126 protein-coding genes and 1 pseudogene (1 of these 127 running past the window's edge) are annotated in these 115,343 nt (G+C 37.4%); 28 read left to right on the top strand and 99 right to left on the bottom strand.

The features are described from left to right. The 3 genes in view from JCM9152_RS10680 to JCM9152_RS10670 are tightly spaced (at most 22 nt apart) and all read left to right on the top strand, a layout consistent with a single transcriptional unit that may run on beyond the window. On the top strand, positions 1 to 715 hold the 3' portion of the coding sequence (locus tag JCM9152_RS10680) for a sulfotransferase family protein (RefSeq protein ID WP_035344023.1). The gene continues 38 nt to the left of window position 1, outside the view; only the last 715 of its 753 coding nucleotides appear in the window; its start codon lies beyond the left edge, outside the window; the stop codon is at positions 713 to 715. 2 nt (positions 716 to 717) lie between these two features. Continuing rightward, on the top strand, positions 718 to 1,383 hold the full coding sequence (locus JCM9152_RS10675; RefSeq protein WP_035344021.1) for a sulfotransferase family protein: 666 nt from the start codon (positions 718 to 720) through the stop codon (positions 1,381 to 1,383). Between the two features lie 22 nt (positions 1,384 to 1,405). Continuing rightward, on the top strand, positions 1,406 to 2,113 hold the full coding sequence (locus JCM9152_RS10670; RefSeq protein WP_052015841.1) for a sulfotransferase domain-containing protein: 708 nt from the start codon (positions 1,406 to 1,408) through the stop codon (positions 2,111 to 2,113). Here the strand turns inward: JCM9152_RS10670 and JCM9152_RS10665 are convergent. The 7 genes from JCM9152_RS10665 to JCM9152_RS10635 form a co-directional block, all read right to left on the bottom strand. After that, entirely contained in the window at positions 2,110 to 3,093 is a 984-nt protein-coding gene (locus JCM9152_RS10665; RefSeq protein ID WP_035344017.1) for a CgeB family protein, read from the bottom strand. The genes JCM9152_RS10670 and JCM9152_RS10665 overlap by 4 nt on opposite strands. Continuing rightward, positions 3,090 to 3,953: a sulfotransferase family protein gene (locus JCM9152_RS10660; RefSeq protein WP_148296476.1), complete on the bottom strand. Its 864-nt coding sequence runs from the start codon at positions 3,951 to 3,953 to the stop codon at positions 3,090 to 3,092. Before JCM9152_RS10660 ends, JCM9152_RS10665 begins: the two co-directional genes overlap by 4 nt. 103 nt (positions 3,954 to 4,056) lie before the next feature. Next, positions 4,057 to 4,509, bottom strand: coding sequence for a dTDP-4-dehydrorhamnose 3,5-epimerase family protein (locus tag JCM9152_RS10655; RefSeq protein WP_035344013.1), 453 nt, complete (start codon positions 4,507 to 4,509; stop codon positions 4,057 to 4,059). Then, positions 4,506 to 5,354, bottom strand: a complete 849-nt coding sequence (rfbD, locus tag JCM9152_RS10650; protein ID WP_035344011.1) for a dTDP-4-dehydrorhamnose reductase — start codon at positions 5,352 to 5,354, stop codon at positions 4,506 to 4,508. Before rfbD ends, JCM9152_RS10655 begins: the two co-directional genes overlap by 4 nt. Beyond that, positions 5,351 to 6,331, bottom strand: a complete 981-nt coding sequence (gene rfbB, locus JCM9152_RS10645; protein WP_035344062.1) for a dTDP-glucose 4,6-dehydratase — start codon at positions 6,329 to 6,331, stop codon at positions 5,351 to 5,353. Before rfbB ends, rfbD begins: the two co-directional genes overlap by 4 nt. A gap of 2 nt (positions 6,332 to 6,333) precedes the next feature. Beyond that, positions 6,334 to 7,071: a sugar phosphate nucleotidyltransferase gene (locus JCM9152_RS10640; RefSeq protein ID WP_035344009.1), complete on the bottom strand. Its 738-nt coding sequence runs from the start codon at positions 7,069 to 7,071 to the stop codon at positions 6,334 to 6,336. Between the two features lie 255 nt (positions 7,072 to 7,326). Continuing rightward, positions 7,327 to 8,091, bottom strand: coding sequence for an AAA family ATPase (locus tag JCM9152_RS10635; RefSeq protein ID WP_035344007.1), 765 nt, complete (start codon positions 8,089 to 8,091; stop codon positions 7,327 to 7,329). Positions 8,092 to 8,276: 185 nt separating this feature from the next. On the opposite strand from JCM9152_RS10635, the gene JCM9152_RS10630 reads away from it, so the two are divergent. From JCM9152_RS10630 to JCM9152_RS10615, 4 genes are all read left to right on the top strand, one after another. Continuing rightward, complete coding sequence (locus JCM9152_RS10630; RefSeq protein ID WP_035344005.1) at positions 8,277 to 8,918, top strand: BMQ_0737 family morphogenetic spore coat protein; 642 nt, start codon at positions 8,277 to 8,279, stop codon at positions 8,916 to 8,918. Between the two features lie 65 nt (positions 8,919 to 8,983). After that, complete coding sequence (locus tag JCM9152_RS10625; protein ID WP_052015839.1) at positions 8,984 to 9,526, top strand: hypothetical protein; 543 nt, start codon at positions 8,984 to 8,986, stop codon at positions 9,524 to 9,526. An 18-nt stretch (positions 9,527 to 9,544) separates the two neighbouring features. Continuing rightward, positions 9,545 to 9,856: a hypothetical protein gene (locus JCM9152_RS10620; protein ID WP_148296475.1), complete on the top strand. Its 312-nt coding sequence runs from the start codon at positions 9,545 to 9,547 to the stop codon at positions 9,854 to 9,856. Between the two features lie 49 nt (positions 9,857 to 9,905). After that, positions 9,906 to 10,670, top strand: coding sequence for a coiled-coil domain-containing protein (locus JCM9152_RS10615; protein ID WP_035344001.1), 765 nt, complete (start codon positions 9,906 to 9,908; stop codon positions 10,668 to 10,670). 507 nt (positions 10,671 to 11,177) lie between these two features. Here the strand turns inward: JCM9152_RS10615 and JCM9152_RS23680 are convergent. Further along, positions 11,178 to 11,306: a hypothetical protein gene (locus JCM9152_RS23680; protein WP_268870719.1), complete on the bottom strand. Its 129-nt coding sequence runs from the start codon at positions 11,304 to 11,306 to the stop codon at positions 11,178 to 11,180. 84 nt (positions 11,307 to 11,390) lie between these two features. Further along, positions 11,391 to 11,732, bottom strand: coding sequence for a DUF1360 domain-containing protein (locus JCM9152_RS10610; RefSeq protein ID WP_035344000.1), 342 nt, complete (start codon positions 11,730 to 11,732; stop codon positions 11,391 to 11,393). A 184-nt stretch (positions 11,733 to 11,916) separates the two neighbouring features. Between JCM9152_RS10610 and JCM9152_RS10605 the strand changes: the two genes are divergently transcribed. Then, positions 11,917 to 14,151: an alpha-galactosidase gene (locus JCM9152_RS10605; protein WP_035343998.1), complete on the top strand. Its 2,235-nt coding sequence runs from the start codon at positions 11,917 to 11,919 to the stop codon at positions 14,149 to 14,151. Between the two features lie 53 nt (positions 14,152 to 14,204). On the opposite strand, the gene JCM9152_RS10600 is transcribed toward JCM9152_RS10605, so the two are convergent. Continuing rightward, complete coding sequence (locus tag JCM9152_RS10600) at positions 14,205 to 15,371, bottom strand: alpha/beta hydrolase (RefSeq protein WP_081727992.1); 1,167 nt, start codon at positions 15,369 to 15,371, stop codon at positions 14,205 to 14,207. A gap of 183 nt (positions 15,372 to 15,554) precedes the next feature. Then, positions 15,555 to 16,073, bottom strand: coding sequence for a peptide-methionine (S)-S-oxide reductase MsrA (gene msrA, locus JCM9152_RS10595; protein WP_035343994.1), 519 nt, complete (start codon positions 16,071 to 16,073; stop codon positions 15,555 to 15,557). Positions 16,074 to 16,186: 113 nt separating this feature from the next. Between msrA and JCM9152_RS10590 the strand changes: the two genes are divergently transcribed. Continuing rightward, on the top strand, positions 16,187 to 16,423 hold the full coding sequence (locus JCM9152_RS10590) for a YuzF family protein (protein ID WP_035343992.1): 237 nt from the start codon (positions 16,187 to 16,189) through the stop codon (positions 16,421 to 16,423). 71 nt (positions 16,424 to 16,494) lie between these two features. Here the strand turns inward: JCM9152_RS10590 and JCM9152_RS10585 are convergent, their stop codons facing one another. From JCM9152_RS10585 to JCM9152_RS10570, 4 genes are all read right to left on the bottom strand, one after another. Beyond that, positions 16,495 to 16,794: a HesB/YadR/YfhF family protein gene (locus JCM9152_RS10585; RefSeq protein ID WP_035343990.1), complete on the bottom strand. Its 300-nt coding sequence runs from the start codon at positions 16,792 to 16,794 to the stop codon at positions 16,495 to 16,497. Positions 16,795 to 17,130: 336 nt separating this feature from the next. Continuing rightward, positions 17,131 to 18,039, bottom strand: coding sequence for a chemotaxis protein (locus tag JCM9152_RS10580; protein ID WP_035343989.1), 909 nt, complete (start codon positions 18,037 to 18,039; stop codon positions 17,131 to 17,133). A gap of 157 nt (positions 18,040 to 18,196) precedes the next feature. Next, positions 18,197 to 18,934, bottom strand: coding sequence for a SurA N-terminal domain-containing protein (locus JCM9152_RS10575; RefSeq protein WP_035343987.1), 738 nt, complete (start codon positions 18,932 to 18,934; stop codon positions 18,197 to 18,199). A gap of 247 nt (positions 18,935 to 19,181) precedes the next feature. Next, positions 19,182 to 20,108 (bottom strand): dipeptidase, encoded by a 927-nt coding sequence (locus JCM9152_RS10570; RefSeq protein ID WP_035343985.1) that lies wholly within the window; start codon positions 20,106 to 20,108, stop codon positions 19,182 to 19,184. Between the two features lie 96 nt (positions 20,109 to 20,204). Between JCM9152_RS10570 and JCM9152_RS10565 the strand changes: the two genes are divergently transcribed. Both JCM9152_RS10565 and JCM9152_RS10560 read left to right on the top strand, forming a co-directional pair. Then, positions 20,205 to 20,639, top strand: coding sequence for an Hsp20/alpha crystallin family protein (locus tag JCM9152_RS10565; RefSeq protein ID WP_035343983.1), 435 nt, complete (start codon positions 20,205 to 20,207; stop codon positions 20,637 to 20,639). A 13-nt stretch (positions 20,640 to 20,652) separates the two neighbouring features. Continuing rightward, positions 20,653 to 20,991 carry a YppG family protein gene (locus tag JCM9152_RS10560; RefSeq protein ID WP_035343981.1) on the top strand — a complete coding sequence of 113 codons (339 nt, stop codon included), beginning with the start codon at positions 20,653 to 20,655 and terminating at the stop codon, positions 20,989 to 20,991. Between the two features lie 62 nt (positions 20,992 to 21,053). Here the strand turns inward: JCM9152_RS10560 and JCM9152_RS10555 are convergent, their stop codons facing one another. The 5 genes from JCM9152_RS10555 to metA all read right to left on the bottom strand — a co-directional run bounded on the left by JCM9152_RS10555 (position 21,054) and on the right by metA (position 25,919). Continuing rightward, positions 21,054 to 21,362 (bottom strand): iron-sulfur cluster biosynthesis family protein, encoded by a 309-nt coding sequence (locus JCM9152_RS10555; RefSeq protein WP_148296474.1) that lies wholly within the window; start codon positions 21,360 to 21,362, stop codon positions 21,054 to 21,056. A gap of 23 nt (positions 21,363 to 21,385) precedes the next feature. Further along, positions 21,386 to 22,558 (bottom strand): MFS transporter, encoded by a 1,173-nt coding sequence (locus JCM9152_RS10550; RefSeq protein ID WP_235715686.1) that lies wholly within the window; start codon positions 22,556 to 22,558, stop codon positions 21,386 to 21,388. Positions 22,559 to 22,720: 162 nt separating this feature from the next. After that, positions 22,721 to 23,938, bottom strand: a complete 1,218-nt coding sequence (locus JCM9152_RS10545; protein ID WP_035343979.1) for an EAL domain-containing protein — start codon at positions 23,936 to 23,938, stop codon at positions 22,721 to 22,723. Positions 23,939 to 24,010: 72 nt separating this feature from the next. After that, the gene (locus JCM9152_RS10540) at positions 24,011 to 24,856 is read right to left on the bottom strand and encodes an alpha/beta fold hydrolase (RefSeq protein ID WP_052015848.1); all 846 of its coding nucleotides are present in this window, start codon (positions 24,854 to 24,856) and stop codon (positions 24,011 to 24,013) included. Between the two features lie 148 nt (positions 24,857 to 25,004). Then, on the bottom strand, positions 25,005 to 25,919 hold the full coding sequence (gene metA, locus JCM9152_RS10535) for a homoserine O-acetyltransferase MetA (RefSeq protein ID WP_035343977.1): 915 nt from the start codon (positions 25,917 to 25,919) through the stop codon (positions 25,005 to 25,007). A 162-nt stretch (positions 25,920 to 26,081) separates the two neighbouring features. Here metA and JCM9152_RS10530 point away from each other — a divergent pair, with 162 nt between their 5' ends. Continuing rightward, positions 26,082 to 26,741, top strand: coding sequence for a reverse transcriptase-like protein (locus JCM9152_RS10530; RefSeq protein ID WP_035343975.1), 660 nt, complete (start codon positions 26,082 to 26,084; stop codon positions 26,739 to 26,741). A gap of 34 nt (positions 26,742 to 26,775) precedes the next feature. Here the strand turns inward: JCM9152_RS10530 and nadE are convergent, their stop codons facing one another. The 7 genes from nadE to JCM9152_RS10495 all read right to left on the bottom strand — a co-directional run bounded on the left by nadE (position 26,776) and on the right by JCM9152_RS10495 (position 33,510). Further along, on the bottom strand, positions 26,776 to 27,579 hold the full coding sequence (gene nadE, locus JCM9152_RS10525) for an NAD(+) synthase (protein ID WP_304503392.1): 804 nt from the start codon (positions 27,577 to 27,579) through the stop codon (positions 26,776 to 26,778). Further along, positions 27,572 to 27,916 carry a hypothetical protein gene (locus JCM9152_RS10520; protein ID WP_035343971.1) on the bottom strand — a complete coding sequence of 115 codons (345 nt, stop codon included), beginning with the start codon at positions 27,914 to 27,916 and terminating at the stop codon, positions 27,572 to 27,574. Before JCM9152_RS10520 ends, nadE begins: the two co-directional genes overlap by 8 nt. 161 nt (positions 27,917 to 28,077) lie before the next feature. Further along, a complete protein-coding gene (gene tlp, locus JCM9152_RS10515; protein WP_035343969.1) occupies positions 28,078 to 28,311 on the bottom strand; it encodes a small acid-soluble spore protein Tlp in 234 nt (77 codons plus the stop codon). A gap of 157 nt (positions 28,312 to 28,468) precedes the next feature. Continuing rightward, a complete protein-coding gene (locus JCM9152_RS10510; RefSeq protein ID WP_035343967.1) occupies positions 28,469 to 28,885 on the bottom strand; it encodes an acyl-CoA thioesterase in 417 nt (138 codons plus the stop codon). Between the two features lie 20 nt (positions 28,886 to 28,905). Beyond that, the gene (locus tag JCM9152_RS10505) at positions 28,906 to 31,197 is read right to left on the bottom strand and encodes an AAA family ATPase (RefSeq protein ID WP_035343965.1); all 2,292 of its coding nucleotides are present in this window, start codon (positions 31,195 to 31,197) and stop codon (positions 28,906 to 28,908) included. 141 nt (positions 31,198 to 31,338) lie between these two features. Further along, a complete protein-coding gene (locus JCM9152_RS10500; protein ID WP_035343963.1) occupies positions 31,339 to 32,934 on the bottom strand; it encodes a CopD family protein in 1,596 nt (531 codons plus the stop codon). Beyond that, complete coding sequence (locus JCM9152_RS10495; RefSeq protein ID WP_035343961.1) at positions 32,935 to 33,510, bottom strand: copper resistance CopC family protein; 576 nt, start codon at positions 33,508 to 33,510, stop codon at positions 32,935 to 32,937. Positions 33,511 to 33,693: 183 nt separating this feature from the next. Here JCM9152_RS10495 and JCM9152_RS10490 point away from each other — a divergent pair, with 183 nt between their 5' ends. Continuing rightward, the gene (locus tag JCM9152_RS10490) at positions 33,694 to 34,317 is read left to right on the top strand and encodes a TVP38/TMEM64 family protein (RefSeq protein WP_035343959.1); all 624 of its coding nucleotides are present in this window, start codon (positions 33,694 to 33,696) and stop codon (positions 34,315 to 34,317) included. Here JCM9152_RS10490 and JCM9152_RS10485 read toward each other — a convergent pair. From JCM9152_RS10485 to acnA, 6 genes are all read right to left on the bottom strand, one after another. Next, positions 34,314 to 34,778: a VanZ family protein gene (locus JCM9152_RS10485; RefSeq protein WP_035343957.1), complete on the bottom strand. Its 465-nt coding sequence runs from the start codon at positions 34,776 to 34,778 to the stop codon at positions 34,314 to 34,316. The genes JCM9152_RS10490 and JCM9152_RS10485 overlap by 4 nt on opposite strands. Positions 34,779 to 35,160: 382 nt before the next feature. Beyond that, positions 35,161 to 35,307, bottom strand: coding sequence for an acid-soluble spore protein N (locus JCM9152_RS10480; protein ID WP_035343955.1), 147 nt, complete (start codon positions 35,305 to 35,307; stop codon positions 35,161 to 35,163). A 54-nt stretch (positions 35,308 to 35,361) separates the two neighbouring features. Next, positions 35,362 to 35,499 (bottom strand): FbpB family small basic protein, encoded by a 138-nt coding sequence (locus JCM9152_RS21875; RefSeq protein ID WP_148296472.1) that lies wholly within the window; start codon positions 35,497 to 35,499, stop codon positions 35,362 to 35,364. 47 nt (positions 35,500 to 35,546) lie between these two features. Beyond that, positions 35,547 to 36,266, bottom strand: a complete 720-nt coding sequence (locus JCM9152_RS10475) for a DUF421 domain-containing protein (RefSeq protein WP_035343953.1) — start codon at positions 36,264 to 36,266, stop codon at positions 35,547 to 35,549. 20 nt (positions 36,267 to 36,286) lie between these two features. Continuing rightward, complete coding sequence (gene ypzF / locus JCM9152_RS22830) at positions 36,287 to 36,427, bottom strand: protein YpzF (RefSeq protein ID WP_162831723.1); 141 nt, start codon at positions 36,425 to 36,427, stop codon at positions 36,287 to 36,289. Positions 36,428 to 36,578: 151 nt separating this feature from the next. Then, entirely contained in the window at positions 36,579 to 39,302 is a 2,724-nt protein-coding gene (gene acnA, locus JCM9152_RS10470) for an aconitate hydratase AcnA (RefSeq protein WP_035343951.1), read from the bottom strand. 289 nt (positions 39,303 to 39,591) lie between these two features. Here acnA and sspO point away from each other — a divergent pair, with 289 nt between their 5' ends. From sspO to JCM9152_RS22955, 7 genes are all read left to right on the top strand, one after another. Next, entirely contained in the window at positions 39,592 to 39,753 is a 162-nt protein-coding gene (gene sspO / locus JCM9152_RS10465) for a small acid-soluble spore protein SspO (protein ID WP_035343949.1), read from the top strand. Positions 39,754 to 39,768: 15 nt separating this feature from the next. Then, positions 39,769 to 39,912 (top strand): small acid-soluble spore protein P, encoded by a 144-nt coding sequence (locus JCM9152_RS21870; protein WP_060526030.1) that lies wholly within the window; start codon positions 39,769 to 39,771, stop codon positions 39,910 to 39,912. Positions 39,913 to 40,247: 335 nt separating this feature from the next. Next, positions 40,248 to 40,601, top strand: a complete 354-nt coding sequence (locus tag JCM9152_RS10460) for a DMT family transporter (RefSeq protein ID WP_035343947.1) — start codon at positions 40,248 to 40,250, stop codon at positions 40,599 to 40,601. Beyond that, positions 40,561 to 40,719, top strand: coding sequence for a DMT family transporter (locus JCM9152_RS24295; protein ID WP_439644204.1), 159 nt, complete (start codon positions 40,561 to 40,563; stop codon positions 40,717 to 40,719). The genes JCM9152_RS10460 and JCM9152_RS24295 overlap by 41 nt, the downstream gene beginning before the upstream one ends. Further along, on the top strand, positions 40,716 to 40,916 hold the full coding sequence (locus JCM9152_RS24290; RefSeq protein ID WP_439644203.1) for a DMT family transporter: 201 nt from the start codon (positions 40,716 to 40,718) through the stop codon (positions 40,914 to 40,916). Before JCM9152_RS24295 ends, JCM9152_RS24290 begins: the two co-directional genes overlap by 4 nt. A gap of 31 nt (positions 40,917 to 40,947) precedes the next feature. Then, entirely contained in the window at positions 40,948 to 41,532 is a 585-nt protein-coding gene (locus tag JCM9152_RS21395) for a TetR/AcrR family transcriptional regulator (RefSeq protein WP_052015838.1), read from the top strand. 529 nt (positions 41,533 to 42,061) lie between these two features. Next, on the top strand, positions 42,062 to 42,361 hold the full coding sequence (locus JCM9152_RS22955) for a hypothetical protein (protein ID WP_035343945.1): 300 nt from the start codon (positions 42,062 to 42,064) through the stop codon (positions 42,359 to 42,361). A 171-nt stretch (positions 42,362 to 42,532) separates the two neighbouring features. Here the strand turns inward: JCM9152_RS22955 and JCM9152_RS10440 are convergent, their stop codons facing one another. Then, on the bottom strand, positions 42,533 to 43,024 hold the full coding sequence (locus JCM9152_RS10440) for an acyl-CoA thioesterase (protein ID WP_035343943.1): 492 nt from the start codon (positions 43,022 to 43,024) through the stop codon (positions 42,533 to 42,535). A gap of 95 nt (positions 43,025 to 43,119) precedes the next feature. Further along, positions 43,120 to 44,064: a bile acid:sodium symporter family protein gene (locus JCM9152_RS10435; RefSeq protein WP_035343941.1), complete on the bottom strand. Its 945-nt coding sequence runs from the start codon at positions 44,062 to 44,064 to the stop codon at positions 43,120 to 43,122. A gap of 107 nt (positions 44,065 to 44,171) precedes the next feature. Here JCM9152_RS10435 and JCM9152_RS10430 point away from each other — a divergent pair, with 107 nt between their 5' ends. After that, positions 44,172 to 45,152: a LacI family DNA-binding transcriptional regulator gene (locus JCM9152_RS10430; protein ID WP_035343939.1), complete on the top strand. Its 981-nt coding sequence runs from the start codon at positions 44,172 to 44,174 to the stop codon at positions 45,150 to 45,152. A gap of 237 nt (positions 45,153 to 45,389) precedes the next feature. On the opposite strand, the gene kduI is transcribed toward JCM9152_RS10430, so the two are convergent. The 13 genes from kduI to JCM9152_RS23670 all read right to left on the bottom strand — a co-directional run bounded on the left by kduI (position 45,390) and on the right by JCM9152_RS23670 (position 59,439). Continuing rightward, positions 45,390 to 46,220 carry a 5-dehydro-4-deoxy-D-glucuronate isomerase gene (gene kduI, locus JCM9152_RS10425; protein WP_035343937.1) on the bottom strand — a complete coding sequence of 277 codons (831 nt, stop codon included), beginning with the start codon at positions 46,218 to 46,220 and terminating at the stop codon, positions 45,390 to 45,392. 30 nt (positions 46,221 to 46,250) lie between these two features. After that, the gene (kduD, locus tag JCM9152_RS10420; RefSeq protein WP_035343935.1) at positions 46,251 to 47,009 is read right to left on the bottom strand and encodes a 2-dehydro-3-deoxy-D-gluconate 5-dehydrogenase KduD; all 759 of its coding nucleotides are present in this window, start codon (positions 47,007 to 47,009) and stop codon (positions 46,251 to 46,253) included. 107 nt (positions 47,010 to 47,116) lie between these two features. After that, positions 47,117 to 47,878 (bottom strand): DeoR/GlpR family DNA-binding transcription regulator, encoded by a 762-nt coding sequence (locus JCM9152_RS10415; RefSeq protein ID WP_035343933.1) that lies wholly within the window; start codon positions 47,876 to 47,878, stop codon positions 47,117 to 47,119. 332 nt (positions 47,879 to 48,210) lie between these two features. Then, complete coding sequence (locus tag JCM9152_RS10410; protein WP_035343931.1) at positions 48,211 to 48,576, bottom strand: sensory rhodopsin transducer; 366 nt, start codon at positions 48,574 to 48,576, stop codon at positions 48,211 to 48,213. 26 nt (positions 48,577 to 48,602) lie between these two features. Further along, positions 48,603 to 50,207 carry a response regulator transcription factor gene (locus JCM9152_RS10405; RefSeq protein WP_052015836.1) on the bottom strand — a complete coding sequence of 535 codons (1,605 nt, stop codon included), beginning with the start codon at positions 50,205 to 50,207 and terminating at the stop codon, positions 48,603 to 48,605. Positions 50,208 to 50,220: 13 nt separating this feature from the next. After that, positions 50,221 to 51,954, bottom strand: coding sequence for a sensor histidine kinase (locus JCM9152_RS10400; protein WP_035343927.1), 1,734 nt, complete (start codon positions 51,952 to 51,954; stop codon positions 50,221 to 50,223). A gap of 98 nt (positions 51,955 to 52,052) precedes the next feature. Beyond that, the gene (locus JCM9152_RS10395; protein WP_035343925.1) at positions 52,053 to 52,580 is read right to left on the bottom strand and encodes a YesL family protein; all 528 of its coding nucleotides are present in this window, start codon (positions 52,578 to 52,580) and stop codon (positions 52,053 to 52,055) included. Between the two features lie 362 nt (positions 52,581 to 52,942). Then, positions 52,943 to 53,971 (bottom strand): glycoside hydrolase family 88/105 protein, encoded by a 1,029-nt coding sequence (locus tag JCM9152_RS10390; RefSeq protein WP_035343922.1) that lies wholly within the window; start codon positions 53,969 to 53,971, stop codon positions 52,943 to 52,945. Positions 53,972 to 54,078: 107 nt separating this feature from the next. Beyond that, positions 54,079 to 54,921, bottom strand: a complete 843-nt coding sequence (locus JCM9152_RS10385; protein ID WP_035343920.1) for a carbohydrate ABC transporter permease — start codon at positions 54,919 to 54,921, stop codon at positions 54,079 to 54,081. Between the two features lie 2 nt (positions 54,922 to 54,923). Beyond that, the gene (locus JCM9152_RS10380; RefSeq protein ID WP_162831722.1) at positions 54,924 to 55,898 is read right to left on the bottom strand and encodes a carbohydrate ABC transporter permease; all 975 of its coding nucleotides are present in this window, start codon (positions 55,896 to 55,898) and stop codon (positions 54,924 to 54,926) included. Positions 55,899 to 55,955: 57 nt separating this feature from the next. Next, the gene (locus JCM9152_RS10375) at positions 55,956 to 57,308 is read right to left on the bottom strand and encodes an ABC transporter substrate-binding protein (protein WP_035343918.1); all 1,353 of its coding nucleotides are present in this window, start codon (positions 57,306 to 57,308) and stop codon (positions 55,956 to 55,958) included. Positions 57,309 to 57,571: 263 nt separating this feature from the next. After that, positions 57,572 to 58,621, bottom strand: coding sequence for a DUF2264 C-terminal domain-containing protein (locus JCM9152_RS23675; protein WP_052015834.1), 1,050 nt, complete (start codon positions 58,619 to 58,621; stop codon positions 57,572 to 57,574). Between the two features lie 35 nt (positions 58,622 to 58,656). Beyond that, positions 58,657 to 59,439: a DUF2264 domain-containing protein gene (locus tag JCM9152_RS23670; RefSeq protein ID WP_052015832.1), complete on the bottom strand. Its 783-nt coding sequence runs from the start codon at positions 59,437 to 59,439 to the stop codon at positions 58,657 to 58,659. A gap of 205 nt (positions 59,440 to 59,644) precedes the next feature. Between JCM9152_RS23670 and JCM9152_RS10365 the strand changes: the two genes are divergently transcribed. Together JCM9152_RS10365 and crcB are read left to right on the top strand one after the other, a co-directional pair. Further along, positions 59,645 to 60,064 (top strand): fluoride efflux transporter FluC, encoded by a 420-nt coding sequence (locus tag JCM9152_RS10365; RefSeq protein ID WP_235715685.1) that lies wholly within the window; start codon positions 59,645 to 59,647, stop codon positions 60,062 to 60,064. Beyond that, on the top strand, positions 60,061 to 60,441 hold the full coding sequence (gene crcB, locus JCM9152_RS10360; RefSeq protein WP_035343914.1) for a fluoride efflux transporter CrcB: 381 nt from the start codon (positions 60,061 to 60,063) through the stop codon (positions 60,439 to 60,441). Before JCM9152_RS10365 ends, crcB begins: the two co-directional genes overlap by 4 nt. A 40-nt stretch (positions 60,442 to 60,481) precedes the next feature. Here the strand turns inward: crcB and JCM9152_RS10355 are convergent, their stop codons facing one another. From JCM9152_RS10355 to JCM9152_RS10340, 4 genes are all read right to left on the bottom strand, one after another. Beyond that, positions 60,482 to 61,105, bottom strand: coding sequence for an SGNH/GDSL hydrolase family protein (locus JCM9152_RS10355; protein ID WP_035343912.1), 624 nt, complete (start codon positions 61,103 to 61,105; stop codon positions 60,482 to 60,484). A gap of 26 nt (positions 61,106 to 61,131) precedes the next feature. Then, a complete protein-coding gene (locus JCM9152_RS10350) occupies positions 61,132 to 62,037 on the bottom strand; it encodes an AEC family transporter (protein ID WP_035343910.1) in 906 nt (301 codons plus the stop codon). Positions 62,038 to 62,196: 159 nt separating this feature from the next. Next, on the bottom strand, positions 62,197 to 63,042 hold the full coding sequence (locus JCM9152_RS10345; protein WP_035343908.1) for a sugar phosphate isomerase/epimerase family protein: 846 nt from the start codon (positions 63,040 to 63,042) through the stop codon (positions 62,197 to 62,199). 1 nt (position 63,043) lies between these two features. Then, a complete protein-coding gene (locus JCM9152_RS10340) occupies positions 63,044 to 64,129 on the bottom strand; it encodes a Gfo/Idh/MocA family protein (protein WP_035343906.1) in 1,086 nt (361 codons plus the stop codon). Positions 64,130 to 64,337: 208 nt separating this feature from the next. Here JCM9152_RS10340 and JCM9152_RS22330 point away from each other — a divergent pair, with 208 nt between their 5' ends. After that, entirely contained in the window at positions 64,338 to 64,421 is an 84-nt protein-coding gene (locus tag JCM9152_RS22330; RefSeq protein WP_035343904.1) for a YjcZ family sporulation protein, read from the top strand. Between the two features lie 53 nt (positions 64,422 to 64,474). Here the strand turns inward: JCM9152_RS22330 and ykzS are convergent, their stop codons facing one another. The 3 genes from ykzS to JCM9152_RS10320 all read right to left on the bottom strand — a co-directional run bounded on the left by ykzS (position 64,475) and on the right by JCM9152_RS10320 (position 66,314). Continuing rightward, positions 64,475 to 64,669, bottom strand: coding sequence for a protein YkzS (ykzS, locus tag JCM9152_RS10330; RefSeq protein ID WP_035343902.1), 195 nt, complete (start codon positions 64,667 to 64,669; stop codon positions 64,475 to 64,477). Between the two features lie 16 nt (positions 64,670 to 64,685). Next, on the bottom strand, positions 64,686 to 65,810 hold the full coding sequence (gene ald / locus JCM9152_RS10325; protein WP_035343900.1) for an alanine dehydrogenase: 1,125 nt from the start codon (positions 65,808 to 65,810) through the stop codon (positions 64,686 to 64,688). A 75-nt stretch (positions 65,811 to 65,885) separates the two neighbouring features. Further along, a complete protein-coding gene (locus JCM9152_RS10320) occupies positions 65,886 to 66,314 on the bottom strand; it encodes a hypothetical protein (protein ID WP_035343898.1) in 429 nt (142 codons plus the stop codon). Between the two features lie 117 nt (positions 66,315 to 66,431). Here JCM9152_RS10320 and JCM9152_RS10315 point away from each other — a divergent pair, with 117 nt between their 5' ends. Next, on the top strand, positions 66,432 to 66,866 hold the full coding sequence (locus JCM9152_RS10315) for a DUF2621 domain-containing protein (protein WP_035343896.1): 435 nt from the start codon (positions 66,432 to 66,434) through the stop codon (positions 66,864 to 66,866). Between the two features lie 62 nt (positions 66,867 to 66,928). Here JCM9152_RS10315 and JCM9152_RS10310 read toward each other — a convergent pair whose 3' ends face one another. The 7 genes from JCM9152_RS10310 to JCM9152_RS10280 all read right to left on the bottom strand — a co-directional run bounded on the left by JCM9152_RS10310 (position 66,929) and on the right by JCM9152_RS10280 (position 72,145). Next, entirely contained in the window at positions 66,929 to 67,426 is a 498-nt protein-coding gene (locus tag JCM9152_RS10310) for a CcdC family protein (protein WP_035343894.1), read from the bottom strand. 84 nt (positions 67,427 to 67,510) lie between these two features. Next, on the bottom strand, positions 67,511 to 67,726 hold the full coding sequence (locus JCM9152_RS10305; RefSeq protein ID WP_035343892.1) for a YneF family protein: 216 nt from the start codon (positions 67,724 to 67,726) through the stop codon (positions 67,511 to 67,513). Positions 67,727 to 67,809: 83 nt separating this feature from the next. Next, entirely contained in the window at positions 67,810 to 68,256 is a 447-nt protein-coding gene (gene sirA, locus JCM9152_RS10300; protein WP_035343890.1) for a sporulation inhibitor of replication protein SirA, read from the bottom strand. 406 nt (positions 68,257 to 68,662) lie between these two features. Continuing rightward, positions 68,663 to 70,663: a transketolase gene (gene tkt, locus JCM9152_RS10295; protein ID WP_035343887.1), complete on the bottom strand. Its 2,001-nt coding sequence runs from the start codon at positions 70,661 to 70,663 to the stop codon at positions 68,663 to 68,665. Positions 70,664 to 71,007: 344 nt separating this feature from the next. Continuing rightward, complete coding sequence (locus JCM9152_RS10290) at positions 71,008 to 71,238, bottom strand: DUF896 domain-containing protein (RefSeq protein WP_035343885.1); 231 nt, start codon at positions 71,236 to 71,238, stop codon at positions 71,008 to 71,010. Between the two features lie 68 nt (positions 71,239 to 71,306). Beyond that, a complete protein-coding gene (locus JCM9152_RS10285; protein WP_035343883.1) occupies positions 71,307 to 71,951 on the bottom strand; it encodes a YneB family resolvase-like protein in 645 nt (214 codons plus the stop codon). Further along, the gene (locus tag JCM9152_RS10280) at positions 71,948 to 72,145 is read right to left on the bottom strand and encodes a hypothetical protein (RefSeq protein ID WP_035343881.1); all 198 of its coding nucleotides are present in this window, start codon (positions 72,143 to 72,145) and stop codon (positions 71,948 to 71,950) included. Before JCM9152_RS10280 ends, JCM9152_RS10285 begins: the two co-directional genes overlap by 4 nt. A 152-nt stretch (positions 72,146 to 72,297) precedes the next feature. On the opposite strand from JCM9152_RS10280, the gene lexA reads away from it, so the two are divergent. After that, positions 72,298 to 72,921 carry a transcriptional repressor LexA gene (lexA, locus tag JCM9152_RS10275; RefSeq protein ID WP_035343879.1) on the top strand — a complete coding sequence of 208 codons (624 nt, stop codon included), beginning with the start codon at positions 72,298 to 72,300 and terminating at the stop codon, positions 72,919 to 72,921. Between the two features lie 150 nt (positions 72,922 to 73,071). Further along, on the top strand, positions 73,072 to 73,212 hold the full coding sequence (locus tag JCM9152_RS21855) for a YjcZ family sporulation protein (RefSeq protein ID WP_081727981.1): 141 nt from the start codon (positions 73,072 to 73,074) through the stop codon (positions 73,210 to 73,212). 63 nt (positions 73,213 to 73,275) lie between these two features. Here JCM9152_RS21855 and JCM9152_RS10270 read toward each other — a convergent pair whose 3' ends face one another. From JCM9152_RS10270 to spoVK, 6 genes are all read right to left on the bottom strand, one after another. Next, positions 73,276 to 73,467: a hypothetical protein gene (locus JCM9152_RS10270; RefSeq protein WP_035343877.1), complete on the bottom strand. Its 192-nt coding sequence runs from the start codon at positions 73,465 to 73,467 to the stop codon at positions 73,276 to 73,278. Between the two features lie 297 nt (positions 73,468 to 73,764). Further along, positions 73,765 to 75,114, bottom strand: a complete 1,350-nt coding sequence (gene glnA / locus JCM9152_RS10265) for a type I glutamate--ammonia ligase (RefSeq protein WP_035343876.1) — start codon at positions 75,112 to 75,114, stop codon at positions 73,765 to 73,767. Between the two features lie 171 nt (positions 75,115 to 75,285). Further along, positions 75,286 to 76,533: a methionine gamma-lyase family protein gene (locus JCM9152_RS10260; protein WP_035343874.1), complete on the bottom strand. Its 1,248-nt coding sequence runs from the start codon at positions 76,531 to 76,533 to the stop codon at positions 75,286 to 75,288. Position 76,534: 1 nt separating this feature from the next. Further along, positions 76,535 to 77,809, bottom strand: a complete 1,275-nt coding sequence (gene hflX / locus JCM9152_RS10255) for a GTPase HflX (RefSeq protein ID WP_035343872.1) — start codon at positions 77,807 to 77,809, stop codon at positions 76,535 to 76,537. Beyond that, the gene (locus JCM9152_RS10250) at positions 77,787 to 77,978 is read right to left on the bottom strand and encodes a hypothetical protein (RefSeq protein ID WP_035343870.1); all 192 of its coding nucleotides are present in this window, start codon (positions 77,976 to 77,978) and stop codon (positions 77,787 to 77,789) included. The genes hflX and JCM9152_RS10250 overlap by 23 nt, the downstream gene beginning before the upstream one ends. 186 nt (positions 77,979 to 78,164) lie before the next feature. Next, a complete protein-coding gene (gene spoVK / locus JCM9152_RS10245) occupies positions 78,165 to 79,112 on the bottom strand; it encodes a stage V sporulation protein K (RefSeq protein WP_035343868.1) in 948 nt (315 codons plus the stop codon). A 529-nt stretch (positions 79,113 to 79,641) separates the two neighbouring features. On the opposite strand from spoVK, the gene JCM9152_RS10240 reads away from it, so the two are divergent. Then, entirely contained in the window at positions 79,642 to 80,625 is a 984-nt protein-coding gene (locus tag JCM9152_RS10240) for a tyrosine-type recombinase/integrase (RefSeq protein ID WP_035343866.1), read from the top strand. 53 nt (positions 80,626 to 80,678) lie between these two features. On the opposite strand, the gene hfq is transcribed toward JCM9152_RS10240, so the two are convergent. The 31 genes and pseudogenes from hfq to JCM9152_RS10085 all read right to left on the bottom strand — a co-directional run bounded on the left by hfq (position 80,679) and on the right by JCM9152_RS10085 (position 114,709). Continuing rightward, a complete protein-coding gene (hfq, locus tag JCM9152_RS10235; RefSeq protein ID WP_035343864.1) occupies positions 80,679 to 80,915 on the bottom strand; it encodes an RNA chaperone Hfq in 237 nt (78 codons plus the stop codon). A gap of 29 nt (positions 80,916 to 80,944) precedes the next feature. Next, positions 80,945 to 81,886 carry a tRNA (adenosine(37)-N6)-dimethylallyltransferase MiaA gene (gene miaA / locus JCM9152_RS10230; RefSeq protein ID WP_035343862.1) on the bottom strand — a complete coding sequence of 314 codons (942 nt, stop codon included), beginning with the start codon at positions 81,884 to 81,886 and terminating at the stop codon, positions 80,945 to 80,947. 30 nt (positions 81,887 to 81,916) lie between these two features. Continuing rightward, positions 81,917 to 82,687, bottom strand: coding sequence for a class I SAM-dependent methyltransferase (locus tag JCM9152_RS10225; protein WP_035343860.1), 771 nt, complete (start codon positions 82,685 to 82,687; stop codon positions 81,917 to 81,919). Positions 82,688 to 82,706: 19 nt separating this feature from the next. Continuing rightward, positions 82,707 to 84,557, bottom strand: a complete 1,851-nt coding sequence (gene mutL, locus JCM9152_RS10220; protein WP_035343858.1) for a DNA mismatch repair endonuclease MutL — start codon at positions 84,555 to 84,557, stop codon at positions 82,707 to 82,709. 16 nt (positions 84,558 to 84,573) lie between these two features. Continuing rightward, positions 84,574 to 87,168 (bottom strand): DNA mismatch repair protein MutS, encoded by a 2,595-nt coding sequence (gene mutS / locus JCM9152_RS10215; RefSeq protein WP_035343856.1) that lies wholly within the window; start codon positions 87,166 to 87,168, stop codon positions 84,574 to 84,576. Between the two features lie 117 nt (positions 87,169 to 87,285). Continuing rightward, a complete protein-coding gene (locus tag JCM9152_RS10210; RefSeq protein WP_035343854.1) occupies positions 87,286 to 87,855 on the bottom strand; it encodes an outer spore coat protein CotE in 570 nt (189 codons plus the stop codon). A 280-nt stretch (positions 87,856 to 88,135) separates the two neighbouring features. Then, positions 88,136 to 88,558: a YlbF/YmcA family competence regulator gene (locus tag JCM9152_RS10205; RefSeq protein WP_035343852.1), complete on the bottom strand. Its 423-nt coding sequence runs from the start codon at positions 88,556 to 88,558 to the stop codon at positions 88,136 to 88,138. Beyond that, on the bottom strand, positions 88,555 to 90,183 hold the full coding sequence (miaB, locus tag JCM9152_RS10200; protein WP_035343851.1) for a tRNA (N6-isopentenyl adenosine(37)-C2)-methylthiotransferase MiaB: 1,629 nt from the start codon (positions 90,181 to 90,183) through the stop codon (positions 88,555 to 88,557). Before miaB ends, JCM9152_RS10205 begins: the two co-directional genes overlap by 4 nt. A gap of 210 nt (positions 90,184 to 90,393) precedes the next feature. Beyond that, on the bottom strand, positions 90,394 to 91,260 hold the full coding sequence (locus tag JCM9152_RS10195; protein WP_035343849.1) for a 2-oxoacid:ferredoxin oxidoreductase subunit beta: 867 nt from the start codon (positions 91,258 to 91,260) through the stop codon (positions 90,394 to 90,396). Beyond that, positions 91,261 to 93,003, bottom strand: a complete 1,743-nt coding sequence (locus JCM9152_RS10190; RefSeq protein ID WP_035343846.1) for a 2-oxoacid:acceptor oxidoreductase subunit alpha — start codon at positions 93,001 to 93,003, stop codon at positions 91,261 to 91,263. Positions 93,004 to 93,383: 380 nt separating this feature from the next. Continuing rightward, positions 93,384 to 93,644, bottom strand: coding sequence for a stage V sporulation protein S (locus JCM9152_RS10185; protein WP_035343845.1), 261 nt, complete (start codon positions 93,642 to 93,644; stop codon positions 93,384 to 93,386). Between the two features lie 246 nt (positions 93,645 to 93,890). Further along, positions 93,891 to 94,690, bottom strand: a pseudogene (locus tag JCM9152_RS10180) (TIGR00282 family metallophosphoesterase). A 74-nt stretch (positions 94,691 to 94,764) separates the two neighbouring features. Then, the gene (rny, locus tag JCM9152_RS10175; protein WP_439644202.1) at positions 94,765 to 96,339 is read right to left on the bottom strand and encodes a ribonuclease Y; all 1,575 of its coding nucleotides are present in this window, start codon (positions 96,337 to 96,339) and stop codon (positions 94,765 to 94,767) included. Positions 96,340 to 96,487: 148 nt separating this feature from the next. Next, on the bottom strand, positions 96,488 to 97,153 hold the full coding sequence (locus JCM9152_RS10170; protein ID WP_052015830.1) for an OLD family protein: 666 nt from the start codon (positions 97,151 to 97,153) through the stop codon (positions 96,488 to 96,490). Beyond that, entirely contained in the window at positions 97,143 to 97,394 is a 252-nt protein-coding gene (locus tag JCM9152_RS10165; RefSeq protein WP_035343843.1) for a hypothetical protein, read from the bottom strand. The genes JCM9152_RS10170 and JCM9152_RS10165 overlap by 11 nt, the downstream gene beginning before the upstream one ends. A gap of 13 nt (positions 97,395 to 97,407) precedes the next feature. Then, positions 97,408 to 98,841, bottom strand: coding sequence for an AAA family ATPase (locus JCM9152_RS10160; protein WP_035343841.1), 1,434 nt, complete (start codon positions 98,839 to 98,841; stop codon positions 97,408 to 97,410). Continuing rightward, complete coding sequence (locus JCM9152_RS10155; RefSeq protein WP_035343839.1) at positions 98,834 to 99,823, bottom strand: metallophosphoesterase family protein; 990 nt, start codon at positions 99,821 to 99,823, stop codon at positions 98,834 to 98,836. The genes JCM9152_RS10160 and JCM9152_RS10155 overlap by 8 nt, the downstream gene beginning before the upstream one ends. 294 nt (positions 99,824 to 100,117) lie before the next feature. Further along, the gene (gene recA, locus JCM9152_RS10150) at positions 100,118 to 101,167 is read right to left on the bottom strand and encodes a recombinase RecA (protein ID WP_035343837.1); all 1,050 of its coding nucleotides are present in this window, start codon (positions 101,165 to 101,167) and stop codon (positions 100,118 to 100,120) included. Between the two features lie 244 nt (positions 101,168 to 101,411). After that, complete coding sequence (locus JCM9152_RS10145) at positions 101,412 to 103,019, bottom strand: DEAD/DEAH box helicase (protein WP_035343835.1); 1,608 nt, start codon at positions 103,017 to 103,019, stop codon at positions 101,412 to 101,414. Beyond that, complete coding sequence (locus JCM9152_RS10140; RefSeq protein WP_035343833.1) at positions 103,016 to 104,269, bottom strand: competence/damage-inducible protein A; 1,254 nt, start codon at positions 104,267 to 104,269, stop codon at positions 103,016 to 103,018. The genes JCM9152_RS10145 and JCM9152_RS10140 overlap by 4 nt, the downstream gene beginning before the upstream one ends. A gap of 12 nt (positions 104,270 to 104,281) precedes the next feature. After that, positions 104,282 to 104,860, bottom strand: coding sequence for a CDP-diacylglycerol--glycerol-3-phosphate 3-phosphatidyltransferase (gene pgsA, locus JCM9152_RS10135; RefSeq protein WP_035343831.1), 579 nt, complete (start codon positions 104,858 to 104,860; stop codon positions 104,282 to 104,284). Between the two features lie 136 nt (positions 104,861 to 104,996). Then, positions 104,997 to 105,860, bottom strand: a complete 864-nt coding sequence (locus JCM9152_RS10130) for a helix-turn-helix domain-containing protein (RefSeq protein ID WP_035343829.1) — start codon at positions 105,858 to 105,860, stop codon at positions 104,997 to 104,999. 18 nt (positions 105,861 to 105,878) lie between these two features. After that, complete coding sequence (locus JCM9152_RS10125) at positions 105,879 to 106,652, bottom strand: DUF3388 domain-containing protein (RefSeq protein ID WP_035343827.1); 774 nt, start codon at positions 106,650 to 106,652, stop codon at positions 105,879 to 105,881. 222 nt (positions 106,653 to 106,874) lie between these two features. Then, positions 106,875 to 107,132 (bottom strand): DUF3243 domain-containing protein, encoded by a 258-nt coding sequence (locus JCM9152_RS10120; RefSeq protein WP_035343825.1) that lies wholly within the window; start codon positions 107,130 to 107,132, stop codon positions 106,875 to 106,877. 81 nt (positions 107,133 to 107,213) lie between these two features. Next, complete coding sequence (gene ymfI, locus JCM9152_RS10115; protein WP_035343823.1) at positions 107,214 to 107,942, bottom strand: elongation factor P 5-aminopentanone reductase; 729 nt, start codon at positions 107,940 to 107,942, stop codon at positions 107,214 to 107,216. Beyond that, entirely contained in the window at positions 107,943 to 109,238 is a 1,296-nt protein-coding gene (gene yfmH / locus JCM9152_RS10110) for an EF-P 5-aminopentanol modification-associated protein YfmH (protein ID WP_035343821.1), read from the bottom strand. Further along, complete coding sequence (yfmF, locus tag JCM9152_RS10105) at positions 109,235 to 110,515, bottom strand: EF-P 5-aminopentanol modification-associated protein YfmF (RefSeq protein ID WP_035343819.1); 1,281 nt, start codon at positions 110,513 to 110,515, stop codon at positions 109,235 to 109,237. Before yfmF ends, yfmH begins: the two co-directional genes overlap by 4 nt. A 34-nt stretch (positions 110,516 to 110,549) precedes the next feature. Beyond that, on the bottom strand, positions 110,550 to 111,314 hold the full coding sequence (locus JCM9152_RS10100) for a GntR family transcriptional regulator (protein ID WP_052015828.1): 765 nt from the start codon (positions 111,312 to 111,314) through the stop codon (positions 110,550 to 110,552). Further along, a complete protein-coding gene (locus JCM9152_RS10095; RefSeq protein ID WP_035343817.1) occupies positions 111,295 to 113,613 on the bottom strand; it encodes a DNA translocase FtsK in 2,319 nt (772 codons plus the stop codon). The genes JCM9152_RS10100 and JCM9152_RS10095 overlap by 20 nt, the downstream gene beginning before the upstream one ends. A gap of 119 nt (positions 113,614 to 113,732) precedes the next feature. Beyond that, positions 113,733 to 113,954 (bottom strand): YlzJ-like family protein, encoded by a 222-nt coding sequence (locus JCM9152_RS10090; protein WP_035343815.1) that lies wholly within the window; start codon positions 113,952 to 113,954, stop codon positions 113,733 to 113,735. Beyond that, positions 113,951 to 114,709, bottom strand: coding sequence for a ClpP family protease (locus JCM9152_RS10085; protein ID WP_035343813.1), 759 nt, complete (start codon positions 114,707 to 114,709; stop codon positions 113,951 to 113,953). Before JCM9152_RS10085 ends, JCM9152_RS10090 begins: the two co-directional genes overlap by 4 nt. Between the last annotated feature and the right edge of the window lie 634 nt (positions 114,710 to 115,343).

The following is a 115,343-nucleotide window of genomic DNA, read 5'->3' as shown; positions in this document are numbered from 1 at the left end:
AGGTGTAGGTGGAAGCGGAACTAGAGTTGTAGCAGAAATTTTGAAAGAGCTAGGATATTATTTAGGTCCATTAAACAAAGCAAATGACAATTTAAAATTCGCTTCTTATTTTAGACATCCAGATTGGTTTATGAAAAATATAAAAACAAACAAAAAAGCAATTTATACACGTTTGCAACGATTTGAAAAAGAAATGTTACATCAGGCTCAAAAGAGAACTACAGTCGGCTGGGGCTGGAAGAATCCCATCACTCATATTTATTTACCATTTTTAATTAATCACTTTACAGAATTAAGGTACATTCACGTTATAAGAAACGGATTAGACATGGCTTTTAGTGGTAATAAGGAACAATTAAAAAGATGGGGAGCTTTTTATCAAATAGCAAAACCTCAAAATAAAACTGAACTTGTTCAGTACTCTCTCGAATATTGGATTAAAGCAAACAGACGTGCCATAAATATAAGTCAAACTCAACTAAAAGGCCGATATATGATGATTCAATTTGAATCATTATGTGAGCACCCTAAAGAGGAATTAAACAAAATCATTTCGTTTTTAAATATTGAACCGAACAAATCCATAAATAATCTTTCATCAATTATTCAGAAACCCTCCTCCATTAACCGTTATAAAGAGCATGACATTTCGATTTTTTCTCAAAAACAAATGGATGACGTCCGAGCTCTTTTAACTGAAACGAGAGGTGAATGATAATGAAACAGCAAAAAAGTCACTTATTTTTAGTACTTTGCTTACATCGCTCTGGATCAAGTGCAACAGCCGGAGTTATGAATGAATTAGGTATCCATATGGGACGACGGTTATTAGGCTCAAGTGACTATAATGCAAAAGGGCATTTTGAAAACAGAAAATTCGTCAATTTAAACAACGCCATTTTACGTAGTGTTAATCATAGTTGGAATCAGCCTCCAAGCCGTCACATTGTTCAAACGACACCTATTACAACTGAAAAAATAATAAAACATCTTTCTACAGAAGTACAACCTTTTTGGGGGCTTAAAGACCCCCGAACACTACTAACATTGGATGTACTATTACCTGCACTCAAACAATTAGCCACGATCACATATGTTTTTATTCATCGACCACTTCAGTCCTCTATTCACTCACTTGCTAGAAGAAATCAATATCGAAAACGAAAAGCCCGTAAAATCCTTACTCCCTATTGGAATAATTTTCACCACTATCGTTATACAAGTAATATCGATAAAGAACAAATCATCGATATCGATTACGAGCAGATGATAAACGATCCAACTCCGTATGTTTATCAATTTAACTCGATATTAGGTAAAGAACGAAGCGATCATTTAAATAGCGTCATAAAATTTCTCGACCCACATTTAAAAAATTACTAACCATATTAGGAGGATGATAAAAATGGCCTCTCCTTCTTTCCTCATTATTGGTGCTCAAAAGTGTGGCACTACTTCTCTTTATCAGTATTTAATAAAGCACCCTACAATTTCACAAGCAAAAAGGAAGGAAATCCACTATTTTGATGTTTATTATGACAAAGGGACAGAATGGTATGAACAGCAATTCTCACCACTTCCAAAAGGACATATAACAGGTGAGGCAACACCACGCTATTTATTTCACAGTAAATGCCCACAACGTGTCTATCAATATAATCCTAATATGAAACTCATTCTATTATTAAGAGATCCAATAGATCGAGCTTTTTCTAACTATCAAATGGATATTCGGAATAAATCCGAGAAATTAAAAAAGAAGCATTCTTCCTCGTTTCTTTCTTTTGAAGAGACGCTTAATACAAAAAAAGGAAATAACTATTTACTAAAAGGACTATATTATTCGCAATTAAAGCAATGGTTGCGTTATTTCCCATTACATCAGTTTCACATTATTGAGAGCAATGATTTTTATCAAAAAACATCCGAGATGATGAATCTTACATTTCATTTTTTAGGAGTGAAACAAACCGATTCCATTTCATACAAAGTGTATCATCAAGGCTCCTATGCTCCACTGAATCCAAGTGTAAGAAAAAAGTTATCGTATTATTTCAAACCATATAACGAAAAGCTTTATCAATTAATAAAACGAAGGTTCGATTGGAGTTAAGAGCGTAATCGTTTTGTTTTTAGTAAATGAATCAGTTCAGTTAACCGAACAGCGTACGTATGAGCATTCATCGTACGTTTATAAGCTCGTTTGGCTATTTCTCTTCTTACATGACTATGGACTAAATAGTAATTTATTTTTTTAATTAAATCATTCAAACTTTGATATTCAATAATCTCATCCTTTTGATAGAAATCGCTTAGGGCTTTTCGATAAGATGTTAACTGAAAGGCACCACAAGCAGCAATATCAAATGTCCTATTATTCGGAGTAGCAGCCTGTATTCGAGAAGGGTTATGTTTTGAATCATAAGGGTTTCTGTGCATATTTAGAACGATTTTGGCACCATTATAGTACTTTGATGCCTCTTCTGCGCTTATTGGTTTGTTCAAAATATAGTGATTTCTTCCTAATTGATTTTGAAGTGGCTCCCACCACCTACCAATAATACGGATAGTTTCGTCGACAAAGCCGTTTCCTAATTGCTGAAGTACGCGAATACGATTGGCCATCCCTGAACCAACAAAACAAATATCAGATTGATAATCACTGTCTACTTCTTGAGGATAATAAGCAGACGGATTAACAGCCAATGGTAAATAAAAAGCCTTTATTCCTCTCTTTTTATAATAAGCAGGTGCGTTAATCTCTTGTGTCAAAATAAAGTCATAATAATAACCACGCAAAACATGTTTTTTTAGTAAGTAAGGATCATCAACAACCCATAATCCAATCGGAATCTCATGTTTCTTGAACGACTGAATCCAATCGTCTGGCAGTTGACGCTTTAGAACTAGCACAACGTCAGGTTTATTTTGTTTAATTTGATATTGTACATCTTCATTCGTACTTAGCATCGAATAAAAAAAATGAAAAGGTTCTACTCGTTTCAACCTTTCGATTTCTTTAAAACCATTTATAATATTCGGATCAAGATTGGAATACGTGTCACTGCCAGATGTAACAAATAATAGCCTCATAATTTTCTTCCTGCTCCGTATTTCGATTTGTACAGCAATCGTATTTCATCTATACAGCGTTTTGATGAGAAATAAGTTGATGATGCAAGAGCTTTTTGAACAATTTCGTATACTTGAATAACCTGGGGCGGGGCTTCATCACAACTCTTTAGCTCTTCTATAGTTGAGCTACTATGCTGCAATGAAGGACTTACAAACAATCGCATTTTTTCTTTTATCGTTTCCTGTGGTGGTTCGACACGAAGTTCTTTAGCCACTTCTTGAATTCTCAATTCCCAGTTTTGTAAAAAGTCATCATAGTCAATAATCATTCTCTGCATTCCATTTGTCCAATAGAGTGAATTTAATACATACAATAGCCAAAGTTGAAAGGAATGTTCTAACGTAAATCCATTTCGCCTTTTTAATGAATAGACGACATCAAGAGGATTTCGGACAACGATCATATAATGAATGTTCACATTTTTGTTCAAAAGTAATTCATTCCACATCGGCAATAATAGGCATGTTCTAGGGTCTTTCCAACCCCATACTTTCTTGTTTGAAAAGTCATTATCGATTATTGTAGATAGTTTACGCATAAGTGGTTCAATCTTTTTCATTTTCCACCAATTTTCTGGTAATGGTTGATTCGTATCCCATGAGCGTGATAATGATCTTAATATACGTTGTTGCGTCTGAGTAATCCCTTTATGCTCCCAAAACCCTTTTTCATTAAATTGACCGCCTTTACTTATAACCTCATTAGGGTTACCTAAATGAACGCCGAGTAGATTTATCATTCTAGTGGTCATAGAAGTGCCACTACGGTGCATTCCCAGTATACAAACGGCCTTTGATTTCTTTCCACTTAACCTCATTAAATCACACCCTTATTCATAATAAGCTTTAAATAAAGCCTACTATGTCATGCAAAGCATAGTAGGCAATGATTGAATGAATGACTTTCCAATAAATGATGATTTAACGATTTTGGGTATTCCAATCAAACCCAATTTCCTCATCATTCCACGGTATTCTTTTTTCGTCCGGATTAGCAGCATGATATGAATGTGTCGTGAAATAAATAATCGTAGCTGGTGTAGATCCTAGTACTCGATATCCATGCGCAACACCTTTTGGTATGAATAGCAATATAGGATTCTCTTCACCCATATAATAGACATCGGTCTGCCCTTTCGTGGTAGATTCGCGTAAATCATATAACACCACTTGTGCATTTCCAGATGGAAAAAACCAAAGATCATCTTGTTTTTCATGATAATGAAACGCCTTAATAACACCTGGATAGCTCATTGAAATAGAAGCTTGCCCAAAGCGATCTAATAATTGCTCGTCGTCACGGACAAGCTCAGAGAAATACCCTCTATCATCACAATGTTTAACAAGCTCTTTCACTTTGACTCCTTCTATCATAGAAGCCCCTCCCTTTGCAAATAAAGAGTTAAACCATCTTTCCAATGTCTTGGCTTTTTAATCCCTATTGTTTCTAGTTTATGAAGAGATAGCTGTGAGAATGCAGGTCTCGGAGCCTTCGCTCCAAACTCCTTCGTTGACGTTGGTTTGACTAATAACGGATCACAACCGACTTGCTGATAAATTTCTTTAGCAAACTCAAACCACGTGCAAGACCCACTATTTTGTACATGATATTTGCCATATGGCTTACCATCGAGCAACCGTTCCATCACATCAACTAGATCTTCTATATAAGTAGGAGAGCCTACTTGATCTGAAACGACGTTTACTCCTTTGCCAGCAAATGCACACTTGAGCATCGCCTCAACAAAATGAAACCCACCATGTCCATACAGCCAAGACGTTCGGACGATATAATGATTTTTTAATACCATTTCAACAAATTCTTCTCCGAGCCACTTACTTACCCCATACATACTAAGTGGATTTACTTGATCTTCTTCGGTATACGGCGCTTGCCTAAGTCCGTCAAACACATAGTCAGAGCTAATGTACATCATTGTTGCCCCTATTTCTTCACATGCTTTAGCAATGTGAAACGTTCCTACAGCATTCACTTGAAACGCTTGAGTACGTTCTTCTTCTGCTAAATCAACCTTCGTATATGCAGCTGCATGTACGACGACATCAGGCTTCAATTCAGTCAACACGTTGTGAACCATTGATTCATTTGTTACATCAAGGTCATTTTTACTAAGTGCAATCAATTCGTGAAAAGATGAGGTTCTTCGCTTTAACGCTTTACCTAATTGACCATTTGCTCCTGTGACGACATATTTCATTTTCGCTCACACCATTTTAACATCGTATGAAACCACTCCTCATTTTGAGCATACCAATTGATCGTTTTCTGCAATCCTTCTGAAAATGAATAGGTTGGTTCCCATTGAAGCTCAGTTTGTATTTTCGTTTGATCGATCGCATATCTTCGATCATGTCCTTGACGATCCTGTACATACGTAATTAAATGTTCATCTTTTCCTAAGAAGTGAAGAATCGCCTTTATAACCTCTTTATTGGATCGTTCGTTTCGACCGCCTACGTTGTAAACTTCACCGTATTGTCCTCTCTTCATGACTCGCTCGATTGCACGACAATGATCTTCTACATATAACCAGTCACGAACATTAAGACCATCACCATAAAGTGGGATAGATTGATCATGTAAGGCACATTGAATCACCTTAGGTATGAGCTTTTCTGGATGTTGATTCGGTCCATAATTATTAGAGCAACGTGTAATCATCACTGGAATTCCATACGTCTTAAAGTAGGAACGCACGAGCAAATCAGCTCCTGCTTTACTTGCTGAATACGGATTATTCGGAGATAAAGGGTGCTTTTCTGTAAATGGCTTATCCCCCTGCTGCAATGATCCATAAACCTCGTCTGTTGATACATGAATCATTTTTTTAGCCCGACCCGTTCTTACTTTTTCTAACAAGTTATGAGTTCCTTTTATGTTCGTATCTAAAAAGATGGTTGCATCATTTATACTGCGATCTACATGTGATTCAGCAGCAAAATGAACAATCCAATCATACTGTTGCTCAAAGACACGATCGACTTCAATCGCATTCGTCAAATCAGCTTGAATAAATCGATAGTTCTTATTTGCGAGGAAATCTTCTGTGTTGCTAATGTGACCTGCATATGTTAAAGCATCGATATTCGTTATCGAGACATCTTCTTTTTCTAGCATCAATCGGATAAAATGTGAACCGATGAACCCTGCTCCACCCGTTACTAGTAGCTCCATCTTCATTTGTCCTTTCTTTTCCTTGATCGTTGATACATGCGTACATTTGCTTCGTGTAATGAATAATGTGTTCCTGCATCGAGCCACCAACCTTTAAGCTCTTCATAAGTGAGCTGCTTGTTTTTAATATAAAATCGATTAATATCCGTCACTTCTAATTCTCCTCGTTCTGAAGGAATAAGCTGATCGATGAATTGAAACACTTGTTGATCGTACATATAAATTCCGACAACACAATAATTCGTTTTCGGATTGCTCGGTTTCTCGATTATTGACAGTACTTCTTTCTTTTCATTATCTATTTCCGCAATTCCAAATCTTTCTGGGTCATGTACTTCTTTCAAAAGGACCATTGCACCCTCTTTTTTCTCTTTGTATTTTTGAATAAATGGAGATAATGAATCTTCTAGCAAATTATCTCCAAGCATCACAATAAATGACTCATCCTCTACAAAACCTTTTGCTAAAGAAATGGCATCAGCTATACCACTAGCCTCTTTTTGAATTTTATATGTTAGCTTTACATCTAGTTCTTGACCATCATCAAACAATTGAATAAAATACGTTAAGCTTTCTCGATTCGTAATGATTAATATGTCATGGATTCCTGCTTCCCTTAATTTAAAAATAGACCAATAAATCATCGGTTTTGCACCAACTGGCAAGAGGTGTTTGTTCATAATAGTTGTAAATGGTCTTAAACGACTTCCCGTACCACCTGCTAGGATTACTCCTTTCAATATAACCCCTCCTTCCCATTAAAACCATTACAATTCCCTTCGTCTATTTGACACTCTCTTTTTTTATATGCTAAAAAACGCTTGACGGTTCATGACAAGCCACCCATCTAAAATCATAACGAAGGTCAAAACAACTTCAGTAGTCAAGAAAGGGATTATCTACTATTTCAAACATACAAAAAAAGGTTCCCGTTCATTTAACTACAATAAACGGAACCCTCGTTTTTTCTGATTGTTTTGAATAAACGCAATTTGTTATTTATTCTCCTTTCTTGTATCTCTATGCTTTTGAAAGCCTTTACTGTTAGGAGGGAAATACGATTGAAGAGCTGTTTTTTCATTAGTCTTATTCGATTCAAGTGCCTTGTTCATAGGAGAATTAGCAGACCACTTCGTTTTTGACTGTTGCTCTTCTTGTTGTCCTGATGAAGAAATGAGCTGCTGCAATTTCTTATAGTCAGAAGAAGAACGTTTAGCAATTGTCTGAGTGAATTCATCTGACTCTGCTTTTTCAGCCAATTCATTTTGTTTTTCAACATACTCCTCCATTTTTTCTAATTTATCCTCAATATTTCTTAATTGCTGCTCTTGATTAGAAAGTCGATCACGAACATTCCCTTCCATTTCATTCACTCTCTTTAATAGCTCCTTGTAGGAATCATTCTCAACTTTTAACTCAAGTTCTTGTTCCATTTTTTCAACCGCTTGTTGAAATGTCCATTTTTTGTCCTCGAAATCTTCCATATAAATATTCCACTGTTTTTCTAGATTCTCAATTTGTAATTCGATTTCATTTTTTAATAATTGGTGATTCTCATTTTCTTTATTACGATCATGATTATTTATTAATTCTTCTAACTGATCCATTCGTTTAAGATATTGTGTTTGATTCTCTCTTATTATCGTGAGTTCTTCCTTTAAAAGAAAATAGTCATCCACCAAGGTTCCTGCTTTTAACGATTGCAACGTTTCCTTATAATATTGGAGCTTTTGTTCCAGCTCTTCTTTAGAATATTGCATGATATTTCACCCTCTCCTTCATAATAATCGTCTCAGAAATAGCCAGCTTAAACACGGTTTTAGTTCATGTTACACCCCACATTCATGATGAAGTTAAAAAAATCAACTAAACATGTAACCATATTTATTTATATTCATATGCTACAAGTGAAAAGAAATTAATCTTACCCGGAGGTGTTTACTTCATGCATACAAAACCACCAGTAAATGGAGATGGCGAACTCCTTTGCATTAATACAGAGAAAGTATATGACTGGATTATTAACGAAGCCACATTTGACTTAACCATTGACGATATTGAGTTACCGATTGTAAATGGAGTTCAGATAACTTGTGATGATGTAGAGTCTGTCACGTGTGAAGTGGAAACAAACGATACTGAAGTACTAAACCGTGAAGATCGTCCATTTGTGATTAATGGTACACCTATTACACTTCAACTTGTCTCATTACAGAAGAATTTCGATGTGACCATTATCATCAATACGACAGCAGGTCAAACAGTAGAAGCGGGAACATTCCCTTTCACTCGTTGTGAGCAAGTCGTTCTGTGTGCACCAGAAGGTACAGACGTTAATGTCACGTATACAGATGTTGACTGCTTCGTTTGTGTATTCAATTGTGATGACGTTACTCCAGGAGTCGGAACATTAGATGTCGGTGTAACCGTTCGGTTATGTCAAAGTATTCAATCAACATTCCCGGTTACTCTTGAAATCTTTGCAGACTTCTGCGAACCAAGAGAATTATTACCAATCGTTCCATGCCCAACTCCAACTATTCCGCCACAATGTCCAGTTATATTCCCGAATAATGGTGATGATTAATCCAGCTTATGCATATTGTAAATGAGAGGAATCATCCTCTCATTTATTTTTTTTGAGGTGAGATTATGACAAAACAGCAACTTTTAAATATGATAAATGAATGGAATCATGAAACACATATATTCTTAGATCATGTGAAAGAAGTTCTTACAACACTTGAAAACCAGCAACAGCAACAAATCATTAGTTACTTCACTTATTCTCTTAACCTCTCTTCAGAATCAAAAGAAGATCACTTCATTATTGGTACTTATCATATTCATAACCTTAGTCATACATTCATGACAAACCCATATATTTGTATCAAACTAAGCGAAGATGCTCCCTTTCATTTTTCAGGTAAATATGTATACAAACCTCGTAAATTGGCGACGATTCCTCAAGGTGCTTGGGAGAAATTAAATGATCATACAAATCGGATGGAATATTGGTTAAAGCCGTTAAATGTACAGCTTATAAAACCAAATGAGATATTATCATTTTCTGATTTTAGGATAAAATGGAAAAGCACTGATTCCTATTCAGGAAGCGTGACGGGCTTTACTTATTGTGAAGAGTACAAAGAAGGCATTGCCGCTATAAACCAGCTGTTTATAAGTGGTTCATAATTGAGAGGGGCGATTATGATGACAGGACAGAAACAAGAGCTATATTTGAAATATGTAGCACGTCACATTTTAACGAGGCAAATACAGCTTTTAAAAGATGATCAACAACTAGCAAGCTCAAGCTTTGTCTATTTGGACCATAAAACATTAAACCAATTTATCACTCTATTAACGTTGTCACTTCAAAGGAATAATCACTCACCTCAAACAACACCTGAAATGAAGGAAGAGTTAGATGACGTTGTCGAACATTATGAAAAGGTTGTGGCGTCCTTAAAGAAAGAATATGACCTCATTAATAGTCAATTAGAAAAATTAATAGCCAAATAGGCACTTCTAGCTGAACAGTTACATACTTTTATGATGGGAGGTTTTAAACATGAATACAAACGATTCAATCGTACAATTACAACAAAAGCTCATTTATTATCGATCAGAGTTAACCAAATATAAAAAGAAAGTTGAACAATATGAAAATAATTATCATTATGCACAACTAAAGGAATTAAAAGAGGAAAATAAACAATTGCGTCTTGAACACAAGGAGTTAGAAAGTCAATCTGAAACAAAAGCCAATCAGTTAGAAGAACAGATAATGCGTATGTCGAATGAACACGAAAACATAAAAAAACTACTATTAGACGAAAGAATGGATCTACAACAGCAATTGGAGGAGAAGGAAACTAATTTAAATGAACTTAAAAAGAAATACGAAGTTGATCAAGAAAGAGCTATCCAACAATTACAACAACAAGCGGAAAAAAAATCGGAGAATGACAAAGAACAATTTCAAACCAAATTAGTGAAAAAAGACAGCGAAATACAACGACTCACAGCCCAATTACAACAGTCACAAAATGAGATCCAAACATTAACGGAAAAGATCGAATCCCTTGAAAAACGAAAGCTGAAGCAAGAGCCATTTTTAGCATCAGATATGATTAGTGAAACATTGGCTGACGACAAGGAAAAACAAGAATTCATCCACAATATTGAAAACTACTTTCGCTCTCTATTAGAAGAAACCTTTCAATTTGAAGAACAATTCTATTCAAAGAATTTACTTATTCATCAATTAGAAGAAAAATTAACAAACCTTAATGAGGAAATTACACAATTGGAAGATGAAATGACAGAAACGTAAAAGTAAAGAGACGGAGAAAAAAGAGTTTTTATAAACAAGAATACGAACAAATCACGGTTATGTAAATAAACCTGCTCCTGAATATACGTCGCTAAGACTTTGTCAACAAAATGAGAGGCTCGGACAAAAAATGAGAAACCGAGCACATTCACCGCTCCTGACGCTTTCCGCGGGAAGCTGTTGGGCCTCCTCGTGGAGCAAGGTGCCACTGAAAACGTACATCGGCTTTTACAATACCTTTCATTTAAGAAGCAATCTCTACACCCGTTACTCGCTCGATACGAGAAATCCATTCGTATCAAGCTTCCCAAAATAGGCAACGGTTTCTCTCATTGCTTAAGGGGCACCCAAAAAGTTAAGTTTTTAACTTTTTGGGTGCCCTCTAGCATTGCGGGGTCTCACATTTGCTTGAGGCCCGCAAGAGTCTACGCATATTTCATCCGTTACGTTTTATACATGTTCGGATTCTCAACTAAAAACTTTTGTTATATCCCACAGCCTCTTTACTTATCGTTTTGCTTTCAAACAGCACCCTGCTCTTTTTACTGGTCGTATGGTTGCATCTTGCTTCTGTGTTAAATGGCTAGACTTTTTTTTATTTCCGCGATTAATGACAACAGGTTTGTATTGTTTCACACGATTACCTCCTTATTTGTTCACATTTATACTATTCATACAATGATTGTTTTGACTTAGGCAATTGTCTACTAGTTAACATCTTTAATCTGACACCATTGACTGTATAAAAGATGCGACTCCTGCCACTGCAAAAATAAGAAAGACAATCTGAACTTGATCAACATTTACATATACAAGAACAACAAAGAGAGAACACCAGATGCCAAAGCACCAATAGCAACTTAATAATTCTCCTATCCATCTCCGTATACCTTTTCCTTTTATAACAGTTTGTTCAAATAATTGACCATTTTCGTCTTCCATATATGAAATTTCTAAAAAAGGATTGCGTAAAAAAGACGTAATGGAATCATTTACAACTAATCGAGTGATTCGAAATGTAGCAAATATCATAATAAAAAGATCCATCCACATCATATACATCCTGCTCCCTCCTTTAGCTTTTCTGTTTATATATGATAAAACACTCTTATGAGTGCGCATTAAAACATTAGTTAAAAATAAAGGTAACGTTAAGTTAAATTTAGTTAATAAATGTATTGAATCATTTGTTTGACATTGTTACAATAGAAGCAATTATACTTAATAAAAATAGGCGGTGAGGAGTTTGACAATTAAAGTAAACGAGAAAAGCTTGGAGTTTCATTTGTTTAACGATAAAGTTAGTTATATATTTCGAGTTTTAGAGAAAAGTCATCAATTAGAGCACCTTTACTATGGTAAAACCATTAAACATCGAGATTCTTATGATCATCTCATTGAACGTGAAGTAAGACCTTCCTGCAACCTTTATGAAGGGGACCACACATCCTCCTTTGAACATATAAAGCAAGAATATCCAAGTTATGGAGCGACTGATTATCGTTACCCTTCTCATATGATCACAAATGAAATAGGAAGTTCTATTACGAACTTCACTTATCAAAGCTATCGAATGATTGAAGGGAAACCGCCACTAAATGGCTTACCTTCCACGTATGTCGACGATGTCAATGAAGCTGATACTCTTGAGATCACGTTATTTGATCACATCTTAAAATGTACACTCATATTAAGCTATACCATTTATACAAATCGACCGGTTATTTGTCGACATGCACAATTCGTTAATCAAAGTCAAACGAATATTCAGTTAAATCGTGCAATGAGTACAAGCATTGACTTTCCTGATGCCAATTATGAAATGACGTATTTATCGGGGGCTTGGGCACGGGAAACCCACGTAGAAAATCAACCACTCACAAAAGGAATACAGTCCATTTATAGCTCTCGTGGTGCAAGTAGTCATATTTATAATCCTTTTTTAGCATTAAAAAGACCACACACAACTGAGCACACGGGTGAAGTATATGGATTTAGTCTTGTTTATAGCGGAAATTTCCTTGGACAAGTTGAAGTAGATACGTATCAAGTAACACGCGTGACAATGGGGATCAATCCGTTTCAATTCGCTTGGAATTTAAAGCCTAACGAATCGTTTCAAACTCCTGAATGCGTTATGGTATATAGTGATACGGGGGTAAATGGCATGAGTCAAGCATTTCATGATTTATATCGTCAACGACTCGTTCGCGGCTTCTGGCGAGATCGCGTCCGACCTATTCTCATTAACAATTGGGAGGCAACTTACTTTGATTTTGATGAAGAGAAAATACTCACTATTGCTAAAGCAGCGAAAGAGGTTGGCATTGAGTTATTTGTGCTTGATGATGGTTGGTTTGGTGAGAGGAATGATGACACGAGCTCACTTGGCGATTGGTTTGTCAACCAAAAGAAGCTTCCAAATGGTATTCCAGGATTATCGAAGAAAGTAACAGACATGGGAATGCAATTTGGACTTTGGTTTGAACCAGAAATGGTTTGTACAGATACGGAAATATTTAAGAAGCACCCTGAATGGGTTATTCAAACACCTAATCGAACAGCTTCTCACGGAAGAAATCAGTTTATATTAGACTTTGGTCGAGCCGAAGTGGTTGACTATATTTTTAAAATGATGGACGACATCCTTTCAACCTCAAATATTAGTTATATAAAATGGGATATGAATCGTTATATTACTGAACCGTACTCTAACAATCTTCATGTAGATCAGCAAGGAGAAGTCTTTCACCGCTACATATTGGGTGTATATAACCTATATGAACAATTAATTGAAAAATATCCGCACATTTTATTTGAGTCATGCGCTGGTGGCGGAGCTCGCTTTGATCCTGGAATGCTTTACTATGCTCCACAGACGTGGGCAAGTGATGATACAGACGCCGTAGAACGACTGAAAATACAATATGGGAGTTCAATGGTTTATCCATTAAATTCAATTGGTAGCCATGTGTCTGATGTTCCTAACCACCAAGTTGGTCGAATCACTCCTATTGCATCTAGAGCAAATGTGGCCTTTTTTGGAACCTTTGGCTACGAGTTAGATATTACAAATATCGATGAAGACGAAAAGATGCGTATTCTAGAACAAGTCAGCTTCTATAAGGAAAAAAGAGAACTCATTCGCACTGGTACATTTTTCAGATTATTAAATCCATTTGAATCAAATGAAGTTTCTTGGATGATTGTAGCTGCCGACCAATCTGAAGCAATTGTCGGTTATTACAAAGTATTATCTAAACCAAATGATCATTACTACCGTATTCCATTAAAAGGACTAGATCCTACTCAAAAATATGTCATTGAAGAACGTCAAACTACTCACTATGGCGATGAATTAATGAACGTCGGTATTATACTTGCAGAGAATTACACCGATCGCGCAAATGAGTTTTGGTCAAAGAAAAAAGAAGGAGACTTCTCTTCCAAGTTATTCGTTTTAAAAGCGATTAGTGATTAAACATGCAGAAACACAGCGACTTTATTTTTAGTCGCTGTGATTGAATACATTTTTTATTGAACAATACTATAGAACAAAGATAGAGCTTTCTTGCCGATTAAAAAAGTCCCAATCGCATACGCTTCAGCTTCTTCTCGTAATTGAATTCTTGTATTTGTCGCACCATCAACTACTTGAAATTGATACATACTTTCAGTAGAAGTATCTGCCGTTCTAAGAAATAATGATGCTTCTGCTAAAGCATGATTACCTCTATACATGATTTCATAAAATGAAACAAAGCCATGCATCACACCGTTATAACGATAATTCACGACAGGTACGCCACTCTCAGCAAGCCTTCTTGCGTATTCTTCTCCTTCATCACGCAAAGGGTCAAACTCTGCGGTAATAATGATCGCTGGAGGCAACCCTTCCAAATCAGCATCAAGTGGAGAAGTATATGCATGGCCCCATAACGATTCTTGAGGTGTGTATGTGTCACGCGCTCTTAACATAACACTTCTTGATAATAAATAGTAACCGCTATCATATTTATAACGCGAATCAAAATCTACATCTTGAAACGTAGTTAACGGATAGAACAATGCCTGTGACTGTATGTCTGGTCCATTCCGATCCCGCGACATCAATGAAACAACTGTTGCTATATTGCCTCCTGCACTATCACCTGCTACTGAAATATGATTTGGATCACCGCCAATAGAAAACGCATTCGTATGAGCCCAATTTAAAGCGTCATAACTGTCTTCAATAGCTGTTGGAAACGGGTAGGTTGGTGCAACTCGATATCCTACAGCAATCACAATGCTATTTGTTCGAGCTGCCAAAGCTCGAACAATGTTATCATGGGTTTCAATATCACCATAACCTTCCATAAATGCTCCACCATGATAGTAAAGAATAATCGGGTGAGAGTCACCTTCTATCGGTCGATACATTTTACTCTTAATTGTACTGCCATCACCTACAGGAATTTCAATGTATTCACGTGTAAAACGAGCCGAGCCTGAAGACGTTAAAAACTGAGGCGCTTTCATATCTGTTGTTACTAAATTTTCGTTAATCGCCTGTAAAACAACGGCTGTTTTCGGAGGTACTCGTCCTGCCTCTGTATGGGTCCAATAATGAACAATCAAAACAACTGAAAGAGCGCATACGATCAATGTTAGAGAAGATATCATGATAAAGATGCGCATTCTGTGTAAGTTTCGTTTCATCATATCCACTCCTCTCTCTTTAGTATTAGTATATCAGAAATAATTCATAATAGTGAGTTTTTCTCTCATATTTTTTCATATTTTCACACAATATTAGAATCTTTTATATACTTCAACAATATTTTCACGACAAAAAAATCACGAAAAAGATTCATTGTCTTTTCCGCGACTCTTTTATTCGGTTCAGCTTTCCCAGTTTTTCTTTATAAATAAATCCCTACCTGACTGTTCACGATCAGTCTTATATTCTTCTGGTCTTTTCTTATAAAAACCTTGATGAATATCTTCTGCTAAATAAAATATTTTAGCTGGTAGGATCTGTGTAACAATTGGTTTGTTGAACCGTTCACTATTCTCAATCTCTTCTTTCGTTTGTTGTGCTAAATTCTTTTGCTCATTCGTATGATAAAAGATCGCCGTTCTATACTGCGAACCTCGATCATGAAATTGTCCATCAGGATCAGTAGGATCAATTTGTGGCCAGTAAAGACCTAATAACTGCTCATAAGAAAACAATGACGGATCATACGTAATTTGAACAACTTCATAATGTCCTGTTTCCCCTGTTTTCACTTGTTCATAGGTTGGATTTTGTACAACGCCACCCATATAACCAGACTCAACTCTAATAATGCCTGGAAGCTCATCAAAGGGCTTAACCATGCACCAAAAACAACCACCTGCAAATGTCGCTTTCTCCATAAATATTCCTGCTTTCTCACCAAATTATTCTAACTTATAGGTTTAAGCCTAACCAACGTCACGGCGAATGCATAGGATGACAGTGCATATTAACAAAAAGGAGGAGCCCTTTTATGAATAATCCTACTTCTGCATCGGCAAACCGTCCGCAACTTGTTTCTATGGTTGATCCATTCGTCGTTCAAACGTTGCAATCAATTGTTCAATCTACCGTTGTCATTGAAACGACTCGCGGTAATTTAAGAGGCACACTATTAGATGTGAAACCAGATCATGTTGTTATTCAAGTTGGTAATCAATCTTCGTTTTTTGTTCGAATCCAAGAAATTGTTTGGGTAATGCCCTCATAAGGGCCCTACAGACTACTTTAAGAGGCTTGGACATAGCAAAATCATTAAGCTGAGAAGCCGTCCCGGCCTCTTTATTTTTGTTCATACACAAATTCAATTTCTTCGTTTTTCCGACTATACTTCACCTTAAGATGATGACCATCAAAATACCATAGATCTTCCTCTTCGATATAAAATGTTATACCTTCCACCTCTGTTTTTTCTCCTACCTTCTCTGGACTTTCCTTACTTATCCCTAACGAAAAACCACTCTGTAATGACCCACATCCTCCATATCTTGCAAAAATACGGATAAACGAATGCTCTTCACTATTTATATCGAATTCATCCTTAAACCATTGGATAGCAGGTTTCGTTACTTCAATATTCAATGATCTCACTCCCAACTTCACTTTCCATACATCATAACAATGATCGTTCTTGTTTGTCTAATCAAGCGCCTAATAAAGTTTCCTGAAGGAAACTTTATTTCCTTTGGACATATTATAAAGAAAAAGGAGTTTTAATATGAGCACAAAACAAAAAACAGTTTATTGTGCACATCTATTCACTAAACTAGGCCTTATAAATGAACAACAAAAAAAAGATATTTTAAAAACATTACACCAAAAAACTCACTAACACGTTCCAAACGTATGGTTGCTAAAAACGATGAAAGGTGACTGCAGAAGAAAGCTTCTCCTTTCTACAGTCACCTCCTATTTACGTTAATTAAGCAGGTCGTCGAGCGTTTCGACTAACTTCACAATCTCTGGTTTACTAATTTGTGCAGATGCACCAACACTTTCGCCTTTATGATAAAGATCATTCGTAATTAATGATGAAAATATAATAATAGGCAAGTGTTTAAGAGCATGAGTTTCTTTAATTCTTTTTGTTAAATGGTGGCCATCCATTTGTGGCATTTCAATATCTGTAATAACAGCGTGGATTCGTCGGTCAATATCATTTTTATTTTCTTTTGCTAACAGCTCTAAATACTCCCAAGCCATCTTTCCATTTTCAAAAAATTGTATACTGTCATAACCGGCTTCATGCAATGTGTCATGCAACAATTTTCTAAGAGTAGGTGAATCTTCAGCAACTAATATTTTTTTCTGAGAACGCATTCTCGGCCCCATTGACTTTACTTGCTCGACACTCAAGCCGGATTCTGGATTAATATCAACTACAATTTTTTCAAAATCGAGTAATAAAGGCATTTCATTTTCCATCTTAACGATTCCGATTGTTTGCGTAACCCCTTGAGATAATTCACTTGGCTTCTCAATTTGTTCCCACGAAATACGATGAATTCTTGAAACACTATGTACATGAAAGGCTACTTTTAATTGATTTAACTCAGCAATCACGAGCTTATCTTCATTTAGATTTTCTGAAGGTGGAGCATTTAATACTTTGGCTAAATCAATTACAGGAATAACCTCTTCTCGTAACCGTATGACACCTTCAACATGCTCATGCTCATTAGGAGTCTCTGTAATCGGCAAAGGATTTATAATTTCTCTTACCTTTAGGACATTTATACCGAATGTTCCTTTCCCGACTTTAAAAAGGATAATTTCTAGTTCGTTCGTTCCTGTTTCAAGCAAAATATTGCTCTTTTCCATATCCATTCCTCCATTTACCGAAACTAATTTCCTACTTATAGTTTATAGGAGAATAGATAGAATCAGCAACAATAATTTTCATAAATTTATACGAATTAATAAAGTTCGCATATGAACATAAAAAAAGAGTCCCGAAAGCTAAGGTTTCAGGACTCTTTTCTCATTAAACAAACCGTTCAATTTCACTATCTTCCTTTAAATCTTTAATGATTAAATTGAGTTCTTCTTGTTCCTTTTGACTCTTCAAGTATTGTTCAATATCCTCGCGATACTCATCTAACGTAGGAATCTCTTCACCAGCATTAGCCACTAGCTCTTCATAAGTAGCTTCAATTTCATCCTCAGTAATATCCGGCGTTGAAATCTCTTCGTCAATAAATTTAGCTCTAAGAACAAGATCAATAAAATCTTCACGCACATCATCCATTGATAAGCCTTGCTCATCTAGCATCTCATTCAACTGTGACTCTTCAATTTGCATACTATCTAGATACATCGAAATTTCTGCATCCACTTCTTCTTCGGTTGCTGTTATTCCTCGTTCTTCAGCTACTTGAATAATGAGCTCTTCATTTACTAAATGCTCTAAATTTTCTCGCTTCGCATCGTTCATATAATTCTGTGCTTCTTCAGTACTCATATCAACGCCCTGCATTAATAAGTTATTTGCTTCTTGTTGCAATAAAGCAATATATAGATCACGATCTAGTTCCTGACCATTCACCGTAGCAATTACTTCAGGAATATCCTCTTCATTAAACCCTAAATCTATATCCTGCTCAATTTCACCAGAATCTTCATTCACATCTCCGTCAACTTGTTCAGGTTCTTCATCACCACCACAAGCAACTAATATTAAAGCTAGCGCTGTTGAAAAAATGACTGTAAAAAATTTCTCCATGTACATTTCATCCCTTCTTTAAATTCTATCGCAAGTGTAACATACGTCATCATTCGGTTTCATACTCGTTCAACGGTTGTCATTCTTCTGAGATCAAAAATTGAAAAAAACTAAAACATTTCCTTGCCTTTAAACGCGATGAAACCAATATTGGCGTCAACTAACATCGAGACGTATCAAAAAATATGTAAAAATAAGGTTCAATGATTATTTAATCAATGAACCTTATTGAAACCGTTGTATTTTCCTACGAAAGAAGAAAATGCTTCATGTTCCTATAAAATAATTTCTCTAAAAATGAAGAAGAAAACTTTTTTTCAAGCTCTTCACCTAGTTGGTAAAAGTGACCACTATGTTCTAAACCACTAACATAAGATGAAATTCCATCAAAATCAGACCCAAATCCAATATGATTCGCTGCACCAAGCGAGCAAAAATAATTAATCTGCTCGATAATATGTACTATCGATGCATGCCCGTCGTCTGCTAAAAATAAGGGATGAAAGACAATCCCAATATATCCGCCCTTCTTTATTAATGCATTAATCTGATCATCAGCTAAATTCCGTCTATGATTACATAACCGTTTCGCATTTGAATGACTTGCAATAGGTTTATGAGCTAACTCAATGACATCCCAAAATCCTGCTATACTTAAATGAGAAACGTCCGTTAACATTTTGTTTTCATTAATAAAGTGGACAATTTCTTTACCAAAGTTCGTCAATCCACCCCCACGTTCTTCGCCAACTCCATCAGCTGCTAAATTGGCTTGATTCCAAGTTAAACCGACAGATAATACACCAAGATGTCGCAATATCGATAACTTAACGAGGTCATCTCCAATGGCATCAACACCTTCCAATGTCAATACTGCTCCGATCTCATCTGGTTGGATATCATTTATTTCCTGCCAATATTTTATATGCTTCATTTTTGGTTGAGTTAAGACTTGATTGTAAAAATGATCCACCTGCTCTAAAACGACTTGAAATTTATGATCTTGCTTGATCCAAGGTTCAACAAAAATCGCAAAAAATTGTACCTTCACATTCCCTTGTCTTAACCTTTCATAGTTTGCATCGATCTCTTTTGAGTTTCGAAAGCTTCGCAACGGTTGTTCCCATAGCTTTAATAGGGCATCACAATGACTATCAGCCACTTCATAATTCATCAGTTACCCCCACCTTTCCTTTTATGAAACAATCACCTTTCGTTAAATGACACATACATATAAAAGTAGCTACTACTCAACAATGAGGTGAACATCATGTCTGAAAATCATCCTTGGTTCCAGAAGCTCCCACAAGGATACCAAGACTTTTTACAATCAATCGATGACTTTTTCCAACAAACCTACTCTTCTTTGCCAGATCACTCTCTATTTCAACCAACATTTCCCGTTTATATATCTGAAGAAAATCAACAATGGCGTGCAGATGTGGAATTACCCGGTGTAAAGAAAAGTCAAATTAAATTAGACATATACAACCAATCAATTCGGATTCAAGTAATTGAACAGGAACAAACCGTAATCAATGATGAGCAAGCCGGTCGTACCGAACAGTACGCAGCTAAGAGTGTACGTGAACGCATTCTTTATGTTCCATTCACATTTCACGAAAAGGATGTAAAAGCATCCTATACGAATGGCCTACTTACCATTCAAATCCCACACAATCGAAAACAAATTACGATTGAATAGGAGGAATACTTGTATGTTTCAAATGAAATCACCATATTACGAGCAGCAACCTAGACCTTATCACCCTGTTATCCATCCATTCCCACAGCATATGCCAAACGGAAGGATCCCATTTCAACAAAGGCGTCAGCAACCTTTTCAACAACCTTTTCAACAGCCCTATCACCAACATATGCAGCAACAGCCAAACGCTTCACCGAAAAAAACGTCGTTCGTAAAATCGATATTTATGAATGAAGAAGGCAAATTTGATATGAACCGTACCGTTCAAACCGTTGATCAAGTAGTTAAGACCGTTAACCAAGTGAGTCCGATTATCAAGCAAGTCGGCGGTCTATTTCTAAAGAAGTAACAAAACACACCACCTACGTTAGTGAAATACTTTTCGTAGGTGGTGTTACAATAAATAATTATTCACACTGATTTTAACGATAAACCATATGCTAACGTTTGATTTGTATTAACCATTTTCAAACCTTGAGAAGGAACATAATCAATCTTAATATACTTCCCTATTTCCTCTATCGCCTTTTTATTATAAATAAAAGGAAGTTCATTTAACATACTTTCATGATCATCTTCATTTTTATGATCTAACACAATATCATAGGCAACCATCGTACTGCACTCAAATGTGTCATAAGCGCGAACCCGAATTTTTTTACCTTCTAACGATGTTTGTTTGAAAAAGTCAATAGCAGATGGAGTTACTTGTATATCCATCATCAAAACCTCCTATTCTATCATTATGAGACTGCTTCTTTTTTAATTTCTACTCTAGCATCATAAAACCGTTTAAATATAATTAATGAGCCAGTTCCAAATAATGCACTAATGGACATGAAAAAGTAAAGCTGATTCATTGACGTTATATCAATGAGATACCCGCCTAATAGCGAGCCAATGATACCTGAAAGTCCAAAGACAATTGTAATGAATAAAACGTGTCCAGTCGCTTGTAAGTGCTTCGGAATTAAGAAGTTTACAAATTGGAATGCAGTTAAATATAGTAAACCAAAGGTCACACCATGTAATGCTTGTAGTGGGAGTAATATCCACGGCTCACTCAATAAGCTTAACATAAACCAGCGACACACATAAATAAAACCTGCAATGATAACAAAGGTTAGTGGTGACCACTTTCTAAACCAATAAGCACTTGTAGCGAAAACGATCGCTTCTGTTGAGACTCCAATAAACCACGCCCATCCTATCATTGCCTCAGGTCCACCAAGTTCAACAATATACAAGCCTAAATACGTATCATTTGCACGATGAGTAACCGAAATGAAGAGAACACAGCCTAAAAAAAACAGAAGGGCAGGGTTCATGCTTAACTTGAAGGCATCAATGACTGTAACGGGTTTGTTCGTTTGCGGAGCATCTTGAATGTTTAAAGCAAAGAAAAACGATACAATAGCCATTGTCAGCATAGGGTACATAATATTTTCAACACCAACAATGCTTAATAAATAGCCCGTAAGTAAAGAAGTAATTCCAAACCCTAACGAACCCCACATACGAATTCTTCCAAAGCTAATTCGTTGTGAGTAGGCCGTTTGCTGTGCCAAAGAATCACCTAATGCAGTTGTCGGTGAAATAAAAAGAAAAAGAACAAACATTAAAACCATAAATCCTAAAAAAGAATCAATAAACAGAAACATCATAGCCGATACGATTACACCTACAATAGCAACAAGAAGCATCCGTTTAATGCTTTTATATTTATCACTCATATATCCCCAAAACGGCTGTGCTATAATAGTCGCTAATGGACCAATAGCCATTAATAATCCAACCTGAGAGCTTGATAAACCCTCCGCTTGAAAATAGACCGGAATATACCCAACAATAATGGTCATCGTAGAATGGATAAAGAATAAATAGGCCATTAAACGATACGCTGATTTCTCATGCAAAAAAAACTCTCCCCTCTTACCAGGCACTGAAAAGGTTGATTTTTAACTTTTTTGTGCCCTTTAACCCACAGCAACTCAAATCTTTTTCTTTTGAATCGACTTTTGCTTATTCTGACTTACTAAACAAAAAAGAAAGAGCCGACCTTAGATTACAAGGTCTGACTACAACAATCCTTCCTGTTCAAATAAATAGTCATAAGGGATATCCAAAAATAAATACAATTCTTCTGAAATGGGATAAGAATACGTTCTTATCCGTTCATCTCGTTCGATATCCGTATACAAATCAGATAATATACCTTTTTTCTCAATACTCATACGAACAATATTTTCCAAAAAATATGGCCGCCAACTCCAGTTTTTGTAGCGTCCTTCTTCTATTAGTTTCCATGCATTCTCTTTATCTTTTTCTGCGTTTGATGACTGTTGGAATCCTTCAGCATCGCATATGTAAAGACGGAATGCATATCGATCACACTCTTTCGCTGCTTTCATTAACATTTCATCGAATGTATCGTCTGTTGTCATTAGTTTCAAAGATTCACGCAAAATATAGTTCAATTCATTTGTTAACGAAACTTGTGCTTCTATTTTTTTTCGTTCAAATGTCATGAAATGGGTAAAACTCTTTCTTAAACGTACTGTACTACAATCTAATGGGACGAGAGAAGGACGGGGACGTTGAATAAACTCCCCTTGATAATAACGCCCCCCATTACGCCATGCATAATTCAATTGATTAAAGTTCGATATACCTTCAAATAATAACGTAGCTCCTATTTTCCTCGAGAGCATGGACAATGTTTGATGAACTTCTCCAAACATATGAGGTAATTCCTCTTCATCAATAAATGAGACTTTTGCTTTTAAAACATTCGGCTTCAACATAACAATATGATCAAGTCGGTTAGTCGATTGGCCAATCTCCGTAATAACAATTCGAAACCCTAAACTTTGCAAATAAAAAAAGAAGTGCTTATATTCATTAGCCTTATCAACTAATTCATTACTATGAAATTGCAGGGCAACCTGATTATAGTTTAACCCTTGCTGTTCCAATTGCGCCATTCTTTTCAAAAAAGTTTCACCATTATCTTTAATGAGTAGTTCAATATCATATTGAAAATACATCATGGCCGATTGCTGCTCAGCTTGTAATTCATTTAGCACAAGTCGGTGAATATAATCGTGTAACTCTAATCGATATTCATCAGGGATGTTAGAATCACGAAAAAACCAATCTAAAGGTATGAAATCCTTCCCAGACTGAAATTGAGGGATGACTTCATATCCAATCACTAATTGCTTATCCGCACTTACAACTGCTTGATAGTAAGGAGTAATATTATCTTTATTCATGATAATATCTAACGGATCCATTCAACCACCTCCTTGAAATCCGGCAAACACGAACGATATTTATAATTATACCATACGTTATGACAAATCGCTTTATTGTACAGCTTTCTCATTTTCAATAAATGTAAAAATAAGCTTTGTCACTTGATCTGGTTTTTCTTCTGGTACTAAATGACCTGTTTTCTTAAATGAAGTAAATACGGCATTAGGTAAGTCAACGCTTAATCTTCTTCCTATACGAATAGGAATAACTTGATCTTCTTCTCCCCATATGAGAAGAACCGGATGATGTATATGACTTAGATCTTCTTTTGAAAGGTCTCCCTCACGATGCCTTACTAAACCAAGTAATGCATCGAAAAATTGGGTTTCAGAGAATGGCCTCGTGTACTCAGTGATTGTTGCTTGGTCAATCAGCTTTTTGTTATACACAACTTGCAACAATGATTGCTTATAATCTCTTCCTTCAAACCAACGCCTCATAACAAACTTAGCAAACGGTAAATATGAGGCATACACGAATGGTTTTCGCACTCTTTTTAAATAACCCGAGCTAGCCATAAGAATCATTTTCGAGATCAAATTGGGCTCTTGTAGAGCGGTATATAAGGCGACCTGCCCCCCCATAGAATGACCAACTAGTATCACATTCGTTAATCGAAATAAGTGACAGAAGGAAATAATAACATTAGCATAGTTATGAAATGAATACTCAAAGTCTTTTCGTTTACCACTTCGGCCAAATCCAGGTAAATCAATTGCATAAACGTCGTAATGCTTTTGTAACTTAGGTATGATTTTTCGAAAGCAATAACACGATGAAACAAACCCATGAATTAAAATAATCGTACCTTTTGAATGACCATTCGCTTTACCAAATTGATAGTAGACGTCCGTTTCATTAAGAAATAATGTAGATTGAATAACTTCCTTCTCCACTTGTTCACCCCATTCCCTTCTTACCATTAACCTATAACATAGTTTGCCTAAAGCAAAAGGAACGTATGCCTCCAACACTTTATTCTCGTTCAAACAAGCTTGAAAGAATAAAGAAGCTAGCAACCGTTCCTTTTTAATATAAGTTTCATTATTCACCATTTAAATCAAATGGTGTTTCTTGATACACATAATAATTCAGCCAATTCGAAAACAATAAATTGGAATGAGCACGCCATCGTAATCGAGGAAGCCTTTCACGATCATTGTTAGGGAAGTAATTTTCAGGCACATGAATGTCTAAACCCTTTTGACGATCTCGCTCATATTCATCCCTTAACGTACATACATCATATTCTGAATGACCTGTCACAAAAATTTGCTTACCATTCCTCGATGCGACAATATACACTCCCGCTTCATCAGATAAGCTTAAAATATCTAAATCTGGAACTTTATCAATATCTTCTTTTCTCACATCAGTATGCCTTGAGTGAGGTGCCAAAAATTCATCATCAAACCCCCTCAAAAGCTTCACGTTTTGCATTTCAATTGAATGAGTGTATACACCAAAGATTTTTTCCTTTAGATGATATTTCTGAACACCATAATGATAATATAAGCCTGCTTGCGCTCCCCAACATATATGCAAAGTTGATGTCACATTATTTTTACTCCAGTCCATAATCTTTGTTAATTCTTCCCAATAGTTCACTTCTTCATATTCAAGCATCTCAATCGGAGCCCCTGTAATAATCATGCCATCATATTTCTTCATCTTAATATCATCAAATGTCTTATAAAAAGCTTGTAAATGTTCATGTGACGTATTTTTTGAGACATGAGTACTCGGATATAAAAACGAAACTTCCACTTGTAGGGGGGTATTTCCTAATAAACGAAGTAATTGAGTTTCCGTCGTTTCTTTTATCGGCATTAAATTTAATATGACAATTTTCAAAGGACGAATATCTTGACTATATGCGCGACTATCATCCATCACAAAAATGTTCTCATTATTTAATATTTCTTTAGCTGGTAAATGATCTGGAATTTTAATTGGCATTGACACTTACTCCTTTAGCTTTACTTCATATGTATGAGTTGACTCAATTATTTTCATACTACTCACAATAAGACACAAATAAAAAATAGATTATTTCGATAATTTACCTTATCATGAAAGAGACGATTATGCAATTCTTACCATCCTTTAGGGAGTGATGATATGAACGTAAAAATTGAATGGACATATCGTATGAAAAAAAAGAAAAACCACTACATGATGACATCCGAGTGGTTGACGATTCAAGATGCTTATCATCTAATAATAGATCTTGAGCAATCAGGTCGAATGGTTTCTTATACGGCCATTGATCAATACGATACTTCATGGACTATAAAAGATTTCAAGAAATATTTACAACAGGAACGAACAATGCCTCATAACGTTCAAGTATTTATAGATGGTGGCTTCGATCCACATACAAAAGAAGCGGGGATTGGCTGGGTGATTTATTATAAACAGCATGGAAGCAGCTGGCGCCATCGTCAAAACGATCGATTAGACTTACTAGAGGACAACAATGAAGCAGAATATGCGGCTCTTTATCGCTGTCTCCAAACATGTGAATTACTAACGGTAACAAACCAAGCTATTGTGATCTATTCTGATTCTTTGACAGTCGTCAAACAAGCATCAGGTGAATGGCCTTGCTATGAAGAACATTTTCGCCAATGGTTAGACCGGATTGACGAGCTAGCAAAACAATTAGGCGTACAGATTGAATATGCTCTAATTGATAGAAGCAAAAATAAAGAAGCCCATAAACTCGCTACACAAGCATTGAACGATACATTAATCGAAAGCAAGCAAGAACAAACCTAATGACCGGTTCATTCTTGCTCTGTTTTTTCTAGATTTAAGATTTCCACCACTCGTCATACACAGTTACTGGTAGCTGACGTTTGTGTTCTGTTTTTCTATAACGTTCTTCAATCTGCTTCATCGTTGCATCAGGGACTGACTTACCTTCTAGATAGTCATCCAACTGATCATAACTCATCCCTAATGCCACTTCATCAGGTAAACCTGGCTTATCATCTTCCAAATCAGCAGTAGGTGCCTTTAAATATAAATGCTCCGGTGCGCCAAGCTCTTTTAATAATGCTTTCCCTTGTCGTTTATTTAAACCGAAAATAGGTGTAACATCACAAGCCCCATCACCGTGCTTTGTAAAAAAACCAGTAATCGCTTCAGCTGCATGATCGGTTCCGATAACAAGACATCCGTAATGCGCAGCTAAATCGTACTGAGCTTTCATTCGCTCTCTTGCCTTCGTGTTTCCTTTATTAAAATCGGATAATGATTCACCAGTTGCACGTTCAAATGCTTCCATCGATGCGTCTACAGCGGCTTTGATATTAATCGTGATCGCCTTTGTCGGTCGGATAAAACGAATGGCATCTTGTGCGTCCTCTTCATCCTGTTGAACACCATATGGTAATCTCACCGCATAAAATGCATATTCCTTTGCCACTTCCCGATTTAACTCATCAATAGCCATTTGAGCTAGCTTTCCGGTTAACGTGGAATCTTGTCCTCCCGATATCCCTAAAACGAATCCATTTGCACCTGTATGTACTAAATAGTCTTTCAAAAACTGAACTCTTCTGTGGATTTCTTCCTTCGGTTCAACAGCTGGTTTTGTTTGTAAATCAGACATTACGATTTGTTGCTGAGTCCTCATTGATCTCATCCTTTCCTTTCAATAATCGATGTAGTTGATCAATCTGCCCTTCCTTCCAAAGAACGTCTTTCTGAACAGTTCCGACCAAATCAAAATGAGGGTATACATCTCTTTGATGAATCCATTCTTGCTTTAAGCCATATTGCCTTCCCCATTCAATCAAAGCTTGTCTATTTGAGCAAGCGACTTTCGTTACCGTCGTACAATTCGGAAAACGATCATCTAACCAATAATGAGTCAAAAAAGCAATCTCACCGTTACTTGCTTTTTCTTTCCATTCCATTAATTGTGTACGTGAAATACCAAAAGCCATTTTCTTCCCCTTTTGATTTCTATTTATTTCAATAGTATAGCATAAGAATAAGAATACTGTCTTATTTGAACAATAAGGAAAACGTGACAGCATCTTTTCTTTCTTATCATAAAAAAGCGTGTATCGCATTGTCTACGATACACACCATAAAGAGTTATGAATTACTCATTTTTATACCCATTTTGTCTAGCTCGTTTTTCATCTTCCATCTCTGATTCAAATGCTTCGATGCTTTCTTCTCGACGTTCATTTTTAGCTCGTACATCTTGTTTTTGTTCACTTGACATGTTCGTTTCAGCAATTGCCTCTTCAGCCGCTTCAATATTATGCTGAGTATTTCGCTTCATTTCTTGTAACTTTTCTACATTATCATTTCGGTTATCCGGCTTAGCCATTACTTTCTCCCTCTTTCCAATGAGAATTTATTACATAATTAGTATGGAAAAAAGAGTAGAGATTATACGAAGGGCACTGAAAAAGTTAAAAACCATACTTTTTCAGTGCCCATTAAGCAATGTGCGAAGCCATTGCTAGTCAAATTTTCCAGCGGTTTTATTTTTTCAGGTCTTCATACTTACTAAACCACTCCGGAAAAGCTTTCTTAAATGCAACAGGCTTGAAGTTTTCTTTTTTCACTACGATGTGTGTCGTTTGACCTTCAACACAAAGTTCACCTTTTCCATTCACAATATGGTAGCCATAAATCGTTTTAATTCCATCATTCAATTCAATCCATGTATGAACGTATGCCCGATCACCATAACGAATGGGCTTCTTGTATGTTGCTTGAACATCATATACAGGCGCAAAATATCCACTATTCTCCATCTCTACATAGCTAAACCCAACTTCAGCTATGAGACTCGCTCGACCTAATTCAAAATACTTTAAATAATTAGCATGATAAATAACACCCATCATATCTGTATCTGCATACAATAGTTGAATTTCTTTTTTAGAAATGTACAAAAATATCGTCCTTCCATTAATTAAATATCTTCTTCCGTAATCGTCATTAAGGCTTCTTTTGTTAACGCTTGTGACGCACTTAATCGAACGGATTGAGACTGAACAGCCTGTTTAAATCGATCTACCGCAAACCGTGCTTGCCCCGTATGAGCCTCATCCAATAGAATTCTCATTTTCTTTTTCGCTTCTTTTGTTAAGAAATAACCAGTTTCTTTCGCGTTCTTTTCAACAATTTCCATTAATTCATCAGCTGTATACGGATGGAAGTGTACAGTCTTTTTGAAGCGTGAGCGAAGCCCTGGGTTACTATCAAGTAATTCGTTCATTTCTCGTTCATATCCGGCCATAATAACAACGAGATTTTCTTCATTCTCTGTCATCTCTTGAACGAGTGTTTGAATCACTTCTTTACCATAGTCACCTTGTCCACCACTTAACAGACTGTACGCTTCATCAATAAATAATACTCCACCTAATGCGTCTTTAACCTTTTCTTTCGTTTTCTCTGCCGTTTGACCAATATAACCAGCAACTAGGTCGGCTCGACTAACGACAACCACATGCCCTCTTTTTAATAAATCTAATTCATTTAAGGCTTTAGAGAATAGCTTAGCTACTGTTGTCTTACCCGTTCCTGGTTCACCCGTAAAAACAGAATGTAGTTCTAATGGTAACGTTTGAAGCCCTTCTTCACGGCGTCTTTGTTGGATTCGGACGAACGATGCGAGAGAATGAATTTCTTCCTTAACATGATCTAAACCAACCATATCATTCAGCTCATCTAACGCCCTTTTCTCCTCAGTTCGTTTCTCATCTGTTTGGAAATCCTCTGCATGAAGCAAAACAAAATCATCAGCTTCCGCAAATGGAATCGATACTTTTGCTCCTTTTTGAAAGATCGCTTCAAGAATGAATGATTTTGTCGTACGGGCATTACCAAACGAGTCATCTACCTTCGCTTTTTCTAATCTCTTTTGCAACTCATACGTTGCTTCCGTTGTAAGAAGAAAATCATTTTCAACTGCTATCATTTCACCAATCTCTAACAGTTCATCTATCGAATAATCCTCAATATGAATCATGTTATGTTCAGGAAAACGGCTTCTTAAACCTGGATTCGCTCGCAAAAAGGCTCTCATTTCTACTGGATAACCAGCCAACACAACTGCAAATGACCCTGCCATTGGTCCTGTCATTGCTGCAACAAGTGTATCTATTGCCGTTTGTCCATAATCATTAGCTGAAACTCCTGATCGTTTTAGGCTGTATGCCTCATCAATAAATAAAACTCCACCATTTGCTTGTTCAATCAGCTTCATCGTTTGCTCTTCTGTCTGTCCGACATAGGCACCTACTAGCTGAGAACGGTCGACCTCTAATACATCAGGTCGTTGCAAAAGTCCTAATTCATAATAAATTTTGGCGATTAAGCGAGCAAGGTGTGTTTTACCGGTACCTGGATTACCGGTTAGAATCATATGTAAATTTAGACCATCCTTCGATTGGTATCCTTTTTTTATTCGTTCTTGCTGATAATCTAAATATTGATACAGTTTCTTAATTCGTTTCTTAACTTCTTCTAAGCCAACCATGTTTTCCAATTCATTAATCGCAGAAACATGTTGTTCCTCATTGACGTTCCTCATTAAATCATGCCACTTTTGACTAGTCGTTTCAATTTGCTTAATCATGTTCAATAACTCACCATAAAGCTGAACAGAATGATAAATACCTTGTAGTGAATCCAAATACCTTTTTGTCGTTTTCTTAAGCTTATGAAGCATTTCTTCAAGTGAATTAACTTGCTCCATTGCCATTCTTACTTGCTCTATACGTGAGTCTTCAGAATGACTTATCATTCGATCCGAAACCTTATTCCATGCGTTCTGAATGTCATGCAATTGATGGTCAAAATCAGCAATCATCTTAAAATAGTTACTGGCTGTTTCCTTCTTTGTTACACTATTATCTGTCTCACGAATTGGTTGAAAGCGAGTTGGTATCGGTAATTTTTTTAACATCGAGAACAACTGCTCAACGTACATCTCTAACACTTCTTGACTGGTCGAATCGATTTTATCCACATGTTCTAGCCATTCATTCGTCATTGCATCGACAAAACCGATACGCTCAAATCGAGACTTTGCTAACCATATGTACAATGTAGACAGCATATCAGATGGAAAGTCATCATACTTCTCTGCTTGATTCATTAATTGCCATATATCCGCTTCACGTAGATTCTTTTTCCCTGATTGTACACTCTGTATGATATGAATAATCTCTTCCTTTGACCCTTTCTCTCGTAGCAACTGTATCACCTACTTTGCAGTTGTATTAAGTGGACTAATAATTGATTCCTCTAAAATCATTTAAACAGTTTTTATGTCATTTGTTAAGAGAAATGCGTTGCCCGTCTTACCTTTGACTATAGAAAAGAAGTGCCTACCTCCTTAATGGCAGTACACTCCTTCTTCCATGACATTACGTGCATATGTCTCAATGACTGTACCATCCTCCGCCAAAAAGTCAATTGGATGTTGATCATCCCAAGCGTCATTCGTTGAAGTGACATTTAAAAAAACCTCATTTTCTAACTGAGCAATATACGATCCGCCTTCATAATGAACTTGAACACGTACGACATCCTCAGGTTCTTGAATCATTCCGAATGTCACATACGTATATACAAAGTCATCATCATGCCAATTCCCACTCTGAACACGGAATGTTCGAATTTTTTGTTCTTCCTCTCTAACAGAAGTCCCACCAATGGTTAACATCGCAACTGGAAGGCGCTGATAACCATCTTCAACCTTGATTAAACGCTCTGCCACTAAATCATCACCATTTACGGTGTAAACAACATAACGTTCATTTTCAACTTCCATCTCTTTTAGAACGACCAACTCCGTCGACTCTTCGTAATTTTGCATAAGTGCTTGCTCTAAAGTCTGATAAACCGTTTCATCAACCTGATTGTCTCCAACCTCAACGAACATCATGAAGCTAAAATAAATCCCGATAATGGCGATTACAAATGAAATAACGGAGCGATAATTGGTTTGTTTTTTTAACAATTGATAAAGGCCATATAGAAATAATAGACAGCTTAATAGAAGGGTGATAAGGGCGATGCTCGAAACGGTTAAATGAATAACCCCTATTTGAACAGCATCTCCGATAAATAGCTGCATCATTGGTGTAATCGATTCTGTTTGTAAGGTTCTCACCACTTCATGTGGAGGTGTCTGTTCGGTCATCATACCTGATATAAGTAGAATAACAAAAGCTAGTACAGACTCAATTTTAAATGACTGTTTTGTTAAGCCCGTTTTCGTGATCTCCGCTTTCATCCCAAGTACAAGATGGTGGAAACCAAAAGCGAGCAAAGGCAAGAAAAGTAAGTGTTTAATCAGTAACAATTGACCATATGTTAGAAGCCACGATTGAACGTATTCCGGTACAATTGCCCCCATTAACAAAAACCCTGAGAGGATAATCGCAGAAACTGAAAACGCCGCAGTGAGTGAATACCATTTAAAGAAAGGCGAAGGAATTTTATCATCAACTGAAAACCACGAAACAACAGCTAATATTCCAATCCATACGGTAACAGCTAAGTAATGAATATAATTCCCCACGAACCCGCCCCAGCCTGCAATAGAAGCTGCATGAGACGACCAGCTAGCTAATCCAACAAGTAAAGCCGCTAGAATAACTTGTTGCCAACCATTTTTTTTATTTTTCCATGTGATTAAGACGAAAACAATCATAATCGATAGAAACCACGCTTGGCCTACTGAATACTCAAATAAAACGGTTTGAATACTTTCTATCCATGAAAGACCAAATTGATTTGACAACACCCATACGACTCTGCCTACAGGAACAGCTAACAGTAAAGGGGTAATAAATATAGAAATTAAATAAATCTTATCTCCCATAATTTCTGGTCTTCGTTTTTGCGAAATCGCTTGTAAAATCGTATATCCGATTACAAATGATAAACAAACATACAAAAGCCAGTTTGCAATGGATTCAATCATTTATCGTCTCTTCTTTCTTAATAGAAAAATAAGCGTTAGAATTATGATTAGACTAACAATAGCAATAGGTAAGACGATCGAATTTGGATCATCATCTCTATCATTTTCTTCTTCGATAACCTCTTCGCTTTCTTCAGTCACTTGCTCTGTCTCAGACTCAACCTCAATAGAAGGAGTTTGCCCTTCGGCTATCTCTTCCAATTCCTCATCTATCTCTTCTTCTAACGGTGCATCAACAATGAATGAAAAAGATCCTTCCGTTGTATGAGTATCTTCACCTAAAGCTTGCCATTGCACTTCATACTCTCCCGATGGAAGCATGTCCTCAAGGTAAATCGTTAGCACAGGACTTTCCACTTCCACGGTGCCTTCAACTTCACCTTCGTCACCTATAACGGTTGCTGTACTTACTTTCTCAATTCCGGCATTAAATGTTAATACAATTTTTTCCACTATTTCTACCTGTTCACCTTCACTTGGCTCTGATTCTTCTACATACGAATGTCCAGATACAATTGTTGGTAGTAGTAGTACACTTATACTAATCAATGCTAGTAAATAACTCTTTCTTTTCATTTTAAGCACTTCCCTACTTTGATATTTCATAAAGTGTTCATTTGTTTACTATACAATTAGTTTTGTTACGCAATCAAATGAAAGATTTTCGTCACCATTACGAACATTCTTTCAAACGTAAAGACAAAATCATGCAAACATGAGAGAATAGTTACGTTACATTTTGTAGAGAGGAAGAGACATGTGAAAAAGCTCATTATCCTAATCGGATACATCATCATCGGTTTTCTAATTTACCAATATGGCGATTCTTTGCTCCAATGGATTCGCGCTGGAGGAACGGATTATGCCTTCCTGACTATTATACTAGCAACGCTTTTTTCCTTATTCCCTATCATACCTTACCCGATTATCGGCGGTGTTCTAGGAGCTGCGTACGGCCCTTTTATTGGTAGTATCATAACATGGATAGGCTCATCTCTTGCTTCTATTGTGATGTTTAGCTTTGTACGCTATGGTTATCGCGGCTGGGGAAAAAAGTGGTTATACCATAATGATTATGTCGCAAAACTAACGGGCTTATTTGAACGAAATGCCTTTATGACCATATTTCTAACACGACTGATCCCGATTATTCCATCGATTATCGTGAATATTTATTCTGCATTAAGTAAAGTGTCCTTTGTTCGTTATACGATTGCTTCCTCTTTAGGCAAAATGCCTTCAATGATTCTATTTGCCGTTGTTGGTAATACGATTGTAAACGAACCGAAAGATCTATTGTTGATTGCTGTATTTTATGGAACATTTTTAGCTGTCGTATACTTCTTCTTTCGCTTATTCAAAAGAAGAGAACAAATTCGTTAAAGACTACTGCTCATAAAAACAATAATACGTCTTCTTAAACTGTACAATATCGAAAAAGCTATATAACCGATTAGTACACCGAGAGTATTTAATATAACATCATCAATATTGGCTACACGATGGGTAAATACAAATTGGCTAACTTCTATACTTATTGATGTTAAACAGCCTAAAACCATTACAACAATCAGCTTTCGTAATTGTGAAAATAAAGCAGGTACTAAAAAGCCAAAGGGCAAAAATAGAACGATGTTCCCGATTAATATTCGAATTGGATCGACCAAACTTGGACTAAATACACCGATTCGATATATACTTCGAAACGGTATAATATTATAATTACGACCACCTGGACCTGCAGGACCGAGGGATGCTCCATAATTCCATGCTAACAATGTAATGTATAATAAACCAATGATGTAAATAATAAAGATAAATGTTAGAATTTGATGCAGCTTCAACTTCCTCCCCCATTTCAAATACTCGTCCTATTATGTTTTTATGCAATAACCGAATTATTCAGACGCATCAAATTAACATTTTACCACATAGGCTTCATATTAACATTCATTTTTGAAGAAAGTGTGAAATAAGAAAAACGCGATAGCGTCTTTTCTTTAATGCGACGTGCGGAGTCGTTACAGCGGTTTTCAGTTTTTCTGAAAGTGGGGTTTTTTCAGAAAAACATGTAACGAACAAAGTCGTCGCTCTCCTTTGAGTATACCGACATCATCTATGCTTTTCCCACACTTCCTTCCTCGAATTTGATCAATTCCTCTGTAAATAAAAATATAGGTCTGCCCTAAAAGATTTCATGTATCTTTAAGACAGACCTTTCATTTATTAACCTTTAGGTGGTATATAGTTAGGTTGCTTCGAACTTTTTGTATTCATTTTCTTTCCATTATTTCGATTCGATTTGACAGGCTGAGTCCCTAGATGATCGGGGCGAAATTGAGCAAAGTTTGATTTTGTACTCGTACTTTTCATACAAATCCCTCCTCATTCATAGCGTTTCTCCAAGTAGTCCCCCTTATGCCACCCTTATATATCCAAATGATTAAGGGCTCTTTTTTCTTCCCAACGCTTCTCTATCCTCTCTAATTCTTTTGGATTATTTAATAGCTGCAATCGATTTTCGTGAATTAAATTAGCTAATGATGGTTTTTTCCTTCTTTTCATAAACGTCACCTCTTCTTTTTTACCCATTTTAAACGAAGAGGTTTTTTTTATACATTCATTGAAATATTTTTAGGACTAATATATGTTTGTCCTGCTTCATCAATCGTCATAACGAAAATATCCTTTGGATTTGCATACCCTTGCTTATGAATCTCATTGCGCAACCAATCAATCGTTCCAACTTTTTTCACATTAGCCTCAATAATTTCACCATCTTCAATTAAAACGGTTGAATACCCTTTTGAAACGGTATTCTTATTCATATCTCGTAAGGTTACACTTTCATAACTTGACTTCTTTATAACGCTAATTTGCCCATTCATTTCTAATATCGCATAATCAATTTCAGTTAAATCACTAGCACTGCTTAATCGCAAATCCATCATAAACGCCTCTAACGTAATTTTTGCCTTTCTTAACTCTTCGTATAGAATAACACCATGTCTCATTAAAATAATGGGTTCGTCCTCGATGACACGTCTGAAACGTGGAGCCTTCAAGGCAAAATAGGATAGTCCGAGATGCAGAGCTGCAATCGTTGCTGCTGCACTCACAGGTCCTCCTAATGGTAGTGAGCCATCAGTTAATGGCTCTCCTAAAATATCCCCAATGACGACACCAAAAATGAAATCAAGTGCATCAATAGAGCTCATTGAACGTTGACCTAATATTTTTACAATAAGAAAGATATACACATAAACGATTGTTGCTCGTACGACAAAGCCCCAAATGGGAATTGCTTCGCCTCCAGTCCAAAATTCGAACAATGGAAATCCTCCGTTACTGGCTATTTTTGTTCACGATCCATTTTTTCCGCTTCCATTTCAGCATAAGACGCAAATTTATTTTCAGAATGATTTTCTTTACCGTATTTCTTTGCATTATTATTGCGTTGCGCATTCGCATTTCCCTTCTTTTGTCGACCCATTTCTCAACCACTCCTTATCTTTAATAATACTAGTTTGCACACCGTTTGAAATCTTATGTGTCACAACATAAAAAGGGTGACCGAAAGAATTTGTGCTCACATCTTTCGATCACCCTAAAATGGATTCGTTCATTCAGTTGTTAAAAGCACATTATGCTTTGGCATCAACAAGCTTGTTGCGAAGCACCATTTGCAGAATACCACCATGACGATAGTAATCCATCTCTACTTCACTATCGAAACGAACGACTACTTCAAATTCAGTTGTTGCACCATCTTTAGCTGTTGCAATTACTTTCACAACATCACGAGGTTTCACATCATTTGTAATTTGAACATCAATCGCTTCTTCACCTGTTAATCCTAACGTTTCAGCACTTTCACCTTCCTTGAACTGTAGAGGTAACACTCCCATAAGAACAAGGTTACTTCGGTGAATTCGCTCATAACTTTCAGCAATAACCGTCTTAATACCAAGAAGGTTTGTTCCTTTAGCTGCCCAGTCACGAGAACTACCCATTCCGTAATCCTTTCCAGCTAAAATCGCAAGACCTGTTTCGTCTTCTTTATATTTCATTGCCGCATCATAAATCGCCATGACTTCACCTGTTGGCCAGTAAGTTGTGTACCCACCCTCAGTACCTGGAGCAATTTGGTTACGAATACGGATATTTGCGAACGTCCCTCTCATCATCACATCGTGGTTACCACGTCTTGATCCATATGAATTGAAATCTCTTGGCTCAACGCCTTTAGAAATCAAGTACTTACCTGCAGGCGTGTCTTTTCCAATCGCACCAGCTGGTGAAATATGGTCAGTTGTAACCGTATCGCCAAACTTACCGATCACACGTAGTGAAGATAATGGTTTGATATCTTCTGGATCAGGAGATAAATCTTCAAAGAACGGTGGGTTAGCAATATACGTAGAATCATTATTCCACTTATACAGTGCATCATCCGTTGTTTTAATTTTATTCCAGCTTTCATTACTATCAAAGACATCCTCATACTCTCGACGGAATAACTCAGGAGTTACTGTTTCTTTGACAACTTTGGCAATTTCTTCAGCTGATGGCCAGATATCATTAAAATAAACCTCATTGCCGTCTTGGTCTTTTCCTAATGAGTCATTGCGTAAATCAATATCTACTGTACCAGCTAATGCATATGCAACAACTAAAGGAGGTGAAGCAAGGTAATTTGCTTTAACTAAAGGATGAATTCGTCCTTCGAAGTTACGGTTCCCTGAAAGTACAGATGTAATCGTTAAATCATTCGCAGCAACTGCTTCTTCGATCTCATCAGCTAACGGGCCTGAGTTCCCGATACATGTCGTACAGCCATAACCTACAATATTAAATCCTAGCTTTTCCATGTATGGAAGAAGTCCCGAATCAGTTAGATAACCTGTAACAACTTTCGATCCAGGTGCTAAAGAGGTTTTAACGAAATCAGGTACTTGAAGACCTTTTTCAACTGCTTTCTTTGCAACAAGTCCCGCACCAATTAGTACGTATGGATTTGATGTGTTCGTACAGCTTGTTATGGCTGCAATCGCAATTGAACCAGTCTCCATTGTCGTTTTACGACCGTCTTTAAATGTCACTTCAACTTTTTTATCGAATTCAGCTTCTGATAAGCCCAGTCCTTGTGTTCCTTGAGGTGCAACAACAGCATCACGGAATGACTTTTGCATATCATTAAGCTCAATTAAATCTTGTGGACGCTTCGGACCAGAAAGATTAGCTTCAATCGTACTTAAATCAATTTCAACAATGTCTGTGTACTGGGGATCAGGCGTCTCACCCGGAACATAGAATAAATCGTTGGCTTTATTGTATTCTTTTACAAGCTTAATTTGCTCTTCTGAACGACCTGTTAAGCGCATGTAATTTAATGCTTCTTCGTCTACTGGGAAGAAACCACATGTTGCGCCATACTCAGGTGCCATATTAGAAATAGTCGCACGATCAGCTAGCGGCATTACTGCTAGTCCAGGACCAAAGAATTCAACAAACTTCCCAACCACTTTCTTCTCACGTAGTACTTGTGTAACCTTTAACGCTACATCAGTAGCAGTCGTTCCACTTGGAAGTGTACCTGTAAACTTCACACCAATTACTTCTGGCACAGGGAAATAAGAAGGCTGTCCAAGCATTCCTGCCTCAGCTTCAATACCTCCAACACCCCAACCGAGTACACCAATACCATTAATCATTGTCGTATGAGAGTCAGTACCGACTAGAGTATCAGGAAAAGCTACTGTTTCTCCATCTTCTTCAACAGAGTGTACAACATTAGCTAAATATTCTAAGTTAACTTGGTGAACAATGCCTGTAGCTGGTGGTACTGCACGGTAATTATCAAATGCCTTTTTCGCCCAGCTCAAAAACTCGTAACGCTCTTGGTTACGTTGAAATTCAAGAAACATGTTATGTTCTAATGAATCATCTGTTCCTGCCTTATCAACTTGAACGGAATGGTCAATAACGAGATCAACCGGAATTTCAGGGTTAATTTGATCAGGATTTCCACCCATATCTGCCATTGCTTTTCTTAGTGAGGCTAAGTCAACAACAGCTGGAACCCCAGTGAAGTCTTGAAGAATAACTCGGGATGGCTTAAATGGTACATCAATTTCTTTTAATTTGTCGGTTCCCCAATTTGCAAGGTTTTCAACATGTTCTTTCTTGATTACATAACCATCATATTGGCGAAGTACAGATTCAAGCAATACTCTTACCGAATAAGGTAAACTTGAAACGTTTCCAATACCGGCATCTTCTAAGGCTTTTAAAGAATAATAGTTAATTTTCTTTCCATCCAAAGAAAAGGATGAACGTGCCTTAAATACATCATTTTTTTGCGACATATGTATGCCCCTCCTTTACAAAACTATCATACATCAACTTTTTTCTCTTGTCTAAATATCTGGACTTACTTGTTAATGAAGCGCTTTAATCATTAACTTGCAAATAACCCTATTTAAGAATATCAAAAGTTAAGGCAAGAATAAACGTCTTTTTGCATTTTTTCTCAAACATCGTCAAATTATGTAGTCTCTTTAAGTTAATCGACTGGAAAATCACCTAAAACATGACATGTCAAACATGAATATTCACTTATTAAAAACAAAAACTAACATTGGAGGTGACACAACCTTGGTTAAAAAGAAATCCAAACATCAAGTGACATCCATGACTGCTAAAAGTGCCCAAGGAAAAGATGCTGGTATTAATAGCGGATACATGCAAGAGGCAGCAGGGGAGCCATTAACGGAAATGCAGAGACAGAATAATAAAAAAACAAAAAAAAGACAGTAAGAGGTGGCATGTATAATGACAGAGCATAATACGTATTCAGATCAAAGAAGAAACGCGCAAAAAAACCACCAATCCAATAGTCAGCCCGCTCCATTAAGTGGATCGAAAAAGGTAAAGAAACACAACCATACTCATCAAGCACACGCTGGAAGGAATTAACTGAAATAAGAATATGGGAGGTGCAAATAAGTCGCCTCCTTGAATGCCCTTCTCTTCCTCGCGAGAATCTGGGAGCTTATTCATGTGAAGCGAGGCCCCACTGAAAAGAAATCTAAAATATAATAAACATTCTAGTTGAATTAAATGATAACTTTTCCCTTGCAAAATCAACATAAATATTATAAAATCTAACGTATGTTAGTTAGATAATGTGGAAGGAGCTGTTTAAAAATGGTCATATTTCTTATAATTAAATAGATTATACAAGGTAAAAAATTTTTGTGTAAAAATCTAACGATCATTAGTTAGATTTAGAATTCAAAGGAGAGATTATTATGGCATGGGTGTACTTAATTATTGGAGGAATTCTTGAAGTAGGTTGGGCACTTGGACTAGGTTTTTCAGAGGGATTTACGAGAATAGAAATTGTTATTCCGACACTTATATTATTAGCCCTTAGTTGGTGGTTTTTCGCTAAAACCTTAAAAGCGCTTCCTGTTTCGACAGCTTATGCAGTATTCACTGGTCTAGGTGCTTTTGGCACGGCTTTAATAGGTATGACACTTTTAGGAGATCCCGTGAGTTTGACCAAGATTGTGTTGGTTGTTCTTTTAATTAGCTGTATCATTGGATTAAAATTAATTTCTGATGAGCCAAAAGACGAGAAAAGCGCAGGAGGAGATGTTTAATATGTATTGGTTATTTTTAATATTAGCTGGACTGTTTGAAGTTATAGGTATCATTAATCTAAAGTTAAGTGAGAGTTTTTCAAAATTAAAACCTTCCATCTTTTTATCTTATTTATGAGTATGAGTTTTTTCTTTCTTTCCGTTGCATTAATCGAAATACCTATTAGCATCGGTTATGGTATATGGACTGGGGTAGGAGCGTCAGGAAGTGTTTTACTTGGAATGTTTTTGTTTAAAGAACCGAAGAGTGCGAAAAAACTTGTTTTAGTTGCCGGAATAATTTTTAGTATAGTAAGCTTAAAATTAATAACCTGATGCAATTAAACAAACTGAGGTGAAAAGTAAATTGAAAAAAGGTGAAGAAACGAAAAAAAGGATATTAGCACAAGGTTTAAGGCTGTTTTCCTCGTATGGTTACGAGGAGACAGCTCTTAAAGATATAGCTGAAAATGTAAAAATTAAAACCCCTTCGATTTATGCTTATTTTGAAAGTAAGCAAGACCTTTTTGAACAAATTGTAAGTTTTGTTATTGAAGATTATTTAGAGTTTATAAAACAACAGTCCTTTATTATAGCGGATTTTCCAATAGAAAAAAAATTGTATCATGTTTTAGTCGAATTAAATAAATACTATTACATGAATGACAAAGGTTTTTTTCTTAAAAGGTATGGTATTTACCCTCCGGAAAGTTTTAAAGAACTTATAACAGCTAAGAATAAGCAAGTAGAGGAAGAGATTCGAGAGCTTGTTTTTTCCATCTTAAGGAATAACAAAGAGAACGAATTTATCGACGAGGAAACAATCGTTACTTCTTTTACTACCATATTAGAAGGTATGCTTTATCATATGATGAGTTCTCCCTATAAAGAATATGAACATAGATTAAATATGACCTGGTCTGTATTTTGGAAAGGTATTCAGGCTTTGTGAAATATGTAAATTAGATTACTATAGAATCAATTCGCTGAGGTCGTACATTGTTGATGTATAAAGTTAGAAAATGCTCAACCTTCATTTCAAAGTCACAAGCACAGGATTTTTTTACCGGGCACAATCGTATCATCCTTACGTTTTTGATTTAGAGACTGGGACATAACTCGCTTCGAATAGTGAGAAAGGTGAATTCTTCTCCTTTCTTCGTTAATGGCGGTGGACTTTCTTAAGTTCATCGCCATTAACGCGAGACCCATGATGTACGTCCCTTTACTTTCATCTGAGAATTCTTCACCTTGACCAGTAGCAGAATTTCCACCAACAATAGATTCTTTTATGGCAATATCAATGCCAAACTCTTCATAGGCTTCTCTCGTACCTCTTTAGCAGTTTCTCCTTTTTCAATTCCACCACCTGGAAAGACGAAATAAGTCTAAATGAAGCAGAGAAACTATCGGATCGTATTTTAATTCTAACAGGTGGTCGTTTCGTCGCCAATGGAAGCCCGGCACAGCTAGCAAGGCAGGTGGCAGAAAAAGCAGAAGTCAGCTGGAGCATTCACGATGAACATTTCAAAGAAGAAGTAGTCGAGCCCGTGCTGTTCGTACGTAATCTCTTAGAACAGCATGATAATCTTTGTCCAACTGCCTATGCTAACAGTTTTTTCTCAAAACCATTTACTTTTTTGCATTTCTATCCTAAACGCCTTGTTAAACAATCTGGCCGTTGGTTGGATAGAATGACTCCTGTTTATCAGCACCTTTATTGTTACTTAACAGCTCGCCTGATAAGTGAAACCCAATCGTATCAAGATTTTCAAAAATAAACAACGATTACGCACATTGCTTAAAGTGCACTGAAAAAGTTAAAAACCAAACTTTTCCTGTGCCTTCTTTTCATCACGCGGGAGTCTACATATATTTCATTCACTACGTTCTCGTCATGTTTGAATTCTCAGCTAAATCCTTTCGTTATGTCCTAGCCTCTAGCCATCCCCTTACTCTTCCTTCTCCCTTTGCTTTCGTTCCTCACGCCGTTGTTGTCGTAACTTATGACGCTCAAGAGCTCCATTGTATTGCCACTTCTCTTCTTCCGTTTCCGGTATAACCGGTGGAACAACCGCAGGCTTTCCAGACTCATCTAAAGCGACAAATGTTAAATAAGATGTAGCTGTTAACCGCCTCTCTCCCGTCAATAAATTCTCGGCTTCCACTTTCACATAGACTTCCATCGATGTTTTATGTGTATATGTAACAAAGCCTTCCAAACAAATCGCTTCACCAGCGTGAATCGGCGAGATAAAATCCAAGCTGTCACTAGATGCTGTAACAACCATTGAGCGAGCATGTCGCATAGCACAAATACAAGCGACTTTATCAATGTACGCCATAACATTACCACCAAATATAGAACCTAAAAAATTCGTATCCGGAGGTAAAACAAGATCTGTCATTACAGCCTTTGATTGTGACGCTTTCTTTCCTTTCATCCAATCACCTACTTCAATAATATACTCTCTTGCTCCTATGCTTTTTATCATACTATAGATATGTACAAGTTGCCTAAATCAGATCCATTAACATGCTAAAGTCCATTACTTCGTTGTAAAAAAAGACTTAGCAGCTTCCCGGAAAGAGCAGCTAACGTCTGCTGGAATAATGTCCCAATGACAATTGGAACCGAAACTTGTGCTGGAAAATACAAAATCGCTATCGTTGCTCCGACACTAATATTACGCATTCCACTATTAAATAAAAGACTAATCGTTACTTTATCGCTAAGACGAGCCCATTGCGCCAAAATAACACCCATTAAATACCCAAGCATCGCTAACACTAAGACACTAATTCCAACTTTAACTAAATGCCAGCTTAATTGAAAGGCCGGTGCAGCAACTGAGCTATTAACAGCTATAACAACTAATAAACCTATTTTTGAAAAGGGAGATAAATAGCTTTTTATTTCCCTCCCCTTCTCTAAAGAGAACTCACTCAGAACGATCCCTAACAAAGAAGGGACAACAATCATCCAAAATAGACTTGGCATGATTTCCCATGTGTTCATTTCAATATTTGCCCCAACAAAAACTTGTAAGGAGAGTGGTACGAGAATTGGCGACAAGAGCGTATTCATTAAAACAATTAATAAGGTAATGGATAAATCTCCTTTATAAATCGATACCCACATTAAACTAATAACACCTGTCGGAATAATAAATGCAATGATGATTCCGACTAACGTATATAGATCATGAGAAAATAATAGATGACCAAGACTAAAAGCGATTAACGGCATAATAATTTGTAAAATGGACAGTGCTAATAGGATTGGTAGCGGACGAGTAAATGACTTTTTTAATTGAGTTATGTTAATGCCGATACTACTAACAAATGTAATATAGGCAAAAACCCAAGGAACAAGCATGATCAACATTTGTAGCCAACTTGTACATATAAGCCCAATCAATACTGCTATTGGTGTCAAGTAAAGCATTCTCTTCTCCAAGAAAGAATTTATTTGTTTCAACATTTTCTCACACCTATCTGATTAACAACTATAGAACAACATCTTATCAATCATACTCTATTCTGTTATAATTAGTAAATATAACAACGTTTTCAATAATGGAGGATTTCATGAGCGTAACGATAAAAGACATTGCAAAAAAAGCCGGAGTGAGCTATTCAACCGTATCAAAGGCTTTAAGAAATAGTCCCTTAGTAAAAAATCCAACTAAAATAAAGATTAAAGAAATTGCTGAACAATTAGGTTATCAGCCAAACGCTGCAGCACGAAGCTTAGTACAAAAAAAATCCTATACAGTAGGGGTCATATGGCCTACAGTTGAACGTGTTGCTCCTTCCATCTTAATCACGAAATTAAATGAGCTACTCGAAGAACATTCATACACAACTTTACTGTCCATTAATAAAGTCAACCAAGCGATTGCAACCTTTAATCGCTTCCAAGTAGATGCGATTATTGTCTTTGGCGAACATGATAACGTTCAAGAGTTATCACTAGCATCAACGGTTCCGATTTTACACTACGGCGTCCAAACCTGGAAAGATGCTCCGACAATTGATGTGAATCGACAATATGCGATCAAACTTGCTGTTACACACCTCAAGGAGTTAGGTCATGAACATATTGCATTTATCGGTGACCAATCAAAAGAAAACACATTGCAGCGCGCAAAATTAATCGGGTTTCTTGAAAGTATGGGTATAAATGAGAAATCAGAAATAGAGAAGCTCGTAATCCCGACAAACGGATTAGAGCTACACGATGGTTATATGGCAGCAAAGCAACTATTTGAAAGACAAAGAAACATTTCTGCTGTTATTAGCGGTAGTTATGATTTAACACGTGGGATTTTACGTGCGGCTAATGAGTTTGAGTATGATGTACCGAAAGATTTTTCTCTTGTTAGCTATGATAACATTCCACAATCAGAGGACTTACATATCGAATTAACGACAGTCGGGGTTCCCATTTCCCGAATTGCAAGCGAAATTACGAAGTGTGTCTTAACGATGATCGAGAGTAAAGAACCTACTCATTCCGTTGTTTTAGAACCTGAAATTAATATAAATGAATCGACGAGAAAGATCTAAACTAGGACAAAAAAAACGGGGTGTTGTCAGCGCGACATAGAAAATAAACTTTTTCCAATAGAATGGAAAAATCCGACGCTACTCGGATGGGGGCACGTATCTGCAGACGCGTTTAGGTGCATTATGCCAAGATGCATCTTTTCCTACGTCACATCATTAGAAACGTCAAATAACCATCCATCATGAATTTTTTTCAGATGGATGGTTATTTTCGTTTATCCCCTTCATTTTTTACAACTACTTCAGATCTTCCATTTTAACGAAGTCCATATCTTTAAATGTATAATTTTCTCCAGCCATTGCCCAAATAAACGTATAGTTATTTGTGCCAACACCTGAGTGGATTGACCATGGTGGTGAAATAATGGCTTGTTCATTTTTTACGACTAAATGACGTGTTTCGCTTGGTTCTCCCATGAAGTGGAAGACTCGCGACTCTTCCTCCATGTCGAAATATAAATAAACCTCCATGCGCCGATCGTGCACGTGAGCTGGCATCGTATTCCACATATTATTAGGCTCAAGGAGCGTCATTCCCATCATTAACTGACAGCTTTGTAACCCATCACCATGAATGTACTTATAAATTGTACGATTATTTGATTCACTATCAGATCCCAGCTTTGTCGGCTCAGCATCAGCGATAGGAAGAACCTTCGTTGGGTACTGTTTATGTGCAGGTGATGAGACTAAATAAAATCGAGCTGGATTCGAGGCATCCTCACTTGATAATGTTACTTCTTTATTTCCTAAACCGACATATAAGCAATCACGCTTTTTTAAATCATATGTTTGTCCGTCAACCGTAACCGTTCCATTAGGTCCTATATTAACAATCCCTACTTCTCGTCTCTCAAGGAAATAGTCTGTACGTAGTGCATCCCCAGCATCTAATTTCAGTTCTTCACCAGTAGGAATCGCACCTCCAATAACAACACGATCATGATGTGAATAAAATAAATTGATCTTCCCCTCTTCAAATAATGATTCAATCAAAAATTCTTCTCTTAATTTTTCAGTTGTATATTTTTTTGTATCCGTTGGGTTTGCTGCATATCTAATTTCCATCATTTATTTCTCCTTTCAAATTTTAATAGATTAAGAACTCATCCAACCACCATCAACACAAAGTACATGACCATTTACATAACTTGACGCATCAGAAGCCAAAAAGACTACAGGCCCTTTTAAATCAGCAGGTGTTCCCCACTCGCCCTTTGGTATTCGTGATGTAATATAAGCATTTCGAACTTCATCGTTACGAAGTGCCTCTGTGTTGTCTGTCGCCATATAACCAGGAGCGATAGCGTTTACATTAATACCTTTGCTTACCCATTCATTTGCCAATGACTTTGTTAAGCCAGCAACCGCATGCTTACTTGCTGTATACGCAGGAACTCTTAAACCACCTTGAAAAGATAGCATTGAAGCTATGTTAATAATTTTTCCAGAACCTTGCTTAATCATTTGCTTTCCAACCTCACGTGTTAGTCGAAAAACAGAGTTTAAATTTACGTTAATGACCGCATCCCAATCCTCATCAGAAAACTGTTCCGATTCATTTCGACGTATAATACCCGCATTATTAACCAAAATATCAATCTTACCTACCTTTTTCAAAGCGTCATCAACCAATTGCACGGCTGCACCTTCTTGACTTAAATCAGCCTTAATCTCATAAAATGACCGACCTAATGCCTCGATTTGGCGACGAGTATCAGACATATCACTAATCCCCGCACCGATTACATCTGCTCCAGCTTCAGCTAATCCAACAGCCATGCCTTGTCCCAGTCCGCGGCTAGCTCCTGTTAATAGAGCTATTTTTCCATTTAAAGAGAAGGACGTTTGCACCATACCAAAACCTCCCAATACCGAACGTCGAAACGTTCATTTATGTTCGTTACAGTTCGATTATATCACCTACTTCACAAGAGTTCAACTTAAAAGAAAAACAAACGCCCTTAATTACCTACTAATACAGAAACGCCTAACTGCTCAATTTCTTTTCTAATATGAACATCCAATTGATGATCTGTTACAATTTCATTTACATCATTTATTTGAGCAAATTGAATTAATCCAACCTTTTCGAACTTTGTTGAATCCGCCACTAATGTCACTTGATCTGCACATTGTAAGATTTGCCTTTTCCATTCAATATGGAAGCTATTAAGTACAGTAAGACCATGTTCGATTGAAACTCCTGTTGCCCCTATGAACAAACGGTTAACACGAATACGTTTAAGGAGATCAGACGCTTGAACACCAAACAAGGAGCTTGATGTTCCAATACGAGTTCCGCCTAATACCATTAATTGGACTAGCTCTTTATTCATTAATTCATACGCGATTGTAATATCATTTGTAATGACCGTAACTGGAAAATCCCCTAACAGATTTGCTAACTGACGAGTTGTCGATCCTCCATCTAATAATATCGTTTCATTCGGTTTGATTAATGTAAGTGCAGCCTCTGACAAATTCAATTTCCGTTCATTATATTTAGATTTTCTTTCTTTAATAGGAAAAAGACTTCCACTTTCCTCATGCAATACCGCTCCACCATGAATTCGTTTTAACAATCCTTTTTCCTCTAACGCGACCAAATCAATTCGAATCGTCTTTTCTGTTACTCCTAACAATTGGCTTAGTTCAGATACTTTTACAATTTTCTTTTTTTCTAATTCATGTAATATCGCTTCAAATCGTTCTACTGAATGCATAAAATCCTCCATCGATAACAAAACTATTTTGATCTTTCTATTATCGAACGTAAATGAACATTTGTAAACACAAAATAAAAAACGTGACAGCGTCTTTTCTTTAAAGTGACGTGCGGAGTCGTTACAGCGGTTTTCACTTTTTCTAAAAATGGGGTTCTTTCAGAAAAATGTGTAACGCGCGAAGCCTTCTCGCTCTTTTGAGTTTGCCAACACCCCTCTATACTTTTCCCATCTTGTCTTCCGCAAATTATATAAATGCTTTTTATGTAAAAAAATCGTTGCTTCATTCAAAAAAATCACTCATGAACACGATCATAAGTGATTTTTTCTTATTATTTTAAAGCATAAGCGATAGTCGACATAAGCGCTAGTTCTGGTTGAGTTGAATCAAGTCGGCTGTATTGAACGATAATCGGTTCATCACTTTCGACTTCTATCGCATAAGGTACGCCTACTGGAATTTTCTCACCGTCTAATGATAGTTCACTAGTTCGAATATGCTTTGTCCGTTTTGCTGGTACTTCGTAAGCGATTTTCTCTAATGGTGGACGATCCTCGAAATAAATCGTTATGGCTAATTGTGCCTTTCTCTCCTGGCAGTTTAAAACACAAATCGATTCATGGCTCAATAAATCATTTGTACTCTCTGGAGGAATATATCCGTCCGGAATATACCATATCGTTTCGCCCTTTTGCATGTTAAATCTTCCTTTCTATTAAAACTTTATTGATTAACGGGTCTTCTTTGAATTAAGTCAGTAGGTGTTAAACCAGTAAATTTTTTAAACGTTGTCGTGAAGTAAGCAGGGTTTCCAAATCCAACCTTCTCAGATACTTCATAGATTAAATAATTTCCCTCTTGAAGCATTTTCTTGGCCCTCTCCATCCGTATTCGAGTAATATAATTTTTAAATGATTCCCCTACAATATTTTTAAAAATTTGTCCAAGATAATTACGAGAAATATACAATTCATTCGCAATATCTTGTAACGTAATGTTCTCACTTAAATGTTCATTTACATACTCAACAATTTGTTCAACTAACTGCCTATGTTTCTTATTTTCATCCCAGCTTTGATGGATACAAATTTGTTTTGTTTTTTTCTCTATAAATTGCTGTAGCTCAGTCCAATTTGTTAACACTGATAATTCATAGATTAAATCTTTATTTTCGGGCAAAATTTCCGATAAATTCATTCCAATATCATGTAATGAATACGTCATTATGGTCCACATTTCAATCCCAAGTCTTACTGCAGCAGCTTGATGATAAGGTTGATCTTTAAGCTTTTCAAAAAATGATAAAATAACATGACGGGCTGCTGTTTCATCAGCATGTCGAATCGCTTCAGAAAGCTTTTGGCTAACCTCCATACCATTTGTCCATAGTGCATTCGTGACAATTGCTTTTTCACTTAATGGTGATACAGAAGTCGGTATGACTGTACGTTCTAGTGCAGCTTTCATTGAGTCTTGTAGCTGCTCCCAATTAGATAGAATAGAACCAATGCTTACATTCACCTTCACTTGCAGAAAAGACTGAATACTATTTTCGATTTTTTGGGCTATATTGTGTAAGCTGTCCATAAACAATTCTGAATCTTGTTCACTATGAATCGTTAGAATCCCTTGAAACAAATGAACTTCGAAATATTGGAAATCACTAAATGTTTCTTCCATTAGATCATTAATGATATTGTTACACGCAAACCGAAATAAATTCCAATCCGAATGATAGAATGACGTATTTTGCAACGGTTCATCATACGTTATAGCTAGAACGGCATGGTTTTTATACTTCCATTTTGCGATATAATGTTGAATGCTTTTCGGAACACTTAACACATTCGCTGTACCTGTAACAACCGATTTAACCCATTCTTTTTCAACTAAAGATTCATAAACGACTACCTTATTCTCTAATTCCTCCATTTGCTTTTGCTCAGTTCTCTCATGTTGCAATTGATTGATCATTCTTTCTAACACTTCTGTTATCGTATCTAAGGAAGCTGGTTTAGACAAATAGTCGGCAACATTGAGCCTCATTGCTTGTCTTGCATATTCAAAATCATTGTAACCGCTTAAAATAATGACTTTACTATGCAAGCAATCCTCTTTTAATTCTTGGATCATTTCTAACCCATTTAAGATAGGCATATAAATATCTGTAATCACGATATCTGGCTTCACACGTCTTATTAGATCTTTACCATCCTGACCATTTTTGGCTTCACCAGCCCACTGACAATTTAAGCGCTCCCAAGGAATCACTTTTTTCATCCCTCTTAAAACCTTTTGATCGTCATCAATAATGACCACTTGCCACATATAAAGACCCCCTTTATGATGTTCCATGTATTTGACCATCTTCATCCTTTTGTTTAGGTAATTGAATCGTAACAATCACACCACCTTGATCACGGTTCTTAACAAAAACATTCGCCTCATCACCATAATACACATCTAGTCTCTCACGAACATTTCGTATGCCATATCCTCCAGTAGGTAACCTTTCATGCTTTACCGGCTTATTTACAAGCCCTATTCCATTATCTACAATTTGTAAGGTAATATGATCGTCGTGCTCTTGAATATCGATAGTAATGTACCCTTTTCGACCATCTTGAAAACCGTGAATAATGGCATTTTCAACAAATGGTTGAAGCGTTAATTTTGGTATTAAGTAGTAACGGACTTGGTCACTCACATTCATTTCATAATCTAGTTGATCTTCTAGTTGGATTTTTTGCAATTGTAAATAATACTCTAAATAATTTAATTCATTTTCAATTGTAATAATACTAGCCCCTTTTGAAAGGCCTATCCTTAACATCTTTCCTAATAATTCGAGCATTTTGCTCATGTCATGATCGCCACGCTCAATCGCTATCCAATTCAATTGGTCTAACGTATTATAGAGAAAATGAGGATTAATATTTGCTTGAAGTGCTTTAATTTCAGCCTCACGTTGCCTTTTATTTTGTTCATCCAATGATTCGTAAAGGACTTTAGAGCGGTTCATCAAATCTTGAAACCCATTAAACAACTGCCCAAATTCATTATTATAATCTTTCGGAAATCTCGGAATCGGCTGAGTCACTTCATAACGCTTCATTACATTAGCCAAGTGTAAGATAGGCTTCGTAAAGCTCCTCGTTAACAGTAGTGTATAAACAAACGCAATGAGTAATGCAAAAACACCGATTAAAATTAAAAACTTCATCATCTCTCTACTTGGCGCAATAATTTGTTCATATGGAGTCATTTCCATAAGGGTCCAATTAACCGGTTTAATCGAAGTTGCAACAATATATTGACCATCATGGCGAATTTGAAATGTTGCTTCACCTTCATCCATTTCTTCCTTTGCTTTTTCTAGTTTTGAGTATACCTTTTCATCTAATTCGATTTCACTTGTACTCGCCAATGTTACTCCATTTTGATTTAATAGAGAGATTCGTCCTCCTTCACTATAACCGAACAACCAGCCTTGAACGGTATATGGATCTAAATTAATAATGATGACAGATTGGAGTTCACCACGCGATGTATTAATTTTTCTGCCGTAGCTTATAACAGAAGTTTCGCCACCTACCATCTCAACTTGTCGTGGCCCTAGCCATGCTGAACTAATATCTTGAATAGATGTGTACCAACTTTCATCTTCTATTACACTCAAATCGTGATATCGTACAGGGTATTGAATATTATCTATTGGTGGTGATGTTAAATAAATTTCAATTGAATGAATAGCTGGAATACTATAAATAATATTTGAAAAGTCCTGTGTAACTGGTGACGTTGAACTTGTAAACCAATGTTGATCAGCTAACATGTCACGAAAGTTTTTTTGCCTTGATAGAACAACAGAATAATCCTCAAACGTCCCTATTTTACTCGTTAAATCATCACTCATTAATTTCAGTTGGCTTTCTTGATACTCATTTGTCGTTTGCAAAAGTCCTGATACGGAATACTGATAACTGACATAAATAATAATGAACAATAACAGAACAATGAATAAAAAGAAACTCCCGAACAATAATTGACGAATTCGATATTTTTTTAATAACATCGAGCTATTCCCCCAGCCCAAAAGCACCAATGAAAGATTTAAAATCGTATATATCAATCGTAGTAACAGAAAAACATCATACTTATATGCTCATACGTCTAATAATTCACCTGTACCTGTTGGTGGGCTTGTCTTTCCTCCATTTTTGCAAAGGCATTTAAAGAAACAACGCATACGAGTGAAATAACAAAACTAATCCCATAGAATATGAGCAACCCTGGGAATGCATAAAGCAAAACAGCGATGATCGCCATTCCAAATAAGAGAAAAAGACAATAATGCACATGTGCAATCCCGATCATTAATGAATAATGAAGGCATTTATTTAAAGGTATATCGTAATGTACATATACAGGGAATATGAACAGAGCCATTACGATAAATAGTACAGCAAAAATCGACACAACTACACCAAAAACCGTCAATTCAAACCCTGTCATAAATGCAAGCAATTGTGTGCTCACAAATAACGTTATCACACCTAAAAGCAGCATTAACCCAATCATATTAGCCTTCCAAAAATCCTTTTTGTAGTGATATATGAATCTTTTCATTAAAGAAAAGTCTTCTTCATGCAATAACCGACGACGTAAAACAGCAAACATCGCAACTGTCGCAGGAGCCACCCGAATATACCTAACCCTAAAATCGTAAATAGAATCCATAACGCATTTAGTAGAGCCAGTCTCATTAACCATTCAAAGAACGTATTAAATCCACTTGAAAACCCTGAAACGTTCATAGACTAGCAACTCCTCGCTTATAAAGTTGTAATCGCTTACAGTAAGTATACTGGATATTGTCGAATATACAAAGATAAAAAATGTTAAATTACTATAAAAAAACAACAGACCTAGCAAAAGTCTGTTGTCACAGATTCTAAAATAAGAATTTAAAATGTGGAAAAAGCTGATGTTGGCAAACTCAAAGGAGAACGGCGGCTCCGCACTCCGCTTTATAGAAAAGATCCTGTCGCGTCTTTCTTATATTAATTTATATTTCGATGTTTTAGAAGTGAAGCAAAAAATACAAGAGCAAGACCTTGTCCCCAGCCTTGGACACGTTTATCTGGAACATCTTTGTAGCCTTGTGCATCATTCATAACAGCCGTACCTGCTGATACATTTAATACCGATCCATCTTCCTTAACCTTCTGTAATAGACCATCTATTGATTTCTGAATATATTTATTATAAAGCTTCCCTCTCACTAGCAAAGACGCTGCAATTCCTGCACTTCCAGAAACCTCATACGGCGAAGTAGGATCTTGGACAATCGTATGCCATAATCCATTATCTGCTTGTAAACGAACAAGCGCACTTTGCTGATCTCGAAGCGATCCGTCAATTATCATATAAGAAGGGTGCTGAACTTCAACAAGTTCAAGTGCTCTTGCCATCGTAATAGCAGCCCAACTATTCCCTCTCGCCCAAAAAATACTCGACATATTGTTTCCTGCTATATTATCCCATCCATGATAATATAGGTCCGTATCATCTGATTGTAAAAAGTTCTCATGACCATGATACTGTTTTAATCCAAATTCAAAATAATCGTTTCGATCTAATAATTTCCCAATTCGTAACAAGAAATAACCGGCCATAAACATCGTATCCACCCATGCTTGCTCAGGAAATTGATATTTCTCTCCATTTACAGTATGCTGCAAAATATCATCATCAAAACGTTCTGCATCGTTTACAAGATATTCGGCCATTTCTGTAGCTACCTCTAAATATTTATCTTCCTTTTTCACCTCGTATAATGTCAATAAAATATGACCGATCGACGATGCATTGACCGTTAATTTAGGAAGACCATCCTCTAACTCTTCATCGATCCACTCTTTAACTAAATCAATGTATTTTTCTTCTCCCGTTACTTCATATGCTTCTGTTACTCCATAAAAAGCCACACCACCAGGCCAATCCCAACTAAAATCCATTTTAAACGTACGATCAACGATTCGATCAATAACCTCTTTTACGTGCTGTTCATCAAAACTCAATTGTGGCACCATAACCCCTCCTAATAAACGTCTTATTAAGGTGGATGAACACTCGTTTCAAGTTCCAACCACCCTCCGTTTCTCCTAGTATCCTTCCAACTTACACACATCTCTTTTTATTTCAAGCCTGTCGTCGCTATTCCTTGAACTAAATACTTCTGGAAAAAAGCGAATAAAATAAATTGTGGAACTAATGATAGTGAGCTCATGGCAAGTAAAGGTCCCCAGTTTGTATTACCATCGGCATCCATAAAATTCCGTAATCCGATTGTGACCGTATGCAAATCAGCACTATTTAAATATATTAATGGAGCTAAGAAATCATCCCAAGTCCACATAAAGGCAAATAACGCAACTGTAACGAGCGCCGGTTTAAGCAACGGCAAAATAATTCTCCAGAAAACACCAAATGTTGAGCAACCATCGACAATTGCTGCTTCATCCAATTCTCTTGGAATACCACGGATAAACTGAATTAAGAGGAATATGAAAAATGGTGTTCCTCCTAAAAAGGCTGGTACAATGAGCGGATAAAACGTATTAACCCATCCAATATTATGAAACATCACGTATTGAGGAATCATCGTTACTTGCATTGGCAACATAATCGTCCCCATCAAACAAGCAAATAAAACCCCTTTGAATTTAAAGTTCAGCCTCGCAAACCCATATGCGACGATACTACTAGAACAAATAGCACCAACTACAACAAGTGATGTAACAATCGCTGAGTTTCGAAAGAACACATCAAATCCTGTTCGACCAAATCCTTCCCACCCTATTGGATAGTTCTCCCACATAAACACACTAGGAAGAAGCGAAATGGCATTGTTGAAAATTTCCTCTGCCGGTTTTAATGAACTTGCAAACATCCACAAAATGGGGTAGATCATTAAAAAACCAAAGGCAGTAACAAAGACATAATAGATGACATCTTTTAGAAGACGCTTATTTTCCATGATTAACGTCCTCCTTCCGATTCATAATAAACCCAATATTTAGACGTTTGAAATAAAATGACCGTAATTATCCCAATCACAACTAACAGAATCCACGCCATTGCAGATGCATAACCCATTCGTAAATATTCAAATGCTACTTCATATAAATATAATGCATAGAACAAGGTTGAATCCATCGGTCCCCCGTTTGTGATGAGATAAGCTTGTGTAAATGTCATAAACCCACCGATCGTTTGCATTACTAAATTAAAGAAAATTACAGGTGTTAACATTGGAAGTGTTATTTTCCAAAAGCGAACAAACGAATTAGCTCCATCGACACTCGCTGCCTCATAAAGCTCTTGAGGTATTTGTCTTAAGCCTGCTAAGAAAATAATTAACGGTGAACCGAATTGCCAAACAACGAGTATAATGAGCACAGATAGCGCTGTATCTGGATTACCGATCCAGTTTGTCCCTACAAAACCTAACGATTGAACAAACTCATTAATTGCACCATTGCGACCAAATAATTGCCTCCAAACAACCGCAATAGCAACACTTCCTCCAATAATCGACGGTATATAATAAATCGTTGTAAACAATCCTGTCCCTTTTCGACCAGTATTAAATAGCATCGCAAGCAAGAGAGCAAAAATTAATTTTAACGGAACCGATACAAATACAAAAATAAAGGTCACTTCCAATGATGTGCGAAAACGCGGATCACTAGTTAAAACGTTCATATAATTTTGAATGCCAATCCAATCCGGACTTGAAAGTAAATCATAATTAGTGAATGATAAATAGAGAGAAACGATCATTGGTCCTAAAATTAAAACAATAAACCCGATTAACCAAGGAGAAATAATCGCATAACCTGTTAATGTGTTTTTTAAAGCTTTTCTTTTTTCTAGTTTTTTCGTATGCTCGTCCAGCTCATTTGAGCTTAGCTGTACCTTTGTTACTTCTTCAGGCTTAGCATGATCGCTCATACCTCCTCTTTTAAGAAAAAGGAGCGCTCAAAAAGGAACGAGCCCTCCCCACTTCCTTTAATTCAATACATTCTCAGCTTCTTGCATAAATTGTACGGCTGCTTCCTCAGGTGTAATTCGATCGTATTTCAATGTTTCGACTACACGTAAGAATGAACCACGAACTTCAGTTTCTCCTGGAGGAGATAATGGATCTGCAGGACTTGTATAATCTGCTACAAGCTCTAAAAATTCAAATGTCTCTTGAACAGGCCCCTCAACCATTGGCGCTAAATGATCGCGTACTGCTGAAGAAATTGGTACACCTCGATCAGCTTGCAAAATTTCATTCGCTTCTAAACTATTTGTAAAGAAATCAATAAATAACGCTGCTGCTTCTTGTTCTTGAGAATGTGACGAAATGGAAAATGACATGCTTGGACGAATCCAATTTCCGTGTTGCCCTCCTTCAAGAGATGGTAATATCGTTAACCCTAAGTCAGCATCAGTTGTTTGAGAAACACCGATGATTTGATTACTTGCAGCCATTTGCATAGCAGCTGAATTGTCAGCTAGCATTGCATTTCCACCATCAATATAATCCATCGTAATATCATGTGATGGTGCTGCCCCTTCATTGACCATATCTTGAATAAGTGTGAAGAAATCGACTAACACCTCTTCCTCAAATCCAAGTCCAGTACCTTCTTCATTAAAGACAGATTGTCCATGTTGGCGCGCATACGTAAAGAACATTTCAAATTCTGCATTTGCTAAATCAAAACCGTAAAAATCTCCATCAGCGTTTGCTGCAATTTCAAGCATGGCATCAACCATTTCTTCATACGTATAACCAGGCTCAAGTGTAATTCCATGTTCTTCAAACATATCACGATTGTAAATCGTTGCTAGTGCGTTTGCTCCTAGAGAAACCGCTAATACTCGATCGCCATCATGATTAATCTCTTGGTAAACATCATCTACGTCATCTAAATTAATCGTTCCATCTGCAATAAATGGTGCTAAATCGACTAATAAATCTCGACTAATATACTCATTTAATTGTGAATTATCCATATTAATAACGTCAGGTAAGTTAGAACCAGCCGCTTGTGTATTTAATCGCTCCCAATATCCGTCCCATCCTGTATACTCAGGCTCTACCGAAATATGAGGATACTCTTCTTCAAATAGATCAATCGCTTCAAGTGTCATATCGTGGCGCTCTTGTCCCCCCCACCAAGCAACTCGAATCGTCACATCTCCTTGTTCACCGTCATTTGCTGCTGATTCATCGCCGTCATCTGCTGGCGCTTCCTCTGCACCTCCATCACTAGCGTCATCGCCACCAGTGTCAGAGCTACATCCAACGACAACAAGTAACATCGCCAAGATCATTAACAATAGGAATTTCGACATTTTCATCTTCATTTTGTTACCCCCTATTTCAATATTGTAAGTGCTTACATCAACTATTATAGAGACTTATTTTATGAGATGATAGATAACAAACGTTAAATATATTTTGAAAATCAACAAAATTTAGGAACAATGATGACCAGTTTACAAACTAAATTCAACTTTAATTTTCTTATTGTTTGGTCGTATGATGAAAAATCCTTTCTTTCAAAAATATCGAAAAGTCGACAAAGGTTAGCGCTTTGTCGACTTTTCTTATAACTCAAATTTAATTATCATAACAAATGACTTGATACATCTAATTCAAATAATAGCTTCTCACGTCTAGCACTATAAACAAAAATAACATTTTCTTTTGTCTCAACGACCGGTACTTCTTCCCAGCTGTCTTCGGTTGATTTTGGTTCCCCGTATACGGCATTAATAAACATACTGTATCCTTTTCCACATTGTGCTATCGCAGTTGGAATAACGGTACGTGAATTTATTACATTCGTATTAGAATGAGGATGCACAAGTGTTGTGTGGCCATTTCCACTCAAATGTTTGATCCCACTCCATCCTAATGTCGTTTTGGCTAATACTTCATTGCGGCTTTCTTCAATAGTTATCTGTTCTTCCCCATAAGGTTCAAATGGTTTTCCTAATGCAAAACCACCATCAGCAACATCAATATCCCTATTACTATTTATCACATGAATACGAAGGTGCCAAGGTGCTCCTACAACGAGCCACGTTTTTATGACAACATCGTCCCAAGGCTTCCATTTCGTATAGATATAATTTTCTTCAAGTACCCATTCTTCGCTCTTTCTTTTTACTCGATAAAGGTTATCCCTTTCACTTACTGCAAGCATAGAGTCAAATGCCCCTTGTCCTAATCCCCACTCGGCTCTCGGTACGCTAAATCCAAAATGGTTGGAATAAACAAATTTTTCATATTTAGCAGAAGTGTGTGTATGTTCATTTGTTGAGTGATGGCCACTATTAAACGCTAATACGTGACCTACTTCATCTTGGCGACAAATCGTTAAGTGTGCTGATCTTTGTAATAATGTTTGCTTTAAACGTGGAAGAGATTGTTCCTCAGCCTTCCAAAAGAGATGGTCCTGATCAAGTGCTAAAATTAAAAAGGCTTTCAAACCCCAATATGGTGAGCCAGGAGAATTGTAGTTCTCCGCCATAATTAAATTCGGGTATGTATATCCAATACTTAACGTTCCATCTGCAAGTAAAATCGGCTGATCTAACCACCACCGTATGTGCCTAAGGATGATCCCTTTCATCACATTAATCGAAAACGCATCGACCTCTGCAAAGACCATAGCACTCCAAAACGATACTTGAGCAAACCGATACGTTAAACTACGACCATAAGGGATGGCAGAGCGTCATTCGAAAACCAATGAATAAAATCTTTTGCAAATAAACGAGCTCTTTCTTTATACTTATGTGAACGTGTAGGATCTTCCTTCTCCATCCATTTCGCATAGAGCAAACAATAATAATGGATTGCAAATGAAGTATAATAGTCACAATGACCACCGACACCATCGGAATACCAGCCGTTATGAAGATAATAGTCTTCTATTCGATCTAAATGCCGCTCCATCTGATTTTCGTCATACGATACTCCTATCCTTTTCAAACCAAGGTTTACAACAACTAAAAAGAGAAGCCAATTACAATCATGAGCTTTATACGAATGAATTTGTGAAAGCCAATTCACAAGGTTTCTTTTTTCTCCCTCATTTAATGGATCGTATAAATTTTCTGGTGTGATTGCTAATGTTAACCCATAAGCAGCCATTTCTACAATTTTTTGATCGTAATCAGTAATACATCCCCAAAATTCTTCATGATCAGGATTTGTTCCATTTTTAATACCTTGGAGAATGGAATCCCAATGCTCATACTCTCCTCCCCCAGCTACTAAAGGTGCAATCCCCCACAAAGGCCTTGAAAACCCTTCCATAAGTGCTGTTGATTGAGAATAGCTTGCGCCTGTGTTTCCTATATGAACATGCGCAAAGTCTGGACTACATTTCTCCATTAAAGGTTCACATAATTGCTTGACTGCTTGTTGAATATCAACTCTCGTTTTAAGTGAGTTATCATGGATGGCTAAAGGGAATTTTCTCATCAATCATTCCTCCATTTACGTAATATAGATAGTTATCAACTATGAAACCCATTTCATTTGTTCAATCTTATAGGATTGAACATTCTAACGTCAACTAGTTTTTTACTTTTTTCAGAAGTTAATAATGGGTTAGGAAATGTTGGCTTCATTGTTACATTTCATTTAAACTATATTAGATGGCTTAATGGGAAGGTGGACGTATACATTGAAGGTTCAATGGACAAATGTTGTTGCAATCGGAGTCGGAGCAGCAATTGGAACTATAAGTCGGTACGGACTGAACTTATTTACATTGGAGACAGGCTATCCTTTTGGAACGCTTATTGAAAATCTATTCGGAAGCTTTCTATTAGGTTTTTTAACGGCTTGGTTTTTACTTTTTATTCCTAAGGAATGGGTGAAACTCGGGTTAGGTGTTGGCTTGTGTGGTGGTTTTACAACGATGTCGACATTAGCAGGAGATGCGATCTTTTTATTTACTACTTTTTCTAGTTTTGATGCAATTATTTACATATTTGGTTCAATGATAGGTGGTATCCTATTTGCCCTACTCGGGTTCGAATTAGCAAGAAGAATTTCCGGTAAATCGATCCGATTAAAAAAGCATGAGGTGAAGCGCGGATGAACTTGATTTTATTAGCCATTAGTGGCGCCTTAGGGGCTATTTCACGTTATTTAGTAGGTTTATACATGATGGAGCGTTTTCCGAACCCGCCTATCCCTATTGCTATGTTGTGTGTGAATACGATTGGCTCTTTTGGACTTGGTTTCTTCTTTTCATTTTACTTTAGTCAGCTACCTATTGGGGCTTATGAAGACCCTTATTACCTCTTTATCGGAATCGGTTTTTTTGGTGCTTTTACAACCTTTTCTACTTATAGTGTTGAAGCGATGCAACTATATAAGCAAAAGAAATGGAAAGAACTAGTATTATATGTTTCATTTAGTATTTTCGGCTCCATTCTCTTTTTCCTAATTGGATTCACCGTATTTCGTTTTTGAGGCTGGGGTATATCTTACTTCTTTCCCAGCCTTCAAACCCTTATCCTAAGACTGCCTCAATCCACACTTTCGTCATTAGCATGTCCCCTAATGAATTCATATGTACACCATCTGTCGTTAATGGCATCTCACTTTGTGATTCTAAATAACTAACAAACGCTTGATGAGTAGGGACGACTATAGCTTCAAACTCCTCAGCAACTTCATGGACAACTTGAACATAAGCTTTTAACAGTTGATTACCTTCAGCTAGTAGGTCTTCTTCAATAATCGTTGGCTCCATTAAGATGATCGTCGCATTCGTGTTTTCTTTTACTTCCGTTAAGATTTTAACATAAATTTCTTTATATCGGTCAGGAAATACTTGCTCCATTTCAGGGTGATCAATCTGTCGCCATACATCATTAACTCCTATTGAAACAGAAAGGTAATCAGGCTTTAGATCAATCACATCTTCTTTCCATCGAGCCTCTAAATCCGAGATTCGATTTCCGCTTACACCTTTATTTAAAACTTGAAGGGATTTATTAGGATTCGTGACATGTAAATAATCCCTTATTAACCTTACATATCCCCACCCAAGCATTTCATTGTCCTCTTTCCGACCTGAATCTGTGATGCTGTCACCAATAAATAAAATACGATCTTTACTATTAAATTGCATTCTACTCCTCCTCCTCATTTGTAAGACTACATACTTACGATCATTAGCATAATCGGAACGGTCACGATACTTAATACCGTTGTAACTAATGTACTAAATGAAACAAGGTCCGGCTCTGTGTCAAATTGTAAAGCAAACATGGTCGTATTCGCTGCTGACGGCATGGCAGCTAATACAATTAGTATACTTGCTAATGGTTGATCAATTTGCAATAACAGAATAATTCCATAAGCAACGACAGGTGAAATAATCGTTCTCATCAAAACGATGAAGCTCAATTCCTTCATAGCTACTTGCTTACGTTTGATTAGCGCCAATTGCATACCGAGTACAATCATGATCGTAGGTATCGTTGCATCTGCAATCATATCAATGGATTGGTACAATTGAATCGGGATATTTAATTGCAGCAATTGGCATGCTAAGCCGAGTAATGCACCATAAATTAATGGCATACGTATAACTTTAATAAAAGCTTGCTTCATCGTATTTCCTTCGTGGCTCCCTCTAGCTGCATAATATAATCCGATTGTACTCATTAAAAAAGATTGAATGACCATCATGATAACCGCATAATCAAATCCAATTGTTCCATAAGCAAACAATATAATAGGTACTCCATAATTCCCACTATTCATAAATACTCCAGTAAGAACAAAAGCTGATACTTGAGAGTCGCTTGATTTCATGATCTTTCCTGCAACAAAGGAAACAACAATTAATCCAAGACAAAGAAGTAAACAAAAGGCAAAAATATAAAAATAGTTGATTGTTACAGGATTCATATAAAAGGTACGAAATGCTAGGAACGGTGACATTAAATAAATCGCTAATACAGATATCGGTTTCGGATCAAACCCAATCACCTTTTGTCCAAGAAACCCAACAGCAAATATTAAAAAAGCTGGTAACACAATTAACAAAAAACTCATTCAAAGGACCCCTAACTAAGTAACTCAATACGTTGTTTATTATCAATCAAATTTCCCCACTAAAAAGCGGAGGCTCTATTTGATTCATAAGCCTCCTCTTTCTTTGAAGGCCACTTAAAAAGTTGATTTATCCTTTTTCAGTGGTCTTTGATTTTCATGTTAGCATTCTATTTGTTTAAATAACGCATCATATGCGTTGGATGTCTTAACCCAAAGCTGTTCTGATTCTTGATCTTCAGGTATTTGAGTGAGTACTTCTTGCGTTATAGAACCTTGGTAACCAATAGACTGAAGTTGCTTTAATAATTTAACAAGGTTGATAACCCCTTCTCCAGGGTATAAACGATCATGATCTAACACTTCCGATACAGGAATACTTTTTGCATCATTAATATGGACATGGACAATTTTTTTCACATCAAGCTGATTTAATTCGGCAAAATCAAGCCCAGTTGTGTAACAATGATAAGCGTCAATTAACAAGCCCACATTCGACTTACCTATTGCTTCTATTAAATCGATGGTTTCAGACATCGTCCAAATAAATGGATATTTCCACGTAGTACGCAGATGATGAGGACCGACAAATTCTAATCCAAATTTCATGTCGTACTCATTTAAGATAACAGCACACGTACGAAAACGTCGAACCGCTCTTGCCATAAATGCTGCTGGTGGGTAATCAGTAGACGGTAATATATACGTTGCACATAAGCGACAGCCTAAGGCTGACGCAACTTCAGCTTCTCGAATAAATGACGATAAACCTGTTTTAAACTCCTCTTCCTCACGTCTCCACTCAACTGATAAGCCAATTGCTCCGATTTGAATGTTATACTTTCTTAAAAACGCTTGTGCTTCCTCCAATCCAATTTCTTCCACCCAATGAACGAGCTCATTTCCACTCGTATCAACTGATTCAAAACCATACTTAGACGCGTTTACAATGAATTCTTCAATTGTTCCAACATCGCCTAAACCGGCATTGGAGACTCCTTTTAACATATTATTCACCTTCAATATCCCAATTTAATTGCACTTCACGTCCGGTTTGAGAAGACTCATAAATTGCACTTAAAATTAAATTATTCGTATAGCCTGTTAAAGCGTTTGAAATTGGCTCTTTTCCTTCACGAATACATTCAACAAAATGTTGACTTAAACGAAGTCGATCCCCTTCTTCTTCTTCCACTGCCTCTAAATCAACTTCAATTGTCTCGTCAAACCTTTCAGTTAGAAACTTACCTTTATTCCCTCGAATCGATGCGCCCCCTTCACTTCCTAATACATGAACAAATGGTTGGCTATCTGTATCCATATGAACAGCCCAACTTACATCCAATGTGAGTGTACTACCGTCCTCCATTTTAATAAAGGCAGATGCTAAATCCTCTACATCATATGTCCCATCCCAATTTGGTTTCCCCCATGTACCAATTCCTTTCTTTTTTGGTCCGAACTCAGCATAGGTCGAACCGAATACCGAAACCGGTTTAGGATTGCCCATCAAATACAAAGACAAATCTAATAAATGCACACCGATGTCAATAAGTGGGCCTCCACCGGACTCGTTTTTCTGTGTGAACCACGTTCCCCACCCTGGTATTCCTTTACGTCTAAACCAGCCTGCTTTCGCATGGTAGATCGATCCCAGTTCACCACGATTAATTTGATCCTTCACTTGTAGGGCAATAGATTCCCATCTCATTTGGTGAGGAATCATGAGTACTTTACCAGTTTGCCGTTGAGTAAGTAAGATTTCTTTTGCATCACGTTCATTAATTGCCATTGGCTTCTCTAACATGACATGCTTCCCTGCTTTTAATGCCTGGATTGCAAGGGGAGCATGATATTTATTTGGAACGGCCACAATGATTGCGTCTAATTCCTCATCGGCAATTAATTCGTCTGCTGTTTCATACACCCGCTCAATCCCATACTCCTCAGCTCTAGATTGAGCCATCGGGAGAAAGACATCAGTAATCGCTTTCAATTCAACCTCTTGCTTAAGTCGATCGAATACGCGTAAGTGAACATTCCCGATATTCCCTGCTCCTATTACGCCTACTGTTAATTTAGTTGTCATTTTAATTACCTCCTTATATCATTCTACTACTTATTTTAATATGAACCTAGAAAGAAGTCTCGCTAATTTTTTAACATCTCTTTTTTACAATAATTACCGATACATTTTATTTTCTGCAAATGATTTCTTCTCCATTTTCTCCACGAACACCCAATCACCCTTTACCTTAACTACATATATTGATACTGAAATCAAGTTAAAGGAGGCTAATAACATGAGTCATTATGGCGGTGGATTTGCGCTACTAGTCGTATTGTTCATTTTACTTGTTATTGTTGGAGCAGCTTATATTTGTTAGGATCTTCAACAATAAATGAGGGATGAGCGTTATATGTTCATCCCTTTTACTATTTATTTAGTCCAATTTGGCTCATATGTGTAAATCGTTTCTCCTTCATGCTGAGCATTTCCTCGAAAGTTAATCGCATCTTCCTGCTTAACTAATACTTCACGAAATTGTAGGAAATCTTCGCGCTTAACCCGATATTGGGTTAATTCTTTAGTACGTAATTGCTCCAAAATAACTTTAGCCTCATTTTCTTCCATGTTCATCCCCATTTCTTCAAGAAAGTGAATCCAATGTTTCTTCAGCCGCCTTATATGCAAGCTGCAAATCATCTGCTACGGCCTTGTAGGTAATGCTTCCACCAGCTACGTTTAAACCTAATAATAGTGCACCGTTACGTAGCATAGCCTCTTTTATTCCTAGTTTTGCAATTTGTAAAATGTAAGGGAGTGTTACATTCGTCAAGGCAATCGTTGATGTTCTTGGAACAGCTCCAGGCATATTGGCTACTGCATAATGAACAACCCCATGTTTCGTATAGGTTGGTTGATCATGAGTTGTAACCTTATCAATGGTTTCAAATATTCCACCTTGATCAATAGCAACATCGACAATGACTGAACCACTTCTCATCGCTTTAATTATCTCTTCACTGACGAGTTTCGGTGCTTTAGCTCCTGGTATTAGCACAGCACCAATAACTAAATCAGACTTAGCGACATACTCTGCTATATTTAATGGATTAGACATCATTGTTTGAACTTGGTAACCAAATAAATCATCTAATTCTCTTAACCGATTCGGATTCAAGTCAATAATCGTCACATTTGCACCTAATCCAATAGCTATTTTCGCTGCATTTGTCCCTACAATTCCGCCTCCAATAACCGTTACAGTCCCTCTACTTACACCAGGGACGCCAGAGAGTAAAATGCCTGTTCCACCTTTAGGTTTCTCTAGAAACTGTGCGCCTACTTGTGTTGCCATCCGGCCAGCTACTTCACTCATTGGCGTTAATAAAGGAAGTGTATTTCCCATTTGAACCGTTTCGTATGCAATCGCAATGACGCCACTTTTCATTAAAGCTTCTGCCAATTCACGAACTGCTGCCAAATGTAAATATGTAAATAAAATAAGACCTTGACGGAAGTATTGATATTCAGAAGGGAGAGGTTCTTTAACTTTAACGATCATCTCAGCTCGTCTCCAAACTACCTCTGCTTCATTGATTATTTCTGCTCCAACATCTACATAATATTGATCAAAAAAACCACTTCCCTCACCTGCCCCTTGTTCTACCAAAACACAGTGACCTAATTGAACTAAGGTAGAGACACTGGCTGGTGTCATTGCCACACGATTCTCATTATTTTTCACCTCTCGAGGAACTCCAATAATCATTTGTCACCCTCCTATACAATTTTTCTTCTTATATAGTATGAACGATCATGACATAATTATTGTACATATCGAGAATTAAACATAGCGCAATAGCTTCAAAGCAAACATAAGAACCGTCATCATCATCAAGATAAGGCTAGCTCGTCTTAACTTACTAACGATATTACTAGATTTCAAAGCCGAGTGCTGTTCGATCTGTTCTAGAACAAGCCTAACATATTTTGCTGTTATCCCTAAATAAGCACTTAATACAAGCCATACAACGAATACAGCCAAGAACCAAAGATTAAACCAGCTAGTAGCTAAGTACATACCCGTCAATAATGAAACAATAACACCGATATGCGCCATAAATAAGATCGGCTTATAAAAACGTAACAGTCTTTGTAAATTTAGTACATTACCTTCTATTACACTTCCTTTAATAAGCCAAACAAACGGAATTAATAAAAAGAAAAATAAGGAAAAAACTAAATGAATTCCATAAAAAATGATCTCTAACATTACTCTTCCCCCCAGATACTCATCATATCAAATATTCACGGAATCGAACAGGATTCAGTCGCAATGAATATCAATTATATGGTAGGATAGGATGGAAGATAAGTTGAGGTGAATAAGATGCCTAATGAAGGATTCATGTGGTTTATTGTTGGTTGGACTGTCTTTTTAATAACCATTATGTTTATTGGCGGGTACTTCATGTTTCGGAAGTTCCTGAAACGTTTGCCGAAAGAAGATGGAAAGTCAATATTAGACTGGCAAGACTATTATATCGAACAAACACTCCATTTATGGAATGACGAACAGAAGGAATTATTAAATGATTTAGTAGAGCCTGTGCCTGAATTATTCCGCGATGTGGCAAAAGGAAAGATTGCAGGGAAAATTGGAGAATTAGCTCTAAAAGATCAAATTGACGAATTAACCGAAGACTACATTATTAAAGGTTACATAATCGCCACACCAAAACGAGACCATAAGTTTCTTATCAAGAAATTAAAGGAGCGTAAGATTGATATGACACCGTACAAAGAATTATTAGAAAGCTCCTGATCACAGAAATAATGCCAAACACCATTTCGCTGTGAAATGGTGTTTGGCATTATAAGATTTATTTATGTTTGAGCTGCTACCAAAGATTTTCCATCTAACTCTCTCTCCATTTTCCTGTATTTCACTAGCATTGCAATCCTCCAAGGAACAATCATGCCATATGCTAGTAAAAAGAACATACCTGCTAGCTCTTCGACATGGATCGAGTCACCTATGACTAACTTAAAAAGAATTCGCAAAAGTAATAGTCCAATTAAAATAAAAACAAATGCTTTTGAACGCTTTAAGTAAATTTGCTTGTTTCGGATTTCAAACGTTGATGTTTTAATGAGTAAAATTGAAAAGATCATCCCGACTGCTAATGCCTCAATGACCTGTAGGAGGTCAGGACGAGCCGGCTCGTATAAAAACATAAAAAAACCTGTCGACATAAACAACGGAGGTAGAATTATTTTTTTTATCGTCGCTGGACGTTTTATTGCCTTTAAGCGGATAACGATCGCCATCGCAGCCATTCCCATTGCACCAAGCGTTGTCATCCATATATATAGATCATTCATGGCGTTCACCTCATTTCAAGCCTAACATCTACTACCCTACATTAAGTAGAAAAACACCTCTATTTGGGAGGTGCTCGTCCATTGTTATTTCGTTTGCTGCTTTTGCATTGCTTTCATCATCTGATTAATTTTCTTTTGCGATGGATTTTGCCCCATTTGCATCATCATCACTCGAAGCATTTGCTCATTAATAGGTGGATTTTTCTTTAAATATGACATCATTGTCTTACGTGCAATGAAAAACCCAATTGCAATACCTGCTACTACAGCAAGTGTATATCCAAGGATATGCCAAATCATGCGTACAACGTCCTCCTTCTTGCTAAATACCTTACCTATTATATCTTAATGACTCTCGATTTAAAAGGCTTTATCAAAAAAACTTATAAAGGTTGAGAACGTTTTAATTGTTGAATCGGTTTCAACCAACCGTATCGGTACTCTTCAATACTAAAGGCAAAAAAGGTAGGTGCACAGCTTCGCAATACTTCAAAGAACATCGTTTCGACCTCTGGTGTCCCGTTCGCGGTAACGTGAATCGATTGACTGTCTATAACTAACTCTGCTTGCGCTCCTGAATGTAGCGTAATGACATTCGTCTGCTTATGATTTTTATATTGTTGATTCTGTTTAAAGGCTTGCTTTATTTTTTGCTGAACAAACAAAGTCGGTATCGGTTTTGTAATATACTCGATTTGTTTTCGAATCACTTCTTTTTTAATTGGCGAAGCCTTTTCATAGTCAAGAAACAGATAAAACAATTTTGATTCTTGTCCATAATACTGGTGAGCAACACTTTCTTCGAAAATATACAGTTCATATTGTCTCATTTCATGGACACCCTCTCGTTATTGTTTCCTTCAGTATACGAGATAGGAGATAAAATAGTTGTCTGAACTCGGAGCAGAGGACCACTAGTTTTGTCGAAGAGTAAGCTTTTTACTTAACTTAAAAGGACAAAATCCTCCTTTTAAATGAAAAACCGGTGAAATTTTTTGGGGTTTCTTAAGCATTATTTTGACAGAAATATGTAGCCGTTACAGGTTCGTTTCATTGCGCTACAGCCATTACTCTTCCTTAAGTTACTAGAAAGAACCTTTCAGTGGCCTCCTCGCTTTCTGCGGGGAGGTGCCAAAGAGTTTATACACAAAATAGAGAAAGGTGAATTTGAGCACACTCAAATTCACCTTTCTCACGATTAGAAGCTAGTTATGTCCAAACCTCTTCAAGCACTTCTTATTTTTGTAATAATACTTTCAATTTAGCTACTACATTTTCTACAGTAAAGCCGTATTCTTTCATGATCTTTTCTCCAGGTGCAGATGCTCCAAATTGATCTATCGCAATCACATCACCATGGTCACCTACATATTTCGCCCATCCTAATGAAGATCCCATTTCTAATCCAAGACGTGCCTTCACATTTGGAGGAAGCACTTCATCTTTATAAGATTGAGACTGCTTTTCAAAGCGATCCCAGCTTGGCATACTTACAACATTCACATGAATGCCTTCTTTTTCTAATACTTCTTGTGCTTCAACTGCTAAAGGAACCTCTGAACCTGAAGCAAGTAATAGAGCATCAACTTCTGCTTGTGAAGATTTTGAAGCGACATAGGCACCTTTCTTCACACCTTGATAAGCAAGCTCTTTCGTACTAGCTAATGTTTTTAAATTTTGACGAGTTAAAACGAGTGCAGTTGGCGTATCTGTACTTTCCATTGCTACTTTCCATGCAGCTACTGTTTCATTCCCGTCTCCTGGACGTACAATTGAAAGCCCTGGCATTGCTCGTAAAGAGGCTAATTGCTCAACTGGTTCGTGTGTCGGTCCATCTTCACCTACTGCAATACTATCATGAGTAAAGACAAACACAACTGGAAGCTTCATTAAAGAAGCAAGACGAATCGCAGGACGTAAATAGTCAGAGAAAACGAAGAACGTTGCACCAAATGCCTTCACTCCACCGTGTAATGCCATTCCATTAACAGCACAACCCATTGCAAATTCACGAACACCAAACCAGATATTACGTCCAGCATAGTTATTTCGAGAATAATCGCCTAGATCTTTCATATACGTCTTGTTTGAACCTGCTAAATCAGCAGAACCACCAAAAAGGTTAGGAACCTTTTTCGCAATAGCATTTAGTACTTCCCCTGATGATGCACGAGTTGCTAAGCTTGACCCCTCTTCATATACTGGAAGGTCTGCATCCCATCCTTTAGGTAGCTCACCTTTTTGCGCTAGCTCAAATTGCTCAGCAAGCTCCGGGTACGATTGCTTATATTCAGCAAATAACGTATTCCATTCTTGTTCTTTCTGTTCACCTTCAGCCTTTTTAGATGCAAAGAAATCCTTAACTTCTTCAGGAATATGGAAATCTTCTTCAAATGTCCATTCATACGCAGCTTTTGTTAAAGCGATTTCTTCTTTACCAAGTGGAGCTCCATGAGAAGCAGATTTACCAGATTTATTTGGTGAACCAAAACCAATTGTCGTCTTTACTTCAATTAATGTTGGTCGCTCATCTTGCTGCGCTTCTTCAATAGCACGATTAATTTCATCTAGGTCTGTCCCATCCTCAACACGAATCACTTGCCATCCATAAGCCTTATAACGATCTTCTACACTCTCAGAAAACGATAAATGCAAATCCCCGTCAAGTGAAATATCGTTTGAATCATATAATACAATGAGTCTGCCTAATTTCAAGTGACCTGCAAGTGAAGCTGCCTCTGCTGAAACACCTTCCATTAGATCTCCATCGCCACAAATCGAATATGTAAAATGATCAACGATTGTATAATCATCTTTATTATATGTGTCTGCTAAATGACGCTCTGCCATTGCCATCCCAACTGCCATAGCAATTCCTTGACCAAGCGGTCCAGTTGTTGCTTCTACACCAGGAGTATGTCCGAATTCTGGGTGTCCTGGTGTCTTACTTCCCCACTGACGGAACTCCTTTAAATCATTTAAAGAAACATCATAACCAGCTAAATGTAACATACTATACAACAACATCGACCCATGGCCTGCTGATAATACAAAGCGATCACGATTAGACCAAGATGGATTGGATGGGTTATGATTCATAAATTTCGTCCAAAGACTAAATGCCATTGGAGCAGCCCCCATCGGCATTCCTGGGTGACCTGAATTTGCCTTTTCAATACTGTCAATTGATAATGTACGAATCGTATTAATTGCTAATTGTTCCGTTTGTCTTGACATTTTTTTTACCTACCTTCCTAAATTTACAGAATACTCACTCACGTCTATCATGATATACTTTCTGCAACATTTTCACAAGCATTATTCATCTAAAGTGGAAAAAGACAACGCTTTATATTAATATATTAACATTTATACAAAACAATATTCAATTATATCTTATTTAAGTAGCATAATTGAATTTAACGAGTTCATACAAGCTATAAATTAAATATCTCACCATAAAAAACTTATTTGTTGGCGAGATCAGGAAAATAGTTGAATCGAACAACTAAAAGGTCATTAAAATGGACAAACTACCATTTTAATGACCAAGTGCACGCATACTTTGCTATGTTTATCATTTAATGCAATGAATTCTTTTTACTATCTTTTAATGCTTTTGGAGTAACATCATTTCCTTCTTCATCAACAACTTTTACTTGATGTAATTGCTGCTTAAATGACTGACGGAACGTTTTTATATACGCTTCTCTTAACCGCTTTTGCTCCTTCGCTTCCTTATCTGTTAAACCTATTGTCTTACTCTTCTTTGCTAACTCATTAATCCGTTCAATTTGCTTACTTGAAAGCATGTCAAACACTCCTTTTTACTACTTCTATTACTTTACACGAATGATTGACATACTTTCAAGAGGTTTGCTTATGGTTGCTTACGTTCCCACTCCTGATAGCGGCGATTGATCGTTGCTTTAGACACATCATAGCCAAGACCTTTCAATGTAATTGCTATATCGTGGAACGTTAATTTTCTTTCTCGCAATCGGATAATTTCCTCAATAGGTACTTCCTTTTTTGACCTTCCCCCATGTATACGATTTTTCAAATTCCGTTCAGGCATATAGCCGTTTTCAACCGCTTTTCTCATCCCACGCTTAATCTTACTATTGTGTAATTTCCTTTGATATTCTTCCACTATAGATAGAATATCCAAAACCATTTCATCTGCTTCTGATAATGATATAGCCCCTTGATCTTGTAACGTAAAAATGGCAATTTCTCGTTTTCTGAAATGATGTAACAATGCTGTTTTAGCATGACCCCTTCCTAATCGTGTATCATCTTGAACTAAAAGGATGTTCATCTCACTCTTCTCCACTAAATCAAGAATATGTAATATGCCTTCTCGATCTACATGAAACCCACTCGCTTTTTCAGAAACGACTTCACTAACATCAAAACCATTTTCCTTTGCAAATAAACTTAATTCGGCAGCCTGTCTTTCTAATGACGTCTCCTGTTCCTTCTTATTTGTACTTACACGACAATAAATAACGGCACGCTTCACTCATTTTCATCCTCACTTAAAACGAGATATTCATGTTGCTCATATTGATCCTCCAATACATGCTTTTCTTCATTTCCATCAATAGAGTTAGAGGATGAAGGAATAATAATCGATGTGTACATAAATAATAATGCGACAATCCCGCAAATCACAATAAACCACTCTTGTTTTGATAGACGTTTTACAGATAACATAGTGAATCACCTCTAATAGGAATGTTTGTTCGTGTAATTATCATAATGCGAACATTTGTTTTTGTCAACGCATTTTAGAACTAATGTTTGCATTACATATGTTCGCATGGTACAATTTAGCTATTAAAGTTTGAAGAAATGAGGTGCGATTATTGTCAAAACTATCAAAACGACAACAAGAAATATTAGATTTCATTAAAGTAGAAGTAAAAAAGAAAGGCTATCCACCTTCTGTACGTGAAATCGGTGAAGCTGTCGGCCTTGCATCGAGTTCCACAGTACACGGACATCTATCGCGTCTAGAGAAAAAAGGAATTATCCGCCGAGATCCAACAAAACCAAGAGCGATCGAAATTCTAAACCTAGACCATCATGATGCTATCGTGAAAGATCGTACGACAAATTACGTGCCTGTTATTGGTAAGGTCACCGCCGGGCTCCCAATTACAGCGGTTGAAAATGTCGAGGATTATATTCCTCTTCCAGAACATTTAACGTCAAATGATAATATGTATGCACTTTCTATTGTTGGTGAAAGTATGATTGAAGCGGGCATTTATGATGGTGATATGGTCATTGTTCGTCAACAACAATCTGCTAATAATGGTGACATTATCGTCGCAATGACAGAAGACGACGAAGCCACTGTAAAGAGATTTTTTAAAGAAAAGGACTATATACGTTTACAGCCTGAAAACTCTACTATGGAACCAATTATTTTGAAGAATTGTACGGTATTAGGGAAAGTCGTCGGTTTATTTAGAACCATCCATTAATTACGAAGCTCGTCCTCAACCGTAATAAATAGTTATGCTCATACACATAAAGATATAACTGCTATTTTATGTGCATTCCACGTTTACCCAGTGCGTTTTTCTCAATTTGACATAAGGTATAGTATAACCTTATGAAAGGTGGTGTCAGTTATGGGCTACTATGGACCATGGTATGGTGGTTACTGTTGTCCACCACCACCACGCTGTGGAAGTGGAAGCGGTTTTGGTTTTGCGTTAATTGTTGTATTAGTGATATTGTTGATCATTCTTGGAGCAAGCTGGTATCGATAATGCTCACTCACGAAAAAAAGGAACAAAAATGTTAATCATTTTTGTTCCTTTTTCTTTCATTCATTATGTATCTTTCTTTACATCCTTTTGACGTTCTTTTAAATACCATCTTAATAAAAAGGTCATAACAAGAGCTGATACAATAATCATTCCATATCCACCTGTACCATCCGCAAAAATCACAAGTGTTACACTTCTTAAAAAGAAGAGCAATGTAAGGACATACGCAATTAAAATGACAGTCTTTTTACTCATCCTAAGCTCCCTTCAAATTCAATCCATTGTCATTATATCATACTATCATTATAGCCTTATTAACACGAAAAAGGGTTCTTACCTGCTCGCATTCTTCTTCTCTAGCATATAATGAAAGCAAAAGTTAATAAAACTTTCATTTATAAAGGAGATGATGACCTTGCTACAGCGACCAAAAGGTTTTTTCGTGGTGATCGTTCTCTTTTTCGTTTATTTCATGAATAGACATCTATTTAAAAAAAAGAAAAAATAATTAAAAGAAAACCCTCAACACGAATAGTGTCAAGGTTCCTACTATTAATAGCCTTCTAAATATTGATCGCGTTCCCACGGATGGACTTGCGTGCGGAACATATCCCACTCTATCTCTTTTGCCTCAACAAAATTCTCAACAATATGCTCACCAAGAGCTCGAACGAGCGTATCATTTTGAATTAGCTTGTCTACTGCTTCTTTTAACGTTGCTGGAAGATCAGCAATGCCTTCTTCCACACGTTCTTCTTTACTCATTACATAAATGTTACGATCTGTAGCTGGAGGTGGAGTCTTCTTCTTCTTGATTCCATCAAGTCCTGCTGCTAACATCGCCGCCATTGCTAAATATGGATTAGCTGCCGGATCGGGACTTCTCACTTCGATACGAGTACTAATACCACGTGAGGATGGAATACGAATAAGTGGACTACGATTACGCATTGACCATGCAACGTATACTGGTGCTTCATAACCAGGTACTAAACGTTTGTATGAATTAACAATTGGGTTTGTAATAGCTGTAAAAGCTTCAGCATGATCAAGAATTCCTGCTAAGAATTGCATAGCTGTTTCGCTTAATTGTGATTCAGTTGATTCATCAAAGAAAGCATTACCTTCCTTTGTAAAGAGTGACATATTGCAATGCATTCCTGAGCCGTTGACACCAAATAATGGCTTAGGCATAAACGTTGCGTGCAAACCATGCTTTCGCGCAATCGTTTTAACAACAAGCTTAAATGTTTGAATGTTATCACAAGCTGTCACTGCATCCGCATACTTAAAATCAATTTCATGTTGCCCAGGAGCAACTTCATGGTGTGAAGCTTCAATATCAAAGCCCATGTCTTCTAGCTCTAACACGATATCACGGCGGCAATTTTCTCCTAAATCGGTTGGAGCTAAGTCAAAATATCCACCTTTGTCGTTTAATTCAAGTGTCGGCTCACCATTTTCGTCGTTTTTAAACAAGAAAAATTCTGGCTCAGGACCAATATTAAAGTTCGTATAGCCCATTTTCTCTGCTTCTTGTAAGACTTTCTTCAACACTCCACGTGGATCACCCTCAAATGGTTTAGGCTCTTCACCTGGCTTACCTGGTTGATATACATCACAAATAAGACGAGCTACACGACCTTTTTCCGGTGTCCATGGGAAGACTACCCACGTTTCTAAGTCTGGGTATAAATACATATCAGATTCTTCAATACGGACAAACCCTTCAATTGACGAACCATCAAACATCATTTTGTTATCCAGTGCCTTCGTTAATTGGTCTACAGGTATTTCAACATTCTTGATTGTACCGAGCAAGTCGCTAAATTGAAGACGAATAAAGCGAACATTATCTTCCTTAGCTATACGCAAAATATCTTCTCTTGTGTACTTTGCCATTAGTATGTAGTCCCCTTTCAACATTCTTCATAATTGTATTAAGAAAATAAGCTAAGCTTATTTGTCTTTCATTCATATGATCTCAATTTGTTATTTAATTGATATCAATTTGCTATAGTTATCCAATTTTCATCTTACTAGATTGTGGCTATCAAGTCAACGAATGCCCTTTTATAGGATCGAATCTAATGCTTGTAAAACAGCAATTTTTACATGTTCATACGTTAACCCACCTTGTACATACGCAATATACGGCTCACGTATCGGTCCATCTGCTGTCAACTCAATACTTGCTCCTTGTATAAAGGTACCGGCAGCCATAATCACCGGATTCTCATAACCAGGCATTGAACTAGGCTGAGGAATAACATGGGCATTAATCGGCGAAGCTGCTTGGATCGCCTGGCAAAACGTAATCATTTTTTCCGCAGTTGGAAATCTGACTGATTGAATAAGATCCGTTCGTTTATCATCCCATTTCGGGTCTGTGTTCATCCCTAATTTTTCTAACAAAGCCGCAGTAAAAATCGCACCCTTCAATGATTGGGATACAACGTGTGGTGATAAAAAGAACCCTTGATACATTTCGAGTAAGCTATACAAGCTAGCTCCACCTTCTGCTCCAATCCCTGGAGCAGCTAAGCGGTAGGAAGCGAGTTCAACTAGTTCCTTTCTCCCTACAATGTATCCTCCAGTTTTAACAATGCCACCACCAGGATTCTTGATTAAAGAGCCAGCGATAATATCAGCCCCCACCTCAGTTGGCTCCTTTATTTCTACGAATTCCCCATAACAGTTGTCAATAAACACAATAACGTCAGATTTTATTTTTCGAATATAACGGATCATCTGTTCAATCTCGTCAATTGTAAATGAACGACGATCACTATACCCTTTTGAACGTTGAATCCCAATCATTTTCGTTTTTTCTGAAATGGCTTGTTCAATTTGTTCTTCATTTATCCAGCCGTTCTTACACAGCGGAACAGCTTGATAATTAATTTGAAATTCCTTTAGCGAACCGTTTCCATTTCCACGAATACCGACAATTTCCTCTAACGTATCATAAGGTTGACCCGTTATATAAAGCAATTCATCTCCAGGCCTAAGAATACCAAAAAGAGTCGTGGCGATCGCATGTGTCCCTGAAATAATTTGTGGGCGTACAAGAGCTGCCTCAGCTTTGAAAACATCTGCATATACTTGTTCAAGGGTGTCTCGTCCTATATCATCGTATCCGTATCCTGTCGAAGGTGTGAAATGAAAATCGGAAACTTGATTTTGTTTAAATGCGCTCATCACCTTTGCTTGGTTATGAAGTGCGATTTGTTCAATTTCCTTATGCCTCGATTCAATCTGCTTATCTATTTCGAGCGTTAACGTTTCAATTCGTTCCTGATGTTGAAAATCATTGTACATACTATTCTTCCTCATCCTTCATCCGTTTCATTAACTCTTGACCAATTGTTGTATGTTGGTGAACAAAACCACAAACATCATAATACTCACCTTCCTCATTCCATTCCGCTTGCTTTAGGATCGTTGTTTGTTTACATTTTGCTAGAAATTTTCCTTCTGTCGCAAACAACTGAACATGGTAGGCGACCATTTGCTCAAGAAGCTTCTCTTCGATTGCTTCTTTTAATGCGTCAATGTCATCAGCTTCCAATGCAGAGATTTCAATGGAATCATCATGATAGGAAGGGACAAACGGTATTATTTTTTGGTCACTTTTGTTGTAAATAAGTAATTGGGGAACGTGCTGTGCGCCAAGCTCTGCGACCAATTGTTTCACTGTCTCTTCATGCTGTACGTAATCAGCATTTGAACAATCTACAACATGAAGTAATAAATCTGCCTCTACTAACTCCTCCAAAGTAGAGCGAAAGGCTGCTACGAGTGTTGTAGGTAAGTCTTGAATGAAGCCAACCGTATCCGAAAGTAAGATCGTAAGTCCATTTGTTAATGAGCATTTTCTCGTTGTCGGATCTAATGTCGCAAATAGCTGATTCTCTTCCAACGTCTCTGCATTTGCTAAACGATTAAGAAGAGTAGATTTCCCTGCATTTGTATAACCAACTAAAGCAACCTGTAACGTTTCATTTCGTTTACGTTGAGCTCGATAACGTTTTCGATGACCGACAATCGTTTCAAGCTGTTGTTTGATCTCATCCATTCTTCTGCGAATATGGCGGCGGTCAGATTCTAGCTTCGTCTCCCCAGGTCCTTTCGCACCAATTCCCCCACCTTGACGTGATAAAGCGATACCTTGTCCAGCCAATCTCGGTAACAAATAAGAAAGCTGAGCAAGCTCAACTTGAAGCTTCCCTTCACGCGATTTTGCACGAGCTGCAAATATATCTAAAATAAGTTGGGTTCGATCAATGACTGTTACTTTCGTTCTCGTATAAACATTTCTTATTTGACTCGGTGTTAACTCATCATTAAAAACAATTAAATCGACATCTGTATCCTCTATAAACGAAACAAGTTCTTCAACCTTTCCTCTTCCTATGTATGTGGACGGCTCAACCTTTTGACGTTTTTGAATTATTGTCATAACAACTGTACCTTGAGCCGTTTCAACTAAGCTCTTTAATTCACCCATGGAATAGTCAAAACGTTCATCATCACTATCCAACTGACACCCTATGAGAACGACCTGTTCCTGTTCACGCTTTATCACTTCTTCCAATCAAGCCACACCTTTCCTTAAAATCCTTCTTCATCATATCATGAGCAAAGGCAAATTTAAAAGCCTGCTCATAAAGGAGGCCACTGAGAAAGTAAAAATCAACTTTTTCAGTACCTTTGATTTGACTAGCAATGGCTTCACTCGTTGCTCGCCTGATACGAGAAACCACTGAAAAAGTCCTTTCTAGTAACTCAAAGAAGAGTAATGGCTCCGCTCGTTGCGCGCCTTGCTATGAAAAAACCACTCATATCAAGACTTTCAAAATCGGACAACGACTACGCACATTACTTACAGGGCACTGAAAAAGTGAAAATCGCACTTTTTCAGTGCCCTTCTCATAAAGCAGGCGATACAATTAGTTTACTTTTACATGTGAAGAGTGAAACTGAAAATCCAACCGTTTGATCGTAACTAATGAATCCTTATCAAACGTACCATCACGTAATAATCGTACGGCTTGAAAACGAATCGCTTCCTCAATCATATTTCGAACATAGCGTCCATTACTAAATGTCCCTTCCTCTTCACTTCTAATCTTCTGTAAATGGTCTTTTACATGCTTTTGTGCATCTTCCGTTAATGTATACTGTCGTTCATGTAACATTCTTCGTACCATTTCCATTAATTGATTTGTTGAATAATTAGGGAAATCAATCGCGATCGGAAAGCGCGAAGGTAACCCTGGATTCAGTGACAGGAAATAGTCCATTTCATCTGAATATCCAGCTAAAATTAACACAAATTCATGTTGGCGATCTTCCATTGCTTTCACTAGCGTATCAATCGCTTCTTTGCCAAAGTCCTTTTCACCACCACGCGCAAGAGAATATGCCTCGTCAATGAAAAGCACACCACCGTGTGCCTTTTTTAACACCTCACGTGTTTTCTGAGCAGTATGACCAATATATTCACCAACAAGATCCGCTCGCTCGACCTCTAGGAAATGACCTTTAGCTAACACACCCATTTCATGAAAAAAAGAAGCAATTAAACGAGCAACTGTCGTCTTTCCAGTACCTGGATTCCCTTTGAAAATCATATGAAGGGCTTGCTTCGTTACCTTTAGCCCTTCCTTTTCTCGACAACGATTAATAAATAGCCACGCATAAATTTCCTTAACGAGCCGTTTCACTTCCTCTAATCCAACATATTCTCCTAGCTCCTGTTCAAAACGTGCTAATACATCATGCTCTATTTTAGATTCTTCATTCTCAAATAAGGACTCTTCCTCAAATTTATTTTGTTTTTGTGTTAGCACAACATTAATGCGACCTTTTTTTCTCACATACGCTGGGTTATCCATGATGTTCACCCCTTTGCTGACAAAAACCAGTCCGATATGATCTTCTATATTATATGAGACAAAAGCCTATTTTGTTCCAACTTAATTGCGTCGTGCTGAGCCGTTACAGTTGGTTGAGCATTTCTGAAAATAGAACATGTACCGAGTGAAGCCGACACATCGCACGTATCCGCCTACTTCCTCCTTGATTAAACTTCTAATAACTAAACGCCCTTTCACCTTTGTTCATTAGTCATATTTTCTAGAAAAAAGTGACTATATGATAACTATTCACAGCACGTTCATATAAGAAGTTGAAAAATTTATTTCGGGGCCTACTATTCAGGCCTTTTTATACAACTTAGAAAGATGGATGATTTCACTACTGATAGTGAGTCGTTTTCTCGCCACAAGACGCGTAGCAACGGAGCCATTGCCATATTTTAAGTACTTTTTGAACAGATTCTATTTATTGATTTTTTATATGAATCCTTTTAAACTAAAATTAGCTATTTTACATATTTATCCTCCATTAGAAAGGGTGTTTCCCATGAAGAATCAATTACCTCCATTTGTAGAAGCATTTCTCCAAGAATTGTCCTTTAAAGGAAGAAAACCTTCCACCATTTCTCGTTATAGGTATGACTTACTAGATTTTCAAGCATGGATTGATGATAACTATAATGGCAAATGGGATTTATCTAAAAATGAAATAGATATATTTTTCTTTGATTTACAAATAAAGAGAAACTATCATACTCGGACAATTAGACGAATTCATAGTGTTTTAAAACAGCTTGCGCTTTTTCAGCAGAATCAAAGACAACCTAAATTACGTGCTATCCTTTTGATTGACCCTCCCGAACTTACCGTTGAACCTCTCTCATCTTCTGATTGGATTTCATTAGAGGAAGAACAACAGCTCTTTCAATCATTACGATCTACTGCATTCTTATCAGAGAAACAACTTGAAACATTTCGATATTACCAAGCTCGGAACGAATTTATTATCACCTTATTTCTTCGCTATGGTTTAACAATCCAAGAAGTGACAAACATAAACATGAGTCATATCCAATTCCAACATAGACGCATACAAATAGCAGATGTTCATCATACTGTTCGTACGTTAATGCTTACAAATGACGACGCCGCGCTCAGTTACCGTTATATGAAAACCATTCCCGAACCAGTTAGACCTAAATTTCATAGCCACGACCCGTTCTTTGTCGCCTTTGATTTCCAACGAAAGACGTTTCATTGGTCCTATGAGGACGATGCCCCAAAACGTATGACGATCATTGCTATTCAAAAAATGTTGCGACAAGAAATAGAACGAGCACAATTACGAAAGGGAATTTCAGCACAGACATTACGAAATACAGCTATATTAAGAAGGTTAGTATCTGGGGAAAAGCTTCATCAATTACTAGAGGCAACGGGATACACATCTGAACAATCACTTCAACGATATATACAAACATACTTAACCTTGTCCGATGTTCAGCGTATACAACTACAAAAAAGCAGCTAATAAGCTTATAATAAGCCAACTTAGCTGCTTCTTTGATCGCTTTCCCTTCTTTTCTATGCTTCAGGCTCAGATTTAAGCTGAACATTACGTTGAGGTGCAAATGTGGAAATCGCATGCTTAAATACAAGCTGCTGTTTCCCTTCTGATTCAACTATGACCGTAAAGTTATCAAACCCCTTAACAAGTCCACGAATTTGAAAGCCATTTGTTAAAAAGATTGTTACCGGAATATTTTCTTTACGTAATTGATTTAAAAATTGATCTTGAATATTTACAGGTTGTTGTTTCATCAGGACTCCTCCTCTAATTGACTATCTCTTTATTTCGCCATTGAAGGCCATTGTCCTTCAATAAATCGGCATATTTCAAAAAAAACATCAGAATGTAATCCATTTGTCATATCGAACCACTTTGCATTTGTCTTATTTCTAAACCAAGTCAGCTGTCTTTTTGCATAATGTCGTGAGTTTTTCTTCAATAGCTCAATCGCTAAATCTAAAGAAATTTCTCCATCTAAATATTGATAGAGCTCTTTGTAACCAATCGCTTGAATGGACTGACAATGACGAATTCCTTGCTTATGAAGATTCGTCACCTCCTCTAACAAGCCTTGCTCCATCATCATATCAACTCGCTTGTTAATTCGCTCATATAGCTGTTTTCGTTCCATTGACAAAGCCATATACACTAAATCATAAGGACTGTCCTTCTCTTCCTCTTGTTGTTGCTCAGAAAATGGAATACCTAACGCCTTCGTTAATTCTAATGCACGAATCACGCGCCTTACATTATTCGGATGAATGAGTTCCGCACTTTTGGCATCAAGTTCTTTCAATTGTTTATGTAAATATGTTGTTCCTCGTTCAATCGCTACTTCTTCAAGTTGTCGACGATAACTTTCATCACCAGGTCGGTTGACTAAATCATATTGCTGAATAACAGCATTAACATATAAGCCTGTTCCCCCGACTAATATCGGTAGCTTCTGCTTATCATTTAACGCTGTCACTAACGGAATAACATTTGCCTGAAAATCAGCAACGGAAAAAGAATCTGCAGGATCTTTAATATCAATTAAATGATGTGGAATCCCTTGTTGCTCGTCCAAAGAAACCTTAGCTGTTCCAATATCCATTCCTTTATAGACCTGCATTGAATCTCCGCTAATAACTTCACCATTATAGCGTTTGGCCAGCTCAATACTTAGTGCAGTCTTCCCTACAGCTGTAGGGCCTACAATGACTAACAATTTTTCTTTCATCATTATCTCCTGTTTTTTGGAAATTCAAACCTATTTTTCAATAAAACCGTAACGAAATGTGGTATGCTGTCTCTTGACTACATGAAATCCAAACCGTTCAAAACGTTTACTTTGGAAGTGGTCCTTTAAAATAATCCTTTTTTTAGAAACTCTTTTCGCTTCATGAATCGTTTCAAATGTAAGGTCATCATATACGGCAAAGCTCTTCAAACCCTTCAGCCCAATCGATTCAATGTTACTCTCAAACATCGGATCAAAATAGATCACATCATAGCTTTCATCCTCGCAGCTCTGTAAAAAAGTGAAATGAGATTGATGAATGACTTCGATTGTCTTCATCGCTTTAAGCAAATAAGGATGTCCGTCTTTCCAATTATGCAATCCATATCGAACAAGGTAGGCTAAAATATGGTTTGCTTCAATACCAGTTACATGACCACATTCACCAACAGCGATTTTGGCTACTAGGGCATCTGCAGCTAACCCCAATGTACAATCAAGAACATTCATACCTTTTTGTAAGCGACCAACCTCAACGAGTGGATCATATCCTGTTTTCAAAAATTGTTTTACCCGAAACATGGCTGAATTAGGATGATAAAAGAAAGGCTGTCCACCATCTTTAGGATACAAGGTTAACCGATCTTTTCCGACAATGAGTACATCTTCTTTGTATTCATTTACAAGTGTTGTGACTGATCTGTCATCACGTAAAAAATAGTTAGAATCTAAATCTCGACTAATCCTTTCAGCCTCATTAGCAAGTGTTTTTATTTGTTTCCTAGCTGTTGTAATAATCACATTACTCTCACCTTTTCCCTTACATGATTCTTTTAAACATTTTTTCAATTGAATACGTAGAAAAATGAACAATAATAGGCCGACCGTGAGGACAAGTAAACGGATCACTGCTTTGACGTAAAGATTCTAATAGCGCATACATTTCATCATGACGCAAATGACGATTCGCCTTAATAGCTGCCTTACACGACATTAAGATTGCCGCTTCTTCACGGAGCTTCGCTAAATCAATTGATTTATAGGTTAATAAATAATCAATCATTTCTTTAATCGTTTCTTCCTCATATCCTTTCGGAAACCAACTTGGATGAGATTTCACAACATAAGACTGATGTCCAAAAGGCTCTAAAAAGACACCTACTGCTTTTAGATCATCTAAATGCTCGGAAATGACATGTGCTTCTTGTACCGTATATTCAAAGGTAATTGGCACCATTAACTCTTGTACATGCCGCGTAACTTGCCCCACTTTATCACGAAAATATTCATACTTTATCCGCTCTTGCGCAGCATGTTGGTCAATTAAATACATTCCTGTATCATTTTGAGCGACAATATACGTTCCATGCATTTGTCCAATAGGATAAAGTGTCGGAACGCGCGATGCTGAATTCTCTTTACGATCTAATTTGCTCTCTTGCATGTTCTCTTCTAGCTCACTGTCATTTCCCTTAGTATCACGTGTCTGTTCGAGCTGACGATCTGTCTCTTCATGAAAAGAATGATTCACAGACTCATTATATTGGAATGTGCTAGCGCTATGATCATCTTCAATCGTTCGAACCATTTCATTCTGTTGTTGCTCCAAGTTCAAACGTAGCTGCTCCTCTTTCACAGTAGGTTCAAACGAACTTCTCTGACGAGTATCAACCTCTGGTATAAGCGTCTCTTTCTTAAATGCGTTTTGAATAACCTCCGTTAATAATTGCGAAAGCTCTTCCTCCTTACTTAAACGTACTTCAAGCTTAGCAGGATGAACATTCACATCAATAAGCTGAGGATCCATATTAATCGAAAGGACGCCAATCGGATATCGACCGATTGGAAGTAACGTATGATACCCTGCTTGGATGGCACGAGCTAAGGCGAAATTCCGGATATAGCGCCCATTAATAAAAATCGAAATATACTGTCTAGATGCGCGGTTCACCTCTGGTTTGGCGATCCAACCTTCAAGTTCATAATCTAACGATCGACCACTAATTTCAATCATTTGCTTAGCAACTTGACGACCATAGATCGAAGAGGCTACTTGGCGAACATCACCATTACCCGCGGTCCGTAAGACGTCCTTCCCATCATGCCGATAATGAAAGGCAATAGCCGGATGAGCAAGTGCTAGACGGTTAACAACATCACTAATGTTACCAGCTTCTGTATGTACGGTTTTTACATATTTTAATCGAGCAGGTGTATTATAAAATAGGTTTGTAACAACCACTTCCGTACCTTTACGAGCTCGGGCTGCACTTTTCGATACGATTGTACCACCTTCTAACTTTAACTCGATTCCCTTTTCTGCCCCAGTACTCGTTAGTAATGTTACATAAGAGACAGATGCGATACTCGGCAGTGCTTCTCCACGAAATCCTAATGTCGAAATATGAAATAAATCACGATCGTTCTTAATTTTACTCGTCGCATGCCGGAAGAAGGCTGTTTCCACATCATCACTGTCCATACCATCACCGTTGTCAACAATGCGAATGTGTGAAAGGCCCCCTTCCTCTGCTTCGATTAAAATAGAGGTGCTATTTGCATCAATAGCATTTTCAATTAATTCTTTTACTATCGAAGCAGGACGTTCGACAACCTCACCTGCTGCGATCTTATTAGATAACGCCTCATCTAACCTAATTATTTTAGCCATCGAACTCCACCTCTTACTATTTGATTAGCTTCTGTAAATCATTAATGAAATGAAGAGCCTCTATAGGTGTCATATGTAAGACATCCTTTTCACTTAGCTTCTTCATAATTTTATCAGTCTTATCGTTCCGTTTGTATGGTTTCCCTCGTTCTGCTTCTTTTTGCTCGTCAAAAAACAATGATAACTGCTCAGGCTGACTTTGATTCTCCTTCACGACACTACCAGGGTTTAGCGAAGGTGTCGATTCTAACTGTTTTAATAATTCGTCTGCTCTTCTCGTCACTTCAGCTGGTAACTCAGCAAGCTCAGCAACATAAATACCATAGCTTCGGTCAGCTTGTCCATCAACAACCTTATGAAGAAAAACAACCTTTCCATCTTCTTCTATAGCAGAAACATGAACGTTCTTTAAATTTTCAAGAGTCCCTTCTAAAGCCGTTAGCTCATGATAATGAGTAGAAAACATCGTTTTTGCTCGGATTGTATCATGTATGAATTCAATAATAGCTTGCGCTAATGCCATACCATCATAAGTTGACGTTCCACGACCAATCTCGTCTAATAAAATCAGACTATTTTCTGTTGCTTTTGTAAGTGCATATTTCGTCTCTAGCATTTCGACCATAAAGGTACTTTGACCGCTTGCTAAATCGTCTGCCGCACCAATTCGTGTAAAGATTTGGTCAAAAATAGGCAGTTCAGCCACATCCGCTGGGACATAACAGCCTATTTGTGCCATCACAACAATTAAGGCAAGTTGACGCATATATGTACTTTTCCCGGCCATGTTCGGCCCGGTTATGAGCAGCATCTCACGCCCCTTTTCCATTAGGAGATCATTTTGTACATATTCACCTTTTTTTATGACGGTCTCAACGACTGGATGACGTCCAGATTGAATCGCAATTTCGTTCTTGTTTGAAAACTGTGGCTTTACATATTGCGCGTCCTCACTAATTTCAGCGAATCCACTAAGCACATCAATTTCACTAATCGAATGAGCCAATGCTTGAATAGCTGTAACATACTCCTTTGCTGCCTCTCGAATGCCGACAAATAAATCATATTCTAGTTGGGTAAGCTTATCTTCTGCTTCTAAAATTAACGCTTCTTTCTCTTTTAACTCAGGTGTAATAAATCGTTCAGCATTCGTCAATGTTTGCTTACGTTCATAGCGACCTTCTTCTAGCAAATGAACATTAGCCCTTGTCACTTCAATATAGTAACCAAAAACACGATTATAGCCTACTTTTAACGTCTTAATCCCTGTTTCCTTACGTTCTTTCTGTTCTAATTCAGCAATCCATTGCTTCCCATTACGACTCGCATCTCGATATGTATCTAGTTCATCGTGGTAGCCTTGTCGAATCATTCCACCTTCTGTCACAGAAATTGGTGGATCATCAACTAGACTTTCCTCTAATAGATCTAACAGTTGTTCTACCTCTTCTTCATTGTGAAACCAAGCATCAACTTTTTCTTTTAAAAGTGGTTTACAGTGCTCTTTAATGGCAGGAATACACTGTAACGAGCGTTTCAACTGTACAAGTTCTCGTGCATTAACACTTCCATATGCAATGCGCCCAGCTAAACGTTCTAGGTCATACACATGTCGCAGTTCATCTCTGAGTTCTTCTCGTACAAAATAATGATCTTTGAATGCTGTTACAATTTGAAGACGCTCCTCAATCTCCTTCAAGTCAATCAGAGGTCGATCGATCCAGCTTTTCACAAGCCTACCACCCATCGCCGTGACTGTTTTATCAACAACAGCTAACAATGACCCCGCCTTTTTCTTTTCACGCAACGATTCAGTCAGTTCTAAATTTCTTTTCGTATGGGAATCCATTTTTAAATAAGAGTTGCTAGGATAATAAATAACAGGCTGTAAGTGTTCCAACGATCTTTTTTGCGTACGAATTAAATATTGCAATAGACGACCAAATGCTTGAATGAGTTTATGAGATTGTAAGTTTTCACATAAATGATCATATCCATCCAAGATATCATATTCATCCTCGATCGAAATCGTAAACTGTTTCCGTTCTTCTATCTTCACTTTCAAACTTTCTGATAATGTTGAGGCAATGACGACTTCTTTCGTACCGCTATTTATCAATTCATGAATGACTTCATCGAAATCATCTTCAAATAACGTAACCGCACATTCACCGGTCGTTAAGTCTGCACGAGCTACTCCATATGAACGATCTGCAAACACTGTTACCGCAACTAAATAGTTGTGCTCTTTCTCTTTAATCATTTGTCCATCCATGACCGTTCCTGGAGTTAATAGTTTCACGACTTCACGCTTTACAACTCCTTTTGCCTGTCTTGGATCTTCAACTTGTTCACAGATCGCGATTTTATAGCCCTTTTCTATTAACTTTGACACGTAAGCATCTGCAGAGTGATATGGTACCCCGCACATCGGTATCCGTTCTTCCCCTTGGCCTCGACCTGTTAACGTAATCTCAAGCTCTTGTGCAGCAAGCTTAGCATCTTCATAGAACATTTCATAGAAATCGCCGAGACGAAAAAATAAAAAGGCATCTGTATACTGAGCCTTAATCTCTAAATATTGCTTCATCATTGGTGTTACTTGTGCCATTCGTTTCCCTCCACCGTCCATTAATCACTTTTATTATTATAGCATAGACAATGTCTGAATCACATGAATGACGATCGAAAAAACGAGCAAGTCTCTAATTGGACCTGCTCGTTTTCCTTACTTCTCAAATTCACCGTGAAGAAAATTCGGATCAAGTCTTTCATATTCTTCGTCACTGACTTGGTCTGAGTAATCTTCTATAGGATAATCATCAATGATTCCATTTGGGTTAACTGCTACTGCTACTTTTGTTTCCCCAATGCATTCAACGACAAACTCTCGTTCCACTTGCACATTCACATCCGATCCTTCTTCAGCAATCGTTGCTTCAAGTGTATTTGGTTGTTGAACCGCACGAGCGATAACGTCCATTTGATTCGATAGAACGTTGTCATCTCGCATCGTTAAACCAATTTCATCAGTGTAAGTAACGGTTTGTGTGGCAACATCCGTCTTCGTATTTTGATTATACGAATACCAGACATTAATATCATAGCTTCCTTGCACAACAACTGTGTCACCCTGCTTCTCAGCTGTATATTTATGATTAATGATCCAGCAGCCAAGAATGCTTGACGGTTTGTGTGAAGGGCTGATCGTATGAGTTGCTTCTGAAAACTTACGACCTTTGCCACATACAGCTTTTGTAATAATTTCACGATAATTCACATTTTCATTTTGGGACATGAAACTAAACCCTCCTCTTTCTCATATCGTATCGAGTTGTCGGTCGCTCGTACGGCTTTTGCCTTATTCGCTCCGCCAATTACTTCACTGACATCCTATGCAGGGCGAATGACCAATGTGCAATAGAAAGTAACAAGATGAAAGCAAAGTATTATCTCTAACACGTTATGTGAACATAAACGAATTTAGTACAGAAAATATGAAAAAGGGGCTGTTGAACACTTAAAAAGAAAAAAAACTGGTATGAAAAGCAATGATGCCTTCCATACCAGTTATCCTTTTATTGGCAGCTATCGAACGGACTCTTCGTTGTTCTTCGTTTCAAAAGATCTCCACCCATTGAAGTGATGATTTCATCCGTTACTGACTTTGAAATCGTATTAGAAACCATTTGTAGTAGCTCATTTACTTCAAGCTGGCTTTCTTTAAATTCTTGTACGAGTGGAATTTGGTCAACTTCTTCATGCAATGCATCAATTTGTGCTTCTACTTCTTTTAATGCTTCTGATTTTCCATAATGTTGCAAGTTTACGGCTTCTTTTTGTAGCTTCTTGATTTTAGCAATTAGCTCTTGAACCTTAACATGCTCATTTATTTGCTTTTCAGCTCTCTTGAAGAAATCAACCTCTTCTGTTTCAGCCATCATTTTCGCAAGCTCTGTTGCCTTTGCTCGTATTTCTTGTCGTGTATATCCTTTTGTCATGACCTTACCTCCGCCATCTCAACCATTTCTCCTGTTAATGACCATGTTTTTGCTTCTGTTACTTTCACATAAACAATTTCCCCAATGACTTCTTTAGGAGCTGTAAAATTCACTAGTCGATTCGTCCGTGTACGACCAGCTAACACATCAGGATTCTTCTTACTCTCACCTTCCACTAACACTTCAACAATTTGATCTTGATAAGCTACATTTTTCTTTGCTGAAATGTCGTTAACAAGAGCATTTAAGCGGGCTAAACGCTCACGTTTCACTTCCATTGGAACATTGTCTTTCATCTTCGCTGCTGGCGTACCTTCTCGAGCAGAATAGATATACGTATAGGCGCTATCAAACTCAATTTCTCTAACTAACGATAACGTTTCTTCAAATTGTTCTTCTGTTTCATTTGGGAAGCCGACAATTAAATCCGTTGTAAATGAAGCATTAGGTATCGCCATTTTAATTTTATGAGCAAGCTCTAAATATTGCTCCCGTGTATACTTCCGAGCCATTAGCTTTAAAATAGCGGAGCTTCCATGTTGAACGGGTAAATGAATATGCTCAACTAGATTTCCACCCTTTGACAACACTTGAATTAAATGATCATCGAAGTCACGAGGGTGACTCGTTGTAAAACGAACACGTGGAATATCAATCTTATGAATTTCGTCCATTAACTGTCCTAATCCATATTCAATATCTTCTAAATCTTTTCCATATGCATTTACATTTTGACCGAGAAGGGTAATTTCCTTATAACCTTGCCGTGCCAGATCACGTACTTCGGCAATAATATCTTCTGGACGTCTGCTTCGTTCCTTCCCACGTGTGTAAGGTACGATACAATACGTACAAAACTTATCACAGCCGTACATAATATTCACCCACGCCTGAGTCTTTCCTTGACGAGCACGCGGCATATTTTCAACGATATCCCCTTCTTTTGACCATACTTCAATGACCATTTCTTTTCCAAGTATGGCGTCATGCAATAAATGTGGAAGGCGGTGAATATTATGTGTACCAAATATTAAATCAATATGCTGATGCTTTTGCATAATTCGATTAACGACATTTTCTTCTTGCGACATACAGCCACAAACCCCGATAATAAGTTCAGGACGTTCCAGTTTCAATGGTTTCAAATTACCAATTTCACCAAATACTTTATTTTCAGCATTTTCCCGAATCGCACAAGTATTAAGCAAGATCACATCCGCTTCCTCTGTTACGTCAGTTGCTTCAAAGCCCATCTCCAATAACAGACCGGCCATATTTTCAGAGTCATGTGTGTTCATTTGACAGCCATATGTGCGTATAAGAAATTTCTTACCGTCACCAATTCCTTTCATCGTATCTGGAATTAAACGATCTGGACGAAGAACCTGAACTTCTTCTTTTCCTCTTCGCTTGCCTTGACGATAATCAGGCTGTTCTAAGATCGAAATATCTCGCCCTTCAATACGAATGACCTTTTTATTGTCTTCCTCAGAAATGACTTTAGCATTGGAAAAGTCAAAATACTTACTATAATCTTTTTGGCTACCACTAGAGGATTTTAAGTCCTGCGTAGCACCTTTTTCGTTTGCATTCGTTACTTTTCCTAGTCGTTGCTCTTCATTCATATTAGCTCTCCTTTCTTACGAATAACGCGATTAAAACAAACATACAATAAGTAATTATAAACCGTTTATTAGCTGTACACAACAACAACAAATTAGTAACGGCAGGTACCATTTCTAATTTGTTGTCTTAAAAGACGAATTGCACACATTATGCTCACCAGTGAAAAGGTTCAACTTATCAAAGGTGCTTTTTTGTTGATGACCTACATACTACATAAACTCATTCATTAGCTCGTTAAATTTCGATTCTTCCATTTTCAAGTCTTGCTTTGATAATGGTTTATCATCATATCCTTTAATTAACTCTTGATAGGAAGGTTGTTCCTTATTTTGATAAATTAATCCTGTTACAAGTCCATCATGTTCCATTAATGTTTGCATCGCGAGCATGCGATTCGAAGGATCATATTCTTCTATATCATCCAATTTCGTTAAGTTCTCTTTAAACCATTCATAAGTGTTTACTTTATTAAAAGTCACACATGGACTAAAAACATTAATAAGCGAGAATCCTTTATGATTGATTCCTTCTTCTATTAAAGAGACTAAGCCTTTTAAATCACTTGAAAAGCTTTGCGCAACAAAAGTTGCTCCAGCTGTTAATGCCATCTCCATCACATTTAACGCTGATTCAACAGAACCACTAGGAGTACTTTTTGTTTTAAAGCCCATTTCACTTCTCGGTGATGTTTGACCTTTTGTTAAGCCATAAATTTGATTGTCCATCACAATATACGTCACATCAATATTACGACGAATAGCATGAATAGTATGACCCATACCAATCGCAAATCCATCTCCATCTCCTCCAGAGGCGATAACGGTTAAATCACGATTCGCCATTTTCACCCCTTGAGCAATCGGAAGTGCACGTCCATGTACACCGTGAAACCCATATGAATGAATATAGCCTGAAATACGTCCAGAACAGCCAATACCAGATACTACCGCTAATTCCTCTGGCTCAAGTCCAATATTTCCAGCGGCTCGTTGTATAGCCGCCTGAACAGAGAAATCCCCACAACCAGGACACCAATTCGGCTTAACTTTATTTCGAAAATCTTTAAATGTCGCCATCTAGACCAACTCCTTGCATGCTTGATATAGCTCATTAGGTAAGAACGGATTCCCGTCATATTTCAGAATGCTTTCAATCTTCACATTTGTAACATTCATTTTAATAATAGCTGCAAGTTGCCCAGTAGCATTATGTTCAACGACAACTACGTTCTTAGCCTTTTCCATCTCATTTTCAAGCTCTTCTTTTGGAAATGGGTGAAGCAGTCGCACTTGAACATGATTAGCCTTTATACCATCATTCGCCAAACGTGGGATTACCTCTTGAATCGTCCCTCTCGTAGAATTAATACCAATAACAAGTAGATCAGCATCTTCATGCTCTGAATGAATAAATAAAGGTTGATTGAAGTCATTATTCAATTGATTGAGCTTGCGCATTCGTTTATCCATTTGTGCTTTTCGATTTTCCGGAGATTCTGAAGGCATTCCTACCTCATCATGCTCAACACCCGTTACATGATGAATCCCATTCTTTGTTCCAGGTAAGACGCGATTTGAAACACCTGATTCAGTCACTTCATATCGTTTAAAGTAAGACTTTTCCTCACGTTCTGGAATCGTCTCTTCTCTTTCAATGATTCCACGTCTAATCTCAAATTGATTGTAATTTAATGGTTCAACCGATTGCTTCCCAAGGGATAACGCTAAATCTGTCACTAAAATAACAGGACATTGATATTCTTCTGCTAGGTTAAACGCTTCGACCGTATCATAAAAAGCCTCTTCAACTGTACTTGGAGCCATGACAATCTTCGGAATATCACCGTGAGTACTAAAGAGAAGCGCCATTAGATCTGATTGCTCTTGCTTTGTCGGTAAACCCGTACTCGGTCCTCCACGTTGTGTATCAACAATGACTAGTGGTTGCTCTGTCATTCCAGATAACCCTATAGCTTCAGCCATCAATGACAGCCCAGGTCCAGCAGAAGCCGTAAAAGCACGAACACCAGCATAGTTGGCTCCAATAGCCATCGTACATGCAGCGATTTCATCCTCTGTTTGAATAACCGTCCCCCCGAATTCTGGTAGCTTTTTAATTAAATATTCCATAATTTCAGAAGCAGGAGTAATCGGGTATGCAGCCATAAAACGACTACCTGCAGCAATCGCTCCAAGACCGATCGCATCATTTCCAATCATAAACATTCTTTTTTGACCATCAGCATTTGCCAACTGGTAGTCTGCCAAAGCATCTCCTACCTGTTCCTTAACAAAATTTGCTCCAGTCCGTATCGCTTCCATGTTTTTTTCAACAATCGATTCACCTTTACGAAGAAAAAGGTCTTCCACTACATTCTGATAGGCTGAAGGTTCAAGACCGATTATCGCACTTGTAGCTCCAACAGCAACCATGTTTTTCATTAGTGATGTTCCTAGCTCCGTCGCTATCTCAGTAAATGGAATATCGATTAATGTCAAATCATAGTGAGCCGGAAGAACTGGCTTGAACTTTGCATCAGCAATAATAATCCCATCTTCACTAAGTTCATGAATATTTACATCAATCGTTTCTTGATCAAACGCTACTAAGATTGTCAAATCATCAGAGATGGAGTAAACAGGTGTTGTACTTACACGAATTTTGTTATTTGTATGTCCCCCTTTTATTCTTGATGAGAAATGTCGGTATCCATACAAAAAATAGCCTAAGCGGTTTAATGCCGAGGCAAATATTTCACCAGTACTTTCAATACCTTCACCTTGTTGTCCGCCAACTTTCCATGACAATTGCTCCTTCACATTTGTTCCACCCTTCTTATATTTCTCTATTATAAAAGTAAGTTGTTTCATAATTTTCATTTATACCTTAGCAATCGTAGCATATTCCTAACTAATTTACTAGAATCATTCAAATTGTAAGTAAAGCTTGGAAAAAGTTTTTTCATGAATGAGAATCCAAACAAACACAAGATGGAACAAATAAGAGGCTACTGAAATATACTTTGCTTTTATCTCACAGAAATCTAGGTATATTTCACCCGCTACGTTCTAGAGATGTGAAAATTCTCTGTTACACACATTTGTTGTGACCCAACCTCGTCATAAAAATGTAATAGCTACCTAACTGATTTATCAGCTAAGTAGCTACTTCTGTCAACCGACTATGATGATTGACTGACCTATCTAGGCTCAACAATTAACTTCATTGCTGTTCGTTCTTCACCTTCAATTTCAATGTCGGTAAAAGCAGGAATACACACAAGCTCAATCCCACTTGGTGCAACAAAACCACGCGCAATCGCAATCGCTTTAATCGATTGGTTTAACGCCCCTGCACCAATTGCTTGAATCTCTGCAGCACCCCTTTCTCGAATCACACCTGCTAAAGCACCAGCTACAGAATTTGGAGTAGATTTTGCCGAAACTTTTAAGACTTCCATTTTGTGTACCTCCTCTTAAACGATACGTGTAGGTTGTCCATGAGTACTAGTATTTTCATGATTACGACAGTCCAATTGGCTCACACCCAATTGCACAAGATGCAATATCTAGTTCATTTTATTTCAACAATTCGAATCATATTCCAAAAATATTCAAGTAACCTATAGATCCTCAGTTAAACTTACTAAAAAAAGGCACTAAAATAGTACAAATCGACTTCTTCAATGCCCTCCCTTTACGTAACATTATTCCATCATGTTTAATGGTTTGTCATCATTAATTTGAATACGAGAAATCTTTTTTGCCAGTCCTGTTTTACTATCTAAATCAATAATGGCTGCACTTAATTGTGTTCGTCCAGCTGCCACCTCAAACCGGACAGGTAATGTTGTCAAGAACTTATGAAGAACCGCTTCACGATCAACTCCCAATATTCCATCATACGGACCTGTCATACCGACATCAGATAGATAAGCAGTCCCTTTTTCCAAAATTCGTTCGTCAGACGTTTGGACATGTGTATGCGTTCCAATAACTGCACTCACTCGCCCATCTAAATACCAACCATCGCCTGTTTTTCACTTGTAGCCTCAGCATGAAAATCAACAAAAATAAAAGACGTGCGTTTTGACACTTCTTCAAGAATCTCATCAGCCTTCTTAAAAGGACAATCTAATGCAGGCATGAATGTTCTCCCCATTAGATTCACTACTGCCAATTCAATGTCATTAAAACGCACATATGTATACCCTTTACCGGGCGTACCATTAGGATAATTTGCTGGCCTAACCATATGTTTCGCTTGTGAAATAAATTGAAAAATATCACGATTGTCCCACGTATGGTTCCCAAGTGTAACTGCCTGTGCACCAGCATCTAGAAACCCTTTATAAATTTTCTCGGTTATCCCCTTTCCCGATGCTGCATTTTCACCATTAATAACCGTAAGTGTTGGCTTAAACTGCTTTTTTAATTTTGGCATATATTCTTGAACCATTTGACGTCCCGGTGCGCCGACTACATCGCCAATAAATAAAATTCTCATACATTCTCCTTCCATCAAAAAGCTTCCATCCTTTGTCTTTCATCTATAAAAGAAAGTGGCGACAAGTCGCCACTTTACTTTGCATATTCAACAGCTCTCGTTTCACGAATAACCGTAACCCGAATATGACCTGGATAATCCAACTCATCCTCGATTTTCTTCGTAATGTCACGAGCAAGCTTATGAGCAAGTGCATCGTCAACCACATCTGGTCGAACGAGAATACGAACTTCACGCCCTGCTTGAATAGCATAAGTTTTCTCTACACCTTCAAAGGATTCAGAGATCTCTTCTAGTTTTTCTAAGCGGCGAATATACGTTTCGAGGGTTTCTCGACGTGCACCTGGCCGTGCGGCAGATAGAGCATCTGCTGCTGCCACTAACGTTGATATAATAGATGTTGATTCTGTATCACCATGATGAGAAGCAATAGCATTTATGACCGTTGGGTGCTCCTTATATTTCGTAGCTAGCTCAACCCCAATCTCAACATGACTACCTTCTACTTCATGGTCAATCGCTTTTCCAATATCATGCAACAATCCAGCACGTTTGGCTAATTTTACATCTTCACCAAGCTCTGACGCCATCAAACCAGCTAAATGTGCTACTTCCATTGAATGTTTTAACACATTCTGACCATAGCTCGTTCTAAACTTCAAGCGACCTAAAATCTTAATTAAATCTGGATGCAAGCCATGAATTCCCATTTCAAAGGTCGTTTGCTCTCCATACTCTCGAATTGACTCATCGACTTCACGACGAGATTTATCAACCATTTCTTCAATTCGGGCAGGATGTATTCGACCATCTTGCACTAATTTTTCAAGTGCGGTTCGAGCAATTTCTCTTCGAATTGGGTCAAATCCTGATAAAATCACAGCTTCTGGTGTATCATCAATAATTAAATCAATACCAGTAAGCGTCTCAAGAGCACGAATATTACGTCCTTCTCGACCAATAATACGACCTTTCATTTCATCGTTTGGAAGTGAGACAACAGACACCGTTGTTTCTGCAACATGATCAGCAGAACAGCGTTGAATGGCTAATGATAATATCTCTCTTGCTTTCTTATCTGCTTCTTCTTTCGCTTCAACCATTCGTTCCTTAATCATATGAGCTGTTTCGTGAGCAAGATCTTGCTCTAACTCGTGACGAATAGTTTCACGCGCTTCTTCGCGGGTTAATCCGGACACTCGTTCAAGTTCCAATTGTTGCTGCTTCCGAATTTCCTCCACTTTGTTTTCCATCTCTTCAATTTGGCGTTGTTTTTTGGTGAGAGATTCCTCCCTTTTTTCCAAAGATTCCTCTTTCTTATCTAAGGTTTCACTCTTCCGGTCAAGAATCTCTTCTTTTTGAACCAAACGATTCTCTTGTTTTTGAATCTCATTTCTGCGTTCACGAACTTCACGTTCAGCCTCAGTACGAATTTTATGAACATCATCCTTTACTTCAAGGATCGCTTCTTTCTTACTCGCTTCAGCATCACGCTTCGCATCTTCCACAATTTGTTTAGCTGCAAATTCCGCACTAGTAATTTTTGCTTCGGCAATGGATTTTCGAACAAGATATCCAACAACTGCAAATACGATTGCAGAGACAACAAGCAAAGCGGAGAAGAGGATTACATCTATCTGAAAGCTCACTCTTTCACCTCCTCTTGCTATCTAATTGTTGGGTGTCATTTTTCATACTTTCATGAAACATACATGTAAAATGATCGCGATTAAGATAAAAATTATGGTAATAATCGCATTCCACTTAATTTTAAAGCTCAACCCATGCATTGTCAAGCTAGTCAACATTTGAAACTTCACTGATCCCGTCTTTCATGTTCACCTCATAAGCTAAATCACCTGATTGCGCAAGGTGATAATTATGAGTGATCATAATTATTTGGCGATTAAACATTGTGCTTAATGATTTCAAAAACTCGAATAAAGCGTGCACATATTCTCCTGAAACGTGTTTCCCTGGCTCATCTAACAATAGAGGACCTTCCCGTTTTGGGTGAATGGTTTCAATTAAAGCAACCCTTAACGCTAATGTTACAATATCAACGACGCCACCGCCCCTAGCATCTTGTGGCTTTGTTTTCACTTTTATTCCTTCATATTCCGAAACAACATAAAATTCTGCAATTGGCCTCGCACCATGTTCGTCAATTTCAATTTGAAATGAAAATAAAGGACCGAATACGTATTGAAGGGCATTTGTAACAAGCGTTTCAATTTGCTGTTTTGCCTGTTCTCTCGCATATTCAGCAGATTGTTGTAATAGCAAACGAGCCTTCTCATACGTATCAATCGTTTTAAAATATGAATCGAGTTCTGCTTTTTTAGCGCTAATTTGCTCCTCAAGTAAATTCCTACGTTCATCTAGACGATTCCACTTTGTTAATGCTTGCTCATATGCCGCCTTCAACTGATTAAAGTGTTCTTGCTCGTTTTCAGCTGTCATGATCAATCAATTCCTTAGGGATCAATTCCCACGTTTCTTTGAGTGTCTTTTCAATCGTTTGCTCTAAACGATTAATTTCGGAATCTAACTCTTCTGGTTTTACACCTAATTCATCTAATTCCTCAAGTAATCTTGATTTTTGATTCTCAAGCTCTTCTAATTTGGCCTCTGCACGGTATTTTGTATCTCGAGCTTTTTCTATCGCTTTTTTCATTTGTTCAAGTTGCTGCTCTACAGACATATGAAATCCTCCTTTACAGTAAATGGTGGTGTTCCTTTTCTTTAATTTCTTGACCACATGTTGGACACGTACCTTTCTGAATTAAAAGCTCCAACCGTTCTTCTTCATATTTTTCAACTATTTCAGTTTGCGATTGAACAAAAGCAGCCCCCTCTCTCATTCTTCTGTCGTATTCATTTATGGTCGAATGTAGAGAGTTTAATTTAAGTAATTGCTGTTGCTCGTTTTCTAAAGATGAAACTCTCTCTAACAAAAGATTGACTGACGGTAAATGATCGATTATTTTTTTTACTTCTTCGGACTGCTGATTTGATTTATTAAAAAGGGTTTGAAGTTTCTTCAATGTCTTTAATCGTTCTTTTTCATGGCTTATATGCTGAATTTGATTGCTGTTAAGCTCGTCCACAAATGAAGTCATTTGAATAGACCTTTTCACATTTATAAATTGCTGTTTTAAACGGTCATCACGTTGACTAACGGTTTTGAGTGTTCTTCTACGTTCAACAACCTTTTCAAGCTGATTGTATTGACGTTCAGCTATTTCTATTCCTTTTGTCTTATCAATCCACAGTAAACATTTGGATAGGTCATGACTCAATACCTTTTGGCGCTTATGGATACGTATAAGTGTTTGATAGCTTCTTAACGTAGCTTCAAGCCTAACTACGCGATTCTCCCATTCCGTTACATCCTTCACGAGTCTTAATCGATTCTGTTGCACAGTCTCTTCTTGAATCATTTGCTTACGGATATGAGCTAGTTTTTCTAAGTGTTTTTTTCTTGCCATTAAAGTTTCTATTCGTTGCATTTCTTGACCAGCAAGATCAAGTTTCTCTTTAAGCAAATCGATGTGCGCAAAAGGCTCAAGCTCTTTTTTAAGCTTATCAATCGTTTCCTCCTCTTGTCGTGTACGTTGATTAAGCTGCGAGACATCTCTAGTTGTTTGTCTAATGGCCATGTCTAAAAAATGTGCACCACTAATGCGACCTAGTACTTTAGCTCTTGTTGAACTTGTTTCCTCAAGCAGGAAAGGACCATCCAATTGCTGAGAAACATGAAGAGCAAGATCATGATCAGTATCTACTCGTAAATGACCCATACCGTGTGCCTCAAGTACTTCAGTTGGTACATGTATACCAAAACCTTCGAGTATTAAATCATCTTGTTCTTGCTGGCGTATCGTATAGCGATTTTTCGAAGCTGTGCGTTCACGACAAATGACTGTACCGTTTGTAAACGTAACGGTCACACGCACGAAATCGGCTGATATTCGTAAGAAATCCGTTCCTCTCGGTTGGTTAAATAGCACCCAACGTAGCGCACGTATGATCGCTGTCTTTCCACTATCAGACTGACCAACAATCATATTTAATCCTTGATCAAATTCAATATACGTATCTAGATGCGATTGGAAATTTTCAATATGCACCGAATGGATGTTATTCATATTCGCCATCCTTCCACTTTTCTTCAACTTGTGTCATTCTTCGCAATGCTTCCTTCTTCACTTTTTCTTCTACATTTTGTAAGGATGCTATCTCTAGAATAATATCACCCATTTTTAGAGATTGAAACTGTGATGCCTCTTTTACTTGTTGGACAAATGAATGTAATTTCTCCTCCTGGTGAACGGCTTTTTCTAGAAATGAACGATCAAGAACTGCCTCACCAGCTTCTGATGACGTAAGTGTTTTTTCCTGGAGATTGATCATTTCCTTTTCAATTGTTCCAACGATTACTTTCGGTTTACGGCTTATTTCAGACCAATGATTATTCACTCTTGCTAACGCTCCTGGATTACAAATAAATTTACCTTCTCGCTCTTTTATTCCAAAACCGCCATGAAAATGACCTGTTAACGTTATATCAGCAGTCGTCCCCCAAATATGATCAATTAACGTGTGTGCAACACCGTCTGGTAACGCTTTTTCGACAAGCATACTATGAACAATATGAATAGCCACATCTATGTGGTCGGCTCTAGTAGGATAGTAATCTAACTTTGGATCTCGTTGATCAAGGTCGTAATGGTACGGTTGTCCACTAATTTGAATGTGAATTCCGTTAAATTCAAATTGTAAAGGCTGTTCCGGATGAATGACTGTCATCACTCCAAATGAGTCCATGAGACCTAGCATTGTACGAGAGAGAGTCTCCGGATTATGTCCAAACGTATCATGATTACCTGCTACAACATAAATCGGAGCGTTAGCTCGCTTGAAAATTTTAGCAAACTGACCAACGACATTAGGTGATAAATCTGGCCGATCAAAAACATCACCACCATGTAAAATCACATCAACTTGCTCTTCATTTGCCAATGAAATGACTTCTTCTAATTTTTTCTTTAATGTATCAACGTAGCTATCTAATCGATTTTTAGGAGTCGTCCCACGTATATGAGTATCCGTTACATACAAAAATTTCATTGTTTATCCTCATTTCCTTTAATAAGAAAAACTGCGCAGCAGTCTTTTCTTTAAAGCAGTGTGCGGAGTCGTTACAGTGATTTTTAGTTTTTCTGAAAGTAGGGTTCTTTCAGAAAAACGTGTAACGTGCAAAGCCGGCGCTCTCCTTTGAGTTTGCCTACATTCTCTTTGCATTCCCCACATTTCTTCCTCGAATTTAATACATTCTTATTTCAAAATGAAAGAATGATGAAAGGTATGTTAAGTCAGATGCTGACTTAACATACCTTTGTTCATACGTTTTAGTTTATTGATTTACTTTAAATCAAACGGAACCTCTTCAAACTCTTCGTCAGAAGGAGCGGCAACCTGTACCTCACCACTAATACCATAATGCTCACGAATCATTCCTTCTATATTCTCTGTCACATCAGCATTTTCCTTCAAGTATTGCTTAGCATTTTCTCGACCTTGCCCCATCTTCTCACCTTCAAATGAGTACCAAGCCCCACTCTTTTGAACAATATCAAGATCAGCTGCCATGTCCAAAATGGAACCTTCGCGAGAGATTCCCTCTCCATACATAATGTCAACTTCCGCCACTTTAAATGGAGGAGCTACTTTATTTTTAACAATTTTAATTTTTGTCTTATTTCCTACCATATCATTCCCCTGCTTAAGCGTTTCTGCTCGACGAACTTCAAGACGTACAGAGGAATAGAATTTCAAAGCACGACCACCAGGAGTTGTTTCTGGATTCCCAAACATAACTCCGACCTTCTCACGAATTTGGTTAATAAAAATCGCAATCGTCTTAGATTTATTAATAGCACCAGATAGCTTACGAAGTGCTTGTGACATCAAACGAGCCTGTAACCCTACGTGACTATCACCCATCTCTCCTTCAATTTCAGCCTTAGGTACAAGTGCTGCGACACTATCGATAACAATCATATCAACTGCACCACTTCGTACAAGAGCTTCAGCAATTTCTAATGCTTGCTCACCTGTATCAGGCTGTGAAAGTAATAATTCATCAATATTGACCCCGAGCTTTTGCGCATAAACAGGGTCTAATGCGTGTTCAGCATCAATAAAAGCAGCTTGACCACCGTTGCGTTGAATTTCAGCAATAGCATGTAATGCAACAGTCGTTTTACCTGATGATTCCGGTCCATACACTTCAATAATCCGCCCCTTCGGATATCCCCCTACCCCTAACGCGATGTCAAGAGCTAGAGCGCCACTAGAAATCGTTGATACTCTTTGTTCAGCTTGTTCACCAAGCTTCATTATAGACCCTTTTCCAAACTGTTTTTCTATTTGGCGTAATGCCATATCTAATGCAGCTTTACGTTCACTCATTATTAAACCTCTCCTCTATATAAAACTATTCTTTTTTACTATATTTACTTTCTAGAAGTTAACACTATCATAACCTGTTTTTTATCTTTTGCCAATAGTTTTTACGAACATTTATTCGGTTTTTATTTAGTTAAACAAATTAAATGGGTTAGATAACGAACATAAAGTAGGATGTAAAAAGGGGAAATAAATGGTTTGTCCCAAAATACATCTTGTCTTCGGGACAAACCTAACAAATGATTGATTAACGTTCATTTCGTGTAGGGGTTCTTCTTTCACGCTTTGGACGAGGTTTAGCTGGTTCCAAATTCACTCTAGCACCATTCAAACGTGAATACCGAAGGGCTTCATAAACAAATGGAGCAACATCTTCAGGCACCTCGACAAATGTGAAATTTTCAAATATGTCAATTTTTCCGATAGACTTAGCAGGAATCCCTACTAATTCGGAAATTTCATCAACGAGAATTTTCGGTGTTAATTGAATATTACGACCTACGTTAATAAAGAAACGAACCATTCCTTTGGCGCCACCTGTTTCACCAAATTGATAGCCAGATTCTTCAACGGAAGAATCTGTTGAAAAATTCATCTTCAATAAAGCAGCAATAACGTCTTCAGCTTGATGTTCTTGTAAAATTTCTTCAACGAGTGGTGAAAATAGTTCATTTGCCCCTTCTTGTACTTGGTCACTAATTAACTTCTTCCATGAGCTTTGTTGCTTTTCTACTACTTCTTCAATCGTTGGTACATCTTGAGAAGGAATAGGCATCTTAATTTCTTTTTCAATTGAACGTAAATGTTTCATTTCTCTTGGTGTCACTAATGTTAAAGCTAAACCTTTTTTACCAGCGCGCCCTGTTCGACCAATTCGATGAACATAACTTTCAGGGTCTTGTGGAATATCATAATTAATAACATGTGAAACATTTTCTACGTCAATACCTCGAGCTGCTACATCTGTCGCAATGAGAAATTCAATTGAAGAATCACGAAACTTCTTCATCACCGCATCACGTTGGGACTGTGTTAAATCCCCGTGCAGGCCATCAGCTAAATAACCTCGAGCTTGCAGAGCCTCAGTTAATTCAGCCACACCTTTTTTCGTTCGACAAAATAAAATACCTAACTCGATATCCTCACTATCAATAATTCGGCATAAGGAATCAATTTTGTTTCGTTCTAACACTTTAAAATACATTTGATTAATTAATGGTGCTGTTACTTCACCTTTGTTAATCGTAACCGTCTTAGGTGTCTTCATATATCGTTTAGTTAGTTTTCGAATTGCTAGAGGCATCGTAGCTGAAAATAATAAGGTTTGGCGTTCTTGATTTACTTGACGCAAAATCGTTTCAATATCATCAACAAACCCCATATCAAGCATTTCATCTGCTTCGTCTAATACAACTGTATGGACTTGATCTAACTTTAACGTTTTACGTCGTAAATGATCTAATATTCGACCAGGTGTCCCAATTACGACCTGAACTCCTTGCTTCAAAGCTTTAATTTGATGTCCAATTGATTGTCCACCATAAATCGGTAATGTGCGGATTTTTTTATGCACAGATAATTTTTGTAATTCGCCTGATACTTGAATCGCTAGTTCTCTTGTCGGTGTTAAGATTAGTGCTTGTACATAGCGCTCTTGTGTTACTTTTTCTACAACCGGAATTCCAAATGCCGCTGTCTTTCCAGTACCAGTTTGTGCTTGACCAATCACATCTCCTCTTTCAAGGATGACCGGTATAGCTTTCTCTTGAATAGGTGATGGTTCTTCAAAGCCCATCTCTTTAATCGCACGCTTAATTGGTTCTGAAATTTGAAAATCATTAAAATTCGTTGTCATTCTGTTTTACTCCACCTTTTCAATTCGTTCAACAAATAAAAGCAGCCATATTTCACAGCTTTATTTGCAATTTCATTTCTCGTACCAGATAAATCTAATTGATAGGATACTGGCTCGTTAGCAATCCCTGCAATGGCAATATACACTTCGCCTATTCGTTTACCTTCTTGAGATGTTGGACCAGCAACACCTGTGAAGCTAATAGCGATATCTGAATTACATTTCCTTTTAGCTTGAAGCGCCATTTCTTTCGCACACTGATGACTAACGACTCCTTCATTTTCAATGATATGCTCAGAAATATTTAATAGCTCTTTCTTGGCACTTGTCGCATATGCAACAATTCCTCCTAACAGGACATCACCCGCGCCAGGATTTGAACTAAGCTCTTTTGCAAATAACCCACCTGTAAAACTCTCTGCTGTAGCTATCGTACATTTTTTTTCTTGTAATTGCAAAAAGGTTTGCTCAACAATCGATGCATCACCATATCCATAGAAGTATGATTCAACTCGTTTTTGTATTTGTCCTTCTACATCATCTAGCAATTGCTGCCGTAAATCGGCTTTTTGATGTTTGACCGTCAATCTAAGTGTTACTTCTCCATCACCCGCTAAAGGAGCAATGGTAGGGTTCGTTTGCTGTTCGATAAGATCCAAAATTTCTGTCTCTAGCTGTGACTCACCTATCCCCAAAAAACGAAGCACTCGAGATTCAATAACAGTAGAAGAATCGCCTTCATTTGAAAAATGAGGACGAAGCTCATCGTCAAACATTGGAATCATTTCTTTTGGTGGTCCCGGCAATAAAACGATGCACTTTTCACCACTCTCAATCACCATGCCTGGAGCCATGCCGTATCGATTGACCAAAACCTTACTATCCTCAATGATTAATGCTTGTTTCTTATTATTCTCAGACATTGGTTTATTTCGTTTTTTAAAAAAATCAGCTATTTTCGCCAAAGACGGCTCATCATAAATTAATGATTTCCCTAAAATTGCAGCTACCGTCTCCTTCGTTAAATCATCCTTTGTTGGTCCCAAACCGCCTGTAAAAATAAGGACATCAGCTCGCTCCAAAGCCTTTTCTGTTACTGCACGTAACCTTTTGTCATTATCACCAACAGTCGTTTGGTAATAAACATCTATTCCTAAGCCAGCTAATTCCTTAGAAAGGTACGCTGCATTCGTGTTTACAATTTGTCCTAAAAGCAACTCTGAGCCGACAGAAATAATTTCAGCATTCATATGTTCGACCGCCTAATCGTTAGAATTCATCAATACCTGTTTGTTTTTCTGAAAATAATCTACACCAGACAATACTGTTATAATGGTTGCAGCCCAAATAGCAATCCCAGCAAAAGGGAACGAAATTGGCTGAAATGGCCAATTATGTAAAAGTAGCGCTGATATTGCTACGATTTGAATGACCGTTTTCAGCTTTCCTAGTGAACTTGCGGCAATCACGACGCCATCAGCAGCAGCTACTAGACGAATTCCTGTTACAGCAAACTCACGACTAATAATAATAATCGCCATCCAAGCAGGCAACAATTGCAATTCCACTAAACCGATTAAAGCTGCGGTGATTAACAATTTATCGGCCAATGGATCAAGAAACTTCCCTAAGTTCGTTACAAGGCCTAGCTTTCTTGCATAGTAACCATCTAGCCAGTCCGTTGCTGCAGCCAATATAAAAATAAGAGCGGCAATTAAATGGTTTAGTGGCATCTCTGTACCGAGAAACGACACTTCTACCCAGGAAGGCATTAACAAAATAATCATAAAAATAGGAATTAAGCATATACGAGATATCGTAATTTTATTAGGCAAATTCAAAATAGTCCCTCTTTTCACAATTCAAACTGATTGAATAACATCCATATTGTATCATATGAACAAATCATTTCACCACTGATTTGTGCCCCTTAAAATAGGCATGAATGAAAAAAGCTGTCACTATTACAAGTGACAACTATTCTTCAAAATCGCTAATTGTAATATGAATTTTTTGATGTACAGAATCCGTTTGGAAATCTACAGGCTGATCGTCAATAAACAATTGAACATCGGTTGATCGTCCAAAGTTAAAAATTAACTCCTCTTCCTCAGAGAAATCAAATTCAATATCTTCGCCTGTATCTGACATATATAATGTTCGTCCTAATCCATTTTGGATGTCAATGTATGAAGTCCCATCCATCTCAATACGAACATGCTCAAACAAGGCTCCATGTAGCTCATAAAATGATGTAATTCCTTGTGTTTCAACAAAATTTAATTCAATTGGATCCGGCTCAGGTTCATCTTCAACTAATTCATCTTCGTTACCTTCATCTTCTTCATCCCCACTTACGTCAGAGTCCCCATCTTCTTCCGTTTCATAAAAATCACCTTCGACGTTTTGATTCATATCAGGTTGCTCAGCTCCATCTGCTGCTAAGTAATTTTGAATAATAATTGTAGCTGCTATCGCAATAATAGCAAGTATGACAATCGTTAAAATCGTTGTTAAGACGGGCTGAGACTTAGAACGTTTCGTTGGCCTTGCTGATATATTGGAACGTTTCGTACGTGACGGCAACTGAACTGTTTCTTGTTGAGGATTAGGTAATTCACTTTTAAATTGGTCAAATAACTCTTCAGGGTCTAACCCAATTGATTCAGCGTAAGTTTTTATAAATGCTCTAGCATAAAACTGTCCAGGTAAGCGATCATAGTGACCTTCTTCAATCGCAATTAAGTACCGCTTCTGAATTTTTGTCGTTCGTTGTAAATCATCAAGTGTAATATTTTTTTGCTCCCGAATTTCCTTTAAATGTTGACCTAATTCAGACAATCTTAACACCTACCTACTTTAACTAATATCAAAAGAGGAAAAACCAGATTCGACAATTTCATACGTGATTTCTTCTTTTTCATCATTTCGTAATTCAATGATACAATCAAAGTCATCAAGCTCATATTCTGACTCACGAACAAAAATATCAGGGTGCTCAACGACTTTTACAGCAGGCAACCTCATAATATCACGTACAAGGCTCTTATGCTTTTCTGTTGAACGCATCGTCGTTACAATCCCATCAATGATAAAAATATGATCCTCCGTGTATTCATCTTCCGCTAATTGACTTCTTACTGTTTGCCGTAGTAGAGTCGAGGAAATAAAAGACCATCTTTTATTTGCACAAACACTTGCTGCAACAATAGACTCCGTTTTTCCGACTCGCGGCATCCCACGAACACCAACGAGAAAATGACCATCACGTTTAAACATTTCAGCCAAAAAATCAACGAGTAGCCCTAATTCGTTACGAACAAAACGGAATATTTTCTTATCGTCCGCATCACGTTCAATATAACGTCCATGTCTAATCGCAAGTCGATCTCTCACCCTCGGTTCACGTACTTTTGTCAATGTAATGTCTTCCATCTTATGTATAATTGATTCTAACCTTATGACTTGATCATCGTGTGTACTTCTAATTAGCATGCCACGCCTTTTATTTTCAACACCATTAATCGTAACTATATTAATTTCCAACATACCAAGTAATGAAGAAATATCTCCAAGTAAACCAGGGCGATTTTTATGAATCTCATACTCAATATACCATTCTTTAATCGTCATTTCCTTCATCCTTTACGTCAGTTGGTAGCTACTTACTTTCATCATAATGGATTTTAAATACAAATGAAAGAACTTTGTCGTAATTCATAGCAAAATATCGATAAAAGAATTCAATGCTCTATATGTGCAATGACCATATCACATTTCTCCTATTTTTATATAGAAGAAAAGTGCCCCATACTTGGATGGAACACTTCACTTTTTCTTCATGATATGTCTTCGTTAATGACTACCCTCATTTTGAACAAGCTTAACCATCATATTTGCAATTGCATGCTGTTCTTGTTCATCAGCTACATTCCATAATTCAGCTAACACACGCTCTTGCTCATTTTTCGGTTCAACTTGTTGTGCCAAATACTCTCCAACTTGATAAGCGACATCAGATACAACATTAGCTGACATCCCCTCATCAGAAGCTTGATGCAATCGATCACCTAAAAAATCTTTCCATTGCTCCCAATTATCGAGAACGGACATGAATACCCCTCCTTCTTCATGAACTTCAATTGTATTTTTTGTTATTCTTATGAAGAATATGCATTTATAAAGGGAAAAGATTTAACAATACCATGCCCCATTAACAGAAATAATTTGCCCGTTAATATAATTTGCTTGATTTGAATGGAGAAATGCAACGAGCTGACTAACCTCTTTCGTTGATCCTAAACGATTTGCTGGTATTTCTTCTTTTAATAATTCTATATGTTCTCTCCCATGCTCCGTAAGCATACTAGTGTCAATCGCACCTGGTGCAACACCATTTACTTGTATGTTATTTGGCGCTACCTCTTTTGCTAATGCTTTCACAAAACTATTCATTCCACCCTTTGCCGCTGAATACGTCACTTCACAGGAAGCCCCTGTTAACCCCCATATCGAGGAAATCATAATGATTTTCCCTTTTTTAGCACGAAGCATAATAGGCAAAAGCGCACGTGTTATTTTCATAGGATTCATAAGATGAATGTTTAATAATGAATCTAAATGCATATCGGTTGTACTCGTAAATAATTGAAATTCACTCATACCTGCATTATGAATGACAGAATAGACATTTCCTGCTTCCACAAGACCCTCAACAAGCTGCTCGGCTCCTTCTTGAGCTGTTAAATCAGCTTGAATCAACTTAACTGTCGCTCCTTTTTGGAGACACGCTTCCTTTACTTTATGTATCATTTCTTCATTTCGATGGTAATGTAAAAAAAGAGAGCTCTCTGGAGAAGCTAGCTCTTTAGCTATTTCAGCGCCAATTCCTCCAGAAGCTCCTGTTATGACGATTTCTTTCATTTATTCTTGATACCCCTCAGGTTTGACTTGGAATACGGTGAATCGTTCGAAGTCAAAATGTTCTTGTAAAACTTGTTTTAAATCGTCAATCGTTATTTCCTCTAACGTTGGCACAACATCAAATAAATTCATATCATTAAATTGATATCTTGTGAACTGATTAGCAATAAACTCTGGAGAATTTAATGATCGTAAGAAGGAACCAATTTTCTTTTTAATCGTTCGCGCAACATGATCCTCTGAAAGTTGTTCACTATGAAATGTAGTAACCATGTTTTTCACCTGAGCCGCTAGCTTATTGGGCTTGCTCGTATCTCCACCTATAACAGAAAAACCAAAGCCTAATTCAGCTGAATAATCAAAGGAAAAGCTATCATCAATTAACCCTTCAGCAAATAATTCCTGGTAATTAGTAGAACTTTGTCCGAACATCAGATCAAGCAAAATTGAAACAATTAATTCTCGACGTAATAAATCCTTCCCCTGTCTTTGCACACCAATATCTTTAAAACCCATTAAACATTTTGGTGTTTGAACAGGCATGTTTAGAACTTCATGTTCCTTTGCAACTGTATGAGGTTCTTCGTCGAAGTAACGTTTAATGTCTTCTGGAGAAGCGAATTCTTTTTTATGCTGATTTCTTTTTACTTGCTCCATGATCTTTTCAGGATCAACTGGTCCGACAATGAATAACAGCATATTGCTCGGATGATAGAACGTATGGTAGCACGTATAGAGCAAATCTTTTGTAATAGGAGCAATCGACTCAATCGTCCCAGCAATATCAATTTTAACGGGATGAGCATGAAACATATTACTAATGACTCCAAAATACGCTCGCCAATCAGGATTATCATCATACATTGTAATTTCTTGATTGATAATTCCTTTTTCTTTTTCCACACTCTCCTCGGTAAAATAAGGGTGTTGAACAAAATCGACAAGCGTTTCTAAATTCTCTTCAACATTCGTTGTACTAGAAAATAAATAGGCTGTACGTGTAAAGCTTGTAAACGCATTGGCTGAAGCACCTTGCTTACTAAATTGCTGAAAGACATCCCCTTCTTCATCTTCAAACATTTTATGCTCAAGAAAATGTGCGATACCATCTGGAACTTTAATGTCATCTTTTTCGCCAATTGGCTTAAAATGATTATCAACAGATCCATATTTAGTTGTAAAAGTTGCATATGTTTTATTAAATTCCTTCTTTGGTAAAATATAAATATTTAAGCCATTATCCAACTGTTCATGGTACAACGTCTCTTCAATCTGTGTAAATGTGACGGGCTTCATGCGCTTTCCTCCTTCCCTTTTAAGAAGTAAATCGTATCAAGTTTGACTTTATTCGCAGCTTCGATAACGTCTTCCTTCGTTACTTGATCAACACTTGTTAACCAATCTGGTAATGAACGATTTGAACCACTGATCACTTGATGGTAATGGAGTTCAACAAGCCCTCTCGCCACATCGGCGGTTTCTAAAATTTGATTTTTCAACATCGCCTTTGTTTGCTCCAGTTCTCCTTCTGAAAATTCTCCATTTCTCATTGCTTCTAATTGTTCATTAATAATGTCTACCGCCCGATCGTATTTATTAAACTCGATACCTGACATAACCATCATAATTCCTTTATGGCTTTCAAGCCTAGAGGCTGCGTAATAAGCTAGACTTTCCTTTTCTCTTACATTAATAAATAGCTTCGAGTGAGAAAAACCACCGAAAATACCATTAAACACTTGAACTGCAACATAGTCGGCATCCCCATATGTTGTATAAGTACGATAGCCTAAATGAAGCTTTCCTTGCTTAACATCTTGGTTTTCATGAACAATGTTCACCTTCTTCACTTGCGGACTTTCTGTCGTTCCTCCGACAACGACTTGACGATCTGGTAGTTCAAAAGCTTGTTTAACCTTTTCTAACGTTTCCTGTTGATCTAGCGCACCGACAAGATATAAATCGAATGCATTCGTTTGCAACAACTCAATATAATATTCATATAAAGATTGGGCACTAATTTCTTCAACCTCTTCAACCGTTCCAAATGCAGTTAATGCGAAGTTCTCACCTTTGCACATTTCCTCTGTCACGCGCACATTCGCATAACGCATTTTATCATCATAGACAGATTGGATACGTTGCTTCAATGATCTCTTTTCCTGCTCCACAATTTGTTCGGAAAAGAGTCCATTCTCAAGAAATGGATCTGTTACAACTTCCGCTAGAAGGTTCAGAGCGTTCCTAAACAAAGGTGTAGAATCACTCAAAAAACGTTCATTAGCAACATCCATCATAAATGTGATAACATGTTCTTCCCCTTTTTTTTGTACATCTGTCGTTAAAGTTGCACCGTACATAGCATCAAGTCGTTCACGTAATGCTTTTCGCGAAGGTGAGCTGCTTGTGCCATTTTGTAATACGTGTCCAAGTAGAGCACGCTTTGCTACCGTTTCTTTATTTAATGGGGCACGTATAAGAAGGAATAATGTATTTGTTTTATATTTTTCCGTTGGCATCAAATGAACGGTTAGTCCACCTTGCTTTGCCACCTTTTCGATAATATCCTGCATCTGATCATCTCCTTTTCCTGTCATCATGCATAGGTTATGCTTTAACACGAGTTCTTACAACGTGGAATTTAAATTTATCGGCACGAAAATAATTATAGGAATAGAGCACTGGTTGTTCGTTCTCATCATAATGCATTTGCTTTAACAATAATAATGTTGATTCAGGATCACATTCTAGCATTTCTGAAATTTCATTATCATAACCAATCGGCTCTATATGCGTAACCGCATACGTAATCGTATGACCGATATCTTCTAAAAAATGAAAGATAGACTTAATTTCATGTATAGAATGATTTTTCACAAATCGATACGGGACGCGATCTAAACAGTAGACAACCGGTACACCATCAGCAGTACGTATTCGCTTGAGAGCTAATATTTCTTTTAATCCTTCTTCTTTAAACTGACAACAGTCTTCTTCTGTCGCTTCATTGACTGCAGAAGATAAATAAATGGTTCCGGGTGACATTTTCGCCTTAAAAATCATATCCGTCACACTTTGTAGTTCTTCAATTCCAGCCGAAAACAACGGTTTTGAATGGACAAACGTCCCGACCCCATGGCGTCGAATCACAACGCCATCCTCTTCTAATACACGTAAAGCTTCTCGCAATGTAGCTCGACTTACACCTAAATTTTTTGAAAGTTCAAACTCCGATGGGAGCTTTTCCCCTTCTGCATATATGTTGTTATCAATGTCGGCTTTTAATCGTTCGATAACTTGTAAATATAAAGGTCTCTGATCTGCTTTAATCAAGTTTGTCACTCCTTCCCCATTACGATGTTGCTTCGTCATCATTTCGTTTGCTAATTAAAACTTCTCTTGGCTTACTACCTTCATACGGTCCAACAATCCCTCTTACTTCCATTTCATCAATTAACCTCGCTGCTCTCGTATAGCCAATCCGAAACCTTCGTTGAAGCATCGACACAGACGCCGTATTCATTTCAACAACTAATTCTACTGCTGAATCATAAAGCTCATCAGCTACTTTTTCTTCAATAACAGGCTCTTCAGACGGAGTCATTTCTTCTTCGTATTGCGCTTTTTGCTGTGAAATGACATATTGAACAACCGACTCAACTTCATGATCAGATAGAAAAGCACCTTGAACTCTCGTTGGTTTTGTAGCTCCAACTGGCAAGTAAAGCATATCTCCTCGACCTAATAGCTTTTCAGCACCACCTGAGTCTAGAATTGTACGCGAATCTGTTTGTGAAGAGACACCAAATGCAATTCGAGAAGGAATATTAGCCTTTATGACACCTGTAATGACATCTACTGAGGGGCGTTGGGTTGCGATAATCATATGAATCCCCGCCGCTCGTGCCATTTGTGCCAATCTTGCAATCGAATCTTCAACATCTCCAGATGCTACCATCATTAAATCAGCCAACTCATCGACAATAACAACAATAAATGGTAACATCGGCTGTTTTGTATCCTCCTCTTCATTTTGCCGACGTACAAGCTCGTTATATCCTTCAATGTTTCTCGTTCCTGTATGAGAGAACAAATCGTATCGTCTTTCCATTTCTGCAACAACTTTTTTCAACGCCTGTGAAGCCTTCTTCGGTTCTGTTACTACTGGTGTTAACAAGTGAGGTATCCCATTGTATACCGTCAATTCAACCATTTTTGGATCAATCATCATCAACTTTACTTCATGAGGTTTTGCCTTTAATAAGAGACTGACAATAATGCCATTAATACATACACTTTTACCGCTTCCTGTTGCCCCAGCAACAAGCAAGTGTGGCATTTTATTAAGGTGGGCTAAGACAGGATTTCCAGAGATATCTCGCCCTAAGCCAACAGCAAGTACATTTTCCTCTTTCTTTGAGTGGATCGAATCTAACACTTCTCGAAGTGTAACGACAGCGATTTCATGGTTAGGAACCTCAATACCTATCGCAGACTTACCTGGAATAGGAGCTTCCATTCGTATATCCTTTGCAGCAAGTGCTAATGCTAGGTCATCTGCAAGGTTTACGATCCGACTTACCTTAACACCAACATTAGGATAAACTTCATATTTCGTAACAGCTGGTCCTAAATGAACCTTCGACACTTTCGCTTTCACACCAAAGCTCTCCAACGTTTGCTCTAATTTCTTTGCATTTGCTGTTAGCTGTTTTTTTTCATTTGATTGACTTGGATTATTAGGTAAGCTCAGTATCTCCATATCCGGTAAGAGGTAATCTTTATTTAACTCTTCTCCTGTAACTAAATGACTGCTAATATCCGTTGATAATTGACTCTCTGAACTCTCTTTTAAATCTAACAACTCATTCTTAGCATTTGCTGTTTCCTCGTCAATGTTTTCCTGCTGACTTACTCGCTGCGTGAAATCGACGATTTCAGGCTCTGATTCTTGCACCTCCAATTCTTGTGCATCCACCTCTTGCTCTTTCTTTCGTTCATTATAAACTTGCTTTTCTTCCTTTAATCGAGTCGTGATTGATTTCCACGCTTGTTTACTTTCGACTCCTACATGATGGAATGTATCTAAAATAAATGTATAAAATCTTCTAAAGCCTTTCCCCATTAGATTAGATACCGATTTGCCTGTTAACAAAATCATTCCAACGACAATTAGAATAACACCAAAGAAATATGTACCTGCTTCGGCAAAAAGAAAGTGACTAATTGCAAATGAAAAAGCTCCAATCATTCCACCACCAAGGTCATCTATTGGGGCTTGTCCACGCAGTTCCATCCAAAAAAGTCTCCATGTTTGGCGAATAACTGATTGATCCTCGAACCCTTCCCTCCCACTTAGCTGATTAAATAAGCTAATATGCGCTAACAAGCTAAATGCGAGCGCAATCACATACACCCCAGACATGCGTCGTGACCAAAAAACCGGACTCTTTCGCTTAATCATTAGATACAGCGCAGTTCCAAGTAATGCAATGGCAAGTAAGATAAACCACTCACCTAAAAAGAAACGAAATAATCGAACAAATACTTCTCCAACTGTGCCTAAACGTGCAAATGTAACAACGGCAATGACTAGTAAGCCGAGACCGATGAGCTCATATGTAAGTTGTGACTTTAACTCGGATTTTCTTTTTTTCTTTCGTCTTGCCAATTCATTCACCCTCTACTTAAAAGACATAATAACATATAGAAGAAGCAGTCAATTGTTGACTGCTTCGACGATCCTTTGATGATCATAATTATAGCACAAGACGAAAGTGGACTAAACAACTAAAGTTGGGGAGTTGCTTGAATAATCGTTCCAGGTGTATATTTTTCATTTAAAAAATCATTTGCATTGCTACTTAATAACCTAACAATTCGATATTGAGATGGGTTAATTTGCTCAACAATTAGTGGACCTGCTTCACACGAAATCACTTTTTGAGTTAAAAAAGTATGGTCATCATTAGGAAATATATACTCCTGTGGCATCATCGTATATAAGATCATTGAATGACATCTCCTTCAGGCTTATCCTTTTTATATTGATCAATTAATTCATTTAACTTAGCTAATGCCTGACCAATACCACCAACTTCATCTATCAGTCCATATGAAACCGCATCCGTCCCTACTACATTCGTACCGATATCTCTTGTTAAATTCCCTTTTGAAAACATTAACTCTTTAAACTTTTCCTCGCTAACCGACGAATGCTTTGTTACAAAATTTATCACACGCTCTTGCATTTTATCTAGATATTCAAATGTTTGTGGTACACCAATCACAAGGCCTGTTAAACGTACAGGGTGTATCGTCATCGTTGCCGTTTCGGCAATATATGCGTAATTGGCAGCAACAGCGATTGGTACACCAATGGAATGTCCACCTCCTAATACGAGGGTTACAGTCGGTTTGGACATTGATGCAACCATCTCAGAGATCGCCAATCCAGCTTCCACATCTCCTCCTACCGTATTTAATACAAGTAGTAACCCTTCAATTTTGGGATTTTGCTCTATTGCCACGAGCTGAGGAATAATATGTTCATATTTCGTCGTTTTATTTTGTGGGGGTAATTGCATGTGCCCTTCAATTTGACCGACGATTGTCATACAATGAATATTCGATTGCCCCATGTCAGGAACACTCGTTTGACCTAGCTCTTGGATTTTCTCCACAAGGTCACTTTTCTGTTCTTTTTGTGGATTTTTTTCTGGCTGCTGCGGTGCTTGAGGATCATTGTCACTAGTTCCATACATCATTGGCCACATTCCTCCTTTAGGCGTATCTAACTTTCAGTATGCAACTAGCAAGAACTATTTATTCTACCTTGTAAGAGAACTCATTACCCTCACAAAACTTTTCTTTTGGCATAATGAAACCATGAAAGCGAATGGAACATTTGTCAGTGGTCAATCGAAACGGATACACATCCTACTCAGGAATTTTATTTGCATAAGTGATCACATTCATTTCATTAAATAAATGTGATCCAAATAGAAAAAGAGGCGGAACAAAACTAGCTTCTAATAGTGAGAAAGGTGAATTTGAGCGTGCTCAAATTCACCTTTCTCTATTTTGCAGCAATATCGTTTGTTGGTCATTTCACTTCTAAATCTAAAGGCAAAACTAACTGATTCATGTTATCATTTTTAAACATAAGGACACTTCCTTCTGATTAGATTTGGTGTGGTAACTTAATTTATCAGAAGTTGTCCTTATTTCATTGTAAAAACAAGCTATTTTTATAAAGATTGTAGCTCTGAACGGTGGGTTCTTCTCATAGTGAAATGGAGCGGAAGTCACTCGACTCCTGCGGGAAATAGAGGTAAGGGCGAGACAGGCAAAGCCGAGGAGGCTCGACACCTCCCCGCGGAAATGAAGTGAACCCCAAAA

Source organism: Halalkalibacter hemicellulosilyticusJCM 9152, from assembly GCF_000513115.1.
In the GTDB taxonomy this organism is placed as follows: Bacteria; Bacillota; Bacilli; order Bacillales; family Bacillaceae_D; genus Halalkalibacter; species Halalkalibacter hemicellulosilyticus.
Note: the sequence above shows the minus strand (reverse complement) of the source record. Positions and strands in the feature narration are given on the sequence as shown.

Coding starts and splice junctions, on each gene's coding strand:
- ykzS (WP_035343902.1), bottom strand. CDS start 64,669: ATGGAAGAAAATGAGGCTAAAGTTATTTTGGAGCAATTACGTACTAAA.
- JCM9152_RS21875 (WP_148296472.1), bottom strand. CDS start 35,499: ATGAAAAGAAGGAAAAAACCATCATTAGCTAATTTAATTCACGAAAAT.
- rfbB (WP_035344062.1), bottom strand. CDS start 6,331: ATGGAGCTACTAGTAACGGGTGGAGCAGGGTTCATCGGTTCACATTTT.
- JCM9152_RS10615 (WP_035344001.1), top strand. CDS start 9,906: ATGAATACAAACGATTCAATCGTACAATTACAACAAAAGCTCATTTAT.
- JCM9152_RS10290 (WP_035343885.1), bottom strand. CDS start 71,238: ATGCTTTCAAGTAAGCAAATTGAACGGATTAATGAGTTAGCAAAGAAG.
- JCM9152_RS10320 (WP_035343898.1), bottom strand. CDS start 66,314: ATGTTAGAGATCATTTTTTATGGAATTCATTTAGTTTTTTCCTTATTT.
- JCM9152_RS10675 (WP_035344021.1), top strand. CDS start 718: ATGAAACAGCAAAAAAGTCACTTATTTTTAGTACTTTGCTTACATCGC.
- JCM9152_RS21870 (WP_060526030.1), top strand. CDS start 39,769: ATGACAGAGCATAATACGTATTCAGATCAAAGAAGAAACGCGCAAAAA.
- JCM9152_RS10575 (WP_035343987.1), bottom strand. CDS start 18,934: ATGGAGAAATTTTTTACAGTCATTTTTTCAACAGCGCTAGCTTTAATA.
- yfmF (WP_035343819.1), bottom strand. CDS start 110,515: ATGCAGGATATTATCGAAAAGGTGGCAAAGCAAGGTGGACTAACCGTT.
- JCM9152_RS10165 (WP_035343843.1), bottom strand. CDS start 97,394: ATGTCTGTAGAGCAGCAACTTGAACAAATGAAAAAAGCGATAGAAAAA.
- JCM9152_RS10380 (WP_162831722.1), bottom strand. CDS start 55,898: ATGAGCGATCATGCTAAGCCTGAAGAAGTAACAAAGGTACAGCTAAGC.
- JCM9152_RS10120 (WP_035343825.1), bottom strand. CDS start 107,132: ATGTCCGTTCTCGATAATTGGGAGCAATGGAAAGATTTTTTAGGTGAT.
- JCM9152_RS10660 (WP_148296476.1), bottom strand. CDS start 3,953: ATGAGGTTAAGTGGAAAGAAATCAAAGGCCGTTTGTATACTGGGAATG.
- tlp (WP_035343969.1), bottom strand. CDS start 28,311: ATGGCTAAGCCGGATAACCGAAATGATAATGTAGAAAAGTTACAAGAA.
- JCM9152_RS10315 (WP_035343896.1), top strand. CDS start 66,432: ATGCCTAATGAAGGATTCATGTGGTTTATTGTTGGTTGGACTGTCTTT.
- JCM9152_RS10405 (WP_052015836.1), bottom strand. CDS start 50,207: ATGTGGCAAGTGGTCATTATTGATGACGATCAAAAGGTTTTAAGAGGG.
- JCM9152_RS10655 (WP_035344013.1), bottom strand. CDS start 4,509: ATGATAGAAGGAGTCAAAGTGAAAGAGCTTGTTAAACATTGTGATGAT.
- JCM9152_RS10305 (WP_035343892.1), bottom strand. CDS start 67,726: ATGATTTGGCATATCCTTGGATATACACTTGCTGTAGTAGCAGGTATT.
- JCM9152_RS10620 (WP_148296475.1), top strand. CDS start 9,545: ATGACAGGACAGAAACAAGAGCTATATTTGAAATATGTAGCACGTCAC.
- JCM9152_RS10560 (WP_035343981.1), top strand. CDS start 20,653: ATGTTTCAAATGAAATCACCATATTACGAGCAGCAACCTAGACCTTAT.
- JCM9152_RS10430 (WP_035343939.1), top strand. CDS start 44,172: ATGAGCGTAACGATAAAAGACATTGCAAAAAAAGCCGGAGTGAGCTAT.
- JCM9152_RS10570 (WP_035343985.1), bottom strand. CDS start 20,108: ATGAATTATGAAGTGGCTGATAGTCATTGTGATGCCCTATTAAAGCTA.
- JCM9152_RS10205 (WP_035343852.1), bottom strand. CDS start 88,558: ATGACAAAAGGATATACACGACAAGAAATACGAGCAAAGGCAACAGAG.
- msrA (WP_035343994.1), bottom strand. CDS start 16,073: ATGGAGAAAGCGACATTTGCAGGTGGTTGTTTTTGGTGCATGGTTAAG.
- nadE (WP_304503392.1), bottom strand. CDS start 27,579: ATGTCTGATTTACAAACAAAACCAGCTGTTGAACCGAAGGAAGAAATC.
- recA (WP_035343837.1), bottom strand. CDS start 101,167: ATGAGTGAACGTAAAGCTGCATTAGATATGGCATTACGCCAAATAGAA.
- JCM9152_RS10670 (WP_052015841.1), top strand. CDS start 1,406: ATGGCCTCTCCTTCTTTCCTCATTATTGGTGCTCAAAAGTGTGGCACT.
- JCM9152_RS10500 (WP_035343963.1), bottom strand. CDS start 32,934: ATGATTGAATCCATTGCAAACTGGCTTTTGTATGTTTGTTTATCATTT.
- JCM9152_RS10160 (WP_035343841.1), bottom strand. CDS start 98,841: ATGAATAACATCCATTCGGTGCATATTGAAAATTTCCAATCGCATCTA.
- JCM9152_RS10565 (WP_035343983.1), top strand. CDS start 20,205: ATGTCTGAAAATCATCCTTGGTTCCAGAAGCTCCCACAAGGATACCAA.
- JCM9152_RS10280 (WP_035343881.1), bottom strand. CDS start 72,145: ATGTTATCTGTAAAACGTCTATCAAAACAAGAGTGGTTTATTGTGATT.
- JCM9152_RS10495 (WP_035343961.1), bottom strand. CDS start 33,510: ATGAAAAGAAAGAGTTATTTACTAGCATTGATTAGTATAAGTGTACTA.
- ymfI (WP_035343823.1), bottom strand. CDS start 107,942: ATGAAAGAAATCGTCATAACAGGAGCTTCTGGAGGAATTGGCGCTGAA.
- rfbD (WP_035344011.1), bottom strand. CDS start 5,354: ATGAAATATGTCGTCACAGGAGCAAATGGTCAATTAGGTAAAGCGTTA.
- sirA (WP_035343890.1), bottom strand. CDS start 68,256: ATGAGACAATATGAACTGTATATTTTCGAAGAAAGTGTTGCTCACCAG.
- JCM9152_RS10580 (WP_035343989.1), bottom strand. CDS start 18,039: ATGGATATGGAAAAGAGCAATATTTTGCTTGAAACAGGAACGAACGAA.
- JCM9152_RS10240 (WP_035343866.1), top strand. CDS start 79,642: ATGAAGAATCAATTACCTCCATTTGTAGAAGCATTTCTCCAAGAATTG.
- JCM9152_RS10350 (WP_035343910.1), bottom strand. CDS start 62,037: ATGAGTTTTTTGTTAATTGTGTTACCAGCTTTTTTAATATTTGCTGTT.
- JCM9152_RS10195 (WP_035343849.1), bottom strand. CDS start 91,260: ATGGCGACATTTAAAGATTTTCGAAATAAAGTTAAGCCGAATTGGTGT.
- miaA (WP_035343862.1), bottom strand. CDS start 81,886: ATGAAAGAAAAATTGTTAGTCATTGTAGGCCCTACAGCTGTAGGGAAG.
- JCM9152_RS10610 (WP_035344000.1), bottom strand. CDS start 11,732: ATGTATATGATGTGGATGGATCTTTTTATTATGATATTTGCTACATTT.
- JCM9152_RS10170 (WP_052015830.1), bottom strand. CDS start 97,153: ATGACAGCTGAAAACGAGCAAGAACACTTTAATCAGTTGAAGGCGGCA.
- metA (WP_035343977.1), bottom strand. CDS start 25,919: ATGCCAATTAAAATTCCAGATCATTTACCAGCTAAAGAAATATTAAAT.
- JCM9152_RS10400 (WP_035343927.1), bottom strand. CDS start 51,954: ATGTTATTAAAAAAATATCGAATTCGTCAATTATTGTTCGGGAGTTTC.
- mutS (WP_035343856.1), bottom strand. CDS start 87,168: ATGGCACAAGTAACACCAATGATGAAGCAATATTTAGAGATTAAGGCT.
- JCM9152_RS10440 (WP_035343943.1), bottom strand. CDS start 43,024: ATGAAAGGAAAGAAAGCGTCACAATCAAAGGCTGTAATGACAGATCTT.
- JCM9152_RS10140 (WP_035343833.1), bottom strand. CDS start 104,269: ATGAATGCTGAAATTATTTCTGTCGGCTCAGAGTTGCTTTTAGGACAA.
- JCM9152_RS21855 (WP_081727981.1), top strand. CDS start 73,072: ATGGGCTACTATGGACCATGGTATGGTGGTTACTGTTGTCCACCACCA.
- kduI (WP_035343937.1), bottom strand. CDS start 46,220: ATGGAAATTAGATATGCAGCAAACCCAACGGATACAAAAAAATATACA.
- JCM9152_RS10260 (WP_035343874.1), bottom strand. CDS start 76,533: ATGTACAATGATTTTCAACATCAGGAACGAATTGAAACGTTAACGCTC.
- JCM9152_RS10635 (WP_035344007.1), bottom strand. CDS start 8,091: ATGCAATATTCTAAAGAAGAGCTGGAACAAAAGCTCCAATATTATAAG.
- JCM9152_RS10415 (WP_035343933.1), bottom strand. CDS start 47,878: ATGCATTCAGTAGAACGATTTGAAGCGATATTACATGAATTAGAAAAA.
- JCM9152_RS10530 (WP_035343975.1), top strand. CDS start 26,082: ATGAACGTAAAAATTGAATGGACATATCGTATGAAAAAAAAGAAAAAC.
- JCM9152_RS10630 (WP_035344005.1), top strand. CDS start 8,277: ATGCATACAAAACCACCAGTAAATGGAGATGGCGAACTCCTTTGCATT.
- JCM9152_RS10155 (WP_035343839.1), bottom strand. CDS start 99,823: ATGAAATTTTTGTATGTAACGGATACTCATATACGTGGGACGACTCCT.
- JCM9152_RS10460 (WP_035343947.1), top strand. CDS start 40,248: ATGGCATGGGTGTACTTAATTATTGGAGGAATTCTTGAAGTAGGTTGG.
- miaB (WP_035343851.1), bottom strand. CDS start 90,183: ATGAATGAAGAGCAACGACTAGGAAAAGTAACGAATGCAAACGAAAAA.
- ald (WP_035343900.1), bottom strand. CDS start 65,810: ATGATTATTGGAGTTCCTCGAGAGGTGAAAAATAATGAGAATCGTGTG.
- JCM9152_RS10100 (WP_052015828.1), bottom strand. CDS start 111,314: ATGACGAAGCAACATCGTAATGGGGAAGGAGTGACAAACTTGATTAAA.
- JCM9152_RS10270 (WP_035343877.1), bottom strand. CDS start 73,467: ATGAGTAAAAAGACTGTCATTTTAATTGCGTATGTCCTTACATTGCTC.
- ypzF (WP_162831723.1), bottom strand. CDS start 36,427: ATGGGTCGACAAAAGAAGGGAAATGCGAATGCGCAACGCAATAATAAT.
- JCM9152_RS10480 (WP_035343955.1), bottom strand. CDS start 35,307: ATGAAAAGTACGAGTACAAAATCAAACTTTGCTCAATTTCGCCCCGAT.
- JCM9152_RS23670 (WP_052015832.1), bottom strand. CDS start 59,439: ATGAGAAAATTCCCTTTAGCCATCCATGATAACTCACTTAAAACGAGA.
- crcB (WP_035343914.1), top strand. CDS start 60,061: ATGAACTTGATTTTATTAGCCATTAGTGGCGCCTTAGGGGCTATTTCA.
- JCM9152_RS10145 (WP_035343835.1), bottom strand. CDS start 103,019: ATGACAACGAATTTTAATGATTTTCAAATTTCAGAACCAATTAAGCGT.
- JCM9152_RS10410 (WP_035343931.1), bottom strand. CDS start 48,576: ATGCAAAAGGGCGAAACGATATGGTATATTCCGGACGGATATATTCCT.
- mutL (WP_035343858.1), bottom strand. CDS start 84,557: ATGGCTAAAATAATTAGGTTAGATGAGGCGTTATCTAATAAGATCGCA.
- JCM9152_RS10090 (WP_035343815.1), bottom strand. CDS start 113,954: ATGATCTTATATACGATGATGCCACAGGAGTATATATTTCCTAATGAT.
- JCM9152_RS10590 (WP_035343992.1), top strand. CDS start 16,187: ATGAATAATCCTACTTCTGCATCGGCAAACCGTCCGCAACTTGTTTCT.
- JCM9152_RS10625 (WP_052015839.1), top strand. CDS start 8,984: ATGACAAAACAGCAACTTTTAAATATGATAAATGAATGGAATCATGAA.
- JCM9152_RS10125 (WP_035343827.1), bottom strand. CDS start 106,652: ATGACGATTAAAGAATGGTATATTGAGTATGAGATTCATAAAAATCGC.
- JCM9152_RS10310 (WP_035343894.1), bottom strand. CDS start 67,426: ATGAATGATCTATATATATGGATGACAACGCTTGGTGCAATGGGAATG.
- yfmH (WP_035343821.1), bottom strand. CDS start 109,238: ATGAAGCCCGTCACATTTACACAGATTGAAGAGACGTTGTACCATGAA.
- hfq (WP_035343864.1), bottom strand. CDS start 80,915: ATGAAACAACAACCTGTAAATATTCAAGATCAATTTTTAAATCAATTA.
- glnA (WP_035343876.1), bottom strand. CDS start 75,114: ATGGCAAAGTACACAAGAGAAGATATTTTGCGTATAGCTAAGGAAGAT.
- JCM9152_RS10555 (WP_148296474.1), bottom strand. CDS start 21,362: ATGGATATACAAGTAACTCCATCTGCTATTGACTTTTTCAAACAAACA.
- JCM9152_RS10665 (WP_035344017.1), bottom strand. CDS start 3,093: ATGAGGCTATTATTTGTTACATCTGGCAGTGACACGTATTCCAATCTT.
- JCM9152_RS10600 (WP_081727992.1), bottom strand. CDS start 15,371: ATGAAACGAAACTTACACAGAATGCGCATCTTTATCATGATATCTTCT.
- JCM9152_RS10435 (WP_035343941.1), bottom strand. CDS start 44,064: ATGTTGAAACAAATAAATTCTTTCTTGGAGAAGAGAATGCTTTACTTG.
- JCM9152_RS24290 (WP_439644203.1), top strand. CDS start 40,716: ATGAGTATGAGTTTTTTCTTTCTTTCCGTTGCATTAATCGAAATACCT.
- JCM9152_RS10545 (WP_035343979.1), bottom strand. CDS start 23,938: ATGGATCCGTTAGATATTATCATGAATAAAGATAATATTACTCCTTAC.
- JCM9152_RS10345 (WP_035343908.1), bottom strand. CDS start 63,042: ATGTTAAAAGGAGTCTCCAATGCCGGTTTAGGCGATGTTGGAACAATT.
- JCM9152_RS10355 (WP_035343912.1), bottom strand. CDS start 61,105: ATGCAATTTAATAGTAAAGATCGTATTTTATTTATTGGTGACAGCATC.
- tkt (WP_035343887.1), bottom strand. CDS start 70,663: ATGTCAAGACAAACGGAACAATTAGCAATTAATACGATTCGTACATTA.
- JCM9152_RS22330 (WP_035343904.1), top strand. CDS start 64,338: ATGAGTCATTATGGCGGTGGATTTGCGCTACTAGTCGTATTGTTCATT.
- JCM9152_RS10210 (WP_035343854.1), bottom strand. CDS start 87,855: ATGTCCCAAAATGAAAATGTGAATTATCGTGAAATTATTACAAAAGCT.
- kduD (WP_035343935.1), bottom strand. CDS start 47,009: ATGGTGCAAACGTCCTTCTCTTTAAATGGAAAAATAGCTCTATTAACA.
- acnA (WP_035343951.1), bottom strand. CDS start 39,302: ATGTCGCAAAAAAATGATGTATTTAAGGCACGTTCATCCTTTTCTTTG.
- JCM9152_RS23675 (WP_052015834.1), bottom strand. CDS start 58,621: ATGGTCTTTGCAGAGGTCGATGCGTTTTCGATTAATGTGATGAAAGGG.
- JCM9152_RS24295 (WP_439644204.1), top strand. CDS start 40,561: ATGAGCCAAAAGACGAGAAAAGCGCAGGAGGAGATGTTTAATATGTAT.
- JCM9152_RS10375 (WP_035343918.1), bottom strand. CDS start 57,308: ATGAAGATGAAAATGTCGAAATTCCTATTGTTAATGATCTTGGCGATG.
- JCM9152_RS10185 (WP_035343845.1), bottom strand. CDS start 93,644: ATGGAAGTCTTAAAAGTTTCGGCAAAATCTACTCCAAATTCTGTAGCT.
- JCM9152_RS10085 (WP_035343813.1), bottom strand. CDS start 114,709: ATGATGTATGGAACTAGTGACAATGATCCTCAAGCACCGCAGCAGCCA.
- JCM9152_RS10520 (WP_035343971.1), bottom strand. CDS start 27,916: ATGGCTTTTGGTATTTCACGTACACAATTAATGGAATGGAAAGAAAAA.
- spoVK (WP_035343868.1), bottom strand. CDS start 79,112: ATGGATAACCCAGCGTATGTGAGAAAAAAAGGTCGCATTAATGTTGTG.
- JCM9152_RS10385 (WP_035343920.1), bottom strand. CDS start 54,921: ATGGAAAATAAGCGTCTTCTAAAAGATGTCATCTATTATGTCTTTGTT.